Source organism: Achromobacter sp. ACM02 (assembly GCF_014851605.1).
In the GTDB taxonomy this organism is placed as follows: domain Bacteria; phylum Pseudomonadota; class Gammaproteobacteria; order Burkholderiales; family Burkholderiaceae_B; genus Achromobacter; species Achromobacter aegrifaciens.
The window spans coordinates 1-113036 of sequence record NZ_JACUZY010000009.1; the positions used below are offsets into that span (position 1 = coordinate 1).

The following is a 113036-nucleotide window of genomic DNA, read 5'->3' on the forward strand; positions in this document are numbered from 1 at the left end:
TTCTTAACCCCCGAAAGGGTCGAGTCATACGTCGCTACTCAAAGGAAGTGAGGTATGTGCTTAGACTTGACATCTAAGGTACTTCACTTCTAGTGAGCACTTGATTTCATTGTGCTTGTGACCGAAGTCACTATGCACTCGCATCAAGCGCCCACACTTATCGGTTGTTTAATTGTTAAAGAGCGGTACTGCTAAATTCTGTGCTACTTACTGCCTGCTCGCTTCGCTACGCCGCTTTCGCTGGCGCCGCGTTGTTTGCAGCAGAGAAACGAGATTATGAAGAAGTTTTTTTCGCTTGTCAAGTCGGCGTCACATACTGCGTTTCGCTTTCTTGCTTGCGGCCTCTTCAGGTCTGCCTCTCTTAGCAGCTATCGAAATATCAGGGTTAACCCTAAGTTTTCGGCAACTGCCAAGCCCAAGACTATAACACGATTTTTGCAGATTGTGCAACTGGCTTTTGCCTAACTTGCTGCAATCCTTGCAATAACCGCGGGGCATTCATTTCTGACTGCTTTGCGGCAGACCTGGCTCGAATCCTCTTGCCCGACCTGTTGTGCTTGCTTGGCTTCGCGGTTCAAAACTGTCCGAACTGCGAAGGAGCGAGACTATAGCACAAGTTTTCTGCGCGTCATGCCGTGCAACCAAATATTTGTTCCAGATGTCTCCGCGATCTGCAGCGCCCCGCTAGCGGCGCCGCTCTTGCACCACCCGCTAGGCTATATATAGCTGGAAGACAGGTCATCTCCCTGGCAAGCGCGCGGCCCCGCCTCCTATATATAGAAGGCGGGGCCGCGGGGGGAGTACCAGGTGGGGCGCCCATCAGGGGCAAAAGGCCCCGGCTACCAGCGCAGGTAGTCCGCGTCGCGCAAGCGCGCCAGGTCGCGCTTGACTGCGGCTTCGTTCATCAGCCATCTGGGTGCGCCCATATCCTGCAGCATGTGCTCATCCAGATCGGCAGCCAGATGACGCAGGCGCGCTTCATTGCGGCGCTTGCGATAGGCGGCCGCAAGCATCGCGATGAATCCCACGCGGGGCGCTGCCAATTCGGCGGACGGCGCCGTGACGGGCTGGGCGGCGGACTGCTGACGATCCCTGGAAATGGCGGCCAGGGCGGAAGAAGACGGGGTGCAAAGCTGTGCGGACATGATGGGCTCCAGGTGTTTATGCACTTTGGTAAGCGTAGTCGCCCAATACTCGGCTGAAAATCGAATTGTTTTGGGGGTATCGGTAAGCTATGATGACCAATCTCTTACTGGGTCCTCTCCATGCGCCTGCCGCTCAGCACCCTCCCCGCCTTCCGCGCCGTGGCCGAATTGCAGAACCTGCGCGCGGCCGCCGAAAGGCTGCATCTGACCCACAGCGCCGTCAGCCAGCAGATCAAGGTGCTCGAAACCCAACTGGGCTTTCCCCTGTTCGAGCGCAGCGGGCGGGGCATCGTCCTGAATTCCGCTGGCGCCGCGCTCTTGTGCAGTGTGCAGGGCGCCATGGCGCTGCTGGATGAAGGGACGATGGCAGCGTCGGCCGCGGCCTCGGGCAGTGAACAACGCTTGCGTGTGTCGGTGCTGCCTTCTTTCGCGCAACGCTGGCTGTTGCCGCGCATGGCGCGGTGGCGCGAGCGCAATCCGGGCCTGACACTGGAAATCGAGACCTCGCAGCAAGTGGTGGATCTGTTGCGCGACGGTTTTCATGCCGCGCTGCGTTTTGGGCGCGGCCCCTGGCCGGGTGTGGAATCGGAGACCTTGTTCGACACGCCCCTGCCCCTGATCGTCCTGGCATCGCCGGAAACCGCGGCGGCGCTCCCCGATCATTCGCCGCAGACGCTCGCGCGCCAACCGTTGCTGGGCGAGCGCGAGCTCTGGCAAACCTGGTTCAGCGCCGCGGGGCTGGACACGCCCATCACGCCGGTGGCCTCCTTCAACGATGCCGGCATGATGATGCAGGCCGCCGAGCAGGGCCTGGGCATCACGCTGGGACGCCAACTGCTGGCCGCGGACGCGCTGTGCTCGGGCCGGCTGGTGCAGATTTCCCCGATCAGCATCGAGTACGAACAGGCGCAGACCTATCACCTGGTCTACCGGCCCAGCCTGCGCGACTGGGCGCCGCTGGTGGAACTGAAGCAGTGGCTGCGCGACGAGCTGGAGATGTCGCGCGAAAACCTGAGCGCCCCCAAGTCCGGCCCCGGCAAGAAAGGCCAGGCAAAAAAAAGGTAAAGCAGCCTCCGCTGCTTTACCTCTACCAAATTGCGGCGCCAGCGGAAACCACGGTCCGCAAGCCGGGATGCGCTACGCGCGCAAACACCGGCAGGCGCCGCGGCGGCGGCAGTCACACTTTGCTGCGGGCCTCAGGCCACCTTGCGCGCAGCCGGGCTGGCTGGCCGCATCGTATCGGTTTCATTGAAACGCTGGTGCCAGGAAAACGCTTCTTCGAGCAGATGCGGCGTCTGGCCGCCACGCTCGCAGGCTCGGTCGAAATAGTCCTGCAGGGCGTCGCGGTAGGACGGATGCACGCAGTTCTGGATGACCGCGCGCGCGCGTTCACGCGGCGCCAGGCCGCGCAGATCCGCCAGGCCGCATTCCGTGACCAGCACGTCCACGTCATGCTCGGTGTGGTCGACGTGAGACACCATGGGCACCACGCTGGAGATGTCGCCGTTCTTGGCCATGGACTTGGACACGAAGATCGCGAGGTGCGCGTTGCGCGCGAAGTCGCCCGAACCGCCAATACCATTCATCATGTGGGTGCCGCCCACGTGCGTGGAATTGACGTTGCCGTAGATGTCGAACTCCAGCGCCGTGTTGATGGCGATGATGCCCAGACGGCGCACGATCTCGGGCGCGTTGCTGATCTCTTGCGGGCGCAGCACGATGCGCTCGCGGTAGTGCTCCATGTTGGCCAGGATCTTTTCGTACACGGGCTTGGACACCGTGATCGAAGAGGCCGACGCGAATGCAAGCTTGCCCTGGTCCAGCAGTTCGATGGCGCTGTCCTGCAGCACTTCCGAGTACATCGTCAGGTTCTCGAAGCTGGACGACTCGAAGCCGTGCAGCACCGCGTTGGCGATGGTGCCGATGCCCGCCTGCAAGGGCAGCAGCTCGTTAGTCAGGCGACCGGCGTCGACCTCGCGGCGCAGGAAATCATTGATGTGGCCGGCGATGGCATTGGTTTCCTCGTCGGGCGGCAAGGCATTGGACGGGCTGTCCGGCTCTTGCGTGATGACGATGGCCGCGATCTTGGCCGGGTCCACTTCAATGCAGGACTGGCCGATGCGCTGGTCGGGAGAAACCAGGCCGATGGGCTGACGCGCCGGGCGGGCTTCGGGCACGTAGATATCGTGCAGGCCCTCGATGGCGGCGGGCACGCCCATGTTCAGCTCGATGATGATGACGTCCGCCTGCTGCGCAAAGGAGGCGGAGTTGCCCACCGACATGGTCGGCACGATGGCGCCGGTCTCGGTGATGGCGGCGGCCTCGATGATGGCCACGTTGATGGGGCCGATATGGCCCGCGCGCAACTGCTCGACGGTTTCGGACAGGTGCTGGTCGATGAAGGCGATTTCACCCTGGTTGATCTTGCGGCGCAGGGTGGTGTCGACCTGGAACGGCATGCGGCGCGCCAGCGCATTGGCCTGCGCCAGCATCTTGTCCGTGTCATGGCCCAGCGACGCGCCGGTGATCAGGGTGATGGAGAGCGGCTCGCGCTCGGCGCGGGCCGCCAGCGCCGCCGGCACCGACTTACAGTCGCCCGCGCGGGTGAAACCGCTCATTCCGACGGTCATGCCGTCCTGTACCAGCAAAGCCGCCTGATCGGCGGAAGTGATCTTGGCGCGCAGCCCAGGGTGGCGGATACGGTCGAGATGCATGGTGTCTCCAGATTCAAGGGCCTACGTGCGGCGGGGCGCGGCATTGCCGCCATGCGCCCAGGCGCCGTCTGACGCGGCGTTTCCCGAGGCTCCCGGGCCGACTCGAGGCGGTCCGGGAACGAATTTTCGGCAGTATAGGAAGGCCGGCTGAAATCTCGTAATGACTTAAAATCATCCAAACAAGTCGTTTTTTTCATCGTTTAAGAGTTTTGCGCATAACGCGCAGGGGAATCCCGGTCCATGGACGTGCGCGCATTGCGGTACTTCGTCGAAACCGTCAGGCACGCCAGCTTCACGCAGGCGGCCAAGACGCTGTTCGTGACGCAGTCGACGGTGAGCAAGATGATCCGCCAGCTGGAAGAAGAGGCCGGTACGCCGCTGCTGATCCGCGACGGCCACACCGCCCGTCCCACCGACACCGGCCGGGTCATGTACCAACGCGGCCTGCAGGTGCTGGAAACGATGCGCCAACTGTCGGAAGAACTGCGCCAGACCGCGGACCTGCGCCGGGGCGAGCTGGAAGTCGGCATTCCGCCCATGATCAACCTGCTGTTCACGCCGGTGGTCAAGCGCTTCCGTGAACTGCATCCGGGCATACACCTGACCCTGCGCGAAGGCACTGGCCAGGCCGTGGAAGGACTGGTGGCGAGCGGGGAACTGGAAGTGGGCGCGACCATACTGCCGATCGCGCCGGACGGCGGCCTGGCCGCCCAGCCCTTCGGCAGCTACCCGATCTGGGTGATCGGCCCGCCCGACGCGCCCTGGGCCGGCAAGACCTCGCTGCCGCTCTCCGCCCTGCGCGACGCCCGCCTCTTGATACCCACGGACGACTTCGCCATGACCCGGCGCTTGCGGCAGGCGTTTGCCGATGCCGGTTTCCAGCCCGGCATCGCGGCCCAGAGCGCGCACTGGGACTTCCTGGTGGCAATGGCTTCGGCGGGCCTGGGCGTGGCGCTACTGCCCGAACCCCTGATGCAGCGCATGAAAACGCGCGGCTTGAGCACCGCCAAGCTGGCCAAGTCCGGCATGCAATGGGAAGTCGGCCATATCTGGCAGCAGTCCGGCTATCTGTCCTATGCCGCCCGCGCCTGGCTGGAGGTATGCGACGCGGTACTGGGCAAGCCCAAAAAGCGGGCCGCGCCGAGCGTCCGTGCTGTTTGAGTTGAATCCAAACGTTGACCTCGTAAATATGGTTTGCGGACGCCGCGCCCGGCACGCGCTGCCAGCGGCCTTCCGTCGCCTATCCGGCCCTATTTCTATCCCTGGTCCGCGCCCGCGCGATAGCCGCCGAGCACGCCAAAACAAATAGGGCCGTAGCGCTCTTTTTTGTTGCAACGAATGAGGCGGCGGCTTGCTATGCTCCCGCCTCGAATGCGAGCGACTCGCCCCAGAACATGACACAGACTTCCATTCCCCTGCGCGCGCGACCTCACCGCGCCCGCGCGTCGATTTTCACGACGCTGATTGCGGCGCTGCTGCTAGTCCTTTTCCTGCTGCCGGCCCATGCCGCGGCGCCGCCCACGCCCGCCGACACGGAAGCGGCGCTGGCAACCGCGCGCAAACAGATCGACGACATCCGCAAGCGCGTTGCCGACGAGACCGATGACGCCACCCTGGTGAAGCAACGCGGCGACGCGCTGGACATCCAGTCCAAGGCCGACGCCGCCGCCGAGGCCCTGACGCCCCAGCTGGCCAGCGTGACGGCCCGCTTGAGCGAACTGGGCACGCCGCCCGAAGGCGTCAAGGAAGCGTCCGACGTTGCGGCCCAGCGCATGCAACTGGACAAGACCAGCCGGGCGCTGGATGCGCAGATCAAGCTGGCCAGGCTGCTGTCCGTGGATGCCGGGCAAACGGCCGAACAGATATCGGCGCAGCGGCGCAAGCAGTTCCAGGCGCGCCTGGGCGAGCGACGCGACTCGTTCCTGTCCGACCAATTCTGGACCGAGTTCCGCGAGGAGTTCCCGCGCGACCTCGAACGGCTGGAAGCGCTGCGCGACGACCTCGCTACCGCGGTCGGCCAGACGCCGAAATGGGGCTGGCTGCTATTGGGCGCGGCGATCGCGCTGACGATCGCCCTGCGTATCGCCATCGGCCGGGTCCTGTTGCGGATAACTGCCACGCGCGTGCCGCCGGGGCGCCTGCGCCGCTCCTTTCTTGCGGTCACGCATGTGGTCCTGGCCGTTGCCACGCCGGGCGTCGTCGCGCTGTTGATCCATATGGGGCTGGACTGGAATTCGCAGCTGAGCGACAACACCTCGTCGTTGCTCGCGAACCTGGTGGGAACGGTCTGCTTCGGCGGCTACGTGTCCGGCCTGGGCTATGCGCTCCTGTCCGCGAACCGGCCGTCGTGGCGCCTGCCGCCCGTCAGCGACATCGTGGCGGCGCGCCTGCGCTGGCTGCCCGCCGTGCTGGGCGTGCTGGTGGTGATGATCTGGCTGGCCGAGCGACTGCCGGTGCTCTTGAACGCGAGCCTGACCACCACCATCACGCTGACCGGCATCGTCGCCGTCCTGACCATGGCGATGCTGGGCGCGGTGCTGGCCATCAGCCGCCGGCTGCGGCGCCAGGCCATGCAAGAAAGCGAGACGCCGATCCCGTTCTGGGTCTCGCTGCTGCTGGGAGCGGTGTGGACCGTGCTGATCCTGAGCCTGGCCAGCCTGCTGGCGGGCTATGTGGCGTTCGGCAGTTTCATGGTCAAGCAGGTGCTGTGGGTGCTGATCGTGCTGGCCTCCGCCTATCTGCTGTCGACGCTGATCGAGGACGGCTTCAGCACGCTGCTCGGCACCTCGCACCGCGACGGCGGCGAGCACGAAGCGCCCAGCATGCGCGACCAGGCCGCCGTGCTGCTGTCGGGCGTGGGCCGCGTGGCGGTCGGCCTGCTGGCCGTGATTCTCCTGGCCGCGCCCTTCGGCGAAGCGCCGATGGACCTGCTGCAGCGCTTCGACCAGCTGCGCAAGGGACTCGCCATCGGCGAAGCGCAGATCCGCCCCGGCGCCGTGCTGCAGGCGCTGCTGGTGCTGGCGCTGTCGCTGCTTGCCGTGAAGATGCTCAAGCGCTGGCTGTCCAACCGCTACCTGCCGACGACCGAACTGGACCCGGGCATGCAGCTGTCGGCAGCCACGCTGTTCGGCTATGCAGGTTTCGTGATCGCCGTGGCGCTGTCGCTTTCGGCCGCGGGCATCGGCCTGGAGCGCGTGGCGTGGATCGCGAGCGCGCTGTCGGTGGGTATCGGTTTTGGCTTGCAGGCGGTCGTGCAGAACTTCGTGTCCGGCCTGATCCTGCTGGCCGAGCGCCCCGTCAAGGTGGGCGACTGGGTGTCGCTAGGCGGCGTCGAGGGCGACATCCTGCGCATCAACGTGCGCGCCACGGAAATCCAGATGGGGGACCGCTCCACGGTGATCGTGCCGAATTCGGAGTTCGTCACCAAAACCGTACGCAATGTGACCCGCTCGAACCCGCTGGGGCTGGTGCAGATCAAGCTGCCTTTGCCGCTCTCCACCGATGCCGAACAGGTGCGCGAATTGATCCTGCAGGCCTTCTCCGACCACGAAGACGTGCTGGACACGCCCGCGCCCAACGTCTTCCTGGATGGCATCGAAGGCGGCAATCTGGTCTTCAACGCCAAGGGCTACGTGTCCTCCCCCCGGGCGGCCTACGGCGTGCGCAGCGCCCTGCTGTTCACCCTGCTCAAGCGCCTGCATGACGCGGGCCTGGAAGTATCTTCGCCGCCCACCATGCTGCTGGCGTCGGCCCCCCAGCCGGCGGCGGCTCCCCTCGCCGTACCGCCGCCCGCCCAATCCTGAATCATCCCTCCCTTGTCCCGCCCCGCCGGGACGAGCGGGCCCCAGCATCAGCCCGGTGTGTACAGATCGGTATAGGTTCGGTTGCGCAGCGGCGGCGACGCCAGCGCGGCGCTCTGCACGCTGCGCACCGGATAGGCTTGCGCCTCGGGCGCAGGAGGCGCGGGCGGCACAGGCCGGTCAGCCAGGACCGGGCCGCCGGCAGGCGGCGCCGCCTGCGCGACCGCATTGCTGTCGAAGCGGTGATCCGCTGTCGTCAACGCGGGATTGGTGCACAGCCCCTGCGCCACCAGCGCCGCCTTGGTGCGATCGTCGGTCTGGCACAGGATGTCGATGGCCGCGGTCTCCAGACGGCGCGAACGGTCCGCATCCCTGGTCGAGGCGGCCGCCTGCATGGTTCGCTCGAAGTTGCGCCGCAGGCTGCACTTCTGGTCCTCGATCGGGATCGCTATGTTCATGCCGAAGCCGACAACGGCGCCGCCTCCGCCCGCCGAAACCATGCAGCTGTCGGACGAGAAAGAACCGTAGAAACTTTGTCCGCCCAGCGGCGGCACGCTGCGCAGCGTGCTGGACCCGCTGTTGCTGGAGTTGAGCGTGATGCCCTGATTGTTGCCGGCGTTGGTCGATCCCGAGGATGCCGATGTCGTCGCGCTGGAACTGCTGGTCTGGGCGCTGGCGGACACCGCCGCCAGCGACAGGGAAATGGCAAGCACTATGGTCTTCATGATGTCCCCTCGCCCGGACGGCCGAAGCCGTCCGGATAACTGGGTCAGTGATTGAAACCGCCGACATGGCCCACCGGGCCGATGCCGTGTATCGACCCGAACGCACCCACATTCACCGCATGGAACGAACCCGTCGCCGAAGCGCTGGTGTCAGTCTGGGCAAACGTGGCGCTGCCGTTAGCGATGCTGTCGCCCACCATGATGGGCGCGTTGCCCGAGACATGGCCGTACGAATCGCTATTGGCGTACTGGCGCGTGCTGGTGACCACTTGCGTGCCATCGCGGCTGAAGCTGCCGCCCACTTCCGCAACGCCGCCTGTCATGCCGAACGACACCTGGGTGGATGAACCGTAGCCATTGATCTGGGTGGCGGCCACGGAGCTGCCCGTGGAGATGGATGACGCGGTGCCATTGATTGCGCCCGCGTGACCCGTGATTGAGCCACCAGGGTCCGCATAGGCCGAGACAGCGAACAAGGACAACGCGGCGACTGCCATGAGCTTTTTCATTTCAGCTCCTCCTGCTCCGTGCATGCACGGATTCACGATTACCGGCGACCGACCGGCGCGGACCGTTACCGCTCAGCGCCACGCCTGGACAATGACGAAAGGCGTGGGACTTTCGTATTGGTACGGAATGATTGCTCCGTCCTAGGCAAGTCGATATCGCCTAAACGGGCGACCGAGTCCCGATGGACGACACCAAGCTGTAAAACAATCGGCCAGATTTGCGGCGATCTTGCGCGGCGGCCGTGCGTATGGACGAGGGAAACAGCGCAAGCCACGCGGCGCGCGCGCCCGGGTTCAACTTTATGGATGGGAATGAGGGTGGCCGCCTCGGGCAATTTCCCTAACGCGCACAACGGAAGCGGCAGGGTCCGAAACACGCCCGGCGCGGGAATTTCAGCGATACTACGGCGGCCGGCCGGGCGCTACCCGGCCTCATCTGTTTGGAGACCAGACCATGATCCAGGAGATTGCCAGCATCCATGTCCGCGAAGGACAGGAAGCGCTGTTCGAGGCGGGCGTCGCGCAAGCGAAACCGTTGTTCTTGCGGGCCCGCGGCTGCCACGGCATGGAGCTGTACCGCAGTATCGAACAGCCGCAGCGCTACACGCTGGTCGTGGCTTGGGAAACCGTAGAGAACCACATGGTGGATTTCCGCGAATCCAGCGATTTCCAGGAATGGCGCAAGCTGGTGGCGGGCTTTTTCGTCGAACCGCCCCAGGTGCATCACGAGCAAAAAGTGCTCTGAGGCGGCCGGCCTGGCCGCGCCGCGCGCGAGTCAGGACTGTTCAGGCGGATCGTCGTACTTGCGCGCGCTGCCGCGAAACCGATCCGCCGGATATTTCCGCGCATTCTTGACCATCTTTGCCGCGACCGCGTCGGCGATATCGATGCCGAGCTGGTCCGCCAGGGCCACCAGGTACATCTGCACGTCCGCTATTTCGTCCGCGGCGTCCGCCAGCTTCTCGGGCGGCATCTTGCGCGACTCGGCCTCGCTCAGCCACTGGAACAGGGATACGAGTTCGCCCGCCTCTCCGGCCAGCGCCATCGCCAGGTTCTTGGGCGTATGAAAGGGCTGCCACTCCCGCTCTTCGGTAAACCGGCGCACGGCCAGCCGGATATGTTCCAGGTCGGACATCGAAACTCCTAGCCCGCGGCCAGGCGGGAGCTTGCCGCCAGCGCCACGGCCACGGTGGTGCGCACGTCTGCCAGCGCGCGGTGGGTGGGATCCGAGGCGCCGACATGGCGCGCCAGGATTTCCAGCTTGTGCGAGGGCAGCTCCGGCCATGCGCGCCGCGCCAGCGCCAGCGTGCAATGGGTCGAGTTGGCGAACGGCAGGCCGGTCTGGTCCGCCGCCGCGCCCAGGAAGCGCCGGTCAAACGAAGCATTATGGAAAAACACCGGCAGGTCTTCCACGAAATCCAGGAAGGAGGAAAACGCCTGCGCCACCGGCACGCCGTCTCGGTCGACTTCCGCTTGCGTGATGCCGGTCAGGCGGCTGATGAAGGACGGCACCGGTCCGCGCGTGCGCACGACCTGCGTGTACTCCCGCTCAAGCGCGCCTGCCGCGCCCACGCGCACCGCCGCGAACTCCAGGATCTCGCAGGTGGCGGTGGACAGGCCGGTGGTTTCCAAGTCGGCGACGATGAACGGGCCGCGCAATGCCTGCAACGCGGCCGCCAGCGCCTCACTGCCGGCCTTTGCGCCCGTTGCGCGGGCAGGCGCAGCGCCGCTTGCGCGCGGCCGCCGGTAATAGAACGCCACGGCCCTACTCCACCGGCCGCAAGGGCGCGAAGCGGGGCGTGCCGTCGGGCAGCTGACCGAAGAACATATCGGCCGGACGCACCCACAAGCCGCGCTCGTGAGGCCACAAGTGTTCATAGACCACCAGGGACTCCTCGGTTTCGGAGTGGCGGGCGGTGCCCACATAAAGGTAGAGGCCGCCCTTGTAATGGCGGTGCGAGGCGAGAGCCAGTGCTTCGGATTCGGTCATGGTTGGTGGCCGCAAATGGCGCGGCCCGGGCGGAGGGTTCCTGCCCGGGCCTGCGGGTTCAGATCAATACCGTCTTTATAGCGCATCGGCCCGGCGGCGCCGGCTCAGTAGCGCACGTATTGCCGCTCGGCCTGCGGCTGCAGCGGTCCATTGGCGGCCGGCCTGCCCCGCAGAGCGGGGGCCATGGGCCTGACCGCGGCGGTGGGCGGCGCGGCGCGCGCGGGCTCTCCTGCCCGCTGCGTGATGTCCTCGGTGACCTCGCCGAGCCTGGCGGACTGGGCCAGCGACACCTCCACCACCTCCGCCATGATTTCAGTCACGCGGCGCGACGATGCGACGATATCGTCCATGGTCGAGCCTGCCGACTGGACCTGGCGCGCGCCGCTCTCGACCTGCTGCACCGACGAAGTGATCAGGTCCTTGATCTCCTTGGCCGCCGCCGCGCTGTTCTGCGCCAGGCTGCGGACCTCGGCCGCGACCACGGCGAAGCCCTTGCCGTGCGAGCCGGCGCGCGCGGCCTCGACGGCGGCGTTCAGCGCCAGGATGTTGGTCTGGAAGGCGATGCCGTCCATGACCCCGATGATTTCCGAAATGCGGCGTGAACTCTGGGTGATGCCGCCCATGGTCTGCACCACTTCCTGCACCGTATGGCCGCCCTGCTCGGCCACGCGACAGGCGTCCAACGCCAGCGTATTGGCCTGGCCCGCGCGTTCGGCGTTTTCGGTCAGCCCCTGGACCGCGACACGCAAGGTCTGGGCGGCGGTAAAGCGCCGCGTGATGTCGGTGGCGTACTTGACGACCTTGACCGGCCGGCCCTCGGCATCGAAGATCGGGTTGTAGCTGGCTTCGATCCAGACCTGGCGGCCGCCCTTGCCGATGCGCAGGTACTGCCCGGTGTCATGCTCGCCGTTGCGCAGCCTGCGCCAGAACTCCTTGTATGCCTCGCCGCGCGCCTCCTCGGGCGGGACGAACATGCTGTGATGACGTCCCTGGATTTCGTCCGCGCGATAGCCCACCGCGCCCAGGAACAGATCGTTGGCGCGGATGATGGTGCCGTCGAGTTCGAACTCGATGATGGCCTGGACCTTGGAGATCGCCGCCAACTGGCCTTCCACGTCCGCCTGCCGCTGCTGCTGCGCGGTGATGTCGACGGCGTACTTGACCACTTTGACCAGCCGATCATGGCGGTCGTAGATCGGGTTGTACGAGGCTTGCAGCCAGACGTCGCTGCCATCCTTGCGGATGCGGCGGTAGCGCCCCGCATCGCGGCCCCCCTGCCGCAACCGGTTCCAGAATTCCGCGTAGGCGGCCGATGCGCGCTCCGCCGGGTCGACGAACATGCGGTGGTGCTGCCCCGCGATCTCGTCCAGCGCGTAGCCCATGGTGTCCAGGAAGTTCGAATTCGCCGCCAGCACGTGGCCGTCCAGGTCGAACTCGATGACGGCCTGGGCGTTGTGGATCGCAGCGATCTGCCCGAGCATGTCTGCCTTCTGCATGCCACGGTCCAGGCGTAGCAGTTGGCTGAGAGTGATCCATTTCATCTTGACGTCTCCTGCCCGGCGTCCGGGTGGTTTGATGCCGTTCGACCTATCTGCCGCGAGACAAATGGAAATATTTATCTAACAATTTGCAAATATTTAATCTTAAAAATGAGCGGGTCTCAAGATTTTCAAGACACCCATCAAAAAAATAGGGATTCAGCAACACCAGGGTTTATCCGGACTCAAGCCGCGTCCAATTCGCGATATTGGCGGAAAATCCCCTCCCCGAAAGGCAGGCGCCTGCCGCTGTCGAAGTAAGACTGCAATTCCGCCAGCGCCGCCACGCGCGCATGCAACGCCATGACGTTCGGATAACGCACGGCCAGGGTCGCCATGCGTTTCGGAAAGGCGTAGAGCAGGCCGTCCACGAGATGGAACAACGACAGGTCCACATAGGTCCAGCGCTTGCCGCCCGCCAGCCAGGCCTGCGGCCCGCCCAACACCAGTTCGAAGTAGCCCAGGAATTTGGGCATGCGCTCTTCGCGGAAGCAGCGCGCCCGGCGCGCGGCCTCGGTCTTCTGGTCTTCGTAGTACTCGCTGGCGGATATCGGATGATGCGTGTCGTGCGCTTCGGCCACCATGTCGGCGATGGTGAGCTGAAGCTGGTTCACCCACAGCCGCCCTTCCAGCGAGTCCGGCGCCAGGCCGTGCTTTTCGCCCAGGAACAGCAGGATGTTGGCGGTCTGCCCCAGCGCCATCTTGCCCGCGACCAGATATGGCGGTGCGAATGGCGGATGCTTGCGCGCCGAACTCAGGTCCGCCACCAGCGTGCCTTCGTCCGCGCCGGGCTGGCGTGCGCATTCGCGATACGGAATGCCGCCGGCCTCCAGGGCCAGGCGCACGAACTCGCCGCGTCCGGGGATGCCGTCCCAGTACCAAAGGTCATAGGTCATGTCGTCTCCTTCCGTTGATAAGCCCAAGGGCCTGCCGGCGCCGGAACGAGCCGTGCAGAAGCCTCAGGCGGGAAACACGCTGACTCCGCCGTCGCGGCCGGCGGCCTGCTGATACTGGCGCGGCGACTGGCCGAAATGCGCGCGGAAATCGCGCGAGAAATGCGCGCCATCCGCAAACCCGCAGTCCAGCGCGATCTGCGTGATGCTGCTGGGATTGTTCAAGAGCAGCCAGCTGCCGTATTCCAGCCGCAATTGCCGCTGGAACGCCATCGGCGACATGCCTGTGGCCAGGCGGAAGGCGCGCTCCAGCTGCCTGCGCCCGACGCCGACGTAGCGCGCAATCGCATCCAGCGGCGGCGGGTTGTCGATACGCTGCTCGATGAAGTGCGCGGCCTGGCGCACGCGCAGATCCTGGATGCCCGACAGGTCCGTGTGGAAATGCGCCTGCGGCACCCGCCCCGGGCGCACGCCTTGCAGCATCATGTGCCGCATCGCCTGCTGGGCCTTGTCGCGCCCGCAATGCCGGGCCACCAGGTACAGCCCCAGGTCGATCGCGGCCGTGGAGCCTGCGCACGAAATCAGGTCGCCTTCATCCACGAACAGCCGGTCCACCACCGCCCGCGTCTGCGGAAAACGTTCGCGAAAGGTGTCCAGCACATTCCAGTGTACGCAGACCGTGCGCGGCCCGATGACGTCGGCCTGCGCCAGCGCGAAGGTGCCGGTGCAGATGCCCAAGAGCCGCACGCGCTGCGCCGCCGCCAGTTGCAGCCAGTCGCGCAGGGGGTCGGGCAGGCGGCCGTTGAAGTAGTCGTTGCCGCCGCAAACCGCTATGTAGTCGAACTGGGCCGGGTCTTCGGGCAGGCCATCGGCCACGTCTATGGTCAGGCCCGCGCTGGAGCAGCGCGGCTTGCCGTCCCAGCTCATGACGCGCCATGCAGTATGGATCTGGCGGCTGCGTCCACCGTGGTCGCCCGCCAGCCGCAACACGTCCACCAATCCGGCAAAGGCGGCCAGCGTGAACTGGTCCAGCAGCACGATACCCACGGTCAGTGCGGGTTTCCCCTGAGGCAGGGCGCTGCACTCACCGTCATAGGAGAAAGACGACGTCGAGGCGGGCATAGCGGATTCCATGTCGCAATTATTCAAGTTTTTGTCCCAGGCCTTCAAGCTGGTTTTCCCGGGGATCGCCCAAGATGCACCTATGGCTCCGTCCCGCAGCGCCCGCCGGCGCAGGCAGACCGGACCCGATAAATCGACAAGGGGAATCCGACATGGCAACACCTACCCGCCGCGCGCTGCGCGCCGCATTGCTGGGAGCCGGACTGCTGGCCGCCGGCCAGGCGCTGGCCCAGCAGCAGAAGATCACCGTCGCCTGGTACGGCGGCAACTGGGGCGACGCGTTCCGCGCCTGCGTGGCCGAGCCCTACACCAAGGCCACCGGCGTGACTGTGGTGCCGGAAGTGGGCACGTCCACCACCACGCTGGCCAAGTTGCAGCAGCAGAAGGGCGCGCCCACCATAGACGTGGCGTGGATGGACGGCGGCATCAGCGAACTGGCCGCGGAAGCCGGCGTGCTGGACGCATTGGATCCCGCCGGCATTCCCAATCTGAAGAACGTCATCGACCAGGGCGTGTACCGCAATGGCGACAGCGCCTACGCGGTCAGCACCGGCTACTACTCGCTGGGCATCGCCTACAACACCAAGGAAGTGCCTCAGCCCCCCGCCAGCTGGAAGGACTTGTGGAAGCCCGAGTATGCCGGCGCGGTCGCCATTCCTTCGCCGGCGAACTCGTCGGGCGTGCCGTTCATCTTCTTCCTGGCGCGGGTGTTCTCTGTCGATCCTTCCAACCTGGCGCCGCTGTACGCCAAGCTTGCGTCGCTGGACACGGCCTTGTTCTTCGACAGCTCGGGCGCCGCCACCAACGCCTACCAGAGCGGCGAGGCCATCATCGGCGCGCACTTCAACGTGGGCGCCTGGGATCTGATCGACAAGGGACTGCCCATCGGCTTCGCCGTGCCCAAGGAAGGCGCCTGGGCCACGGATGCGCGCCTGCATCTGGTGAAGAACGCGCCGAACAAGGCGGCCGCGCAGAAGTTCATCGACACCGCGCTCACGCCGGATGCCGCCGCCTGCCTGGCCACGCGCCTGTACCTGGGCCCCGCCGTCAAGGATGTGCAGGTGCCGAAGGACGTGGCGCGCAAGCTGCCCTGGGGCGCGGACGGCTCGGTCAAGAACCTGAGCCTGTTCGACTGGAACCTCATCAACAGCCGCCGCGCCGAGGTCACGGACGCCTGGAACCGCCAGGTTGCCCGCAAGCGCTAGACCGGGATAGAACATGTCCGCTTTGCTTACCATTGAAGGCGTGTCGATGCGCTTTGGCGCCTATCAGGCGCTGGACCGCATCGACCTGGAGATCCAACAGGGAGAGTTCGTGGCCCTGCTTGGTCCCAGCGGCTGCGGCAAGACCACCCTGTTGCGTTCGATCGCCGGATTTCTCAGGCCCGAATCGGGCCGCATCCTGATTGAAGGCCAGGACATCAGCCGCCTGGCCGCGCACCATCGGCCGCTGAACACGGTGTTCCAGAACTATGCGCTGTTTCCGCACATGAACGTGCTGGAAAACGTGGCCTATGGCCCGCGGCGCCAGGGCGCGTCGAAGCAGGAAGCGGCCGGGCGCGCCCGGTCGGCGCTGGACATGGTGGGCCTGGCGGACTTCGGTCCGCGCTATCCCCGCGAAATGTCCGGCGGCCAGCAGCAGCGCGTGGCGCTGGCACGCGCCATCGTGAACCAGCCCAAGCTGCTGTTGCTGGACGAACCGCTGTCGGCGCTGGACCTGAAGCTGCGCAAGCGCATGCAGCTGGAACTCAAGCACCTGCAGGCCAAGCTGGGCATCGCTTTCATCTTCGTCACGCACGACCAGGAAGAAGCCATGACCATGGCCGACCGGGTGGTGGTCATGCATGCGGGCAAGATCGAACAGGTGGGCGGCGGGACCGAGATCTACCGGCATCCCGCCACCCGCTTCGTGGCCGAGTTCATCGGCGACGCCAACTTCATGCCGTACACCGCCAACGACGATGTGCTGCAGCTGGATGCCCAGGGACTGCGCGTGCCGTTCCCGGGCAAGGCCGCGCCCGCGCGCGGCGTGGCGGTGCTGCGGCCCGAGGATCTGCGCCTGGCCGATGAATCGGCGGCGCTTGCGCTGAACGGCACGGTCACCGACGTCATCAACGTGGGCAGCCACTGCATGATCCACGTGGACATCGGCGGACAGGTCCTGGTGGCGCGCCACGGCGGCATTGCGCCGTCGGGGCTGGGCCCGGGCGCCGCGGCGCGCCTGGCTTTCGCGCCGGAACACCTGCACCTGATCGGTGAACGGCCATGAACGCGCGCGCCTGGCGTTCGCCTAGCCTGCTGCTGGCGGCTCCCGTGCTGTTCTTCGCGGCCTTCTTCCTGGCGCCGCTGGCGGTGGTGGCGCTGGCCAGCATCACCGGCGGCGCCGATGGTTTGACCCTGACTCCGCAGCAATACCTGCGCGTGCTGGGCGACCAGTACCACTGGGACGTGATCCTGGTGACCTTCCGGCTGGCGTTCTTCACCACGGTCGCCTGCGTGATCCTGGGCTATCCGCTGGCCTGGTATCTGGTACGCGTGGTGCGCTGGCAGGCCTGGCGGCGCTTCTGCGTGATCCTGCTGGTGGTGCCGCTGTTCACCAGCAATATCGTGCGCGCCTTCGGCTGGATGGTGCTGCTGGGCCGCAACGGGCTGGTCAACCAGGCCCTGGTGGGCGCGGGCATCGCCGACCGTCCGATGCGTTTCATCGGCACCGAGCTGGGCATCCTGATCGGCATGGTCTACGTGCTGCTGCCCTTCGTGGTGCTGGCGGTGGGCAATGCGCTGGCGCGGGTCGATCCCGCCTGCGAGCAGGCTTCGGCCGACCTGGGCGCAAGTCCCACGGCGACCTTCTTCCACATCACCTGGCCGCTGACCCTGCCCGGCGTGGTGTCCGGCGCCATCATGGTCTTCACCCTGGCCGTCAGCGCCTACGTGACGCCTGCGCTGCTGTCGGGGGGACGTGTGTCGGTGCTGTCGATGCTGATCTTCCAGCAGTACAGCACGGTGTTCGACTTCCATTACGGCGGCGCGCTGAGCATGGTGCTGCTGGTGTTCACCCTGATCCTGGTGGCGCTTGCCAACCGCGCCGCCGTCCTGCCGGGAGCCGCGCGATGATCGCCCGCAACCTGATCCGCCTGGTCGCCCTGGGGGTACTGGCCTATCTGGCCCTGCCGCTGGTGGTGATCCTGGGTTCCTCGTTCACGTCCACGCCCTACCTGGCGTTTCCGCCCAAGGGCTTCACGCTGGAGTGGTACCGCACGCTGCTGATCGAGGCCGGCTACGTCGCCGCGTTCACGACCAGCACGGTGCTGGCGCTGGCGGCCACGGCCGCGGCCGTGCTGCTGACGGTGCCGGCCGCGCTGGCGGTGGCGCGCTACGAGTTCCCAGGCAAGGCCGCGCTGACCTCGGTGCTGATGTCGCCGCTGGTGCTGCCGCACATCGTGCTGGGCGCGGCGCTGCTGCAATACGGCGCGTACTTCGGCCTGACGCGCAGCTTCCTGTCCCTGCTGATCGGGCACATCGTCATCATCGCGCCCTTCGTGCTGCGGTCCACGCTGACCCTGCTGACGCCGGAGCAGCGCGCGCTGGAAGAAGCCTCGGCCGACCTGGGCGCGAACCCGTGGACGACCTTCTTCCTGGTGGTGCTGCCGCAGATCCGTCCAGGCATCGTCACCGGTTCGATCTTCGCGTTCATCTCTTCCTGGATCAACGTGGAGCTGTCGATTTTCAACACCACGGCGGACTTGAACACCATCCCCGTGAAGCTCTTCAACTACGTGCAATACACGATAGATCCGACCATCGCAGCCGTATCGGGCGCCACGATCGTGGTTGCGGTGATCGCCATCGTCATCCTGGATTTGACCGTCGGGCTGGACATGCTGTCCGAACGCGGCAAATAACCTTTCTTCCCTACCCTACTGTCTGGAGCCACAGTCATGCGCAAGCAAGACGCGTTCGATGTCATCTATACCCATACCGAAGGCGAGCCCCTGTGCATCGTGCATAGCGGCATCCCCTACCCCGCCGGCTCCACCATCCTGGAGAAGCGCGCCTTCCTGGAGCAGAACTACGACTGGCTGCGCAAGGCGCTGATGCGCGAGCCGCGCGGCCACAAGGACATGTTCGGCGTGTTCCTCACGCCGCCGTCCAGCCCCGAATACGACGCGGGCCTGATCTACATCGACGGCACCGAGTATTCGCACATGTGCGGCCACGGCACCATCGCGGTCAGCATGGCCATGGTGGCCAACGGCCTGGTGCCCCGCGGCAAGGACGGCATCACCAAGATCCGCTTTGAAACCACCGCCGGCCTGGTCGTGTCGGAAGTGGCTTCCGAGGGCGACAACGTGCTGTGGACGCGCTTCGAGAACGTGCCTGCCTACGTGGCCGCGCAGGACATTCCGGTGGAATTGCCCGGCTACGGCAAGCTGTCGGCCGACATCGTCTGGGGCGGCAATTACTTCGGCATCGTCGACCTGTCGGGCTGCGACCTGCGCATCTCGCCAGACAACGGCACGGAGCTGTCGCGCATGGGCCTGATCGTGCGCGACCAGCTCAATGCCCGCCACCGCATCCAGCACCCGACCGAGGCCCACATCAACAACCTGAACTTCATCACCTTCTGGCACCAGCCGACCATCGAAGGCGCGTTCTACAAGAACGTGCACGTGTTCAGCGCCGGCCAGCTGGACCGTTCGCCTGGCGGCACCGGCACCAGCGCGATGATGGCCATGTTCGAAGCGCGCGGCAAGATGGGCTTGAACCAGCCGATCAAGTCGGAAGGCCTGCTGGGCAGCGGCGTGTTCGAAGGCTGCCTGCTGGGCGAGGTGGACCTGAACGGCACCCGCGCCGTGCGTCCCACGGTCAAGGGCACGGCCAGCATCCTGGGCACGGCGCGCTGGGTGATCGACAAGAACGACCCGGTCGGCGCAGGCTTCCTCATCCGCTAAGGTGTTGCCCCCACGCCGCGCGCACTAGGTGCGCTAGCTGCCCCCAGGGGGGCCCTTTCGCCTTGGGGCGGCCCGGCGGCGAAAGGCCCCTCGCGCGGCGGGCTTACCTATTCCCGAGCCGCATCCTCCAGGATCATCTCCGCGCCGCGCTCCGCAACCATCATGACGGCGCCCTGCGTGTTGCCAGACACCATCTTCGGCATCACGGAGGCATCCACCACGCGCAGGCCGGACAGGCCGTTCACCCGCAGGCGCACGTCGGTAACTGCGGCGGCGTCGGAACCCATGCGGCAGGTGCCTATCGGGTGGTAGATGGTCTGGCCATTGCGCCGCGCGAAGTCCAGCCATTCGTCGTAGCTGTCCACCGCCGCGCCGGGGCTGATCTCCGATTCGACATAGCGCCGCATGGCCGGCTGGCCGACGATGCGCCGGGCCGCCTGCATGCCGCCCACCAGGCTGTCGCGGTCCACCTGGGCGGACAGGAAGTTGGGGCGGATCGCCGGTCCCGCCTGCGGATCCGCCGACTTGATGTGGATGGATCCGACCGACTCGGGCCGCAGCTGCGCCACGCCTATCGTCATGCCGGGATGCCGGTCGAGGATGCGTTCGGCCGCATTGGCGTAGCTGGCGTGCACGAAGAAGTACTGCACATCGGGCGCGGGCAGGTCCGGCGCGCTCTTGACGAAGCCGTGCACCAGCCCCGTGCCCAGGGTCAGGATGCCCTTGTGGCTGGAGTAATAGCGCGCCACCTGCTGCACCAGGCGCCAGCCGCGCGACATCTCGTTAAGCGTCACCGTGCCCTTCACCCGCCAGTTCATGCGGGTGGCGAAGTGGTCGATATAGTTCTCGCCCACCTGCGGCTGCGCCAGCACCGGCGCGATGCCGAATGACTGCAGCAAGGCGGGATTGCCAACGCCGGACAGCTCCAGCAGTTGCGGCGACTGCACCGCGCCCATGCACAGCAGCGTCTCGCGCCGCGCGCGCACGATGTGCTCCCGTCCGTTCTTGCGATAGGCCACGCCCACGCAGCGCTTGCCCTCGAACACCAGCCGCGTCACGTGCGCGCCGCATTCCACGCTGAGATTCTTGCGGCCCGAGGCGGGCTTCAAGTACCCGTCCATCACGCTCCAGCGCCTGCCCCGATGCTGCAGCACCTGGTAGTAGCCCACGCCCTCCTGGCTGCCGCCGTTGTAGTCGGGATTCAAGGGCTGGCCGTCTTCCTGCGCTGCCTGCAGAAAGGCATCCGATATGGGAAAGCGTTCGGCGACTTCTTCCAGATGCATGGGGCCGTTCTTGCCGCGGCTGGCGTCGCCGGGTTCGTAGCATTCGATCTTGCGGAAGATGCGCTCGGCCTGGTTGTAGCCCCAGCCGGTGGCGCCCGCCGCCTCCCAGCCGTCGTAGTCCTGCGGCTGACCACGGACGTAGATCATGCCGTTGATCAGCGTCGAACCGCCCACGCCCTTGCCGCGCGGCACGGCGATGCTGCGGCCATGGACGTTGTCTTCAGGCTCGGTGGCGAAGCGCCAGTTGTATTCCGGGTTCACCAGCAGCTTGGAAAAGCCCGCCGGGATCGAGATCCACATGCTGCGGGCTTCATGCCCGGCCTCCAGCATCAGCACGCGGTATTTGCCGTCGGCGCTCAGGCGGTTGGCCAGGATGCAACCCGCCGTGCCACCCCCGGCAATGATGAAGTCGTAGTCGCTCATACCCGTCAGCGTCCTGCGTCGGCCGGCTGGTCCGCCGCCACGCCCAGCATCTGCGCCATCAGCTCGATCTGGCAGGCCAGCATCGGCGCGCCGTAGTGCACCTTGCAGCCGCGGGCCTGCGCCGCCAGCAGCAACGCCGTGTCCTTGGGTTGCATGATGACTTCGCAGACCAGTTGGTCCGGCGTCAGGCGGCTGGCTTCCAGCGGCAAGGCATCGTCCGGCTTCATGCCCAGCGAAGTGCCGTTGACCACCAGGTCATGCCCCGAGGGGTCGGCCGTACCCACATCGATCCGGGCGCCGGGATGCAGCGACAGGATGCGCGCCTTCAGATCCTCGGCCTTGGCCGTGGTGCGATTGGCGATGGTCAGCCGCGACACGCCGGCCTGGACCAGCGCGAAACCGATAGCGTTGGCCGCGCCGCCCGCCCCCGCCAGATAGGCGCTCTTGCCCTGCGGCGACACGCCCGCGCTTTGCAGGCCGCGCACGAATCCCTCGCCGTCCAGCATGTGCGCCACCAGCTTGCCGTCGGCCTCGCGGCGCACCACGTTGGCCGCGCCGATCTTGCGCGCCACGGGGGTGGCGTCGTCCACCAGGTCCAGTATCGCGGTCTTGTGCGGCACCGTGACGATGACGCCGCCCAGGTTCTCCAGCCGCCGCAGCCCGGCGACCACCTCCGCCAGGTTGTCCGGCCGGGCGTGGAACGGCACGCACACGCCGTCGAAGCCGATCGCGGCGAAATGCTCGTTCATGCGCTGCGGCGTCTTCACGTGGTGGATGGGATCGGCCAGGATGCCGAACAGGCGCGTGGTGCCGGTGATTTCCTTCATGTCTGTCTCCATGTCTCAGGGCCGGAGCGTGGCGCGCGCGACGTCGGCGATGCCGTCCGCGTCCAGCTTGTAGTGCGCATACAGGGTGGTGGGCGGCGCGATCAGGCTGTATTCATCGTAGATGCCATGGCGGCGCAGGCGCGTGCCTGTGCCCGCGTCGGCCAGCACCTCGGCCACGGCCGAGCCCAGCCCGCCCAGCACGTTGTGCTCTTCCACCGTCATCAGCACGCGGGACTTGCCTGCCGCGGCCAGCACGGCGTCGCGGTCCAGGGGCTTGATAGTGGGCATGTCTATCACGCCCACCGACAATCCTTCACCGCGCAGCTGCTCGGCGGCGGCCAGGGCCGCGTGCACGGTGATGCCGCAGGCGATGATGTTCAGGTCCGAACCGCTGGAATGGACGATGGCGCGGCCGAACTCGAACGGCACGCCATCTTCGTAAACCTGCGGGTCGCGGCCCCGGCCGATGCGGAAGTAGATCGGCTCGGGCCAGTCCACCGATGCCTTGATGGCGGATGCCAGCTGCGGACCGTCGGCAGGCGAGACCACCGTCAGGCCCGCCAGCGCCCGCATCGTCGAGATATCTTCGGTGGCGTGGTGCGAGGTGCCGTAAAAGCCCAGGCTGATGCCGGTGTGGTGGCCGATCAGGCGCACGGGCAGCTTGGTATACGCCACGTCCATGCGGATCTGTTCGCAGCACAGAAGACCGAGGAAGGACGCGAAGGTCGCGACGAAGGGCATCATGCCCGTGGTCGCCAGGCCTGCCGCGGCCGACACCATGTTCTGCTCGGAAATGCCGAACTGCACATAGCGGTCGGGATAGGCCTGGGCAAAGCGGTTCAGGCCGTTGGAGTACTGCAGGTCGGCCGAACCCGCGACCACCGGATGGCCGGCCGCAGCCAATTCGATCAGCGCGTCGGAAAGATAGGACAGCCCGGGGTTCACCGCGTTCAGTGCGCGGTACTGCCAGGAATCGGGAGAGAGAACTTGTGCCTGTGCCATTCAGATCTCGCGGGAAAGGATTTCTTCGACGGCGCTTTGCGCATCTTGCGGCGCCAGGTAGCCCAGGTGCCAGCCTGGCTCGGTTTCCATGTAGGAGACGCCCTTGCCCTTGATGGTCTTTGCGATCACGCAGGCCGGCCTGGCGCGCGATTCGTCCGCGCGCAGGCGGCGCAGCAAGGCGGTCAGTTCCGCCAGGTCATGGCCGTCCACTTCGTGCACCTCCCAACCAAAGGCCTGCCATTTTTCCTTCAGCGATTCCACGCCCATGACGTCGTCGACCTTGCCGTCCAGCTGGTAGCCGTTGCGGTCGACGATGGCGACCAGGCGCGACAGGCGGTTGTGGGCGGCAAAGAGCGCCGCCTCCCAGACCTGGCCTTCCTGCATCTCGCCATCGCCCAGCAGCACGAAGACGTTGAAGTCGCGCCCGCTCATGCGCCCGCCCACCGCCATGCCCACGCCATTGGACAAGGCATGGCCGATGGAACCCGAGCTGAAATCCACGCCCGGCACCTTGCTCATGTCGGGATGGTCCCCCAGCGGGCTGCCCAGGCGGGTGTAGCCGTCCAGCAGTTCGCGGGCAATGAAGCCATGGTCGGCCAACACCGGGAACAGGCCCACCGCCGCATGGCCCTTGCCCATCAGGAAGCGGTCGCGGTCGGGCCACTGAGGCTCGCCCGGACGCAGCCGCATCACGTCGTAGTACAGCGCGGCGAAGATTTCCGCGCACGAGAACACCGAGCTGTAATGCCCGACCTTGGCGATCTCGATCAACCTGATGGTCTCCAGCCGGATGTGGCGGGCCTTTTCCCGCAGCAGCCCGACCTCCCCTTCGGTGGGGACCTCCCTGTCACTCCTCATGGCGCTTCCTTTTCGCTGTTAGGATATATGATATATAATATACCCATCGCGCTCGAATTTGCCATGGCGGGATAGAATTCATCCCGAATCCACCCGCCCCCATCAATACAGCAAGCCTGAGCCTGTCATGTCCAGCCTTAAACCGGTCAAGAAAGAGAACCTCTCCGTCAGGGTCTACAACGAAATCCGCAATGCTCTGATCAACGGGCAGTACGAACCCGGCGAACGCCTGATCATTGGCGAACTGGCCCAGGAAATGGGCGTCTCCATCACGCCTGTACGCGAGGCCATCTTCCGGCTGATCAGCGAGCAAGGCCTGGAAATGCAGGCGGCCACCGCGGTCTACGTGCCTTACGTCAATTCGGAAAAGCTGCGTGAAATCCAGCAGATCCGCTTCCACCTGGAAGGCATGGGCGCGGCCGAGGCCGCCCAGCACATCACGCGCAAGCAACTGGACAACCTGATCGCGCTGCAACGGGACTTCATCTCCTGCACCGCCAGCGATCCCAAGCGCGCCAGCTACCTGAACCGCAAGTTCCACTTCGCCATCCTGGAAGCCAGCAACAAGCCCATCCTGCGCGCCACGGTGGAATCGTTCTGGGTGATCACCGGCCCCATCCTCAAGGTGTTCCACGTCAAGACCTCGGGCCTGGACTATTCGCAGAACGAGCACCGCCACGAAGCGGTGCTGGAAGCCCTGGAAGCGCGCGACTCCGAAGCCGCCAGGCAAGCCATCCAGGCCGATCTGGTCTGGGGCGGCAAGATCATGATCGACTGGCTGGTCGAGCGCGAAAAGGAACTCGACTACCGCCCCCCCGCTGCCCGCAAATAGGCAAACCCGAAGGAAAATCCGATGCTGAAGATTTTTGGCGCGCCCAGCCGCTACATCCAGGGCGCCGGCGCCCTGGACACCCTGGGACAGTACGCAGCCCTGTTCGGCCGCCGCGCGGCCCTGGTCATCGACAGCTACGTGCATGGCGTGCTGGGGCCAAGAATCGAAGCCTTGTGCGCGGCGCAAAACGTGTCGCTGATACCGCTGATGGTCGAAGGCGACCTGACGCCGGCCGCGATCACGCAATTGCGCGCGCAGGCCACGCCGGCCGGCATCGACATGGTCATCGCGGTGGGCGGCGGCAAGGCGCTGGACGCGGGCAAGGCAGTGGCCAAGTCCTCGCACTGCCATCTCATCACCGTGCCGACCGTCGCGTCCAACGACGCGCCGACCAGCAAGAACTACGTCCTGTACGACGCCCATCACAACCTCCTGGCGGTGGAGCACATGCTGTTCAACCCCACCATCGTGCTGGTCGATACCGCCGTCATCGCCACCGCGCCGGCGAATTTCTTTCTCGCCGGGCTGGGCGACGCGGTCTCGAAGAAATTCGAGGCAGAGCAATGCGGCCGCAACGGCGGCCGCAACATGTATGACGGCGCGCCGCCTCTCACCGCCCAGTTCATCGCCGACGGCTGCCTGCGCACCCTGCTGGCCGACGGCGCGGATGCCGTGGCGGTTGCCGGCAGCGGCCAGCCCACGCCGGCCTTTGAACGCGTGGTGGAAGCGATGATCCTCATGAGCGGCCTCGGTTTCGAAAGCGGCGGCCTGTCCATCGCCCACGCGCTGACGCGCGGACTGCCCAAGATCAGCGGCGTGGCGAGCGCCCCGCATGGCCTGCAGGTGGCGGTCGGCCTGCTGGTGCAGTTGGACCTGGAAAGCCGGACGGACGGCATGCTGGACGAGCTGACCCGCTGGTATGCCCTGGTGGGCCTGCCCACCACCTTGCGCGAACTGGGTGCGGCCGACATGCCGGACGACGCGGAACTGCGGCTGGCTGCGGAGCTGAGCCTGAAGGCCCGCCACGCCGCCAACTTCGACCGCGCGCTCGACACCGACACGCTGGCTGCCGCGCTGCGCCGCCGCGCCTGACGCGACAAGGGGCCGGATAGCGGCCGGCCCCTGGCCGCATCAGAACGCCACGTTGTCCTTGCCCTTCAAGTCCAGCTTGGCGCGCGCTTCTGCGGGCGTGGCGATTTCCAGGTTCAACGCCTCCAGGATGGTGCGGATGCGCTCCACCTGCACCTGATTGGATTGCGCCATTTCGCCCGGGCCGATCCACAGCGAATCCTCCAGCCCCACCCGCACGTTCGAGCCCATGGCCGCGCCTATGGTGGCCAGCGGGATCTGGCCGCGGCCGGCGCCCAGGATCGACCACTCATAGTCGTTGCCGAACAAGCGGTCGGCCGTGCGCTTCATGTGCATCAGGTCTTCGGGGTGCGGGCCGATGCCGCCGAGGATGCCGAATACCGACTGGATGAAGGGCGGCGACTTGACCAGGCCGCGGTCCACGAAATGGGCCAGGTTGTACAGGTGGCTGATGTCGTAGCACTCGAACTCGAAGCGGGTGCCGTTGGCGTTGCCCAGCGCGAGGATCGATTCGATGTCCTGGTAGGTATTGCGAAACACCAGCGAGCGGCTGTTCTCCAGATGCTCGCGCTCCCAGTCATGCTTGAACTCCTTGAAGCGGCCCAGCATGGGGTACAGGCCGAAGTTCATGGACCCCATGTTCAGGGACGCCAGTTCCGGCTTGAAGGTGGTGGCCGGGCGCATGCGCTCTTCCACCGTCATATGCGGGCTGCCGCCGGTGGTGATGTTGATGATGGCGTCCGTTTCCCGCTTGATCCGCTCCAGGAAGGGCTTGAACAGCGCCGGATCCTGCGACGGCTTGCCGGTCTGCGGATCGCGCGCATGCAGGTGCAGCACCGCCGCGCCCGCCTTGGCCGCGCCGATGGCAGCCTCCGCGATCTCGTCGGCGGTTACCGGCAGGTGCGGCGACATGCTGGGCGTGTGGATGGCGCCCGTCACGGCGCAAGTGATGATGACTTTCTGCTTGGGCTTAGCCATTGTTGTCTCCGTTGTCCTGTTTATGGCGCATGAGGCGCATCAGTTTTTCATCGCGCCAGAAGCGGCGCTTGGCAAGATCTTCCTGCGGCAGCAAGCCGCGGCGTTCCTCCGACAGCGCTTCGACCAGCGCGCCGTCCCAGGCGACGGGTTCGCCCTGGGTCGCGCCGATGGACTGGTACAGCCCGCCGTAGCGCGCGCAATAGTCGGCGATGCCGCCCGGCGCGTTGAGGTCTATGGTTTCGAACGGCCCCATGAACGACCAGCGCAGGCCCAGGCCGTCCTTCACCGTGGCGTCGATGTCCTCGGCGCTGGCGATGCCCGCGCTGGCCAGGCGGAACGCCTCGTGCAGCAGCGCGCCCTGCAGGCGGTTGAGGATGAAGCCTTCGATTTCGCGCCGCACCAGCACCGGCTTCTGGCCGATGCCGGCCATGACCGCGCGGGCGGAATCGACGGCCTGCGGGCTGGTCCAGGGTGCGGGGCACAGTTCCACCACCGGGATCAGGTATGGCGGATTCACCGGGTGCGCCACCAGGCAGCGGTGGCGCCCGGCCAGATGCCCGGTGAATTCGCTGGCGGGGATGCTGGACGTGGAACTGCCGATGATCGCGTCGGGTTCGGCCGCCGCGTCCAGTTCGGCAAACAGCGCCCGCTTGATCTCGACGTTTTCGGGCGAGTTCTCCTGGATGTAGCTGGCGCCCTTCAAGGCATCGGCCAGGTTGCTTGCCACATGGACGCGCCCGCCTATGGCCTCGGCGTCCTGCAGCAAGCCCTGGGCTTCAAGTTCGCGCAGCTGCTGCAGGATCAGGCCGCGGGCTTCGGCCAGCATTGCGGCGTTGACGTCATACAGGCGCACTTCCCAGCCCATGCGGGCGAACACGATGGCCCAGCCCTGGCCGATCAGGCCGGTTCCGATGATGGCGGCGCGCTGCGCCTTGGACCCGGCGTCCATCAGTAAAGCTTCTGTGTGAAGCCGTCCACCACGATGGCCTGCCCCGAGACGCTGCGGGCGGCCTCGCTGGCGTTGAACAGCACCATGTTGGCGATATCGCGCGCCGTGACCATGCGGCCCAGCGCGGCCTGGTTCTCGTACTGCGCGGCAATCTCCTCCACCGGACGGCCCAGCGTATCCGCCTTCGCCGCGATCACGGCGCGGATGCGCGGCCCTTCCACCGCGCCCGGCAGGATGGCGTTGACGCGGATGCCATAGGGGCCCAGTTCGATGGCCAGGGATTTGGTGAAGCCAATCACTGCCCACTTCGAGGCGGAATAGACCGAGCGCCCGGCAAAGCCCAGATGGCCGGCCGCGGACGACAGGTTGATCATCACGCCGGCCTTGGACTCCTTGAGCAGGCCGATGGCCTGGCGCGCGCACAGGAACTGTCCGGTGATGTTCACGGCCAGCGTGCGGTCCCAGTCCGCCTTGGACAGGGTTTCGACGTAGCCAGTGGGACCGGCCACGCCGGCGTTGTTGACCAGGATGTCCAGGCCGCCCAGCTTGGCGCGGACCTGATCGAACAGCGCGGCGACGCTGTCTTCGTCCGAGACGTCGGCCAGGGCCGCATGCACGCCAGGCAATTCGGCCGGCAGCGCGGCCAGGCGCTCCTGGTTCACATCGCATACGAACACGGAGGCGCCGGCATGGCGGAACACCTTCGCCATCTCCAGGCCCAGCCCGTCCGCGCCGGCGGTGATGAGCACCTTTTTCCCGGCGAAATCCACTTCCTCGAACATGCCTCTGTCTCCTGATTCTTATGAAAAACAGCCGATTGATGATATACGATATATGAAAAAAACCGCCAGCTTATGACGTTTATTGCAACCGGGTCGTACATCGAAAAGTGTCATCCCGAAGTAGCAAAAGCACCTGGATTTGCTCGACGTCAGCCCGCTAAGTCTTTATTCATGCGGCTTTAGGGAATTCCCCGATTCGGCGGGTTACGGCCCCCACTAGAATCCAAGGCGGGGTTTGCTACCCGCCCGGCCGATATATCATATATTTAAAAAAACGGACCAAACAAGAAAGTCCGCATCCCATACCGACAAAGGAGCGTAGACAGTGTTCAAGTTCAACAAAATTGCTTTGGCGCTGGGCGTATGCGGCGCGCTGGCAAGCGGCACCGCAGCGGCCGACATGAAGGTAGGCGCCCTCTTCCCGTTCAGCGGCGCGCTCGCGCTCCTGGGACAAGAGAGCTATCGCGGCCTGGAGCTGGCCGTCAATGAAATCAACGCCGCGGGCGGGGTCAACGGCGAGAAGATCGAAATCATCAAGGCCGACGCCGTCGATCCGACGCAAGCCGTGTCGGAAACCAAGCGCCTGATTTCCTCCAACGTGGTGGGCGTGTTCGGCAGCTACGCTTCCGGAATTTCCTACGCGGCGTCGCCCGTGACCGAGCTGGCCGGCGTGCCCTATTTCGAACTGGGCGCCACCGCGCACAAGATCACCACCCGCGGCTACAAGTACCTGTTCCGCAGCAACCCCAACACCGCGCTGTACGGCGTGTCGGTGGTCAACGCGCTGCACGACACCATCGCGCCGGGCATGGGGCTGAACCCCAAGGACATCAAGATCGGCATCATCCACGAGGACGGCCCCTACGGCACCGACGTGGCCGCCACCGAGAAAAAACGCGCGCAGGAACTGGGCTATACGGTCGCGGAAGTGTTGCCGTACTCGGCCAAGACCGTCGACCTGTCCTCGCTGATCCTGCGCCTGAAGGGCGCCAAGGTCGACGTGGTGCTGCAGACGGCCTACCAGAACGACGCCATTCTGTTCTTCAGCCAGGCGCGCGCCGCGGGCTTCAAGCCCAAGGTCGTGATCGGCGCGGGCGGCGGCTATTCGCTGGCAGACACGGCCAAGGCCGTGGGCGCCGACATGAACGGCGTGTTCGACCTGGACTTCCCGCAATCCTCCATCAATCCCGCAGGCGCGCCCGGCCTGGACAAGTTCCTCGAAGCCTACAAGGCCACCTACAAGAGCGATCCACAATCCGGCCACAGCCTGACCAACTACGTCGGCGCCAAGGCCTTCTTCGAAGCCATCGGCAACGCCAAGTCCACGGATAAGGACAAGATCCGCGCCGCCGTCCTGGCCTACAAGAAGCCGGCCGGCCAGAGCGCCAACGGCTGGGCCTTCGACTTCGGCGAAGACGGCCAGAACAATGCATCCACGTTCTACGTGATGCAGTGGCAGGACGGCAAGCTGGTCACCATCGCGCCCAGCAACCTCGCACTCGGCAAGCCGGTCTTCAAGAAATAAGCGCCACGCCAGTGCTCAGGCGCTCGGGGGCGCCTGACGTATCCCGGGGTCCGCGCGCCCCTGTCCGGCCGACAACACGGCCGGGCCGGGGCCGCTACCCGCTCTAAGAGGTTGCAACATGGAACTATTCATTCAACTGGTCATCAACGGCCTGTTGCTGGGCGGCGCGTACACCATCATCAGCCTGGGGCTGACGCTGATCTTCGGCGTGGTGCGCGTCGTGAACTTCGCGCACGGCGAGTTCCTGATGATAGGCATGTACATGGTCTATCTGATCGCGGCGCAATTCGGCGTGCATCCCTATGCCGGCCTGGTACCCGTCGCCGTCATCCTGTTCGCGCTGGGCGCGCTGACGCAGAAAGGCATCATCCAGCCGCTGCTCAACGCCGACCAGCATATCCAGATCTTCGCCACGGTGGGCGTGTCCACCATCCTGCTGAATCTCGCCCTGGTCATATTCGGCGCCAACGTCTACCGCGCGCCGGTGGAACTGGGCACGAACGCCATCGACATCGGCCCCTATTCGATGGTGACCGGGCAGCTCGTCACCTTCGTGATCGGCCTGACCCTGGCGGTGCTGCTGCACCTGTTCATGCACCGCACCTACCTGGGCCGCGCGCTGCGGGCCGTGGCGCAGCACCGCTATGCCGCCACCCTGATGGGCGTGAACGTCAACAACGTCTACGCCATCGCCTTCGGCCTGGGCACGGCCTTTGTCGGCATCGCCGCCGGCCTGCTGGCGCCGCAGTATCCGGTGTTTCCCACCGTGGGCACGTACTTCGTGTTGACGGCCTTCGTGATCGTGGTGCTGGGCGGCCTGGGCAGCCTGTACGGCGCAGTGGCCGGCTCCATGATCATCGGCATCGTGGACACGCTGGCTGGCTTCTACATCGCCCCCGACCTGAAAGAGGTCGTCTATTTCGGGATCTTCCTCTTGATCCTGGTGCTGCGTCCGAACGGCCTGTTCGGCGTCGGCACAGAGTGATCAGAGCAACAAGGAGCGAGAAGTGTTTCCCGATATCCGACACCCCAAGACCTACGTCAGCCTCATCCTGCTGATTGCGATGTTCCTTGTGCCCGTGATCATGGGCACCCCCTTCTGGACCAACCTGTTCGTCCTGCTGTTCGTGTTCTCGGCGCTGTCCGTGGCCTGGAACATCGTCGGCGGCTACGCCGGCCAGCTGTCGCTGGGCCACGCCGTGTTCTACGGCATCGGCGGCTATACCGCCACGCTGCTGACGCAGAACTTCGGCATTTCGCCGTGGTTCGGCATGCTGGCGGGCGCGGCGATCTCGGGCGCGGTCGCCATCCTCATCAGCTACCCCACGCTGCGGCTGCGCGGCCCGTTCTTCGCGCTGGCCACCATCGCGATCCTGGAAGTGGTGCGCCTCCTGGTGATCCACGAAGAAAGCTGGACGGGCGGCTCCAGCGGCATCAGCCTGCCGCTGAACATAGGCTGGACCTGGATCGTGTTCCGCGAGAAGGTCAATTACGTGATCATCGCCTTCGGCCTGTTCCTGCTGGTGACCTGGGCCTCCTGGTACATCCGCAAGTCGCGCATCGGCCATTACCTGATCGCGATCCGCGAACGCGAGGACGCGGCGCTGGCAGTCGGCATCCATACCGTGCGCATGAAGATCATCGCCGCGGTCGTGTCCGCCATGCTGACCAGCATCATCGGCACCTTCCACATCACCTACCTGACCTTCGTGGACCCGAGTTCGGCGTTTTCGCTGGAGCTGTCGATCCAGGTGGCCATGTTCGCGCTGATTGGCGGACTGGGTACGGTGGCCGGCCCCATCGCCGGCACCTTCCTGGTGCTGCCCATCGCCGAACTGGCGCGCGGCTGGCTCAGCAGCGTGGGCAACGGCATGCACGGGCTGATCTACGGCCTGATCCTGGTAGCGGTGGTGCTGACCATTCCGCGCGGCCTGGCCGGCGCCTTCGGCCCGGCCATCGAACGCTGGCTGTCGCGTCTGCCCTATCTGGGCACGCCCCGCGCCAAGCTCAAGCTGGCCGATGAACTGCGCCTGCACAGTGCCGAACGCACGGATCAGCCGGTGCTCAAGGCCGACAAGCTGTTCAAAAGCTTCGGCGGCCTGCGCGCCACCAACGACGTGTCGCTGACGCTGAACCAGAACGAGATCCTGGGCATGATCGGCCCCAACGGCGCGGGCAAGACCACGGTTTTCAACCTGCTGTCGGGGTTCCTGTCGCCGGACAAGGGCGGCATCACCATGCTGGACGCGCAAGGCAACTGGGTCACCTGCAAGACGCCCGACGAATTCGCGCACCAGGGCCTGGGCCGCACCTTCCAGATCGCCAAGCCGTTCACCGGCCTGACCGTGCTGGAGAACATCATGCTGGGCGCCTTCATCCGCACGTCGAACCGTGACGAAGCCGAGCAGATCGCGCTGAAAGTCGCCGAGCAGACCGACCTGGTGAAGTACCTGGACATCGAGGCGCGCAACCTGACCGTGGGCGGCATGAAGCGCCTGGAGGTCGCCCGCGCGCTGGCGATCAAGCCGCGCATCCTGCTGCTGGACGAGGTGATGGCGGGACTGAACCCGACCGACATCGAGAAGTCGATCCAGATGATCCGCCGCATCCGAGATTCCGGCGTATCGGTGCTGCTGATCGAGCACATGATGCAGGCCACCATGGCGCTGTCCGACCGCATCATCGTGCTGAACGAAGGCGCGGTGCTGGTCAGCGGCGCGCCCAAGGACGTGGTGGAGAACCCCGCCGTCATCGAGGCCTATTTGGGCAAGGAGTACCAGGATGCTTAAGGTTTCGAATCTGTCCTCGGGCTACGGCAAGAGCCAGGTCCTGAACGGCCTGAACTTCGAGGTCCATGCGGGCGAGATCGTCACGCTGATCGGCGCCAATGGCGCCGGCAAGACCACCACCTTGAAGACGCTGTGCGGCGTCATCGCCGCCACGGAAGGCAAGGTCGAGTTCGAAGGCCAGGACTTGACCAACCGCAAGCCCTACGACATCGTCGACGCGGGCATCACCATGATTCCCGAAGGCCGCCAGCTGTTCCCGCATTTCACGGTGCGCGACAATCTGCTGATGGGTTCTTACAAGCGCGCCGCCCGCCCCATCGTGCAACGCAAGCTGGACGAGGTGCTGGGTATCTTCCCGCGGGTGCAGGAACGCCTGAACCAGTACGCCGGCTCGCTTTCCGGCGGCGAACAGCAGATGGTGGCGATCGCGCGCGGCATGATGGCCGATCCCAAGCTGCTGGTGTTCGACGAGCCCTCGCTGGGCCTGTCGCCGCTGCTGGTGCAGCAGATGTTCGACATCATCCGCGGCGTCACCGCGCACGGCGTGACCGTGCTGCTGGTGGAGCAGAACGTGTTCCGCACGCTGCGGCTGGCGGACCGCGGCTACGTGCTGGAGAACGGCGCCATCGTACGCACCGGCACTGGCGCGGAGCTGCTGAGCGACCCGCATGTGAAGAAGGCCTACCTGGGCCATTGATACCAAGGATTCCTTATGTCTTTACGCTGCACATACATCGACCACGGCCAGGGCGGCGCGCCCGACTGCATGCGCGTGGCCGAACGCGACATGGAGGCCCCCGCCGGCCGCCAGGTGCTGATCGAGGTCGCCTACGCCGGGGTCAACCGCCCCGACGTGCTGCAACGCTCCGGCTCCTATCCGCCGCCTCCGGGCGCCTCGCCCCACCTGGGGCTGGAGGTTTCCGGCACCGTCGTCGCCACCGGGCCCGACGCCAGCCTCTGGAAAGTCGGCGACCAGGTCTGCGCGCTGACGCCGGGCGGCGGCTACGCCCAATACTGCCTGGCGGACGAACGCCATTGCCTGCCCGTGCCGCGCGGCCTGGACCTGTTGACGGCCGCCGCCATCCCCGAGAACTACTACACCGTCTGGACCAATGTGTTCGACCGCGCCCGTCTGGCCGCCGGCGAACGCTTCCTGGTGCACGGCGGTTCCAGCGGTATCGGCCTGACCGCGATCCAGCTGGCGCGCGCCTTCGGCGCCGAAGTCTGGACCACGGTAGGCAACCAGGAAAAGGCCGACGCCTGCCTGGCCGCCGGCGCGCACCATGCCGTGCTGTACCGCGAGGCCGACTTCGAGGCGGCGGTGCGCCAGGGCAGCGGCGGCGCGGGCGTGGACGTGATACTGGACATGGTGGGCGGTGCCTACATCAACAAGAACCTGCGGCTGCTGGCGCTCAATGGCCGGCTGGTGCAGATCGCTTTCCTGGAGGGCAGCAAGGCCGAGATCGACGCCATGCCCATCATGCTCAAGCGCCTGCAATTCACCGGCTCCACCCTGCGCCCCCGCTCCGACGAGGACAAGGGCGCGATCACCCGCGCGCTGGCGGAAAAAGTGTTGCCGCTGATGGAACAGGGGCAATGCCTGCCGCGCATCCACAAGGTATTTCCGCTGGCGGAAGCGGCCCAGGCGCATGCGCTGATGGAAAGCAGCAAGCACATCGGCAAGATCATGCTGAAGGTGGCCGCATGAGCGGGCGCTTCAAGGACCAGGTGGCCATCGTGACGGGCGCGGTCGGCGGCATAGGCTCGGCCATCGTCGAAGGCTTCCTGGCGGAAGGCGGCCGCGTGGGTCTCATCGATTTCAATGCGCAGGGCGGGCAGGCTTACGAAAAGGAACTGCGCAAGCGCGGCCATGAAGCCTGCTTCGTGCACGCGGACGTCGCGCGCTTCGAGGAGTGCCAGGCAGCCTACGAACGCATCAGCGCAGAGCTGGGTCCGGCCACCATCCTGGTCAACAACGTCGGCATTTCACCGAAGACCGATGGACGCGCGCTGAAGGTCTGGGAGATGCCGCCCAGGGAATGGGAGAACGTGGTCGCCGTCAACCTGAACAGCGTGTTCTACATGACGCACCTGGCCACGCCGCACATGGTGCGCGAGCGCCAGGGCCGCGTGATCAACATGTCTTCCGTGGCCGGCCGCGCCTATTGCGACATCGTGGCGGCGCATTACGCGGCCACCAAGGCCGGACTGATCGGTCTGACGCGCCATTGGGCCGCCGAACTGGGCGAGCACCAGGTCACCGTCAACGCCCTGGCGCCTGGACGCATCAGCACGCCCTTGCTGAAAACCGTGCCCAAGGAAATCAATGACGCGGTTGCGCAGGTAACCGCGCTGCGCCGCCTGGGTACGCCGGAAGAAGTAGCGGATGCCTGCCTGTTCTTCGCGTCGGATCAAGCCCGCTTCGTCACCGGCCAGGTGCTGGACGTGGCCGGCGGCTGGCTGATGACCTGAGAGCATGGCGCCCGCCTGTGCTCAGGCGGGCGCCGTCTTCATTCCTGCGCGCCCAGGTGATAGACCACGGTGTCCAGCCGGCTGACGCCGGCCGCCAGGAACTTCGGTTCCTTTTCCAGGATGTCGCGGCGGTCGATGATCCTGGCGGGCGACACGCCCGCAAAGAAGTTCTGCACTTCGCTGTCCACGACAGAGAACGGCGGCCCCGCCATTTCTTCCTGCGGGTAGTCCAGCGTGATCAGCAGTCCCTGATAGGCGGGCGACAGATTGCCGTAGACGTGGCGCACGTAGTCTGCGCGCATGGTGTCCGGCAACGCCACCAGCGCGGCGCGGTCATAGGCGCCCACGCAATGCGACAGCAGTTGCGCATCCAGTTTGAAGATGTCGCCGCAGATGATTTCGATGCTGCCCGCCACGTAGTGCTTGCCATAGACGGACACGTGCGTGAGCGGCTTGAGTTCGTTTTCTTCGAAGAACTGCTCGACCGCGAGCTCGGACAGCTCGACGCCCAGCACGGAATGCCCCTGCGCCGCGATCCACACCATGTCCAGCGACTTGCCGCAAAGCGGCACCAGCACCCGGCCGTCCTTGGGCACGCCCAGCGTCGGCCAATACTTCTGCAATAGCGGCGTGACCCGCGATTGATGAAAATGCGTGCGCCCTTCGCGCCAACGCTCCAGCCAGAATTCCGCGTCCATGCCCGGTCTGCCTCCTGTGTATCGGTGCAGGGCATTGTAGTTCGGCGGCGGGCGCACAGGCCCTACATGCGCGGCAGCAGACTGCGGATGTCGTCCACGATGGGTACGGCGGCCAGCACCATGAGCACCAGCGCCAGCGGCACCGTCGAGCCGAACCCGAAGTTGAAGAAGGAATATGCCCCCGTCACGCCGCCGACGAAGAACAGCGACACCAGCACGGTGAGCACGACAAGCTTGCTGCGGTCCGCGCGCACCGGCTGCATGGAGGCCGGATCGCCCTGGGCCACGTTCCAGTAAAACAGCTTGCCCAGTTCTATGCCGATATCGGTCACCATGCCCGTCACATGCGTGGTGCGGATCTCGGAGCGCGACAGCTTGGTGATCATGGCGTTCTGCAGACCCATGATGTAGCAAAGCAGCATGACCGTGCCCGGCACGTAGAACCAGCGCAGCGTTTCCAGGTTGGCGCCCAGCAAGCCGAAGCCCAGCAACAGCACGGCTTCGTACAGCAGCGGCATCGCGTATTCGCTGGTCAGGTGCGAGCGGCGCCCGAAGTTGATCAGGAAGGCCGAGCTGGCGGCGCCGGCCAGAAAGGACAGCAGCGCCGCCAGGCCCTGCAGCACCACGATCACCCCGCCCAGCGCCAGATGATCGGCCATCATGGAGACGATGCCGGACATGTGCGAGGTGTATTGCTGCACGGCCAGGAAGCCGCCGGCGTTGACCGCGCCGGCGGTGAAGGTCAGGATGTAAGCCAGGTGCCTGTTGGCCTGGGGGCTGCGGCTGACGGCCGTCAGGCGGCGTAGATACGGAATGGCCACGCGTGTCCCTTGAAGACAAGAATCCATACACAGCAATGTGCATGACATTCTAGTCGCCGCGGCACGGCGCGAGGCCTGGCACGCCCGCCGGCAACCATGCCGGCGGCGGCCCCGCCTGTCCCCGGCGTTTTACGCCCCGCCGGATTCGCTCAGCTGCTTGCGCCGGTATTCGCCCTGGCGCACATGCATCCAGCCCGGATACTCCGGCGGCAAGGCGCTGACCTGGTCCAGCTCGGCCAGTTCGTCCGCCGTCAGGCGTATCGCCGTGGCCGCCAGGTTGTCGTCCAGCTGGTCGACGCGCTTGGCGCCGATGATGACGCTGGTCACGGCCTGCTGGTGCAGCAGCCAGGCCAGGGCCACCTGCGCCACCGATACGCCGCGCGCGCCGGCGACGCGCCGCAGGACGTCGATGCTGTCGTAGGCGCGTTCCTGGTCCACCGGCGGGAAGTCGAAGGCGGCGCGGCGGCTGCCGGCTTCGGCCTGCCCGTCGCGGCTGTACTTGCCGCTCAGCAGGCCGCCTGCCAGCGGGCTCCACACCATTAGCCCCACGCCTTCGCTTTGCAGCATGGGCAGGATCTCGCGCTCCAGGTCGCGGCCGGCGATCGTGTAATAGGCCTGCAGCGACTCAAAGCGCGCCAGCCCCAGGCGTTCGGCAATGCCCAGCGCCTTCATGATCTGCCAGGCGGCCCAGTTGGACACGCCAACGTAGCGCACGTGGCCATGCTGCACCAGATTGTCCAGCGCCCTGACCGTTTCTTCCACCGGCGTGGCGGGATCGAAGCCGTGGATCTGGTAGAGGTCGATATGATCCAGCTGCAGGCGCGACAGGCTTTTCTTGACGCCGTCGATGATGTGCGAACGCGAGTTGCCGCGCGCATTGACGCCGGCGCCCGTCGGTCCGAACACCTTGGTCGCGATCACGACGTCCTCGCGGGCCACCTTCAGGTCGCGCAGCGCCTGCCCGGTGATGACCTCCGAGCGGCCCTCGGAATACACGTCGGCCGTGTCGATGAAATTGACGCCGGCATCCAGGGCACGGCCCACCAGCCGATTGGCCTCTTCCTGCTGCAGGCTGCCGATGTTGCTCCAAAACTCGCCGCCGCCGCCGAAGGTCATGGTGCCCAGGCAGAGTTCCGACACGAACAGGCCGGTGCTTCCGAATTTCTTGTACCGCATGGTTGCGCTCCTTCAAGGGCTGGGCGGGAGCCGGCGCTCCGGGATGGAATGGCCGCGGCCCGCCTGCCGGGATGAAGGAAAGTATGCGTCCAGGGGCCGGCGCGGACGCTGCTTGATCCTGCCCTTTTTTTGCCCAATCCTGCAGCACTGGCCAGTCTGCAGCGCCTGGCCGCTCATTCCTCCGAATTTTCTGCCCATTTCTCCATGAAAAGCGCCGCAGCCTGGATGCAGGCAAGCTTAGGCATAAACTGAAAGCCACCCAATCCTCCGACTTTCTGCCGCCAACGCCCATCCGGCACGGCGCGCCACGGGAGCCCCCATGACCATCACATCCGCACTTGCCGCCAGAGTCGCCGTCCCGCCCCTGGACGTCGCCTATGAGCCGGCGCGGCGCGAACTGCTCTGCACGCTGGAACGCATGACCGGCGACCTGGAGGGTTCGCTGGACACGCCCATCGAGGGCCTGTTCCTGCACCGCATTTCGCAGCCCACCGGCGCCAAGCCCGGACTGCAGAAGGCCGCGCTGGGCGTCATCGCCCAGGGTTCCAAGCGCTTGCTCATCGGCGACGATGCCTACGAGTACGACCCCTTCCATTACCTGATTTCCTCGGTGGATCTGCCGGTCGTGGCCAAGGTGTCCGTCGCCAGCCCGACCCTGCCCTATCTGGGCTTGCGGCTGGAGCTGAACGTGGAGGAGATCACCTCGCTGATCAGCGACGAAAGCCTGCCGCCGCAGCCGCCAGCCGAGGCCGCGCGCGCGCTTTGCGTCAATCCGCTGGGCGGCGCGCTGCTGGACGCGGTGCTGCGCCTGTTGCGCCTGCTGGACACGCCGCGCGACATTCCCATCCTGGCGCCCCTGGTCAAGCGCGAGCTGCTGTACCGCCTGCTGATGAACGGCCAGGGCGCGGTGCTGCGCCAATCGGTGCTGCAGGACAGCCAGCTCAACCGCGTGGCCAAGGCCATCCGCATCCTGCGCGACAACTATGCCCAGCCCCTGCGCGTGGAAGAAATCGCGCGCGACGTGCACATGAGCGTGTCTTCGCTGCACCATCATTTCAAGCAAGCCACCGCCATGAGCCCGCTGCAATACCAGAAGCACCTGCGCCTGCAGGAAGCGCGGCGCCTGATGCTGACCGATGACGCGGGCGTAGCGCTGGCGGCCCATTCCGTGGGCTACGAAAGCTCGTCGCAGTTCAGCCGCGAATACAGCCGCCTGTTCGGTTCGCCGCCCTTGCGCGACAAGCAGCGCTGGAAGGACGAAACCGCGTCGGCGCCGGCCTGAGCCGCCGGTCGGGCATCCCTAGGGGATTGCCCTAATCCTAATTTGACAACGTTACCATTAGACTGCCGCCATCAAATGACAACGTTGTCATAACCCTGATCTTTCTTCGGCGGCCACATGAATCCCTTCCTGGAAACCCTGCTCGATACTCCACTGGACGATACCTACCGGGGCATTCCTCCGGGCGAGCCCGCCGTCCCGCTGCGCGGCGTGGCGGCCCGGGGCTGGCAGCCCAGGAGCGGCAACATGGCCCTGCCCGTCCTGACGCTGGATGAGGCCGCCTTCGCCCATAACGTCGAGCAGATCTTCCAGTACGCCCGCAGCCACGGCGCGGCGCTGGCGCCGCATGCCAAGACGCCGATGTCGCCGCAGATCGTGCAGCGCCTGCTCGATGCCGGCGCCTGGGGCGCCACCGTCGCCAACCTGCAGCAGGCCGCCGTGCTGCTGCGCGCAGGCGTAACCCGCCTGATGCTGGGCAATGAGATCGGCGGCGCGGCCAGCGGCGCCCGCCTGGGCAAGCTGCTTGCCGGCTACCCCCATGCGCGCCTGCTGGCATTCGCGGACTCCGCCGACACCGTGCGTTCGCTGGCCGCCGCGGCCGCTGAAGCCGGCCGGCCCGTGGAGGTGCTGGTGGAAGTCGGCGGCGGCCGCGCGGGCGCGCGCGACGATGCCGCGGTCGCAGCCATCCTGGCCGCGATCCGTGAGCAGGGCGACAAGCTCGCGCTGGCGGGCGTGGCCACCTACGAAGGCGCCGTCGCCAGCTCGGACGCGGCGCTCACCGCCAGCAATATCGCCGCGCTGATGGAGCGCGCCGCCCGTGCGTTCAAGGAAGTGCGCGCGCTGGCGCCGCACGCGCCTCTGGTGTTCACCGCGGGCGGCTCGGCCTTCTTCGACCATGTCACTCAGGCGGCCAAGGGCTGGCTGTCCGAGGACGGCAATGCCCAGCTGGTGCTGCGCAGCGGCGCCATCTTCTTCCATGACCATGGCACCTATCAGCGCGCGCTGCAGGCCATGGACGCCCGCGCGGGCTTCCTGGTCGACGGCCAGGCGCGCAACGCCGCCACCGACTTCCGGCCGGCCCTGCGCCTGTGGGGCGAAGTCCTGTCGCGACCGGAACCGGGCCTGGCGATCTGCGGCTTCGGCATGCGCGACGTGTCCTACGACCAGGACCTGCCCGCGCCGCTGGCCGCCTTCCGCGGCGGCGCGGCCCTGCCCGGCTGGGACACGCAAGCCCGCGTCACGCGGCTCAACGACCAGCACGCCTTCCTGGCCATCGCGCCGGACAGCGAACTGGCGCCGGGCGACGTGATCGAGTTCGGCATTTCGCATCCCTGCACCTGTCTGGACCGCTGGCGCGTTTTCTTCGGCCTGGACGCCGACGGCCGCGTGCAGTCGGCCTACCGCACGTTCTTCGGATAAGCCATGCAACAGCTGAACTTCCAACAGATCTGGCGCTACCGCGAACAGCTCTGGGACGGCATCCAGGTCACGCTGGAGCTGACCGTCATCGCCGTGATCGCCGGGCTGGCCATCGGCCTGGCCGGCGCCCTGCTGACGCGCCATGGCCCCAAGCCGGTCAAGCTGGCGTTGCGCGCCTATGTCGAGGTGTTCCGCAACACGCCGTCGCTGATCCAGCTGTTCGTCGTGTTCTTCATCCTGCCGGGTCTGGGCCTGCGCATGCCCCCCTTCGTGGCCGCGGCGCTGGCGCTCAGCCTGTATTTCGGGGCCTACGCCATCGAGATCCTGCGCGCCGGCCTGGATTCCATTCCGCGCAGCCAGATCGAGGCCGGCCATTGCCTGGGCCTGAGCACCTGGCAGGTGTACCGCCACATCGTGCTGGCGCCCGCCCTGCGCAACGTCTACCCCGCGCTGGGCACGCAGCTGGTCATCCTGCTGCTGGGCACCTCGCTGGCCTCGCAGGTATCGGCCGAGGATCTGTTCCATGCCGGCAGCTTCATCGAAAGCCGCACCTACCGCAGCTTTGAAGTCTATGCGGTGATCTGCGGCATCTATTTCACGCTGGTGCTGATCACCAAGGCGCTGCTGGCCCTGGCCGGCAGCCTGGCCTTCACCTGGCCCGTGCGCCGCTAGGAGTCGCGAGCATGCGTACATTTACCCTGAGTGATTTCGCCTCCCTGCTCAGCGCGCTGCAATGGACCGTGGCCCTGGTGCTGATTGCGCTGGCCATCGGCGCGCCGCTGGGCCTGGGGCTGGCGCTGCTGCGCGGCCACCGTTCGGCGCCGCTGCGCTGGCTGGCCGCGGCCATGCAGCAACTGGTCCAGGGCGTGCCGCTCCTGGGCCTGCTGATGTTCTTCTACTTCGGCATGCCGGTGTTCCTGGGCATCGAAGTGCCCGCGCTGACCGCCGTCAGCGTCGCCTTCATCATCTACACGGCGGCCTTCCTGGGCCAGATCTGGTACGGCGGCATCCAGGCCGTGAAGCACGAGCAATGGGAAGCGGCCGCCTGCCTGGGTCTGTCCAAGTGGCACCAGTTTCGCCATGTGATCGCGCCGCAGGCGTTCCGCCTGTCGCTGCCGCCCACCGTGGGCTTCCTGGTGCAGCTCGTCAAGGGCACCTCGCTGGCTTCGGTGGTGGGCTTTGTCGAACTGGCGCGCGCCGGACAGATCGCCAGCGCCGCCACCTTCCAGCCCCTGCTGGTCTATTCCTGCGTCGCGTTGCTGTACTTCGCGGCGTGCCTGCCCCTGACGATGTGGGCCCGTAACCTGGAGGGCCGCTTCCATGGCGCTCGTTGAAGTCTCCAACATCCACAAACGTTTCGGCGCCAACGCGGTGCTCAACGGCGTCTCCCTTGAAGTCAATGAAGGCGAGATCGTCACCATCATCGGCCGCTCCGGCTCGGGCAAGTCCACCCTGCTGCGCTGCCTGAACGCGCTGGAGACGGTGGACGACGGCGACATCCGCATCGGCGGCGAACGTATCCACGCCAGCATGCCCGGCCTGCGCCAGTTCCGCCAGCGCGTGGGCATCGTGTTCCAGCAGTTCAACCTGTTTCCGCACCTGAACGTGGAGCGCAACATCACGCTGGCGCCCACGCTCAACGGCAAGATCGCGAAGTCGCAGGGCCGCGCGCTGGCGCTGGACGTGCTGCGCCGCGTCGGCCTGGCTGAAAAGATCGACGCCTATCCGGCCCTGCTGTCGGGCGGCCAGCAGCAGCGCGTGGCGATCGCGCGCTGCCTGGCCATGGCGCCGCAACTGATGCTGTTCGACGAGGTCACCTCGGCGCTGGACCCGGAACTGGTGGGCGAAGTGCTGAAGGTCATGGAAGACATGGCGCGCCAGGGCATGACCATGGTGCTGGTGACGCATGAAATGGCCTTCGCCCGCAACGTTGCGTCCAAGGTCGTGTTCATGCACCAGGGCCGCGTCTGGGAACAAGGCCCGCCCGCCGAACTCTTCGCCAATCCCCAAACCCCCGAGCTGCGCCAATTCATCGGCACGGCCGCGCCGTCCACCCACTGAACCATCCGCTCCTGGAGTCATTGCATGAAACTGTTCGCCAAGCTGGCCGCCGCCGCGGCCGTCTGTCTCTCCCTGGCCGCGCCCGCCTCGGCCGCCGACAAACTGCAGGACGTGCTGGGCGCGGGCAAGCTGCGCGTGGGCGTGCTGATGGACGCCGCGCCCTGGGGCTTCAAGGACGCCAAGGGCGAGGCCGCGGGCCTGGACATCGACCTGGCCAAACTCATGGCCGCCGACATGGGCGTGAAGCTGGAGCTGGTGCAGGTCACCGGCGCCAGCCGCATTCCCAGCCTGCTGGCCGGCAAGGTCGACGTGCTGATCGCGGCCGCCGGCGCCACGCCGGAACGCGCCCAGCAGGTCATGTTCTCGCAGCCCTATGCCGCGGTGAACCTGGGCGTCTACGGCGGCGCCAGCATGCCGCAAGCCAAAACGGTGGACGAATTGAAGGGCCACAGCATCGCGGTCGCCAAGGGCTCCACGCTGGACATCTGGCTCACCGACAACGCGCCGGGCGCCAAGCTGGTGCGCTTCGAGGACACGCCTTCGGCCGTGGCCGCCTACCTGGCCGGGCAGTCGGAATCGTTCGCCGAGAACAGCGCCATCGCGCTCAAGGTGGCCGAGGACAACGCCGCGAAGGCGCCCGAACTCAAGTTCCTGATCCGCCAATCGCCCGCGCATGCCGCCGTGCAGCAGGGCCAGCAGAACCTGCTGAACTGGATCAATACCTTCCTCTTCACCAACCGCCTGAACGGCAAGCTGCCGGCCCTGCAGCAAAAATGGTTCAAGGAAGCCCAGACCCTGCCGCAGATGTAATCGGCCCCAACAAAGGACTCGCATGATCAAACGCTACAAATCCGGCTCGCGCATGAGCCAGGCCGTCTCGTACAACGGCTTCGTGTTCATCGCCGGCCAGGTGGCCGACAATCGCCAGGGCTCGCTCGAATCGCAGACCCGCGAAGTGCTGGCCAAGATCGAAGCGCTGCTGGCCGAAGCCGGCAGCGACAAATCGCGCCTGCTGGCCGTGGACGTGTTCCTGCCCGCCATCGGCGACTTCGACGCCATGAACCGCGTCTACGACGCCTGGGTCGACCCCGCCAATCCGCCGGCCCGCGCCTGCGTCGAAGCCCGCCTGGCCGACCCCGACCTGCGGGTCGAAATGACCGCGGTCGCCGCGCTGCGCTAAGCGCGCTTTGCTGCAGCCTTCCGATCCCTCTTCGCGCCGCCTCGCGCGGCGCTGTTGTATCTCCCCATGCATACCGGCCTGTTTCACGACATAGATTTCGATGCCGACGGCAAGGCGCTCAGTTTCCTGGGCACCCCCTACTCGGTAGACCGTTCGCCCTACTACCAGATCAAGACGCCCATCTGCCGCATCCGCAACGGCAGCGGCCCGCGCGTGCTGCTCATGGCGGGCAACCATGGCGACGAGTACGAAGGCGAAGTCGCCCTGGGCCGGCTGATCCGCCGCCTGGATCCCTCCCGCATGCGCGGCGAAGTCACCATCCTGCCGCTGGCCAACCTGCCAGCCGTGATGGCGGCGCGGCGGCGCTCTCCGCTGGACAACGGCAACCTCAATCGCGCCTTTCCCGGCGAACCCGGCGGCACCCCGACCGAACGCCTGGCGCACTTCCTCGAACACGAACTGTTCCCGCGCCACGACGTGGTGTTCGACATCCATTCCGGCGGCACCTCGATGGCGCACCTGCCCACCGCCCTGATCGAACGCCAGGACTCGCCCGAGCGCATGGCGCGCGCGCTGGACCTGATGGGTTCGCTGGGCATGGGCCACGCCTTCGTCGCCGCCAATGGCCGCGATGCGCCCACCTCCATGGCGGCGGCCGCGCGCGCTGGCGCGATCGGCATCAGCGGCGAGTTCGGCGGCGGCGGCACGCTGACGCCGGCCACGCTGGCCGCGACCCAGCGCGCCATCGACAACCTGCTGCAAAAGCTGGGCGTGACCGATGCGCCCGTGCTCGGCCCGCACCAGCCCGGCGCGCCCGCCATGCAGTTGCTGGAGCTGGACAGCCACGAACAGAACATCTTCGCCACCCGGCGCGGCTGGTTCGAGCCGGCGGTGGACATCGGCGCCAGCGTGCGCGCGGGCGACGTCGCGGGCTACTACCATGACCTCAACCAGCTGGACGCGGAAGAGGAAGTCCTGCGTTTCCGGGTATCGGGTATCGTCATTTCGCGGCGGCTGCATACCGACTGCGAATCCGGCGACAGCCTGATCCAGGTTGCGCGTCCCGTCGGCCAGGCTGATATCCTGACGCCTGCCGCCTGATCCCGGAACAATCAAAAGAAATCGCATGACCCACCGGCCCGCGCCTCCTTCCGCCCCCACCTACGACGACGTGCTGCGCGTGCGTCCCGAGGGCGCCGCCGCGCCCGCCCGCGCGGCCGCCCCCGCCAAGCCGCCGCGCATCGAGGAAGTGGCCAGGCTGGCGGGCGTATCGCCCATCACGGTGTCGCGGGCCTTGCGCCAGCCCGAGAAAGTGGCCCAGGAAAAGCGCGACCGCATCCTGCAGGTGGTGGCGCAGACCGGCTATGCCTCGAATCCGCACGCGCGCGCCCTGCGCTCCGGGCAGTCCAGCGTGGTGGCGGCGTTCGTCTCCAACATCCTCAGCCAGCAGTTCGCGCTGGCCGTGCAGGGCTGCGCCGAAGTGCTGGAGCCGCAGGGCTACCAGTTGATGGTCGGACAGACCTCGTATTCCTACGCCAAGGAAACCAGCATGATCGCGTCGCTGCGCGCCTTGCGGCCCGCGGCGGTGCTGTTCACCGGCGTCATCGAGCTCGAGGAAAACCGCCAGTCGCTGCGCGAACTGGGCATCCCCATCATGGAGACCTGGGCCTATCCGCGCGACCCGATCGACATGCTGGTGGGCTTTTCCAACTATGACGGCGGCGTCATGGCAGCGCGCCATCTGGCCGAACGCGGCTACCGCCGCGTCGCCTTCGTGGCGCGCCAGGGCGGCCGCGGCGAACTGCGGCGCCAGGGCTTCAATGCCGCCGCTGCCGGACTGGGCCTGCAGGTGGTGGCCGAACTGGCCGTGGACAATGCGCAAACCATCGCCGACGGACGCGCGGCCCTGGGCCGCCTGCTCGCCATGGGCCAGGCCTTTGACGCCGTGTTCTGCGCCAACGACCTGCTGGCGGTGGGCGCGCTGTTCGAGGCGCGCGACCGCAAACTCGCAATTCCCCGCGACATCGCCATCCTGGGTTTCGGCGATACCGACATCGCCCGCGAAATCGAGCCCGGCCTGAGCACCATCGGCGTGGACAGCCGCAAGCTGGGCGCCCGCGCCGGGGAACTGCTGCTGCAGCGCCTGAATGGCGGCGCGCCAGCCGCGCGCCAGGAAGTGTTTCCGCTGACCTTGAACCAGCGCGCCAGCGCCTAGCGTCCCTGCGCGCCGGCAACCGGCGCGGGCTCACTCGTCGAACACGATGCGCAGGCCCGGCAAGCCGATGCCGTCCAGCGTGGTGCTCCATGTTTCGCCCGCGTGCACCGGATATGCCTTGGTCAGCGTTCCGGTCGTGACCAGTTCGCCCGCCTGGATCGCCTCGTCGGCCGGACGCTCCCCGAGCACCTCCAGCAGATGGGCCAGCGCCGCCAGCGGACTGCCCAGCACGTTGGCGCCCGCACCGGTTTCACGGCGGATGCCGTTGCAGGACAGCTCCAGCCGGAAGTCCGCCAGCCGTTCGATCAAGCCCGGGCCGAGCTCGGCCGGCTCCATCAGCGGCCCGATGTAAAGCGCGCCGTGCAAGGCGTTGTCCGCCACGGTATCGGCGGCCTGGAACTGCCAGGCGGGATAGTGCGACTGCACCAATTCGAACCCATGGGCGATCCAATCCACGCATTCCAATATGGCGGCCAGTTCCCGCGTGCGCGGCGGCGCGCAATGGAAATGCAGCACGATCTCGGGTTCGATGCGCGGCTCGACATAGCGGCCCAGGCGGCAATGGACTTCGCCGGTGTCGTCATAAACCGCGCTGTGTTCATAAACGCGTCCCCACACGGGGAAATCCACGCCCAGCGCCGCCCACATCGCGGCATTGGTGAAGCCTATCTTGCGGCCGACCAGCAGCGCGCCTTCCGCCAGCCGCGCCTGATGGATGCGCGCAGCCACGTCATAGGCGGCATCCAGATCGAAGCGTGGACGCCGGGCCGTGACCGGCGCGATGTAAGAGGCATGGTCCTGCGCCGCCTTGATTTCACGGGCGAGCGCCGCCGGGTCGGAAGCTGGCATGGTGGCTCCTGAAGGTACGCTCAAATGTAAAAGAAAACCTGCCCGCACAGTGCCGCAGCCGTTATATGCTCCCCTAGACGTCCTATTTTCAGAACAGCGGGGAAGCAATGCATGACTTGAATGACCTCTATTACTTCGTCCAGGTCGTCAAGAACGGCGGATTCGCACCCGCGGGACGGGCGCTGGGCATACCAAAATCCCGCCTGAGCCGGCGCATTGCGCTGCTGGAAGACCGGCTCGGCGTGCGGCTCATCCAGCGTTCCACGCGCAGCTTCGCCGTGACCGAATTGGGTCAGGAATATTACGAGCAATGCCTGTCGATGCTGGCGGGCGCGGAAGCCGCCCAGGAAGTCATCGACCGCACCCGCGCCGAACCGCAAGGCACCATACGCATGAGCGCGCCGCCCGCGCTGATCTACTACTTCCTGGGCGACCTGGTGGCCCGCTTCATGGTCCGCTGCCCCAAGGTCCACGTCTACCTGAAGAGCTTCAGCCGCCCCGTGGACGTGCTGCGCGAGGGCTTCGACATCGCCGTGCGCGTGCGCTTCGGTCCCATCGAGAGCAGCGACCTCATCATGAAACCGCTGGGCATGAGCTGCCAGTGCCTGGTGGCCAGCCCGGCGCTGGCGCGCAGCATCAAGCTGCCTGCGGATCCGCACGCCCTGAGCGAGCTGCCCACGCTGGCCCTGGGTACGGAACAGCGCGAATCCCATTGGCGGCTGGACGGGCCGGACGGCGCGCGCATCGTCGTGCCGTTCACGCCTCGCCTGGTGACGGACGACATGCTGGCGCTGAAGCAGGCCGCCTTGCGCGGCGTGGGCGTGGTCTCCCTGCCCCTGCTGATGATCCGCGAGGAACTGGACGCGGGCACCCTGGTGGACGTAGGCGCTCCCTGGCAGCCGGAAGCCGGCAGCGTGCACGCCATCTTTCCGTCGCGCCGCGGCCTGCTGCCCGGCGTGCGCGAGCTGCTGGACTTCCTCAGTTCGGAGTACCAGGAAGTGGCCAAGCGCGAACACGACACGCAGGTGCGCCACAAGGTGCCCACCCTGAAGTAGCTTCAGGGCCGCCCGCAGCGTCCGACGAATGGGACGCAGAAACCCATTTCTCCCGCCTACCCAGCGGCCAGCGTTGCTCCTAGCATGGTTAGCCCCACGTCAACAGGAGCACACCATGAGCGTCCCCGCCAACTTCAATGGCCAGCGCCCCGTCATCGATCCCAACGATGCCGTCATGCTGCTGATCGATCACCAGAGCGGCCTGTTCCAGACGGTTGCCGACATGCCGATGACCGAGCTGCGCTCGCTGGCCGGCGCGCTGGCCTCGATGGCCACCCTGGCGAAGCTGCCCGTCATCACCACCGCTTCCGTGCCGCAGGGCCCCAATGGCCCTCTGATTCCTGAAATCCATGAAAACGCCCCGCACGCGAAATATGTCGCGCGCAAAGGCGAAATCAATGCCTGGGACAACCCTGAATTCGTTGCCGCGGTCAAGGCAACCGGCCGCAAGACCCTGATCATTGCCGGCACCATCACCAGCGTCTGCATGGCGTTCCCCGCCATCAGCGCGGTGGCCGAGGGCTACAAGGTCTTCGTGGTGGTCGACGCCTCGGGCACCTACAGCAAGATGGCCCAGGAAATCACGCTGGCGCGCGTGGTGCAGGCCGGCGTCGTGCCCATGGACACGGGCGCCGTCGCGGCGGAACTGCAAAAGACCTGGCACCGCGAAGACGCGGCCAAGTGGGCCGAGGTCTATACCAAGATCTTCCCGCCCTATCAGTTGCTGATCGAAAGCTACAACCGGGCCCAGGAAGTCATCAAGAAGGGCGAACAGCTCGACTCGCAGCGTTGAGTCCGCCCGGTTTCCCGCGCGCCGCAGGGCGCGCAATTCCCTCATGGAGTACGCAATGACCAAGCCCTATGTGAAACTCGACAAGACCCAGGCCGCGGTGCTGCTGGTCGACCACCAGGTGGGCCTGCTGTCCCTGGTCCGGGACTTCCAGCCCGACCAGTTCAAGAACAACGTCCTGGCGCTGGCCGACCTGGCCGAATACTTCAAGCTGCCCACCATCCTGACCACCAGCTTCGAAGACGGCCCCAACGGCCCGCTGGTCCAGGAGCTGAAAGACAAATTCCCCAAGGCGCCCTACATCGCCCGCCCGGGCAACATCAACGCCTGGGACAACGAAGACTTCGTCAAGGCCGTCAAGGCCACCGGCAAGAAGCAGTTGATCATCGCCGGCGTCGTCACCGAGGTCTGCGTGGCCTTCCCGGCGCTGTCGGCCCTGGAGGAAGGCTTTGACGTGTTCGTCGTGACCGACGCGTCCGGCACCTTCAACGAAGTGACCCGCAATGCCGCCTGGAGCCGCATGGAACAGGCCGGCGCACAGCTGATGAGCTGGTTCGGCGTGGCCTGCGAACTGCACCGCGACTGGCGCAACGACATCGAAGGCCTGGGGACGCTGTTCTCCAACCACATCCCCGACTACCGCAACCTGATGGCGGCCTACTCCACCGTCAAGGGCAGCAGGTAAGGTCCCTGCCGGCCGCGCCCGGGCGCATGGCCGGCTGGCTCGGACTTCCACGGCGGCGCGCATCGGGCGCGCCGCCGTTTCATTTCTTGCGGGCGAAAGGGTAGGCCTGCTGCGCCAGGAACGTGCCTGGCATGTCGTTATCCAGGATCCCGTAGTTCTCGGGCAGGCGCTTGCTCACGCCGCGCACCGCCGTGCCGAACGCGTAATCGATGAACGAGAAGTGGGCGGCGTAGTTGCGGTCGATGGCCTCGGTATCCGAGGAATGGTGCCAATGGTGGAAGTCCGGCGTCACAATGATGTAGCGCAGCCAGCCCCAGGGCAGCCTCACGTTGGAATGGATCAGCACCGCCTGGAAGCCGACGATGATGATGTAGGCGTCCAGCACCGGCTTGGAAAAGCCCAGCGCGAACAGCACGCCCAGCACCGCGACCCGCGTGATCAGCAATTCGACGATGTGCAGGCGCGAACCGGCCAGCCAATCCAGGGTACGGGTACTGTGGTGCACCGCGTGGATGCGCCATAGGAACGGCACCTCGTGATAGGCGCGGTGCGCCGCGTACTGCACCAGATCCGCCACCAGCACGGCCACGAACAGCTCTGCCAGGTAAGGCAGCGACACGATGGCCTGCTGCAGCGGTTCGTAGGCCGCCCAGGAAAACAGCCGGTGCACGAAGAAGTTGATGCACAGCAGCACCGCCCCCACCGACAGGTGGTTGAACAGGAAGTGCTTCATGTCCACCTGCCATTCGCCGCGGAACACCGGCTGGCCCGGATACAGCGGGAACAGCTTCTCGAAAATGATGAAAACCGTGCTGGACGCCAGCAGGTCCAGGATGAACCAATCCAGCCCCAGATAGGGATGATTGCCCGTATTGGACGTGGTCACCACCACGTTGCTGCCCCCCGCCGCCACTGCGCCGCAGACCAGCACGAAGGCCGCGATGTTCAGCCAGCGCTGGCGGCCCAGCACGGTATTGGCCAGCGCGATGCTGCCCGAAATCAGCAGCGCGGTGAACAGCAGGGCCCGCATCGCGTCCACGTTGTAGAAGCTGCGCAGCTCCGGAGTGGTCAGGTAGGCGGGGAAATGGAACGCCAGGACGCCCAGGACCGCCAGGATCGCCAGGAACAGCGCGATCACGCCGCTCATCATGCCCGTACCCGGATGGATCCTCCCGTCCTGCTTGAAAAGCTGTAAGACTTGGCGAAGGATGGACGCGCGCTGATTCATTTCAAATTTATGGCAGACCACGGGGAAGCGAGTTTATCGCCGGGGACGGATCTTCATGTAATAAAACGTGATCAGGCACGACAGAATGACGCCCCTGCCAGCGCCTTGCGCGACATCAATTCTCAGACGGACTGCAAGCACCCGGATGGTTGACAACGGCGCGGGGTTGGCGTGTCATGGAATCGAAAGCTTTATGGATCATCAGGTTCCCCGGTTTCCCGCAGTGCCCATCAACCGGTTCTTTAAAGAGGCCCCTATGTTCCCTGAATACCGCCACCTCATTACCCAACTGAAATCCGAAAACGCGCATTTCTCCGCGCTGTTCCAGCGTCACAATGACCTGGACCAGGAAATCAAGAACATGGAGGCCGGCATCCAGCCGGCGTCGGGCAACGAGGTTGAAGTGCTCAAAAAAGAAAAACTGCACCTGAAGGACAAGCTGTACGGCATCCTGCGCGCTGCCGACCAGGGCGGCAGCTGAAAGCATCGCTTCGCTTCGGGCGGCATCGGGCCAAGCCGGCTCCGTGCCGCCATCGCCGGCCCTCCCTGGCCACCGAGACGTGTACGGCTGAGTTAGGATTACTAAATAAGGATTAGGATAATTAGTTTTCCTAATCCGACCTCAAAGGCTAGTCTCTCGCCCTTCGCTGAAGGGTATCGATGACCACCGCCTACATTCCCGGATTCCTGCTCGGCCTGAGCCTCATCATGGCGATCGGCGCGCAAAACGCTTTCGTCCTGCGCCAAGGCCTGCGCCAGGAACATGTCTTTGCCGTCTGCCTGACCTGCGCCCTGTCCGACGCCATCCTGATCAGCGCCGGCGTGGCCGGCTTCGGGTTGGCCGTGGGCGCACTGCCCTGGCTGGAACCCGCCCTGCGCTACGGCGGCGCGCTATTCCTGTTCGTCTACGCCGCGCGCAGCCTCATATCGGCGCTGCGCGCCCGCCACGACAGCCTCAAGCCCTCATCCACCCAGACCGCCGGACGCGCCGCCGCGCTGGCGACCTGCCTGGCCCTGACCTGGCTCAATCCGCACGTATACCTGGACACCGTGGTGCTGCTGGGTTCGGTCTCCAGCCAGTACGACGGCCACAAGACCGCCTTCGCGCTGGGCGCGATCACGGCGTCCTTCGCCTTCTTCTTTGCGCTGGGCTATGGCGCGCGCCTGCTGCGGCCCATCTTCGCCAATCCCAATGCGTGGCGGGTGCTGGACGGCTGCGTCGCCGCGGCCATGTTCGCCATCGGACTGAAGCTGGTGCTCTGAACACCTGGGCCGAAGCCCCTGCGCGGCCTAGCGGCTCTTGCCGGACCCGGCGGACGCGTTCACGTAGTCCTTCACCGTGCGGTCCTTGTTGAAGATCACGGTCAGCGTCTGCTGGTTGTCCATCGCGCCGTAGGCGCTATTGTCGAAATAGAACCAGGTGGCCGTCATCAGCCCATCGCGGCCGACGCCCTGCGACCGGGGCGGGCCGTAGTCCCGGACCATCTCTTCGTAGGTGGTGACGTTGAGCTTGATGGCGGCCACCTTCGATTCGGTCAGCAGGTCGCTGGAACCGCTGGCGCAGCCCGTCACAAGGGCGGCCACGAAAAGCAAGGATGTTCTCATTCTATTTTCCCCGGTCTGGCGGGCCGCGCAGGAGCGGCCAGCGTATTTGCGCTTGCTGGATAGACCGAGATTAGAACGTAAATTTTCGCCCTGCGGTGCGCCTATTCCACCTGCATCTTGCCGATGTCGGGTGCGAACGCCTCGGGCGGCTTGCTGGCGATGGAGCGGCACAGCAGTTCGGACATGCCCTTGGCCAACTGCTTGTTGTTCCATTCACCCGCGTCCGAATACCACTTCGGCACCCAGTTCACCGCGCCGAAAATGGAAAAGATAGCCAGCTTGGGATCGCACTGGATGATGCTGCCGTCCTCCATCCCTTCGCGCACGAAGGCGCGCAGCTTGGCCTCAAAGCGGTCGCGCTGCTTGACGATCTCGGCGCGGTCATCGGGCTCTAGCGCGTGTTCCTCGGTGATGATGACGCAGCGGCTCATTTCGCTGAGCGTCACCTCCAGGTACTCGCGCAACGCCAGCTGCAGCTTTTCCAGGCCGGTGCCGCCATGGCGTTCCGCCGCTTCGATGGCCTCGAAGCCCACTCTCAAAGCCTCGGCGAACGCCTCGTACAGCAGGGCGTGCTTGTTCGGAAAATAGTGGTAGAGCGCCGCCTTGGTAACGCCCAGGCTGGTCGCGATGTCTCCCAGCGAAGTGGCGTGGAACCCTTTCTGGTTGAATGCGGCAATCGCCTGGCGCAACAGCGCTTCGCGCTTCAATTGGTGCATCGCCTTGTGCGTGGGCACCGAATTATTCCATGTTGCCACTGATCAAACCCTCCCGGTGAATTGCGTGGACCGGCCGCATATTTAACTTTTTTTCCCGGAGAGGAACAACTCGGTGAGCGTCCCCTCGTATGCCTCGGCCGCGAATGCCAGCGTCTCCGACAAGGTCGGGTGCGGGTGTATGGTGAGCGCAATGTCGCCGGGCTCCGCTCCCATCTCGATGGCCAGCGCCGCCTCGGCGATCAGGTCGCCAGCCTGCGGCCCCACCATGCCTACCCCCAGCAAGGCGCGGGTCTGCGGATCGACCAGGATCTTGGTGAGTCCTTCGCCGCGCCCCAGGCTCAGCGCTCGGCCGCTGGCGGCCCACGGAAAGCTGGCCGACTCGAACGCCACGCCATTGCGGCGCGCGGCTGTCTCGGTCAAACCTACCCAAGCCACTTCCGGATCCGTGTAAGCGACCGCGGGAATGACCTTGGCATCGTTGGCAGCTTTCTTGCCCGCCGCGATCTCGGCCGCCACCTTGCCCTCGTAGGCCGCCTTGTGCGCCAGCATCGGTTCGCCGACGACGTCGCCTATGGCAAGAATATGGGAGACATTGGTACGCTGGCGCTCATCGACGGGTATGAAGCCGCGTTCATCCACATGGACTCCCGCCCGATCCGCGCCGATCCTGGCCCCGTTGGGCCGGCGGCCGGCCGCAACCAAGACGGCATCATACACCTGGGGTCCGGCGTCTTGCGGCCCGCTGAACACGACGTGCACCCCATCCTCCCGGGCGCTGGCCGACACCACCCGCGTCCCCGTCAGGATGGCCTCATAGCGGCCCGCCACCCGCTGCGCCAGGGGCTGCACCAGGTCGCGGTCGCATCCCGGCAAAAGACCGTCGGTCAGCTCCACCACTGTGACGCGGACGCCCAGCGCCGCGTACACCGTCGCCAGTTCCATGCCAATGATGCCCCCGCCCACCACCAGCAGGCGCCTGGGCACATCCGCCAGCGCCAGGGCGCCGCTCGAATCCATGATGCGCGGATCTTCCGGCCAGTCCGGCAGGCGCACGGGGTGCGAACCCACTGCAATGATGGCCTGGCGAAAGTGCACAGAGGGGCCGCCGGCGACCTCCAGGGTGTTGGGTCCTGCAAATTGCCCCCTTCCGTGCACGACACGGACCTTGCGCCGTCGGGCCAGGCCCGCCAGTCCGCCGTTCAGCTTGGCGACCAGCGCTTCTTTCCACTGTCGCAGCTTGTCCAGACGGATGCGGGGCTCGCCGAATTCGATGCCCAGCTCGTGCAGGCCGCGCGTCTCTTCCAGGGCGCGGGCTGCGTGCAACAGCGCCTTGGAGGGAATGCAGCCCACATTCAGGCATACGCCTCCGAGGCCGGGCCGATCTTCGACCAACGTCACCGACAGCCCCAGGTCAGCGGCGCGGAAGGCTGCTGTATAGCCGCCCGGCCCACCGCCCAACACCAGCAGCTCGGTATCGATACTCCCGCCCGTGGGCGGCCTGTCCTTCTTTTCCGTCTGCATGTCTGCCTATTCCGTTCTGCCCGCGCCCAGATAGGCGCTGGAAAGCTCAGCGCCGGCGCTGCCCGTCAGCACGTCGCGCGTGCCCTCGAAGACCGCCTTGCCGTGTTTGAGCACATAGCCGAAATCCGCCACCCTGAGCGCCAGGCTGGCCATCTGCTCGCTGAGCAGCACCACGCGGCCGCCCTGCGCGCAGTACTGCTTGATGAAATCGAAGATCTGCGCCACAACAATGGGCGCCAGTCCCAGGGAGGGCTCGTCCAGCAACACGCAACGTGGTTCGTGCAAAGTGGCCATGGACAGGATCAGCATCTGCTGCTGGCCCCCGCTAAGGGTCCCAGCCTTCGCCGTTCGGCGTTGCGCCAGGACCGGGAAATTGCCGTACACCTGTTCCACGGCGACCTTGAAGTTTCCCTTTGGTTTGCGGAAATGCCAGGCTGTGATCAGATTTTCCTCGACGGTGTGCTGGTGGAAGATGCGCCGACCCTCCATGGCATGAGCCAGCCCTCGCCGCGCGCGTTCATGCGGCGGCAAGCGGGATATGTCTTCTCCATCCAGCAGGATCTGCCCGCCCTTGATCGGCGTGACTCCGGATATCGCCCGCATCAGCGACGATTTGCCGGCGCCGTTGGCACCGATCAATGCGGTGATGCCATCGGGGCGGGCGGTCAGGTTGACACCGCGCACGGCGTCGATTGCACCGTAACTTACCTGCAGATTGCGGACTTCAAGCATGGACGGGCTCCTCAACGCCAAGATAGGCCTGGATCACGGCCTGGTCGGCGCGCATGCCGTCCATGTCGCCCCGATAGATTTCCTCGCCGGCTTCGAACACCACCACCTCCTCAACCAGTTCGGCCAGGAAATCCATGTGGTGATCGATGATCATGATGGCCACGCCATGGTCGCGCGCCAGGCGGACCAGCCTGATAAGGTGTTCCGACTCCACCTCCGACAGGCCGGCGGCAGGCTCATCCAGCAGCAGCAGCTCCGGATCGCTGGCCAGGGCGCGGGCGACCTCGGCCAGGCGCTGGATGCCATAGGGCAGTTCGCTCATGATGGCGTCCGCATGGCCGGCCAGCCCGGCCGCCTGCATCAAGGCTTCGACCTGGCGCAGCAATGCGCCCTCTTCGCGCCTTGCGCCTGGGGTATTGAACGCCGCGGCCAGCGCGCCATGCCGATAGCGCCGATGGGCTCCCATCAGGATGTTCTCGCGCACGGTAAAGCTGGGCACGTTGCGCGGATCCTGGAAGGTACGGGTAATGCCCGCCTGCGCAACCTTGTACGAGGGCCAGCCCGCGATGTCCCGGCCCTTGTACAAAATGCGCCCCGAGGTCGGCGCATAGATGCCGCTGATGACATTGACCAGGGTGCTCTTGCCGGAACCATTTGGCCCGACCAGCGCGGTGATGCTGCCGGCGCGCAGCTCGAGCGACACGCCCGCCAGCGCGCGCAGGCCCGAGAATTCCATGACCACGTCTTCAACCCGCACCAGCGCTTGCTGCCTTTCGGCGCCCGCGGCGGCCTGCCGCTGCGACAAAGGCGGCTCAGCCTCGACCGGCGCCGCGAGGCGCAACTGGTCGAACTTGCTGTAGCGCGTCTGCGTGCGCAGCAGGCCGGCAAGCCCTTTGGGCAGCAAAGTGAAGATGAACACCAGGATCAGGCCGTAGACGATGTACTGATAGTCATTGAAGGCCTGGAGCTTCTGCGGCAAGTAGGTGAACAGCACCGCCCCATACACCTGGCCTGCCAGCGAACCCAGCCCGCCCACGATCGACATCACCAGGATCTCGATGGACCGCATCAGGCCAAAGCTTTCCGGCGTCAGGTAGCCGATCATGTGCGCATAGAAACCGCCAGCCAGGCCGGCCAGGCCGCCGCTGATCGCATAGGCCGCGCGCTTGACGGCAGCCTGGGAGATGCCCAGCGATCCCGCCGCGATTTCGCTGACGTGCACGGCATAGAATGCCCTGCCGAAATGGCTTTTGACGAAGTTGCGCAGCATCAGCATGACCACCAGCAACACTGCCAACAGGATGCGGAAATAGGCCACGGTATCGATGGTCCAACTGAAGATCTGCAAGGTGCCGATCTGCGACGAAGGTATGCCCCGCATGCCCATCACTCCTCCCGTCACGCCGCGCAGTTCGCGCGCCAGCTCGTAGACGATCAAGCCGAAACCCAGCGACATCATCGCCAGGTAGAACTCGCGCACGCGGCCCGCCGGGCCCGCCAGCAGCAGGCCGACTGCGGCCGCCCCGAAGGTTGCCAGGAACAGCGCCACCGGAAACGGCACTCCCCAGGACTTCATCGCGATCGCGCTGGCATATGCGCCGATGGCGAAGAATCCGGCATGGCCCAGCGAGATCTGCCCGCTGATGCCGGTCAGCAGATTGATGCCCTGGGCGAGCAGGATGTTGATGATGACGAAACTCCACATCTGCACCGTGCCAGTGGCGACATGGCCGGCGCCTATCGCCAGCGCCACGGCCAGCACGCCCAGCGTCCAGGAGTTCGACAGGATTTTCCCCAGCTGTTTCATCGTCCTCACACCTTCACGGTTTCACGCTTGCCGAACAGGCCCTGCGGCCGGATCGTCAACACGCCTATCAAAAGCACGAAAGCCACGACCTCGGCCGCGGCGGGCGAGACGTAGCCGCCCACCAGCTTCTCCAGGATGCCGAGGATCAGCCCGCCCACCAAAGAGCCGAACGCGCTGCCCATGCCGCCCATGACCGCGGCGACAAAAGCCAGGATCAGCAGATGCAGGCCGAAATTCGGATCCACCGTGCCCGACACCTGCGACACCAGGATGCCGGCGATGCCAGCCAGCACGCCGCTCACCAGAAACGAGAAGACCACCACGCGGTAGACCGGTATGCCCATGAGCGACGCCAGGTCGCGATCGTGCGCGACCGCGCGCACGCCGTAACCCCAGATGGAATGGCGCAGGAACAGCTCCATCAGGCCGACGATCATCACACTGATGACGAACACGGCGATGTACTGCAGCGAAATGTAGGCGCCCATGAACTCCACCGTGTCGGTGCTGCTGAAGAGCACGTCCGGAAACGCCACAGCCTGTGTCCCGAACAGCCAGCTCGCCACACCCTGCAGGAAGATGCCTATGCCGAGGGTGGAGACCACCCACCCCATGCTGCCGGCAATGCGCCGCGTGGGCCGCACGCCGACCACCTCGACCACCCACAGGATGAAGGCCGTGGCCAGCAGCGACACGCCCACCGCCAGGAACACGTTGACCCCGGCGCCGACCATGACGGCCGTCAGCATCGCCCCCGCCATCAACACCGAACCCTGTCCGAAATTGAGCACGCGCGTGGTCCAGAACGTCAGGTTCAGGCCCAGGCCGATCAACGCATAGGCGGCGCCGACGCTCAGGCCTGACACGATCATTTGGATAAAGAAATCCATATCACCATCATCCATACAGACCGGCGCGGCCCGGCGCCTCATGGCGCCGGACGCGCGACGTGCCAGTTACTGGGCGACCGGCTGCAGCCGGACCTTGTCGTCCTTCTTCACGTACTCGAACACCTTGACGCCATCCGTCTCGATGCCGTGATGACGGCTCTTCGAGAAGTTGTAGGTGGTGTTGACGCCCTGGAAGTCCTTGATCGATTCGATCGCCGCGATAATGGCCTTGGGATCGGTGGAGTTGGCCTGGCGTATCCCTTCGAACAGCACATTGGCCGCGTCGTAGCCGTTGGACACCGAGATCGCCATGAACAGCTGCGGATTCTCCGGATCATTGCCCCACCAGCGGTCGGCGCCGTACTTCGCCTTGTAGGCCTTGGCAAAGTCCGCTGCAGCCGGACGCATGGGATTGCCAAACGCGCCGATCATCGTGCCCAGCGTGCCCAAGGTCAGTTCGCCCGCGCCCTCCTGGTAGGGTTGCCCCAAGGCGCCATTGGAGGCGACCAGCGGCACATTCACGTTCAACCGCGCCATGGTCCTGCGCAGCACGGCCAGATCCTTGCCCAGGCCGATGGCGGCGATCGCATCGACGTTGGCGCGCTTCATGCGCGCCACCTGCGCGGTCATGTCCTGCGCACCCTGGTTGTAGGAATCCGTCGCAACAGGCTTGGCGCCGCCGTTCTTGCCTATGGAGGCAGACAGGTAATCGACTCCGGTCACGCCGTAGGCCGTGCTTTCGTGCACGATGCCGATGCGCTTGAAGCGCTTGGCCAGGTATTCGCCCATGGCCACGGCCTCGATGTCGTTCTGCAGCGCGAACGAAAACACATTGGGCCGCGGCTTTTCTCCGGTCTTCTCGCCCGCATAGGTCACAACCGGCGTCTGCGCGATGGGGTTCATATAGGGGCGGCCGTCGGCCTGGGCCATGTCGATCACAGCCAGGGTCGGTCCGCTGCCCGCCGGACCGATGATGCCGACAATATCCTTGTTGTCCAGAATGGCGCGCATGTTCTGCACCGCGCGGTCCGGATTCAGCTGGTCATCCAGCAGCATCGCAATCTCGATCTTCTTGCCGTTGATGCCGCCTTTGGCGTTCCATTGTTCGACGGCGAGCTCGACGGCGCGCCGGTTGCCTTCGCCAAACTCGCTATAGGGGCCGGTCAAGGCCGAGGTCATGCCGATCTTGACCGTATCCGCCGCCAACGCGGTCCCCGAAACCAAGGCCGCCACGGCGGCCGCCAACCACGCAGGCGTGGATTTCCTGTACCAGGACATGTCGTCTCCTCCTAGGTTCTTGCACGTTGTAGTAACGCGCCCCGAATTCTCGAAGCGCCATCCACTGGCCTCTCAGCGGGCCGTCTGGATCTCTTTGAAGGCGGCAAGGACGTCTGCCATTTCCGCCCGTGGCAGTTCGGCCGCGAAACGTTCGATATGGTCATAGGCGCGCTGCGCCACACCGGTCTCTTCGCCGATGCCGCGTATCAGCGCGGACACCCGGGTCCGGTCGTAGCTGTATTCCGTGTGGTCGGTGTCCAGCCGCACTATCAGAGGTTCGCTCTCACCCTCCAGTTCCGCTTCGAGGCGGCAGGCCAGCAAGCCGAGAGCATCGTCGGCATGCAGCCGGATCCGCGGGATCAGGCTTGCCACGGCCGTGTCGCCAAATTGCGCCATATGCGCGATGGTTGGCGTTCCATGCAGCAAGGTCGTGGCAACGCAGAACTGCGTGCTCATGAGCGTTCCGGAAATGCTCTGGAACGGTCCCTCCTTGTCCATGCCCGCATAGCCCACGACCGTAGGGTTCAGGTATACGCGCAGGGTCCTCAGGGCGCTGCCGCGCGTGCCCAGCAGGTCCCGCAGCCGCAGGCAGGCGCGGACCGGCGTCTGGTTGAGTGCGCAGACGGGGTATGGCTTGAAAGTCACCTTGAGCAGCGACCAGTCCTTGCCCAAGCCGCCGGCTATGGCAGCGACATCGCATTCGGCCCTGACGAAGGCACGTGCGAAGCCGGACTTGCCCTCGAAGGCGCCGTCCGCGGATACGGAACCATGGGCCGCCAGCGTCGCCGCCGCCAGCCCGTTGCGCCCGGCCATTCCAACCTGGTAGCGCCATTCGTCGGTGCCATCGTCGAAAGACTGCAGGATGCCGCCTGTGAACGAGGCGGCGTTGGACAACGCCGCCGCAGTGCGCTCCTCGGACAAGCGCCATAACCGGGCAACGGCAGCCGCGGCGGCGACCGTGCCGTACAGCGGCGAAGCGCGCAAGCCTGCGGCGGTCGTCCGGGCCGAATAGGCAGATTCCAATGCGCCGCCGATCTCATAGCCTGCCACCAATGCGGGCAGGAAATCCTCCATGGCCCCTTCGCCGTGCTCCACCAGCGCTGTCAGGAGCGGCAGCAGGATGGCGCCGAAATGTGCCACGCCGCAGGTATCTTCCTGCGCCCTGCCATGGAACAGCGCGGCATTGGCAAGCGCCGCACCCGCCACCGTGCTGCGGCGGCCGCTGCCAAGCAGCGTGGCGCCGCCGGGACGTTCACCGTCCATCGCCAGGACGGCCCGCTCGGCCACGCGGAAGAACGGCGTGGGATGCGAGCCCAATGCAATGCCGTAACCATTGAGCACGCAGGCGCGGACCTTTTCCACCACGGGTTCAGGAAGGCTGTCGACGGTCAGACCCGTCGAAAACGCCGCGAATTTTCTGGCCAAACTCATGTCTTCTCCCCTGCTTTCTTATGTGTTTGCCGCGTGTCAGCCGTTGTAGCGATCGCGTAGCACGCGCTTGAGGACCTTGCCGGAAGGATTGCGCGGCAGTTCCTCCACCACCTTCAATTCCCGGGGCACCTTGAAGTTGGCCACGCGCTTGCGGCAATGCCGGTCCAGCTCTTCCAGCGTCAGCGTGTGCCCGGGGTTGAGCACCACCACCGCAGTGATCCGCTCGCCCCACTGCTCGTCGTGCACGCCGATGACCGCGGCTTCGGCGATCTGCGGCATTTCGTAGAGCACGGCCTCGACTTCGCTGGAGGCCACGTTCTCCGCGCCAGTCAGGATCATGTCCTTGGTCCTGTCGGTGACGAACAGGAATCCCTCATCGTCCAGGTAGCCCACGTCCCCGCTGCGCAGCCAATCTCCGAAGAAAGCTTCAGCGGTTTTCTCGGGTGCGTTCCAGTAGCCCTTGGTCACCTTGGGCCCGCGCACGCAGATCTCGCCTTTCTCTCCGGCGGACAACCAGCGGCCCTCATTGTCCGCAATGCGGATCTCCACATGCGGCAATGCACGCCCGGTTGAACCTATCTTCTCGAGCTCACGGCCAGGTTCCATGAGCGTGTCGCCGCTGCAGGTTTCCGTCATGCCGAAGCCATCAATAAAGCGTCCCCGGGTAAACACGCGGGTGAAGTCTCGGATGCGGGATTCCGGCGTCTTTTCGCCTCCGGCAATGCACCAGCCGAAGGTATCGAGGGAGTACCGTTCGGGGTGCTGCACGGCCAGCACGCGGCTCAACATGACAGGGGCCATCCAGCCGCAGGTGAGGCCATGGCGCTCGATGGAAGCAAGCACCGCTTCCGGATCGAACTCTCGGTGCACGCACAGCGTGCCGCCCACCCACAGCACCGCGATACCTGGCAGGTCGAAGGCGCCGACGTGATAAAGCGGGCCCACCACCAGCAGGCGCTCCTGGTGCGTCAGGCCCAGCGCGATCACATGGTCGATCGATTTCCAGTGGAGGTTGCCGTAGGTATGCATCACGCCCTTCGGGCGCGAGGTGGTGCCGGACGTGTACATCAGCCGGACCAGGTCGTCCTGTGCCGTGGCGGCCGGTTCTGGCACTTCCCGCCCTGGCTTGCCAAGACTGCGCGAATCGGCCTGGCCCTCCGCGTTCAGCACTACCTTCGGCACTTCCAAGGCCGCCACCTCCGCGAACTCCTCGTCCACGAAAAGCAGCCTGGCGCGGGCGTCGGCAAGAATGTAGGCGGCCTCGGGCGCCGCCAGCCGGTAGTTGATGGGAAGGAACACCGCGCCCAGGTAGCTGGCCGCAAACGCCAGTTCCAGGAAGGCGGCGCTGTTCTTCATGAAGAGCGCCACCACGTCGTTGCGGCCTATGCCATGCGACTGAAGCAACGCCGCCGCCTGGCGGATGCGTTCATGGAAGTCGGCATAGCTGATGGCTTCATCGCGATAGATGATGGCGGCGCGATCGGGGGTGCGCCGGGCGTGATAGGCGATGGCTGCGCTCAGATTGAGCATGGTGGGTCTCCCTTGGATGGCGGCTCGGCGCGGGTGGCGGCCTGGGCCGGTCCCGCATCTCGATTCTGGCGCTTCAGTATGACTTCGGCATGCCGAGATCGTGTATGGCGATGTAGTTCAGGATCATTTCTTCCGACACTGGCGCGAACTTGAACAGCCTGGCGTCGCGCCACAAGCGCTCCACATGGAATTCACGCGCATAGCCCATGCCGCCCATCGTCTGCATGCTGCGTTCGATGGCATGGCTGGCAGCCTGGGAGCCTATCAGCTTGGCAATGTTGGCCTCGGTGCCATAGGGCAAGCCCTGGTCGCACAGCGAGGCCGCGTTCAGGTTCATGAGCCGCGCGCACTGCAGTTCCGCATGCGATTGCGCCAGGGGGAATTGCAGACCCTGGTAGGCACTGATGGGCTTGCCGCCAAACACCTTGCGGTCGTTCGCGTACTGCACCGCCAGGCGCTCCGCCAACCTGCCCGCGCCGACCAGGCTGGCAGTCGTCACGATGCGCTCGGTATTGAGCACGTCCAGCAATTCGCGAAAGCCCTTGTCCAGCGTGCCCACCAGTTCATGTGCTTCGATGCGGACATTGTCGAAGAACACCGAACATGCGCTGAGCGTCTGGGTGCCCACCTTCTCGATGGCCGAGTAACTCAGGCCCTCGCGTTCGACGTCGATCATGAACATGGAGATACCGTCCGTTGGCCGCGCCCCTTCGACGGGTTTGGCAGTGCGCGCCACGACCAGCATCTTCTGCGCGGCATCCACGGCGGTGATCCAGATCTTCCGTCCATCCAGGCGCCAGCTGCCATCGGGCTGGGCAGCGGCGAAGCTCTTCATGGCCAGCGTGTTGGTGCCGGCATCGGGTTCGGTAAGCGCCATGCAGAAGTTGATCTTGCCGCTGGTCAGGCCGGGCAGCAGTTCGCGCTTCATCTGCTCGCTGCCGAACCTGGAAATCGGCACGCCGCCGAAGATGGGATTGATCATGAATAGCTGGCCCAGCGTCGAACCGCCGCCGCCTGCGGAAAGTTCCTCGACGATGAGCGCCAACTCCACCATGCCCAGGCCGGATCCGCCATGTTCCTCGGGCAGCGCCGCGCCTGCCAGGCCGGCCTCGCAAATGGCTTGCCAGCACGCCTGGGGGAACGCGTTCTTGCGATCCTGTTCGTACCAGTATTCCACGCCATACGTTTCACCAATGCGGCGCGCGGTCTCGACTATCAGCTTCTGCTCGTCCGAAAGCGAAAAGTCCATGTGATCTATCCTTGAGTATGGGTACGCAGCAGCCGGTAGGGGTCCTGCAGCAATTCGATGACGTGATTGAGGAATTTCAGTGCGCCCGCACCGTCGTGCAGCCTATGGTCCGCTGCCAGCACCAAGCCCATTTCGCGCCGCAGCGCGGGCGCGCCTTGCGAGTCGGGCCGGAATATCTCGCGAATGCTGCCCACGCCCAGGATGGCCGACTGGGGCGGGTTGATGATGGGCGTCATGTATGTGACGTTGAACATGCCCGCGTTGGAAATCGAGATGGCGCCGCCACTCATGTCCTCACGGGTGGCATTGCCCGAGCGCACGCGTTCGAGCAATGCATCCGACTGCCGTGCGACGCCGTCCAGCGTGGCGCCTGCCAGCCCGTGCAGGACGGGCGCCATCAGCCCGCGCTCGGTCGTGACCGCCACACCGACGTCAATGGCCTGGAACTGCACGATATGGTCGTCGTTCCAGATGCGGTTCTGTCGCGGCAAGGCCTCGAGCGCCCGCGCCACCGCGGCGATGACGAAGTGGTTCAAGGTCAACCGGGGTGCGTCAGCTTGGCCATTCAACCGGCCGCGCAAGGCAAGCAGCTCGCTGACTTCCGCTTCGGCCGAGAGATAGAAATGAGGTACCTGCTTGGCTTGCGTCATGCGGCGGGCCATGGACTGCACCAGCCCGCTGGCGGTGACTCGCTGGCCGACGTCCTTTGCCGCAACCGTCAGTTCGTCGGCGCTCTTCGCCAGCGCCGCCGGCGCTCCCGCCTGGCGCACATCGGCCGCCTTGATGCGTCCGCCAGGCCCCGTGCCGCCGACCTTCGCCAGATCCACGTCCAGTTCACGGGCCAGGCGCCGCGCCAGCGGCGTGGCCACGATGCGGCCGCCCACGACTGGCGCCGGCTCGACGCACGCCGGCACGGCCGGCTTGGTCATGACCGTTGCCTCCTCCCCGGCAGCCAGGCCGGGTTCCTGCTCTGCCCGCTGGCCCGGGCCCGTCCAACGCGCGACCACAGCGCCGACGGGAACGGTTTCGCCCGCCTGCACCAGGATCTCGCCAATCAGCCCGTCTGCCTCCGCCGCGATTTCGTTGGCGACCTTGTCGGTCTCCACCACGAACAAGGGATCGCCAGCCTTGACCTGGTCGCCAGCGGCCACGCTCCATTCGATCAACATGCCCTCGGTCATGGTCAGGCCGAGCTTGGGCATCAGCAGGTCATTCAGCGCGCCCATGGGCTATTGCCCCGCGAAGCGCGCTTCGCGCTTTTCAAGGAATGCACCGATGCCCTCATGCGCGTCGCGCGTGTCCAGCACCAGGCCTATCATGGCTTGCTCGTGCGCCAGCGCATTGGCCAGGGGCATGTCGGCGCCGTCGCGCAGCGTGCGCTTGAGCAGCTTCAACACCAGCGGCGACTTGCCTGCTATCTGCTCCGCCAGCGCCAGAGTCTGCGCCATGAGTTCGTCTTTCGGAACTGCGCGGTTGGCCAGGCCCATGCGCACCGCATCGGCGGCGCTGATGCGCCCGCCCGTGAACATCAGCTCCTTGGCCAGGCAAGGCGCGACCTGCCGGATGATGCGCTGCGTACCGCCCGCCCCCGGGAACAGGCCCAGGTTTATCTCGGTCAGCGCAATCATGGCGCTGTCGGCCAGGATGCGCAGGTCCATGGCCAGGAGCAGCTCGGTGCCGCCGCCCAACGCCCAGCCGTTGACCGCAGCGATCGTCGGCTTGTCGCTGACTTCGATGCGCCGGAACACGCGATGGATATCCTCGGCGAACTCCTGGTAGTGCGCCAGCCCCTGGCGTGAATTCAGGTCGGCCAGGTCGCCTCCCGCCACAAAGGACTTATCGCCGGCGCCCGTGATGACGATGACGCGGCAGTCGTCGCTGGCTTCCAATGCGGCGAAAGCCCGTTCCAGTTCGATCAAGGTTGGAATGTCCAGCGCGTTGTGCACCTTCGGCCGATTGATGGTGATGATGCCGACGCGATTGCGGACTTCGGCAAGAATGCTGGGTTCGTTCATGCTGTCTCCTGGGTTCACGCGCAGAGCTTGCGCGCGGCGGCTATGACATCGGCCTCTTGGGGCTGGTACTGTTCTTCGAGCGATGGAGCGAATGGCACCGGAACGAAGGGCGCCGCGACACGAGCGATGGGCGCGTCGAGTTCGTCAAAACCTATGTCCGCCATTCGTGCAGCGATCTCGGCGCCGACCCCGAATGCCTCCACGGCTTCGTGCACGATGAGCAGCCGATGGGTGCGTTCGAGCGATGCCAGCACCGCCTGTTCGTCCCAGGGCTGGATGCTGCGAAGATCCAGCACCTCGGCCTCGATGCCATCGGCAACCAGGGCCTCGGCGGCCCGCAAGGCCTTGTGCACGGTCGCGCCGTAGCTCACCACGGTCAGGTCTCGGCCCGGGCGTGCAACCCGGGCCCGGCCCAGCGGTATCGGTCCGGCATCATCGGCCACCTCGCCCTTGAGGGCATACAAGGCCTTGTTCTCCACGAACACCACCGGGTCCGGATCGCGAATGGCTGACTTCAGCAGGCCATAAGCATCGGCGGGGTTGCTGGGGCACACCACTTTCAGGCCCGGAATGTGGGCAAACCATGCTTCCAGGCATTGGGAATGCTGCGGCCCCGCGCTGATGCCACCGCCATGCGGGGTGCGCACCACCATGGGCACGCTGGCCTGCCCGCCAAACATGTAGCGAGCCTTGGCCGCCTGGTTGACCAGCGCGTCCATGGTCAGCGTCATGAAGTCCATGAACATGATTTCAAGCACGGGACGCAGACCGGACAGAGCCGCTCCCACTGCCGCGTTGGCCATGGCGGCTTCGGAAATCGGCGTATCGCGGATGCGGTCCGGGCCAAAACGGGCACGCAGCCCGCGCGTGACGCCGAACGGCCCTCCGGCTTCGGCGATGTCTTCGCCGAACAGGAACACCGTGGGATCCTCCTCCATGCACTCGGCCAACGCGCGGTTGATGGCATGGGCAAAACGTAGTTCAGCCATCTCAGTTCGCCTCGTTCATGGTGTAGACATCATTGCGCGCGTCCTCCCACACGGGCTGGCGCCCCATGCGCGCGCGTTCGACCGCGCGTTCGACCTGGGCCTGGACCTCCTCGAACGCCTGTTCGCGCTGCGCCTTGGCGACCCCGTTCTGATCCAGCACCGCTTCGAAGCGCGCTACCGGATCATGCTCGCCCAGGCCCTCGATCTCTTCGGAAGGGCGGTACTTCTGGGGATCCCCTTCATAGTGGCCGCGCCAACGGTGAGTGATGCACTCCAGCACCCGCGGACCTTCACCGGCGCGTATGCGCGCCACGGCCGCGCTGGCGGCGTCGGCCACCCCCAACACGTCGTTGCCGTCGATTTTTTCGTGGGGAATGGAAAAGGCGGCCGATAGCTTGTCCAGCGGCGCCACGAACTGTTTGTGGGTGGGAGAAAACTCGGCCCAACCATTGTTCTCGCACAGGAACAGCAACGGCAGGCGCCACAGCGCAGCCAGGTTGAGGCTTTCATGCAGCACGCCTTCGGCCATGGCGCCGTCGCCAAAGAAGGCCACCGCCACGCAGTCCTTTTTCTGTACCTGATGGGCCAGTGCGCTGCCCAGGGCTATCGGTATGCTGGCGCCGACAATGGCGTTGGCCCCCAGCATGCCGATGGACAGGTTGGCGACGTGCATCGAACCGCCACGGCCCTTGCAGATACCCTCTTCGCGCGCCATCAGCTCCAGGAAGAAATCTTCGATGTCGATGCCCTTGGCCAGGGCATGACCATGGCCACGGTGGGTCGAGGCGACGGTATCGTCCGCCCGCAGCACCATACCCATCGCAGCGGCGACGGCCTCCTGGCCGATGCTCAGATGGATGAAGCCGGGCACCTCCCCGTCCGCGAACAAGCGTCCGAGCCGGAGCTCGGCCAGCCGGATGCGCAACATGCGCCGGTATGCGTCCAGCAACTGCTCTTTGTTGGCGCTAGCCACCATTGCCTCCTCGTAACAACCGCTATTTTTGATTCCACGCCGCCTGCCTTGGCGTCATGCTGTTACATATAAGTTATCGGTCAGTTAATTTACTAACCGTACGGTTAGATGAATCATAAGCAAAGGTTCTCGAGAACGTCAATCGGGTTTTTCAGGGAGTTTTCCCGCGCTGGAACGGGCAGCGGCCGCGCTGCCCGCACGGCGACACGGGCAGCGTGGCGTCAGCGGTGGGGAATCAGGCGCGGCCGCCCGAGAGTGCGCGGGAGATCAGCGCGGCGCGGTCGCGCAGGTCAACGCCCAGGCGCTCGAGCGCCTCGCCCGAAACCTGGGCGCTGAAGCCAACGGCGCTGATGGCCATGGCGGCTTTGCCGAATTCGTCGAGCACCGCGGCGGAAACCGTGCTGACGCCTTTGACGTAGTTGCCGGCGTCCACCGCGTAACCCTTTTCACGGGCATCGCGCACGCCTTCCATATAGTCCTTGAAAGGCGGCTTGTCGTCCCACCTCAGGTTGTCGAAACGTTGCCGCAATTCCTTGTCATCCAGCCCGGAATGGGCCGCCATGCAGCGGCCCAGCGCCGCGATGTACATGGGCAGTCGCTGGCCCACGCTCATGTGCACGCGCACCGAACTGTCGGTGTCGGCACGGTCCACCAGCACTACGCGCTCATTGGACGTGCGCTGCCAGAGCGTCGCAGTCACGCCGTGGCTGCGCGCGATATCGCGCAAATGCGGATGCACCAGCCGCACGTAGGATCCCTGCTCCAGCGCGCCCTTGGCGAGCTCGACCAGCCCCAACGCGATGGAATAGGTTTTCGTGGCTTCATCGAACGACACCAGGCCTTCATATACCAGCGTCTTGAGGAAGTTGTAGCAAGTGCTGGAATTGAGTTGCAGGTCGCGCGCCACGCGGGTGACCCCCACGCCCGAGGGCGCCGCGCTCAGGTAGCGCAGGACGCGTAATCCGCCCACGAGAGCACCTACGAGTTTTTCCGGTTGTTCGGTCGTCATTCTGAAGACAGAGAATTTCTCTGGATAGAAAAGAGCAAAAATTGTGGCATAGAGCGCCTGCCCGCACAAACCCGGCGGGCATATCAACCGGAGCGCCTGGCGCGCATGCTGGAAAGATAGCCGCGTATGGTTTCCTGCACGCCGGGCCTGGCGAAGTTTTCGTGCATCAGGGGCTCGAGCGCTTCGATGCGTCCGACGGCGCAATCGGGCGGCTCCAGCAACAAACGCGCCTTGCGGGCAATGACCAGCGCCTCGCGGCGCGCGATGTAGAACGCCAGGCGCTCGGCGGAAAGCCGCTCGAAGTCCTCGGTCGGCAACACATCGGTCACCAGTCCCAGGTCGCGGGCGGGCTCGGCCTTCAGCAGTTGGCCGCTGAGGCACAACTGGCGGGCCCGCGCGCCGCTGATCTTGGTTTCCAGCGCGGTCTGGACCATGACGGGGTACATGTTGAAAGCGATTTCCGGGCACGCGAGCGTGAGGTCCGCCGAGGCAATGACGATGTCCGTCATCGCCAGCAGGATGACGCCGGCCCCCGCCGCCTTGCCTCGGGCGACAGCCAGGACGGGAGCCGGCGAGCGCGCCATGGCGGCCATCAGTTCACGCAGGCCCTGCCCCTGCGCTTGCAACAACGCCGCACTGCGGACGAACTCCTCGATATCGCCGCCGGCACAGAACAGGGAGGGAGAAGCGCTGCGGAGAACGATCAGCCCAATCCCTGCGGCCGGGGCGCTTTCAATCGCGCGCCGCAACACGTCGAGCATTTCCACGTTCAGGGCGTTGGCCTTGGCCGCACGGTCCAGGATCAGCGTACGGACGCCAGCGGCGTCGTGAACCAGCACATGGTGCGAGGATGCCGTCATTCGAACCTGCTCACGACCGCATCGAGCACCCAGGCCTGCCCCTCGCCCACTGCCAGCGGATTGATCTCGATTTCCGCCAGGTCCGGCCGCGCCAGGAATGCTTCGCACAACCCCGCAATCTGCCGAGCCAGAGCTGGCAGGTCAACGGCGCCGCGCCCCCGAAACCCCTGCAGCAGCTTGGCCGAGCGCAGGCCCTCGATCATTTCCCGGATGCCTTGAGCGTCCAGCGGCAGCAAACGGCAGACCACGTCGGGATCGAGCTCCACTTCCACCCCGCCGCGGCCCAGCGTCAAGGTGGGGCCGAATCGGACGTCGCGGCGTAGGCCCAGCAGCAATTCGTGGTCGAAGCGCTGCATGGATTCGAGCAGGATGCCCCTCGCGTCGATGCCCCTGTCGCTGGCGATTGCGCGCAGGCGCAGCAGGGCTGCTCGCAATTGCTCGTCGTCCATGATGCCGAGCACCACGCCGCCTATGTCGCTCTTGTGCAGGACAGTACTGGCCTGCAGCTTGGCGACGACGGGGTAAGCCAAGGGCGCGGGCAAGCGGTCGGGCATATCGCCGTCCACCAGCACGCCGTCGGGGATGCCGGCGGTTCCGAGTTCGCGCAATAGCGCCTTGCTGTCCCACTCAAGCAGAAACGCGATACTAGCGGCCGGCATCGCATCGCACCGGGGTGCCGGCAACGCCGGCGCCGTCAGCGCCGCATGGCGCAAGCCATTCAGACGCACAGCAGCGCCCAGGGCTGCAACCGCGGGCGGGATATCGCGGAACACGGGTATGCGCGCCTGCTCCAGCACACTCACCGACTCTTCCTTGGCGCCGATCCAGATCACCACGATGGGACGATGGGTACGCTGGCGCGCCTGGGCGATGGCGTCGGTGAACGCCGTGGCGATGCTGTGCATCAGGCCGACGAACAGCACGATGGCGTCGTTGCCCGGGTCTCGCGCCACGGCCTCCAGCGCCCTTGAAATGCTGGCGGTGTCCTGCACCACATTGCCGGTCAGGTCCAGCGGATTGGCCGCCTTGACGAAGGAAGGCAACACCGGCGCCAGCGCCTGGGCCGTCTGCGGCGCAAGCGCGGGCAGCTCCAGCGCCCAGCGTTCGGCTTCGTCCGCGATGAGCACGCCCGCGCCTCCCGACACGGACATGACGGCCAAGCGCTTGCCCTGCGGCACGCTGTCGAACAGGAACAGCCGGGCCACATCCATCATCTGGCCCAGCGAATCCACCCGCAGCGCGCCATGCTGACGCAGGCAGGCGTCATACAGGGCATCGTCGCCGGCCAGCGCTCCCGTATGCGAAGCAGCAGCCGCCGCGCCCGCCTGCGAGCGACCCGCCTTGATCGCGATGACCGGCTTCCCGGCTGCCGCCGCGCGCAGCAGCGCCCGTCGGAACGCCAGGGAATCGCGGATATCCTCGACGTAAAGTCCGATGACGCGCGTCTGCGGATCGTCGGCAAGATAGGCAATGGCCGACGCCGCATCCATGTCGCACTCATTGCCGGTGGTGATCCATTTGCTGAATCCCAGGCCAGAACGCAGGCAGATGTCCATCCAGTACGCGCCCAACGCGCCACTCTGGCTGACGAAGGCGAAGCCGCCCTGCTTGATTGGCGTTTCCTCCAGTGCGGTGGTGAACGAGGCAATGAGTCCGGTGGCGCTATTGGCCACGCCCAGGCAGTTGGGGCCGAGTATCGTGACGCCTTGGGCCCGCGCTAGTTCGCCCAGCCTGCGTTGCAGCGCCGCGCCTTCTTCGCCCGTTTCGGAAAAGCCCGAAGAAAACACGACGAACGCCTTGACGCCCGCGGCCGCGCCCTCGCGGATCACATCCTCGACCAGCCCCGCCGGCGTACCGACTATGGCCAGATCCACCGGCTCGCCTATCGAGGCCAACGAGGGATAGCTCTTGAGACCCTGCACCTGATCGCGCGTCGGATTGACCGGAAACAGTTTGCCGACAAAGCCGCGCGACAGCATGTAGGCCAAAGGTCGGCCGGCGATCTTCCCCGGATCGGCTGAAGCGCCCACGATGGCCACGCTGCGCGCCTCCAGCACGGCGGCCGCGCGCGCCGCCCCTGCCAGCGCCTGCGGTGACGCGCCGCCCACGATGTTCATGTCTTCCATCATTTCAGTTCGCATCGATGCCCGCCGTCTTGATGACCTGGTCCCAGCGCTTCATCTCGCCGTCCAGGAACTCGCTGAAAGCCTTCGGCGCGGAAGCTACCGGAATGACGCCCTGCCCCAGCAGACGCTTGCGCACGACGGGATCCTCGAACTCCGCGCGCACCGCTCCCTGCAATTTGTCGACGATGTTCTTGGGCACGCCGGCAGGCGCAACCAGGCCGAGCCAGGTATTGCCGTTGAACCCCGGCAAGCCGGATTCATTCAGCGTGGGATAGTCGGGATAGGCCGGCGACCGCTCCAATCCGGTAATCGCGATCAGCTTCAGCTTTCCTGACTTTACATAGGGTTCGGCCGAAAGCGCGTCGACGAACATCACCGAAAGCGACCCGCCGAGCAGATCCGTCAACGCCTGTGCGCTGCCCCGGTAAGGCACGTGCACCAGCTTGATGCCGGCGGCCTGCTGCAGCAACTCGCCTGAAAGATGATTGGATTGTCCGACGCCCGCAGAGCCGTATGTCAGGGTGCCTGGCTTGGACTTTGCCAGCGCGATGAACTCCTTGAGGTTGGACGCGGGGACCGCAGGATTGGCGACCAGGAAGTTGGTCAGCTCCACCATTTGCGTAATGTTGCTGAATCCGCGCGCGGTGTCGTACTGCAGCTTGGAATACATGCTGGGATTGATGGCGTGGCTGGTCGCTACCGCCCCCAAGGTGTAGCCGTCTCCCGGCGCGCGCGCCACTGCCTGAGTGCCGATGGTGCCGCCGCCTCCCGGCAGGTTCTTGACCACGGCAGGCTGGCCCAGGCGTTCGATGCCGTGCGCGGCCGTGCGCGCGATAGTGTCCAGGATGCCGCCCGCCGAGGACGCCACGATCACCTCTATCGGTTTGGACGGGTAGACAGGCTCGGCACGGGCCGACCCTGAGCCCAAAGCCATAAAGGCAGCCGCAGCCAGGCTGGCCGCCCGCGACGAGAATGAGGATTGAAGCAGGGGTAATCCGGTCTTCATGTTGTCTCCTTTATTCTGTATAGCGAATATTTATCTTTATAGCGAATAAAGTCTAGGATTGACCCTCCGGCTTGTCAAGGACAAAACCGCCTGATCCGATGATTGACGCATCAATGAACGCTGGCTATTATATTTTTTAACGAGAATACTATTCTCTATAAAGAATTTAAAGATGCCCGACACGCCAAGGGTGACGGGCATCGCCAGCGGAGACAAAAGGAGCATATCCGTGAGCTTGAGCTTTGCGTTTTCCAGTGAACACGAAGCCGTCCGCGATACCGTGCGGCGGCTTTGCCAGGATGAACTCGCCCCCCTGGTCTTCGATGCTGAAGAACAGGAAACCTTTCCGAAGCACGTCTTTGAACGCTGGGGCGATCTGGGCCTGCTGGGCGTGCGTTATCCGGAAGCCGATGGCGGCAGCGGCCTGGACAAAATCAGCGACTGCATCGTGCGCGAAGAGCTGAGTTACCTGTCCCAGGCGTTCGCCTCCACCTGGTCGGCCCATACGCATCTGGGCATCTGGCCCATATGGAAAGCAGGCACGCCGGCGCAGAAGGCGCGTTTCCTGGCGCCCGCGCTGGCCGGCCGGAAAGTGGCCGGCTTCGGCCTGAGCGAACCGGACGGCGGCTCCAACGTGCGCGCCATGAAGACCCGGGCCGAACGCGTTGAAGGCGGTTGGCGCCTGCATGGCAGCAAGCTTTACATCACGAATGCGCCCTTTGCCGACTTCCTGCTGGTAGCCGCGCGCACCAGTCCCGACCTCCGTCCTGGCTCGATCAGCCTGTTCATCGTCGAACTGCCCAATCCTGGCTTCGAAATTTCCAAGCTCAAGAAGGAAGGGATACGCGCGTCGGAAACGGCGCTTATCCACATCGACAAGGCCTTCGTGCCCGACGATTGCCTGCTCGGCGAAACCGAAGGCACGTATCCACTGATCCTGGAATCGCTCAGCGAAAACCGGGTCGGCGTGGCGGCCAATGCCCTGGGCATGGCGCGCGCGGCCTTCGATGCCGCCACCGCCTACGCCAACGACCGTCTGGTGGCCGGCAAGCGCATCGGCCAGTATCAGGCCATCGGCCACAAGCTCGCCGAGATGTCGGCGCAGATCGAAGCGGCCCGCTGGCTGGTCTATTACGGCGCCTGGCGCGTGGATCAGGGAACCCTGGACGCGGCCACGGCCGCGCGCGTCAAGCTGGTCGCCAGCGAAACCGCCGTTTCGGTCAGCGAGCAAGCCATCCGTATCTTCGGCGGCGCCGGCATCATGCGCGAGTATCCGGTCGGCCGCATCCACCGCGACGCGCTGGTCTACATCATCGGCGAAGGCACCAGCGAGATCCAGAAGAACATCATCGCCAACAGCCTGGGATTCAAGCCATGAACGACTATGTCCTGCGCGAGCGCCGCGGCGCGACACTCCTCATCACCCTGAACCGTCCCGAACGACGCAACGCCTTCGATCTCGAGGTGCGCCAAAGCCTGGCCGAAGCCGTGCTTCAAGCGCGCGACGACGACACGGTCAAAGCCGTGGTCATCACGGGCGCCCAGGGCGTGTTCTGTGCGGGCGGCGATCTGAAATCGCTGTCCGAGGCCAAACGGCCTGTGTACAAGGACCGGGATCGCATACGCCGTCTGCACACCTGGTTCCATGAGCTGGTCAATCTGGAAAAGCCCGTCATTGCCGCGGTGGACGGCCCCGCCTTTGGCGCGGGCTTCAATCTGGCATTGGCCTGCGATTTCATCCTGGGCACGCCGGGCGCGCGGTTCTGTGCCGTTTTCGGACGCATCGGCCTAGTGCCGGACCTGGGCGGCTTTTTCCTGTTGCCGCGCATCGTCGGCCTTCAGCGCGCCAAGGAACTCGTGTTCTCGGCACGCGAAGTGGACGCCGAAGAAGCGCGCGCCCTCGGCATCCTGTACCGCATCGTCCCGCCGCAATCCCTGCTGGACGAGGCATTGGCGCTTGCCGCCCGATTCCATGCCGCATCGACCGAAGCGCTGGGCATGTCGAAGAACATACTCAACCGCTCCTTCAACCTGGACCAGAACACGCTGGCCGAACTGGAGGCCCATGCCCAGGCGCTGGCTCTGCACACGGTCTACCACGACGACGCCGTGGCGCGATTCCTGGACAAGCAGCCCCTCGCATTCAACTGGTCCGCCAAGCCCGGCAAGGACGGCGCCGCATGAGCATGAACGCCTACATCACTGGCGCCTGCGACACGCGCGTTGGCGAACTGCCAGGTTCCAGTTGCATGGGCCTGCACGCCGAAGCGGCATTCGGCGCGATACGCGACGCGGGCCTGGACCCCGGCGACATCGACGGCGTGTTGTGCGCCTATTCCTTTACCGAGCCGCACCTGATGCTCGGTTCCGTGTTCTGCGAATACGCGGGCCTGAGTCCGAACTTCTGCACCGCGATACAGGCCGGCGGCGCCAGCGCCTGCATCATGGTCATGCAGGCGGCCGCCCTGGTGGCCAGCGGCCAGTGCAACCACGTCCTGGTCGTCGCGGGCGACAACCGTCTGACGGGGCTGTCCCGCGACGGCGCGGTGGCGGCGCTGGCCGAGGTCGGCCACCCGCAGTTCGAGCGCCCCTTCGGCATCAGCGTGCCCGCTTCCTATGCGCTGGTTGCGCAACGCTACATGCACGATTACGGTGTGACATCCGAGCACCTGGCAGCAATCGCCGTGGAGCACCGCCGCCATGCCGGCCGGCATCCCAAGGCCCACAAGCGCGAGCCGATCTCCATTGAGGACGTGTTGAACTCGCGCGAGATCAGCACGCCACTGCGCATGCTGGACTGCTGCCTGGTTTCCGACGGCGGCGCGGCGCTGGTGGTCAGCCGCCGCCCTGCCACCAACACCAGCCACCGTGCCGTGGAGATCCTGGGTGCGGGCCAGGGCCATACGCACGAACATATCGTGTCCGCACCCAGCCTGGTCGATTTCGGCTGCAAGGCCTCGTCGGCACGCGCGTTCGCGGCGGCCGGCCTGAAGCCCGCCGACATCGACGTCGCTCTCATCTACGACTCGTTCACCATCACCTTGCTGGTCGAACTTGAATCCATTGGATTCTTTGCGCGCGGCGAAGCCGGGCCCGCCGCCCTGCAAGGCCAGTTGGGCCTGGGCGGCGCCCTGCCCTGCAATACCCATGGCGGCCTGCTGTCCTATGGCCACTCCGGCGCGGCCGGCGGCATGTTCCATGCGGTCGAGGCCGTCCATCAATTGCGCGGCCAGGCGGATGCCCGCCAGGTGGATGGCGCCAACCTGGCCTTCGTGCACGGAGACGGCGGCATCCTTTCCGCCCACTGCTCACTCATCCTGGGAGCCGCCTGAAATGGAAAAGCCCTCCATACGCCCCACCGCGGAAACGCAGCCTTTCTGGCAAGGTTGCCGCGACCGCAAGCTGCGCTACCAGACCTGCGGCGAATGCGGCGCGGTGCAGCGCATTCCGCGCAGTGTCTGCACTCATTGCCACGGACAGCAGCTGAAGTGGAACGAATCCGCCGGACTGGGCACCGTGCTCAGCCATACCACGGTGCATCGTGCACCGAACGCGGCCTTCAAGGCCGAAGCGCCCTATGTAATCGCCCTGGTCGACCTGGACGAGGGATTCCGCTTGATGGTCAACACCCGCAATGACGCCAACTCGCCGCTCGCCATCGGCCAGCGGGTGCGGATCGGATTCGAGCCCCGCGGCGACCACCTGCTCCCGATTGCCGAACCGGAGACGCCATGAGCGCGCTGTATACCTATGACAGCTTTACCCCTGGTTCCGTGCTGGGCGAATGGGAAGAGCCGCTCGACGCGAGGCTGCTGGCGCTCTGGGAACGCCTGTTCGGCCAGCACGCGCAGGACGCACCGGCCAGGCAGGCCGGCCTGGCCGTCGCGCTGATGATGCGCGCCTACCTGAACGTGGTGACGCCGCGCCCGCCCGGCAACATCCATGCGCGGCAAGCGCTTTGCGTCCAAGGGCTGCCGCGCTCTGGCGAACGCGTACGTTCCACGGTGCGCTGCCTGGACAAGGAAATGCGGGGCGAACGTCGCTATCTACGACTTGAAGTCGCTGGCGAGGGCGCAACTGGACGCCCCCTCTATACCGGCCGAATGAATCTGATCTGGGCCGCCTAGGACACACCATGACGCCTACACTGGAAGAAGTATCCATGAAGGTCACTCAGGCGGACATCGATCTTTATGCCGAACTGACCAACGACTTCAATCCCCTGCACGTAGATCCGGCATTCGCCTCGGCCACGCCCATGGGCGGCACCATCGCCCACGGCACGCTGTCGGTCAACCTGATCTGGCAATCGCTGGCGCGCAGCTTCGGTGCCGCGGCGCTGGAACGATTCGACCTGGACATCCGCTTTCTCAAGCCGCTGCATGCCGGCGGCCTCATCACCGCAGGCGGCCAATGCGTGGCCGATGCACCAGGGAGATATGACGTCTGGGTAAGAGATGCCGGCGGCGTCGCGCTGATCGCCGGCCACGTCACGCTAGCCGACGCCGGCGCACCGGCAGCCAACTGAACCAACCGGAAACAGCCATGCACCTGACCCACGAGCATCGCGAACTCGAACGGACCACCCGCCGCATCATCGCCGAACACCTGGACCCCTATCTGGACGAGTGGGAGGCCGAGCAGATTTTCCCTGCGCACCGCGTGATGAAGGCCTTCGGATCCGCCGGGCTGCTGGGCATAGGAAAGGCGGCAGAGTATGGCGGCATGGAGCTGGATTTCAGCTACGAAATGGTCTTCGCCGAGACCCTGGGCGAAGTCCGGTCCAGCGGGCTGACCTCGGCCATCGGCGTGCAAAGCACGATGTGCACTCCGGCCTTGGCGCATCATGGCAGCGATGCGCTCAAGCGCGCTTACCTGGCGCCCACCATCGCGGGAGATCTGGTCGGCTGCATCGGCGTAAGCGAAGCCTCGGCAGGCTCGGACGTGTCGCAGATAAAGACCTGGGCGCGGCGCGACGGCGACGACTACGTCATCAACGGATCGAAGATGTGGATCACCAATGGCGTGCAGGGCGACTGGATCTGCCTGCTGTGCAATACCTCGCAGGACGGCGGACCGCACAAGAACAAATCGCTCATCATCGTGCCATTGAACGCTCCCGGCGTCAGCGTGTCGCGCAAGCTGGACAAGCTGGTGCTGCGCGCCTCCGATACGGCCGAACTGTTCTTCGACGACGTGCGGGTACCAGTCAGCAACCGCATCGGCGAAGAGAACATGGGCTTCATCTACCAGATGGAGCAGTTCCAGGAAGAACGCATGTTCGTCGCGGCGCGCAGCATGCGGTCGATGGAGCGGGCCATCGAAGAGACCATCGAATACGCCGGCCAGAGGCAAGTGTTCGGCGGCACAATCCTGTCCAATCAGGTGGTCTACCACAAGCTCGCCGAAATGCAGACCGAGATCCAGGCACTGCGCTCTCTGCTGTACCGTGCCATCGAGCAATACCTGGACGGCCAGGACATCGCGCAGTTCGCCTCCATGGCGAAGTACTACGCTGGCAAGCTGTCCATGAAGATTCCCAACGAATGCCTGCAGTTCTGGGGCGGCCAGGGCGTCATGAACGAGAACTGGATCTCTCGCGCCTATCGCGACCTGAGGCAGACGGCCATCGGCGGCGGCGCCAACGAGATCATGCTGGAAGTCATCGCGAAGACCATGGGCATACATCCCGGCAAGCGGGCGTAGCGCCGGTCCGCGTTCAGCCCGCCCCGCCCCGCTGCGCCATGTAGGCATGCCGGAAATAGTCCCGCACCGCCTGCATGGCGGGCGACACTTCCGCGCCCCGGCGCCAGGCCAACCCGACGTTCATGGGCGGAATCGGGTCCTTGAGCTGTACCGTTTCAATCCGCCGCCCCTCCAGCGACCAGGGCCGGTAGACCATGTCCGACAGCAGGGCCACGCCGCTGCCGTTGGCCACCATGCTGCGCACCGCCTCGACGGATGAGGTGCGCAGCCGCACGTCGGGCTTGAACGGAGTTTCGTTCCAGTAGCGCAAGGCGGTGTAGGCCGCCTCGTCCACGGTCAGCATGATGAAGGGTTCGCGCGAGACGTCCTCCAGGGTCACGGCGTCCGCCGCAAGCAAGGGATGCCTGGCCGGCAGCCACAGGCGTCGCGGCGAGCCGAAGAAATGCTCCACCGCCAGATCCGGATTGGCGACGTTGGAGGTCAGCAGCACCGCCATGTCATAGCGGTTTGCGATCAGGCCTTCCTCGATTGCGCTGCGGTTCAGTTCGTGCAGCTGGATGTCCAGGCGCGGATACAGCTGAGACAGCCGCTGCAGGTGATACGGCAGGAAGTAGCCGATCACCGTATAGGACGCCGCCAGCAACAGGCGGCCCGAGACCTCTTCCGCCGTCGCCGGCATGCGCAGGGCTTCGTCGACCGACGACAGGATGTTGTAGGCGTGGTTCAAGAAGGTGCGGCCGCTGTGAGTCAGCGTCACGCCGTGGGCGCCCCGCAGGAACAGCGCCGTGCCCACTGTCTCCTCCAGTTCGCGGATGGCGCTGGTGATGGCCGACTGGGATATCGCCAGCTGGATTGCCGCCTGCGAAATCTGGCCCAGTTCGGCTGCGGCGATGAAGTATTTGAGCTGACGTAGGGTAATCGACATGTCTGGTCTTATCTTTTTAATCGATATCTTTACCCCAGAATATCTGAATATTCTCTCTGCGATCCGATGCGTCTTATCAGGGGTATCCCTTATTTTTCATAGGAAAAACGTCGGAACGATGCTGCCAATTCGACGGATAGTTATCTAAAAAACAGATATTGATCGATCAATAAAAAGATCTTTTTGTCCCCCTCGGCCTTGGCTAATGTTCACGTCACACGCCGCGTCGAATGCGGCGAGCAACGCCAAGGAGCCTCCGGCAATGAGCAAACGCAGCATCGACCTCAACTCGGACATGGGGGAAGGATTCGGCCCGTGGACCATCGGGGACGGCGTGGACGAAGCGATCATGCCCTTGATCAGTTCGGCCAACATCGCCACGGGATTCCATGCCGGCGACCCGCGGATCATGAACCGCACGGTGTTGCAGGCCCGCGAACACGGCGTCTGCATCGGCGCCCATCCCGGCTTTCGCGACCTGGTCGGCTTCGGCCGGCGGGACATGCGCGAAAGCGCCGAAGCGCTGGTGCACGACATCGTCTATCAACTGGGCGCGCTGCGCGAATTCGCCCGACTGCACGGACTGCGCCTGCAGCACGTGAAGCCGCATGGCGCGCTGTACATGCAGGCCGCCCGCGACGAAGCCTTGTCGCGCCGTTTGATCGAAACGCTGCAGGAGCTGGAGCCCACGCTGGCGCTGTACTGCATGGAAAGCTCGGTCACCTACCGTCTGGCGCGCGAACTGAACCAGCCCGTGGTGCGCGAGTTCTACGCCGACCGCGACTACGACGCCAGCGGCTCCATCGTCTTCACCCGCTACACCCAGCCGCTGGACCCCGCCCAGGTCGCCGAAAAAGTGCTGCGCGCCTGCACCGAGGGCCGCGTGCGCACGGTCGAAGGCAAGGACATCCCCATCGACTTCGATTCCGTCTGCATACACAGCGACACACCCGGCGCCCTGTCCCTGGTGCGCGCCACCCGCGAGAAGCTGGAAGCCCACGGTATCCGGATCGCGCCGCCCAGCGTGACCGGCCCCTGACCCCCTGCCGCCCGAACGACATTCCAAGGAGAAAACCATGCCGTTGCACGATATTCCCAGCCCCCTGCCCGGAACCTTCTACCGCCGCCCCAGCCCCGACGCTGCCCCCTTCGTGGAGCGGGGCGCCACGGTCGCCGCCGGCGCCGTGATCGGCATCGTCGAGGTCATGAAGCAGTTCAACCAGATCGAAACGCCCACCGGCGGCGTGGTGGCCGAGATCCTGGTGGAAGACGGCGAGCCGGTGGAAGCCGGACAGCCCCTGCTGCGCATCGAGGGATAGGCCGCGCCATGTCCGATACCCATCTTCCCTACCGGCCGCGCAACATCCACAAGGTGCTGGTGGCCAACCGCGGCGAAATCGCCTTGCGCATCATCCGCGCCGCCCGCGAACTGGGCATGCGCACCGTGGCCGTATACAGCGAAGCGGACCGAGACGCGCTGGCCACGCGCATGGCCGACGAAGCGGTGCTCATCGGCCCCTCGCACGCGACGCGCAGCTATCTGAACACCGAAGCGCTGCTGGAGGCCGCCCGCAGCACCGGCGCCCAGGCAGTACATCCCGGCTACGGCTTCCTGTCGGAAAACGCGGCATTCGCGCAGGCCGTGAGCGACGCCGGCCTGATCTTCGTCGGGCCCGATGCCGCCACCATCCGCACGATGGGCGACAAGGCGGCGGCGCGCGCCTGCGCCCAGGCGGCCGGCGTGCCGACGGTGCCTGGCAGCGAAGGCGTGCTGTCATCGCTGGACGAAGCCCTGACCCATGCCGCCATCATTGGCTACCCGCTCATGATCAAGGCAGCCGCGGGCGGCGGCGGGCGCGGCATACGCGTGGTGCGCGACGAAGCCGAACTGCGCGCGCAGATGCCGCAGGCCCAGGCCGAGGCGCAGGCGGCCTTCGGCGAAGCCGGTGTATACCTGGAGCGCTATCTGCCGCGCGCGCGGCACATCGAAGTGCAGGTTCTGGGCGACGGCAGCAACGCCGTCCACCTGTATGAACGCGAATGCTCCCTGCAACGGCGCCGGCAGAAGGTATTGGAAGAAGCGCCCTCACCCGCCCTGAACCCCGCCACCCGGCAGAAACTATGCGAATCGGCGGCGCAACTGGCGCGCTCGGTCGGGTACCGGGGAGCGGGCACGCTGGAGTATCTGTATGACGACAGCCGCGGCGCCGGCGAGTTCTACTTCATCGAGATGAACACCCGCATCCAGGTCGAGCACCCCATCACCGAAGCCATCACGGGCGTGGACCTGGTGCGCGAAATGCTGCGCATCGCCGACGGCGAACCCCTGCGCTTACGCCAGCAGGACATCGCCATCCGCGGCGCAGCGATCGAATGCCGCATCAACGCCGAAGACCCCAAGCGCAACTTCGCGCCCAGCCCTGGCAGGGTGGAACACGTGCGCTGGCCCGGCGGGCCCGGCGTGCGCGTGGACTCGATGCTGTATCCGGGCTGCGCCGTGCCGCCCTACTATGACTCGCTGCTGGCCAAGCTGATCGTCTGGGACGAGAGCCGCGCGGCGGCGCTGGCGCGCATGGCGCGCGCGCTCGACGAAGTGGAACTGACGGGCGTGCATTCAACGCTGGCCCTGCACCGCGAACTGCTGGAGGATGCGGACGTGCTGGCGGGCCGCTACCACACCAATTATCTTGAAGCCTGGATGCAAAGGGACCGGGAGGAAAACCAATGAGCTTGCGCTACACCCATGGCGGCGACGAGTTCATCTTCGTCGAGATCAGCGAGGACATGTCGCTGGAATCCTTCTTCAAGGGCATGGCGATCACGCGGGCGCTGCGCGAACGCGCGGTCGACGGCGTGACCGAGATCTGCCCGGCCAACGCGTCCTATCAAGTACGGTACGACCCCGACCGCATCGCGCCGGACGCCCTGCTGGCGCTGCTGCGCGAGCTGGAGGCGGGCATAGACCTGGCCAACCTGACGCTGGCCACCCGCATCATCGAAGTGCCGGTGTACTACAACGACCCCTGGACCCACGAGACCCTGATGCGGTTTCGCGAAAGGCACCAGGATCCGGAATCCACCGACCTGGAGTACGCGGCCCGCATCAACGGCCACGACTCGGTGCAGGGCTTCATCGACGCCCACTCCGGTTCGCCCTGGTTCGTGTCCATGGTGGGCTTCGTGGCCGGGTTGCCCTTCATGTACCAGATGGTGGAACGCGAGCGCCAGCTGCAGGTTCCCAAATACCTGCGCCCCCGCACCGATACTCCCAAACACACGGTGGGACACGGCGGCTGCTTCGGCTGCATCTATTCGGTACGCGGTGCGGGCGGCTACCAGATGTTCGGCGTCACGCCAGCACCCATCTTCGAACCTGCCCAGCGCCAGGCGCATCTGCGCGATTCGATGGTGTTCTTCCGCCCGGGCGACATCGTGAAGTTCAAGCCCATCACCCGCGACGAGTACGACCAGGCCACGGCGCGGGTCGAGGCCGGCAGCTTCGACCTGCGCATCCGGCCCGTGTCGTTCTCGCTGGCCGAGTTCCAGCGCGCGCCCGATGCCTGCAACGCCCAACTGCTGGAGACGCTCCATGCCTAACGATCCCATCATCGAAGTCATCAAGCCCGGCCTGGCCACTTCGGTGCAGGACACGGGCCGCCTAGGCCACTACCACCTGGGCATACCGCCGTCCGGCGCGCTCGATCAGTACGCGCTGGCCGCCGCCAACCTGCTGGTGGGCAATGCCGCCGGCGACGCGGTGCTGGAATGCACGCTGCTCGGCCCGGAGCTGTTGTTCCACCGCACCGCCGTGATTGCCGTGACGGGCGCCAGCATGATCCCCAAGATCGACGGCGTGGCGCAGGCCTGCAATGTGGCGCTGGCGGTGCAGGCCGGCAGCCGGCTGTCGTTCGACTTCGTGCAGGCCGGCGCCCGCGCCTGCCTGGCGGTCGCGGGCGGCATCGACGTCCCTGTGGTCCTGGGCAGCCGCTCGACCTACGCGCTGGGCGCTATCGGCGGGCACGAAGGCCGCAAGCTGCAGGCCGGCGACCGGCTGGCGGTGGGCCGGGCGTCCATCCGCACACGCGTGGGCCGCGAACTGCCGGCCGCGTTGGCCGAGGCCCCGCCCAAGACGCAGACGCTGCGCGTGCTTCCGGGTCTATACGATCACCGCCTGGAGCCAGAATCCGCCGCCACTTTCTATGAAGACGCCTGGACCGTGACCTCCGAGGCCGATCGCATCGGCTACCGCTACAAGCAGGGCCGCCCGCTACGCTTTCGCGCCCGCGAGCAACCTTTCGGCGCGGGCGCCGATCCGTCGAACATCGTCGACGCCTGCTATCCCATCGGCTCCATCCAGGTGCCTGCGGGCGTGGAACCCATCATCCTGCATCGCGATGCGGTGTCCGGCGGCGGCTACGCCATGATAGGCACGGTCATCAGCGCCGACCTGGACAAGGTCGGTCAGATGCAGCCCAACCAGAGCGCCCATTTCGAGCGGGTGACGCTGGAGCAGGCGGTGGCCGCAAGGCGCGACTACCGCGCCCGCTTCGAGCGGCTGCATCAGGCGCTCAGCGGCTGATCCTCGGGGCGCGGCCGGTCCGCGCCCTTCTCCCGGTTTTTCTTATATCCCGGCCTTGCCCCCTGGCAAGGCCGGTGGGCGACCCGCGCCCGTTCCGCAGTCGAACCGCAGCATCCGATCCCGCCAGGAGATCCGACATGGCCAACATGACCCCACGCAAACCGTCCGATGAGACGGACAACTCGCTGCATGCCGTCGCCGACAGCGACCGCATGCCCCGCTACGCCCTCACCATGGCCTGGTGGGCCGTGTGCAGCGCCGTGTTTTACATCGTCGTCGGCGCCACGCTGGCGCTGAAATACGGCGCCCGCAACGCCATCATCGGCATGGTGCTGTCGGTGATCAGCTACGGGCTGATCAACGGCGTCATCAGCCGCTACGCCATCCGCAGCGGCCTGTCGGTGGCGCTGTTCTCGCGCCGGCTCTTCGGCACCTCGGGCGCGGCGCTGGCCACCCTGATCTTCTTCGCCACCGCCATCTACTACGCGGTGTTCGAAGGCGCGGTGATGTCGGTCGCCGCGCATCATCTTTATCCTGCCGTGCCGTACTGGCTGGTGGCGCTGGTGGTGGTCATCTACAGCGTGCTGTTGATCTTCGGCAGCGTGCAAACATGGCTCGACAAGTTCAACGGCGTGCTGCTGCCCTTCTATTTGCTGGGGTTGTTGCTGGCCGTGGTGATGGCGACGCAGGAATACGGCTACAGCGATGCCTGGCTGTCATTCGGTCCGCCCGAAGGCCCGGTCGCCGGCGGTTGGTGGGACGCCTTCGTGTACTACATGGGCGTATGGGTCCTGATGATGTTCACCTTCGACTATGCCCGCTTCGGCAAGCGCGAAGACCAGACCTACCATAGCCGCTACAACTTCGGCATGCCCTTCTATCTGGTGACCTTCCTGCTCAACGGCGTGGCCGGCATCTATCTGGTCAGCACCATCCCCAGCGACGCCGCGCTGTCGGAAGTGTCGGTGGTGCTGGCGCTGCTCAAGCTGATGGGCCTGGGCGGATTGCTGTTCGTGTGGATCACGCAGACCCGCATCAACACCGCCAACTACTACCTGGCGACCATCAACATGCAGGCATTCTTCGCGCGCTGGCCGGGCATGCGCTGGCCCAAGGCGATGTGGGCGGTCATCGTGGGCGCGGTGACGTATGCGCTGATGCTGCTGGACGTGTTCTCGTATCTGCTGCAGGCGCTCGCCTACCAGGGCATCTTCGTGGTGTCGTGGGTGGCGGTGGCGCTGGTGCACATTCTGGGCGACCAGGAGTCCGCGCCGCAACATGGCGGGGCCGCCTTCAACCGCGCTGGCCTGGCCGGCTGGTTCGCAGGCGCGATCTGCGGCCTGGCGCTGATGCACACGGAGGGTTTCGCGGCGACGCTGGCCGCGCCGGCCAGCTTCGTGGTGTCGGCGCTGGTGTACCGGATCTGCTCCACGGCGGCGGCACGGATGCAGGCGCAGGGCGGCTAAGGCCGCGCTGCGGGCAGCGCGGCAAAACGCCCGGCCCGAAAACGTCCTGTGTACACTTTCCGCTGGTCCCGAAGCTGGCGGAAGAAAATGAAGATGCGCGAAGATTTGGCGGCATTGCGGCCGCAGCTCATACAGATCGCCCAGAGCGCGGATACCGGTGACGGCGCCCATGACCTGAGCCATCTGGAACGCGTATGGAAGGCCGCCAACAGCATGCTGGCGCACCACCCCGAAGCCGACGCCATGGTGGTCATGGCCGCCAGTTACCTGCATGACCTTGTCAACCTGCCCAAGAACCATCCCGACCGGGCGCGCGCATCGACCATGGCGGCTGACGAGGCCGTGCGTGAGCTGCAGGCCGCCGGCTATCCCTCAACCAAGCTCGCAGCCGTCCATCACGCCATCGAGGCCCACAGCTACTCCGCCAACATCCCGCCCCGGACCATCGAGGCCCGCATCGTGCAGGATGCCGACCGCCTGGATGCGCTTGGACCGGTGGGACTGGCCCGCATGTTCCATGTCGGCGGACAACTGGGGCGGGCGCTTGCGCACCCCACCGACCCCATGGGCATGCATCGGCAACTGGACGACGGCGCCTACGCGCTGGATCACATCGAATTGAAGCTCGCACGCATCGCGGGAACCATGCAGACGGATGGCGGCCGCGCGCTTGCTGCCACGCGGCTGGACTGGATACGGCGGTTTCGTGATGAGTTCGTGGCAGATTGGTCGGCCTGATTCAGGTTCCCGCCCACGCCATCAATTGGCAGGGTGGCGGCGCCTGGCCGACAAACCCCGGATCCATCACAGCACGAAGCAATCCGCCGAAGCGCGCACCGTCATGTCGCTGACCGAAACGCCCCATGGTTGATCGATGGCCAGCAGGATCGCGTCGGCGATCGAGTCAGGCTCCACCGGCATATGCGACAGGCTCTCCGGATCGCGGAGATCAGGCGGCAGGGCCCCTTCCTGCAGGCCCTTTACCATTGCCATGAATTGCTCCATGTTGTTCCCGACTCTCCCGACGGCGGCAGCGTGGTTGGCTACGGACCCGCCAAGTCCGGTGTTGGGCACTCCGGTGGGGCTGATGGTCGTAACCTTGATCTTCCCGCGCGCCTCCGTCCTCACGGCTTCCGACATGAAATTGACTGCGGCTTTGGTGGCGCCGTAGATTGCCGCGCCCACTGCGGGGAAGTCCCCATAGATGGACGAGATGTTGATGAAGTGGCCCCGCCCCTGAAAGATCATCGCATCGTGGGCGGCAATCATGCCATTGAACACGCCCCTCATATTGATGTCGATACAACGCATCCAGGCATCGTAGGCACGCGAGTGATCCGCGACAAAAGCCAGCGGCATGATGCCTGCATTGTTGAGCATCACGTCGATCGAACCATAGCGCTGCACGCTGGCGCCGACGAGGCCTCTCAGGTCATCCAGAATGCGGACATCCGCGGCTAGGGCCTGCGCCCGGCCGCCCGCCGCGGTAATGCGCGCGACGGTTTCCACCGCAGCGTCCGCGTCGATATCGCCTCACGTCACCAGCGCGCCACGGGCGGCGGCCTGCTGCGCGACTTGGCGTCCAAAGCCGCCGCCTGCCCCGGTAATGACGATGGTCTTGCCTGAGATGTAATCGCTCATGATTCTCTTCTCCAATGCCGCTATGCGAGGAGCCGCGCCATGCCGCATCGCCGCCGTGCGCATGACCTGCCGTTGCATCCACGCAAGTCGCGGACTGATCCGTGGGATACGGCAGAGCTGGCAGGAGGACCAACCCGCGGCCATATTTCGTTATCACACAATAATTAGAATTCTAATTCTATTATTGGAAGGTACTTGAGTCCCATCAACGCGAGGTTTCCCTAGGCCGAGATCAGTGCTGGGCCAAGCACCTGTGACCGCCGTTCGTCCTGCAAACAACCTCCCCGTTATGACGTGGCAGCAACAGGCGCTTGATCGATAAGAGAGCGCATCTGCTACGGCATAATGTGGCACTTCAGGTTTGGATAGATGTTGTCATGGCAGCCCCTCCATCGCAGAAAACAACTACCAAGACAACGCGCGCTTCCAGGGAGCGGAAAGCCGCTCGCCCGGTCGCGCAATCACCGGGCGTTCCGCGCCCTCCCCGTCAGTTACGCAGCGAGGAGTCCCTGGCCAGGATGATCCGCGCCGGCCGCGAATTGATAGAACGGCACGCCAACCTGGACCTGGTACTGATTGGTGACGTGATACGTCTCGCGGACACATCCATCGGCGCGTTCTATGGCCGTTTCCAGGACAAAGAGACCTTTCTTGCGGCAGTCCTGGACGCTGCCGTCGCGGAAAGCAAAGCGCAAGCCGATAATCTTGTCCGCCAAGACGCCGTCTGGACCGAAGGCACCGCCTCGGATATCGTCGCAGCCATGGTGGATTTTTACGTCGATGGCTGCCGCGAAAGCCAGGGGACTTTCAAGGCCGTGCTACAGGATTTCTCGATGGCCGAACGAGAATCGAGTCCGTTGGTCATCTTGAATCGCCATATGCATGCCCTGTTCGTGCCGGCCTTGGCTCGAAAAATGCCGGTCCAGGCGGGCGTGGACACAGAATTGGAAATCCAGATCGCCATGCAGATGCTGCTGGGAACGCTCAGTGCCATGATGCTGACGGACCCGGGTCCAATGCGCCTCCCGGATGATGCAATCAAGCAGCTGCTGACGGACAGGATGCGGCGGATGCTGCGCTTGACCTGAGGGTCGGCCCGGAAATGGCAAAAGGCCGTCAGCGACATATCGCTGACGGCCTTTCTTCATTGGTCGGGGCGGTGGGATTCGAACTCACGACCCTCTGCTCCCAAAGCAGATGCGCTACCAGGCTGCGCTACGCCCCGAAGGGTGGCAACTATACCAGATCCCGGCCCGGTTGGCCTATGCGGCTGGGCCTATGCGGCTGGGCCTGCGGGGCTGTTACGCGCTGGCGGGGATGTTCATGGTGCTGATTCCCGGCCGCCATGCGGGCAACGTCCAGGAGCAGCCCCGGCGGGCTCCGAGCAGGCGCTGCTGTAACAGCAAATGAAAAACGGCGCGCTGTCCGAACAGCGCGCCGCCATTTGCAGAGCCGAAACGCAACGGTCAGCCGAAGCGGCCCGTGATGTAGTCTTCCGTTTCCTTGCGCGAAGGCTTCACGAAGATCTGGTCGGTCTGGCCGAATTCCATCAGCTCGCCCAGGTACATGTAGGCGGTGTAGTCCGAGCAGCGCGCGGCCTGCTGCATGTTGTGCGTCACGATGACGACGGTGTAGTCGTTCTTCAGTTCGGCGATCAGCTCTTCGATCTTGGCGGTCGAAATCGGGTCCAGCGCCGAGCACGGCTCGTCCAGCAACAGCACTTCCGGCTTGATGGCCACGCCGCGCGCGATGCACAGGCGCTGTTGCTGGCCGCCCGACAGGCTGTTGCCGCTCTGGTGCAGCTTGTCCTTCACTTCGTTCCACAGCGCGGCCTTGCTCAGGGCCCATTCCACGCGCTCGTCCATTTCCCCCTTGGACAGGCGCTCGAACAAGCGCACGCCGAAGGCGATGTTGTCGTAGATGCTCATGGGGAACGGCGTGGGCTTCTGGAACACCATGCCGACCTTGGCGCGGATCAGCGAGATGTCGGTCTTGGCCGTCAGCAGGTTTTCGCCGTCCAGGATGATTTCGCCCTCGGCGCGCTGGCCGGGATAGAGCTCGAACATGCGGTTGAACGTGCGCAGCAGCGTGGACTTGCCGCAGCCCGACGGGCCGATGAAGGCGGTGACCTTCTTCTCCTGGATCGACATGTTCACATTGCGGATCGCATGGAACTTGCCGTAGTAGAAGTTCAGGTTCTTGACCTCGATCTTGTTCTTGACGGCGGTAGCGGTGTTTTCCATTTGGTTTCCCTTGGCTCCGGCGCGCCCGGCGCGCCGGCATAGCGATCTTTACTTGCGGAACATGTTGCGGGCGATGATGTTGATGCCCAGCACCAGCAGCGTAATCAGGGTGGCGCCGGCCCAGGCCAGGTTGTTCCAGTCCTTGAAGGGGCTGGCGGCGTACTGGTAAATCACGACCGGCAGGTTGGCCATCGGGCCGTTCATGTTCAAGGACATGAACTGGTTCGACAGCGCGGTGAACAGCAGCGGCGCGGTTTCGCCGGAGATCCGGGCGATGGCCAGCAGCACGCCGGTGATGATGCCGGTCTTGGCGGCGCGATAGCACACCATGGTGATCATGCGCCACTTGGGGCAGCCCAGCGCGGCAGCGGCTTCGCGCAGGCTGTTGGGCACCAGCAGCAGCATGTTGTCGGTGGTGCGCACCACCACCGGAATCACCAGGATGGACAGCGCGATGGCGCCGGCCCAGCCCGAGTAGTGCCCCACCTGGGCCACGTACACGGCGTAGATGAACAGGCCGATGATGATGGACGGGGCCGACAACAGCACGTCGTTCAGGAAGCGCGTGGCCGGCGCCAGCCAGCCGCGCTGGCCGTATTCGGCCAGGTAGGTGCCGGCCAGGATGCCGACGGGCGTGCCGATGAGCGTGCCCACGCCAGCCATCATCACGCTGCCGAAGATGGCGTTGATGAGACCGCCGGTCTGCCCGGGCGGCGGCGTGATCTCGGTGAAGAGCGTGTACGACAGCGCGGGCGCGCCCTTCATCAACAGCGTCAGAATGATCCAGAACAGCCAGAACAGCCCGAACACCAGGGTGCCCAGCGACACGGTCAGCATGATGCGGTTGACTACGCGGCGCCGGCGATAGGTGCCGTTCTGCATATTGAGTACGGATACAGCCATGATCTTTTCCTTGTGCTCGCGGCGCGTCAGGTTTTCTTGCCTTCACTGGCGGACAAGCGAACCAGCAGCATCTTGGCCAGCGCGAGCACGATGGTCGTGATCAGGAACAGGATCAGGCCCAGTTCCAGCAGCGCCGACTTCTGTATGCCGCCCGCTTCATTGAATTCGTTGGCCAGCGCCGAAGCGATCGAGTTGCCCGGCGAGAACAGCGAACCGGACCACTTGAAGGCGTTGCCGATGACGAAGGTCACCGCCATGGTTTCGCCAAGCGCGCGGCCCAGTCCCAGCATGATGCCGCCGATGACGCCCGACTTGGTGTAGGGCAGCACCACGCGCCACATCACTTCCCAGGTCGTGCTGCCCAGGCCGTAGGCGGATTCCTTGAGCATCGCCGGCACCAGTTCGAACACGTCGCGCATCACCGCGGCAATGAACGGGATGATCATGATCGAGAGGATCAGGCCGGCGGTGAAGATGCCAATGCCGAAGGGCGGCCCCGCGAAGATGCCGCCGATCACGGGCAGGCTGCCCAATGTGGCGATCATGAAGGGCTGCACATACTGCTGGAACACTGGGACGAAGACGAACAGGCCCCACATGCCGTAGATGATGGACGGAATCGCCGCCAGCATTTCGACCGCTGTGCCCAGCGGGCGGCGCAGCCAGGTCGGCGACAGTTCGGTCAGGAAGATGGCGATGCCGAAGGACACAGGCACGGCGATGATCAGGGCGATGGCCGAGGTCAGCAGCGTACCGATGATGGGCACCACGGCGCCGTAGTTCGAATTGACCGGATCCCAGTCGTTGAGCCAGAGGAACGACAGGCCGTACTTGGCCAGCGATTCGCGGCTGCCGTAGATCAGGGAAACAAGAATCGCCGCCAGCAGGATGAACACCAGGAAGGCGAACAGGCGGGTCAGGTTCTTGAATAGCGCATCCATCAGCGCGTTTTTGTTTTGCTTCATAGGCGAAGGCGTGCCGGTAGTCACGGAGTCCGCCACGCTGGGCGAAAGCGGCACACTATTATCCATTACCGCGCTCATGGATGGACTTTCCTTAGGAAACCAGGGGAGAAACTTCGAAGGTCTTGCGGCGGACCGCCGCCAGCATCCCGTATCCGGAACGCCAGCGGCGGCCGCTGTGGATTGCGCGCGATGGAGATTGGCATTGTCAGCCGGCCTCCCTCGCGCTCAAGCCTTTATTGCCAGACGGCCTTGCCGTCGGCGGCCTTGACTTCGCCCCAGGCGGCGCGGATTTCCTTGGTCACGGCTTCCGGCAGCGGCACGTAGTCCATGGCTTCAGCCGACTTGGCGCCGTTCTTGAAGGCCCAGTCGAAGAATTCCAGCACGGCCTTGCCCTGCGCCGGCTTGTCTTGCGACTTGTGGACCAGGATGAAGGTGGCGGCAGTGACGGGCCAGGAATCGGCGCCCGGCTCGTCGGTCAGGACCACGCCCATACCCGGCGCGCTCTTCCAGTCGGCGTTGGCGGCCGCGGCTGCGAACGCCTTCTGTTCCGGCTGGACGAACTTGCCGTCCTTGTTCTGCAGTTGCGTCCAGGCCAGCTTGTTCTGCTTGGCGTAGGCGTATTCCACGTAGCCGATCGAGTTCTTCAGCTGGCCGACGTAGGCGGCGACGCCTTCGTTGCCCTTGCCGCCCTGACCCACGGGCCACTTGACGGCCTTGCCTTCGCCCACGGTCGACTTCCAGTCCGGCGACACCTTGGACAGGTAGTTGGTCCAGCCGAAGGTGGTGCCCGAGCCGTCCGAGCGGTGCACGACGATGATGTCGGCGGCCGGCAGCTTCAGGTCGGGGTTCAGCGCCTTGATGGCAGCGTCGTCCCACTTCTTGATCTTGCCCAGGAAGATATCGGCCAGGACCTTGCCCGACAGCTTCAGTTTGCCGGGTTCGACGCCGTCGATGTTCACCACGGCAACCGTGCCGCCGATGACGGCCGGGAATTGCAGCAGGCCGTTCTTTTCCAGATCGGCAGCCTTCATGGGATCGTCCGAAGCGCCGAAATCGACGGTCTTGGCGATGATTTGTTGCTGACCGCCGCCCGAACCGATGGACTGGTAGTTGACGGCGCTATTGGTGGCGGCCTTGTAGTCGGAGGCCCACTTGGCGTAGATCGGGTACGGGAACGAAGCGCCGGCGCCGGTCACGTCGGCGGCCTGGACGGCAAATACGGCGGCGCTCAGCGCGACGCCCAGGGAAACTTGTTTGAAGACACGTTTGAACATCAGGGTTCCTTCTGTGCTCGTTGGAGGAGTCTGGCAGGCTTGGAAAACTGCCTGTCTTTCAGCGACCCTCGAATAATAGAAGTCCCACATGACAGGATAGTGACAGTCATGATCCCCCCGAGGCGCTGCGCGCCTCCCCCCAGGGGGCGCCGGTGGCGGACCGGCGGAGCCGGATCCGCGCGGCCTGGATCTGGGGAGGATTTGCCTCGAACGCCGCCATCCTAAAAGGGGGGGCGGAACAGATGGGAGGCCTTGCTTCGAAAACCGCCCCGGTCGGGGCGGCAGGCGTTACACGCCCAGCTTCTGCATCAGGTACTGGTGCACGTTGAAGGGCTCGCGACGGCTCTTGACGCGGGTGTAGTCGCCGTCGGGCAGTTGCTGCCAGGCCAGCTGGTTGTCGCGCAGGGCGTAGGTGAAGGCTTCGTCGATGACGCGCTTCTTCAGGGTCTTGTCGTATATCGGGAAAGCGATCTCTACCCGGCGGAAGAAGTTGCGATCCATCCAGTCGGCCGACGACAGGTACACGGTTTCTTCGCCCTCGGCGTAGAAGTAGAAGACCCGCGAATGCTCCAGGAAGCGGCCGACGATGGAACGCACCCGGATGTTCTCCGACAACCCTGGCACGCCGGCGCGCAATGCGCATACGCCGCGCACGATCAGGTCGATCTTCACGCCGGCCTGACCGGCCTTGTAAAGCTCTTCGATGATCTGTTCTTCCAAGAGCGAGTTCATCTTGGCCATGATGCGCGAACGCTTGCCGGCCTTGGCCGCGCGGGCCTCGGCGCGGATCAGCGCCACCATGCCGTCGTGCATGGTGAAGGGCGACTGCATCAGCGCCTTGAGCGAACGGCGCGCGCCCAGCCCGGTCAGCTGCGCGAACACCTTGTCCATGTCCTCGCACAGCTTCGGATCGGCGGTCAGCAAGCCGAAGTCGGTGTACAGGCGCGCCGTGCGCGGGTGGTAGTTGCCGGTGCCCAGGTGGGCATAGCGGCGCAGCCGCCCTTTTTCGCGGCGCAACACCACGGCCATCTTGGCGTGCGTCTTGTGCGCCACCACGCCGTACACGACGTGCGCCCCCACCTCTTCCAGCTTGGAAGCCCAGTTGATGTTGGTCTGCTCGTCGAAGCGGGCCATCAGCTCCACCACCACCGTCACTTCCTTGCCGGCGCGCGCGGCGGCCAGCAGGATCTTCATCAGCTCGGAGTCCTCGCCGGTGCGGTAGATGGTCTGCTTGATCGCCATGACGTCCGGATCCAGCGCGGCGGCGGTCAGGAAGTCGATGACGGGTTGGAACGACTGGTAGGGATGGTGCAGCAGGCGGTCCTGCTCGGCCACGGCCTCGAACAGTTCGGCCGGCTTGTCGCCCACGCGGTCGAACGGCGCCGGCACGGGCGCGCGGTAATCCGGGAACAACAGATCCGGGCGCGAATCCGAGTTGCACAGCTGCATCAGGCGCGACAGGTTCACCGGCCCCGGCACGCGGTACGTGTCCTCGGCCTTGAGCGAGAACTCGCGCTGCAGGAAGTGTTCCAGTTCGACCGGCGTCAGCTTGTCGATCTCCAGGCGCACGGCGGCGCCGAAGTTGCGCTGCGACAACTCGCCCTGCAAGGCGTGGCGCAGGTTGGTGACTTCTTCCTCGTCCACGAACAGGTCGCTGTTGCGCGTGACCCGCCACTGATAGCAGCCCAGCATTTCCAGGCCCGGGAAGAGCTCGCCGACAAAGGCGCGCAGCAGCGAGGTCAGCAGGATGTAGCCCTCGGGCTGGCCCGACAGCTCCTGCGGCATCTTGATCAGGCGCGGCAAGGCGCGCGGCGCCTGCACCACGGCGATCGAGGCCTGCCGGCCAAAGGCGTCGGCGCCCGACAGCGACACGATGAAGTTCAGGCTCTTGTTGTAGACCCGCGGAAACGGATGCGCCGGATCCAGTCCGATCGGGGTCAGCAGCGGCATCACGTCGCGATTGAAGACATCGCGCGCCCATTCCTGCTGTTGCGGATTCCATTCGGACGCGTGGTGCAACGAAATGCCCTCGGCGTGCATGGCCGGCAGGATCTCGTCGTTGAGCAGGTTGTACTGGCGGTTGACCAGTTCGTGCACCGCCTGCTGCACATTGTCGAACGCCTGGTCGGGCGTCATGCCGTCGGGCCCCACCAGATTCGGCGACTGGCGCTGCTGCTCCTTCAGGCTGGAAATCCGGATCTCGAAGAACTCATCCAGGTTGGAACTGACGATGCAGACGTAGCGCAGGCGTTCCAGCAAGGGAGTCTTGGGATTCTCCGCCATCGCCAGCACGCGTTCGTTGAATTTCAGCAGCGACAACTCGCGGTTCAGAAGCAAGGGCTCGGCAGGAGGGCGTGAGGGCATACCGGATTCCATACGTAGGGAGAGCGTGGAGTTTTACTGCAAAAAAGTGACGGTTCCATGACACAGCAGCAAATACGTAGCGTACGCCAAAACCGGGACGCATAGCAGGCGGATCAGATGCCGCAAACCCCTGTTCCATAAGAAAAAAAACGTGGGCGGGGGCGCTGTCACATGGGATCTCTATAATCGGGCCACCTCTCAGACAATATTTACGAGCCGCATGGATCAACTTCTGGCCGCGGTGGACCTCGGGTCCAACAGCTTCCGCCTCTCCATCGGACGCATCGTTCAACAGGACGGTACGCCCCAGATCTATCAGATCGACCGCCTCAAGGAAACCGTCCGGCTTGCGGCCGGCCTGGACTCCGAAAAGAGGCTGGGCGACGAGGCCATCGACAGAGCCATCGCCGTGCTGGAGCGCTTCGGCGACCGCCTGCGCAGCTTCCATCCCAACCGGGTCCGCGCCGTCGCCACCAATACGTTCCGCGTCGCCCGAAACACCCGGGATTTCCTGCCGCGCGCCGAAGCCGCGCTGGGCTTTCCCATCGAAGTCATCGCCGGCCGCGAAGAGGCCCGCCTGATCTTCTCCGGCGTGGTTCACACCCTGCCCCCCTCGCCCAACAAGCGCCTGGTTATCGACATCGGCGGCGGCTCGACCGAAGTCATCATCGGCAAAGGGCACGAGCCCGGCCTGATGTCCTCGCTCTACATGGGCTGCGTCAGCTACAGCCGCCAGTTCTTCTCGGACGGCGTGGTGGACGCGCATCAGATGAAGCAGGCCGAACTGGCCGCGCGCCGCGAGATCGAAGTCATCGCCAAGCAGTACCGCAAGATGGGCTGGAAGGAAGCCTACGGCTCCTCCGGCACGGCCAAGGCGCTGTTCGCCATCCTGACCGAATGCCGCTTCTCGGACCGAGGCATCACGCGCGCCGGCCTGAACAAGCTGAAGGACCGCATCATCCGCTCGGGCCGCGTCATCCCATCCGAACTGCCCGGCATCAAGATCGAACGCTCGGACGTGCTGCCCGGCGGCCTGGCCATCATGAGCGCCCTGTTCGACGAGCTGGGCATCGACGTCATGCACACCGGCGATGGCGCCTTGCGCCTGGGCGTGCTGTACGACCTGCTGGGCCGCGATGACGAGCATGACAAGCGCGATGAATCGGTGCGCCAGTTCATGAAGCGCTACCACGTCGACGTCAACCAGGCGCGTCGCGTGCACCACGCTGCGCTGACGCTGTTCGACGCCATGTTCCCGGACGGTCCGGAACGCGCGGAGCTGCGCCCCGCGCTGGGCTGGGCGGCCGATCTGCACGAAGTGGGTCTGTCCATCGCCCACAACGCGTATCACAAGCACACCGCCTACGTGCTGGAAAACGCCGACATGCCCGGGTTCTCGCGCGCCGACCAGCAGTTGCTGGCGCTGCTTGCGCTCGGCCATCAGGGCAAGCTGACCAAGCTGGAACCGCTGGTGCGCTCGCGCCCGCAATGGAAGGCCATCCTCAGCCTGCGCCTGGCGGTGCTGCTGTTCCGCCGCCGTAATGAAATCGAACCGCTGCCGCTGACCGCGTCGGTGCGCGACAACTCGATCGTGGTGCGGGTCAACCGCGAATGGCTGGCGCAGCACCCCCTGAGCGACTTCACGCTGCGCGCGGAAGAAGCCGAGTGGAACAAGGTGGGCTTTTCGTTCGAACTGCTGGAGTTCTGAGGAACCAGCCGGGCGGCGCGCTCGCGCCGCCCTGTTCCGGCCCCGCGCTGCGGGGCCGGTGCGCTAGAACGGCGACAGATCGGTTTCGCGATGCAGCCGTTTGAGCTCCATGCGCAAGGGCCTGGTGGCCCGCCGTATCAACCTGATCTTCATGCGGCGGAACAGGCGGCGCATGGGGGTCTCAGCGCTGGACAGCGGCGGTTGCGGGCTGATCCAGCCCGAAATGGCGGCGGTAGCGCTCGTCCATGCGGTCCATCTTCAGCAGGACCGGGAAATCCGCGGCGTTGAAATCGGGGTCCCAGGCGGGCTCGCCACAGACCTTGGCACCCAGCTTCAGGTAACCCTTGATCAGCGGCGGCACGCGCGCCGGCAAGGTGCTGTTGAGCTTTTCCACCGGATAGCGGTGCAGCGGCGTCACGCGCGGCTCATCGCCCTGCGGCAGCTGCTTGGAAATGGTGCGCCACACTTCGGCGGCGGTGACGCCGTCGTCGCGCAGGCTGACGCTGGCGCAGCCCAGCACGTACTGGTAGCCGCCCCGGCGCAGGTATTCGGCCAGACCAGACCACAACAGCATGATCACGCCGCCGCTGCGGTAGTCGGGGTGGGTGCAAGAGCGGCCGACTTCGACCAGCTCGTCCTGGATGGAGCCCAGCCCGGACAGGTCGAACTCGGACTGCGAGTAATACCCCCCAGCCTCTCGCGCCTTTTCCGGCGTCAGGATCCGGTAGGTGCCGACCACGCGGCCCGTATCCAGCTCGCGGACCATCAGATGTTCGCAGAACGGATCGAAGCGATCATGCTCGATGCCGTCCTGGGCGTCGGGGAACACCGCGCCCATGTCCTCGGTGAAGACGTCGTAGCGCAGGCGTTGAATCTGCTCGATTTCTTCAGCGGTGCGCGCCAAGCCCACCACCAGCACCTTGGCGGCGGCGCCGGTCCAAGGTTCCGCGGCATTACGGCTCGGATTGATGCGTGCTAATTCCAGCATTGCGCGAAGCTCCTAGAGAGTCCAGCCAGTGTGGACGCCCTGTATGTCAAAGACTTGACCAATATGTTACGTGACTATGAAGTTTAGTCTGGAGCGAATAAATCAATCCTCCGCCCAAATCGACAAAACTTTACAAATCTATACAACCCTTGAACAAACAAAGGCCACCCGTCACGCGCCGGGTGGCCTTGCTCGAAATCGTAAGGCAGCGTTTATCCCAGGCTGGCCGCAAGCTTCTCGGCGCAGGAGACGGCCAGGGCTTCATCCTCGGCCTCGACCATGAGGCGCAGCTTCGGCTCGGTGCCCGAAGCGCGGATCAGGATGCGGCCGCGGCCGTCCAGCTCGGCTTCGACGGCCTTGCGCGCGGCGCTCAAGCCGGCATGCGTCTTCCAGTCCTGGCCCGGGGTCAGCGGCACATTGATCATCTTCTGCGGATACATGCGCAGATCGCTCACCCACTCCGCCAGCCCGACCGAGTTGCGGCGCAGCGCAGTCAGGACCTGCAGCGCGGCGACGATGCCGTCGCCCGTCGAATGGCAGTCCAGGCACAGCAGATGGCCGGAGCTTTCGCCGCCATACAGCCAGCCGCGCGCCTGCATCTGCTCCAGCACGTAGCGGTCGCCGACATTGGCGCGCTCGAAGCCCACGCCCAGGCGCTGCATTTCGCGTTCGAAGCCGAAGTTGGTCATCAGCGTGCCGACCACGCCGTCCACCTTGCCACGCTGCATGCGTTCGCGGACGATGGCGTACATGAGTTCGTCGCCGTTGTAGATGCGGCCTTCGCCATCGACCATCTGCAGGCGGTCGGCGTCGCCGTCCAGCGCGATGCCCAACTGGGCGCCGCGAGCGTGCACTTCCTTGGCCAGCAGCTCGGGATGCAGCGCGCCCACGCCCTTATTGATGTTGAAGCCATCCGGATTGACGCCGATGGCGTGCACTTCGGCGCCCAGTTCGCGGAACACGTGCGGCGCGATGTTGTAGGCGGCGCCATGGGCGGCGTCCACCACGATCGTCATGCCGTTCAGGTCCAGATCGTTGGGGAAGGTGCTCTTGCAGAACTCGATGTAGCGACCCTGCGCGTCGCCCATGCGGCGCGCGCGACCCAGCGCTTCCGAGGCGACGCAGCCCAGCGGCTCGTCCAGGGCGGTTTCGATGTCGGCCTCGATCTCGTCGGGCAGCTTCATGCCCTGCGCCGAGAAGAACTTGATGCCGTTGTCCTGGTACGGATTGTGCGAAGCGCTGATGACAATCCCCGCCACCAGTCGCAGCGCCCGGGTCAGGTAGGCCACCGCGGGGGTCGGAATCGGACCGGCCAGCAGCACGTCGATGCCTGCCGCCGACAGGCCGGCTTCCAACGCGGATTCCAGCATGTAGCCGGAGATCCGCGTGTCCTTGCCGATCACGACCTGCGGACGGCTGCCGCCGCGCACGGCGTGCTCACGCGCCAGGACGCGGCCGGCCGCGTAACCCAGACGCAGCGCGAATTCGGCGTTGATCACCGGACCGCCGACTTCGCCGCGGACACCGTCGGTACCGAAATATTTGCGTCGAATCATGAACTGAGTGCTCCTTGTTCTGCCGCGTGCCATACCTTGAGCGCGTCGACCGTGGCCGCCACATCGTGCACCCGCACGATGGAAGCGCCACGCGCCACGCAGGCAAGCGCCGCGGCGATGCTGCCGGGCAACCTGTCGCCCACGGGCCGGCCGGTAGCCTGGCCGATCATGGTTTTGCGCGAGAGGCCGATCAGCAAGGGATAACCGGCGCTGCGCAGGCTGGACAGCCGGCGCAACAGTTGGAAATTCTGGTCGCCCGTCTTGCCGAAGCCGAAGCCCGGGTCCAGCACGATGCGGCGAGGATCGATCCAGGCCGCGCGCAGCTTGTGCGCGCGAGCCCCCAGGAAGAGTCCGATTTCACCGATCAAGTCGGTGTACTCGGGCGGGGCGGCCTGCATGGTGCGAGGTTCGCCCTTCATGTGCATCACGCAAAGCCCGCAGCGCGAATGCGCCACCGCCTCGACGGCGCCGGGCTGCCTGAAGCCGTAGATGTCGTTGATCATGTCCGCGCCGGCATCCAGCACGGCGCGCATGACTTCCGGCTTGAAGGTGTCGATGGATAGGGGCACGCCGCAATCGCGCAGCGCCTCCACCACCGGCAGCAGGCGGGCCAGTTCGTCGGCCACGGACACCGGATCGGCCCCGGGGCGCGTGGATTCGCCGCCCAGGTCCAGGATCTGGGCGCCTTCGGCGATCAATTGGCGCGCATGCGCCACTGCGGAATCCGTATCGTCATGCTGGCCGCCGTCGGAAAAGGAGTCCGGCGTGACGTTGACGATACCCATGACAAGCGGGCGCTCGAGATCAAACTCGAAGCGCCCGCAAAGGAAGTTATTTGCCATAACTCAGGATGAGCAGCCTCAGACAGCGGCAGCCGTATTGCCACCTGCCGCCAGGCCCGTGGGCGGCGTATCGGACGTATCCGACGGGCCCTGAGGCGTCTTCGGGGGACGCGGAGGACGGCCCTCGATGATGTCGTTGATCTGGTCGGCGTCGATGGTTTCCCATTCGAGCAGCGCGGAGGTCATGACTTCGACCTTGTCGCGGTTGTCTTCCAGGATCTTGCGCGCAACGCTGTACTGCTCGTCGATGATGCGGCGGATCTCGGTGTCCACCTTCTGCATGGTGGCTTCCGACATGTGCGTGGTCTTGGTGACGCTGCGGCCCAGGAACACTTCGCCTTCGTTCTCGGCGTAGACCATCGGGCCCAGCTCGTCGGTCATGCCGTAGCGCGTGACGATGTCGCGGGCGATGGCGGTGGCGCGTTCGAAGTCGTTCGAGGCTCCCGTCGTCATCTGGTCCATGAAGATTTCTTCGGCGATGCGGCCGCCGAACAGCACGGCAATGGTGGACAGCAGACGACCCTTGTCCATGCTGTAGCGGTCGGTCTCAGGCAGCTGCATGGTCACGCCCAGCGCACGGCCGCGCGGGATGATGGTGACCTTGTGGACCGGATCGGTCTTGGGCAGCAGGCGGGCGACGATCGCGTGGCCGGACTCGTGGTACGCGGTGTTCTTGCGTTCCTCTTCGGGCATCACGATGGAGCGGCGTTCCGCACCCATGATGATCTTGTCCTTGGCCTTTTCGAAGTCGGACATGTCGACCGTGCGGCCATTGCGGCGGGCGGCGAACAGCGCGGCTTCGTTGACCAGGTTGGCCAGGTCGGCGCCCGAGAAGCCCGGGGTGCCGCGCGCCAGCACGGTCGCGTCGACGTTGGGCGACAGCGGAACCTTGCGCATATGGACCTTCAGGATCTGCTCGCGGCCGCGGATATCGGGCAGCGGCACCACGACCTGGCGGTCGAAGCGGCCCGGGCGCAGCAGCGCGGGATCCAGCACGTCGGGACGGTTGGTCGCGGCGATGACGATGACGCCCTGGCCGGACTCGAAGCCGTCCATTTCCACCAGCATCTGGTTCAGCGTCTGTTCGCGTTCGTCGTTGCCGCCGCCCAGGCCGGCGCCACGCTGGCGGCCGACCGCATCGATTTCGTCGATGAAGATGATGCAGGGAGCGTGCTTCTTGGCGTTTTCGAACATGTCGCGCACGCGGGCCGCGCCCACGCCGACGAACATTTCAACGAAGTCGGAACCCGAGATGCTGAAGAACGGCACCTTGGCTTCGCCCGCGATGGCCTTGGCCAGCAGCGTCTTGCCGGTACCCGGCGAGCCGACCATCAGCACGCCGCGCGGAATGCGGCCGCCCAGCTTCTGGAACTTGCTGGGGTCCCGCAGGAAATCGACCAGTTCCTGGACGTCTTCCTTGGCTTCGTCGCAGCCGGCAACGTCGGCGAAGGTGATCTGGTTGGTGTTCTCGTCGAGCATGCGGGCGCGCGATTTGCCGAAGCTGAACGCCCCGCCCCTGCCGCCGCCCTGCATCTGGCGCATGAAGAACACCCAGACGCCGATCAGCAACAGCATGGGGAACCACGACACGAAGATGCTCATCAGCAACGACTGCTCTTCGCGCGGCTTGCCCGACACCTGGACGCCATACTTCAGCAGATCGGAGACCATCCAGAGGTCGCCCGGCGAAGTCAGCGTGTAGGCGCGGCCCGCGTCAGGGGTGACGTACAGCACGTCGCCCTGGACGTCGACCTTGCGGATACGTCCCGCCTTGGCGTCGTCCATGAACTGCGTGTAGGTCACGCCGTCCTGGGTCTGAGCGCGTCCGTCGAACTGTTTGAAGACGGTGAACAGCACGAGGGCTATCACCATCCAGACAGCGACTTTCGAAAATGAATTATTCAAGGTCGATCTCCTGCTTTCGATTCCGACCGGCGACCGCGCACCCGCATATGGCACAGTCACAAGTATGTCAATAGCTCATTCTACCCTGTCAGACCAGATTGCGTCCCGGGATGCCTGAGCCCCTCTGAGTTGTGTCTTATTCGCGAATTTTCTGGTCGTTGTCCCGGCAGGCTGTAGGTTTTTCGAATCCGAGGCGGCGCGCCCCGGACCCGGGCTACTTCAGATCGCGCGCAACCAGAAAGGTTTCGGAGGATTTGTCCCGCGATGCCTTCGGCTTGCGTTCGACCACCCGCTTGAAGCGCTGCTTGAAGGATTCCACGATCTGCGAAAAGCCGCTGCCGTGGAAAGCCTTGACGATCAGCGCCCCGTTGGGCTTGAGGTGGGCGCAGGAGAATTCCATCGCCAACTCGCACACATGCTGGATGCGCGCGGAGTCGGCAATACCCACCCCTGACAAGTTGGGGGCCATGTCGGAAATAACAAGGTCCACCGCGCGCGATCCGACCATGTCTTCCAATTGTTTCAAAACTTCATCTTCGCGGAAGTCGCCCTGGATGAATTCAACGCCCGCCACGGGTTCCATGGGCAGGATATCGAGCGCGATGATGCGTCCGTCCACGACCCCGCCCGGCCCCGCCAGGCGCTCGCGCGCCACTTGGGACCAGCTGCCGGGCGCCGAACCCAGGTCGACCACGAGGTCGCCCCGGCGCATCAGCTTCTCGGTATCCAGGATCTCGATCAGCTTGAAGGCGGCGCGGGCCCTGTAGCCCTTCTGTTGCGCCAGCTTCACATAGGGATCGTTGATGTGCTGGTGAATCCAGTCTTTAGAGAATTTATTCTTGGCCATTACCGTACAATTCCACGCATGCCTATATTAGAACTTACCTCTCGTGAGCGCAGCGACCTTCGGTCCGCCGCTCACCCTTTGCGCCCCGTCGTCCTGATTGGCGACAATGGCCTGACCGAAGCCGTGCTCAAGGAAATCGACCTGGCGCTGACTTCGCATGGCCTCATCAAGGTGCGCGCCGGCGGCGACGACCGCGAGGCCCGCGACGCAATGCTGTCGACCATCTGCGACACGCTTTCCTGCGCCCCGGTGCACCACCTGGGCAAGACACTGATCCTGTTCCGCCCGCTGGCCGGCAACATCAAGCCCGCCGCGCTGGCCGCCATGGAACCCGAACGCCCTGCCAAGCGCCGCGCCTCTGAGCCGCACACGCCCAAGAAGCTGGCCGCCGAAGGCAAGACCCTGGCCAAGCGTCCGCGCCGCAGCGAATCCGAAGAGCCCAAGCCGAAGACGCGCTTCGTGCCCCAGGACCAGCTCAACAAGAACGGCAAGCCCATGCGCCCTGGCACCAGGAAGACCACCGCCAGCGGTCACGGCATTCCCCGCCGCGCCGGCAGCGCGCTCAGCCTGCGGGCCGGAGCACGCAGCGGCACCAGCCGCAAGTCGACGAAAAGGTAAGTGCAGGCACAAAAACGGGCGCTTTACGCGCCCGGTCCACCATAGCGATCCGCATTAAACCGCGGAATTCAGTCGAACGCACGGTTCGGACTATGGTGTTTTGACAACTTCCAGCTTACTACGTTGGCGTCAGATGTAGCGCACGCCCAGGACTTCATACTCGCGAACGCCAGCCGGGGCCTTGACCTCGACCACATCGCCTTCGCTTTTGCCGATCAACGCGCGCGCCACCGGGCTGGACACGGAAATCAGGTTCGACTTGATGTCGGCTTCAACGTCGCCGACGATTTGGTACGTCACACGATCGCCCGAGTCCAGGTCCTCGATGTCGACGGTGGCGCCAAACACGGCGCGGCCTTCGGCATCCAGGGCGGTAGGATCGATCAGGTGGGCGTTGGAAAGCGTGCCTTCAAGCTCGGCAATCCGGCCCTCGATAAAGCCTTGGCGCTCGCGAGCAGCGTCGTACTCGGCATTTTCCGACAGATCACCCTGCGCACGCGCTTCAGCGATCGCGTTGATAACGGCAGGACGTTCCACGGTTTTCAGCCGCTGGAGCTCTTCTTGCAAGCGCTCGGCCCCGCGCACGGTCAAAGGAATGGCAGACATGTCGTTTCCCAAACAAAAGTAGAAAACGCCCCGGACGGAGCGTTCTCGGTGAAGGTCGGAATCCTGGCGCGCGCAGGCAGCTGGGTAAAAGCAAAAACTGGCGAGCGGCGCGGACGACCAAAACAAAACCCCGGCTCGGGTCGGAACCGGGGCAATCAAGGTCATATTGTGGTCAAAGTCCACGGGAATTGCAAGCCGCCGGAGAAACCGCTGTTTTCGCCGCATTTCGCCGCTGTAACCCGCTAAAACCCGTCATTTTTTTCAGTTTTTCCTGATCCGCCCGAAAGCCGGATGGGGCAGGCCGCAATCGCGCTCCGCAGCGCAGGTGTGGCGTAAAAACTACTCTTCGATAGTTTTTTGCAACAGCCGAGGCTTACCTCTCAAAAACGCCAGCAAAAACGGACTGAATCAGTATAAAACAACAAATTGTGTCATTCATAACAATTTAATACATTGAAATCACTGCCGATTGGCCGGGCTGCTGATCGCAAGCACGTGCCAGGCGCAGGAGTCTTGTTTTTGCGGGTAGTTGCAGTGGAGGCGGACGCATCGCAGCCACCCGGCGCGACGTTCGCCATTCCGCCACTCGGCGGGCGGCCTGGGCCGTTCCTTCGCACGGCGGATCGCGTTCAAGAACGAGGAGCTCTCATGCTGGAAAAATTGAAAGTCCGTACTGGAATGCTGTTGGTGCTGGGCTGCTTCGTCGTCGCCCTGGCGCTGGCTTGCGGCTTGAGCTGGATGAACGCCGAAAAAAGCGTGACCGAAATCAAGGACCTGAACAATGTCGCGGTCCATCAGGTCGACCCGCTCTACGAGGCCAACGCCGCCCTGCTGCGCGCGCGACTGGCGCTCGGCGCGGGCATGGCTGCCATGCAGGCCGGCGGCATGGACCAGGCCGGGCTGGCCGGCGACGAAGCCGCCAGCCATCTGAAGCAGGCGCGCGAGCGCTTCGCCCGCTACATGGCCGTCCCCAAGAGTCCTCGCGGTCAGGAGCTGGCCCAGACGCTGCAGGGACGCTTCACCGAGTACGCCGCCATCCTGGACACACTGGAATCCGACCTCAAGGCACGCTCGCCTGCCAAGTACCGCCAGGACGAGGGGCGGCTGCCCCAGGCAGACGCCTACTTCATGAAAGACATGCAAGCCTTCCTGGCCCGGGTCCAGGAGCGCAGCGACGGCGTGCTGGCAAGCTCGGAGCAAACCTACTCCACCGCCCGGATCTCGGCGGTCGCGCTGATATCCGCCGCCCTGCTGCTGACGGCATTGTGCTGGACCTTCATCCGGCGCGCCGTGCTGCGTCCGCTGCAGGAGGCAGGCAGGCATTTTGACCGCATCGCGGCCGGCGACCTGACGAACCGCGTGGAAACCCGCTCCAACAATGAGATCGGCGTCCTGTTCGCTTCGCTCAAACGCATGCAGGAGGGCCTCACCCGCACGGTGACGTCCGTGCGCCAGGGCGTGGATGAGATCAATGTGGGCGCGGCGGAAATCGCTGCCGGCAACTCCAACCTGTCAGTGCGTACCGAAGAACAGGCCGCGGCGCTCGAAGAAACCGCATCCACCATGGAAGAGCTGGCGGTGACCGTCAAGCAGAATGCGGAAAACGCCGCCCAGGCCAATCAGTTGGCCGCGGTCAGCATGGACGTGGCGCAGCGCGGCGGCCAGAACGTGGAGCAGGTGGTGGCCACGATGCACGGCATCTCGGACAGTTCGCGGCGGATCGCGGACATCGTGTCCGTGATCGATGGCATCGCCTTCCAGACCAACATCCTGGCGCTGAATGCCGCGGTGGAAGCCGCGCGCGCCGGCGAACAGGGCAAGGGCTTTGCCGTGGTCGCGGGCGAAGTCCGCACCCTGGCCCAGCGCGCGGCGCAGGCCGCCAAGGAGATCAAGACGCTGATCGAAGCTTCGGTGGACACGGTCGCCGCCGGTTCGGCCCAGGTCGCCGCAGCCGGGCAGACCATGCAGGAAATTGTGGATTCCGTGCAGCGGGTGGCGGCGATCATGGCCGAGATCTCGGCCGCTTCGACGCAGCAAGCCGGCGGCATAGACCAGGTCAGCCTGGCAATTTCGCAAATGGACGAGGTGACCCAGCAGAACGCCGCGCTCGTCGAGGAAGCGTCAGCGGCGGCAGCCGCGATGGAGGAACAGGCGCGGCGCCTGGCGGAAGCCACCGCGGTATTCAAGACGCAATCCGGACAGGTGATCGAGGCGGTGCCGGTGGCCGTGACCGCCACGGCCTCTGCCACGAGGCTGTCGAGCACGTAGGCGCGCTGGCCGGCCACGCGCGCGACGCCGGGTCCGCGCGTGGTCGCGCCGCTTACTTCCTGCGGCGCAGCAAGGCGTACAGGATGATGGCGCCGAAGGTGGCGGTGCCGATGCCACCCAGCGTGAAGTTACCCAACTTGACCGTGAAGTCGCCCGCGCCCAGCACCAGCGTGACCGCAGCCACGATGAGGTTGCGGTTGTCGCTGAAGTCCACTTGGTTGACCACCCAGATACGGGCGCCGGCAATGGCGATCAGGCCGAACACCACCACCGACATGCCGCCCAGCACGGGCCCCGGGATCATCTGGATCAGCGCGCCGAACTTGGGCGAGAAGCCCAGCACGATGGCGATCAGGGCGGCGACCACGAACACCAGGGTGGAATAGATGCGCGTGACCGCCATCACCCCGATGTTCTCGGCGTAGGTGGTGACGCCCGTGCCGCCCACGGCGCCGGACACCATGGTGGCGACCCCGTCGCCGACGAAGGCGCGGCCCAGATAGCGGTCCAGGTCCTGTCCGGTCATGGCGCTGACGGCCTTCACGTGGCCCAGGTTCTCGGCCACCAGGATGATGGCGACAGGCACGATCAGGCCCATGGCCTCGGCCTTGAACACCGGCGCGGCGAAATGCGGCAAGCCGAACCAGGCCGCGGCGGCCACGCCCGAAAAGTCGATGGGCTTGCCCAGCCCCATGCCGTTGGCCAGGATGCCGTACACCACGCAGGCCAGGATCATGCCGACCAGGATCAGCAGGCGCTGCACCATGCCCCTGGTGAACACGGCGATGCCGCCCACGCAGAGGATGGTGACCATGGACATCACGCTGTCGAAACCGGATGCGCCCATCGCGCCCTTGGCGGCGATCGGGGCCAGGTTCAGGCCAATGACCGCAACCACCGCGCCCGTGACGACGGGCGGCATCAGGGTGTCGATCCAGTTCGCGCCGCCGCCGGCGCGCGCGTTGACGAACCAGACGATCAGGCCGATCAGCGTGTAGGCCAGGCCGCAGGCGATGATGGCGCCCAGCGCGACGCCGATATTGGCGTTCGCCCCGCCGCCGGCATAGCCGGTCACCGCGATCACGCCGCCGATGAAGGCGAAGCTGGAACCCAGGTAGCTGGGAACGCGTCCGCCCACGAACAGGAAGAAGATCAGCGTGCCGATGCCTGACATCAGGATGGCGACGTTCGGGTCAAAGCCCATGAGCAGCGGCGCCAGCACGGTGGAGCCGAACATGGCAACCACGTGCTGGGCGCCCATGGCCACGTTCTTGGGCCAGGACAGCCTTTCGTCGGGCGCGATGATGACGCCGGGCTCGGCGTCGTCCGCCAGGCGCCAGCGCGGAAAGTAGGAATTGGACATGGATATCCCAAAGTAGGTGTTGGGTGTGAGCGGGCGCCAGTGTAAAGGGGGCCGCAAACAGGGGGCAATGCTTAAGTTCACCGTCAGAATGCCGTACTAGTGAAAACCCCGAAATCCTCATAGGCGGCAGGAGCAATCATGGCGATCGATCCCATCAGCGGCAGTTCCCAAATCAACAGCCTGGCCGACCTCTGGGCCCAGAAGATCCAGGCCAACAAGGAAGCCAAGAGCGCCTCGGACGCGGAAGCGAGCACGGTGTCCGCGGACGGCAAGATCCGCGTCAACAACCCAGGCGGCCTGAAAATGGGCAACGTGCAGGAAGCCAAGGAAACCGAAGACTCCAGCAACGACGACGCCTACACACGCCAGATCAAGGAACTGCAGAAGCAGCTCAAGCGCGTGATGGACCAGATCGCCAAGGTCAAGGCCAGCAGCATGCCGGCCGAAATGAAGGCCCAGCAACTGATGGCGCTCAACGCCCAGGCGATGCAGATCCAGCAGCAGATCACCGCAGTGATGGACAAGCAGGCCCGGGCCATGCAAGGCGGCATATCCGCCACGGCCTAGCGGGCAAGGCTCGGCGCCCCGCCCGGCCGGGGCGCCCGCATTGATGGCGCGCATCAAAATTTGTGATTGGACGCTGCCCAGGCCGGCCAGTACTGTCTCCGGACAAATCTAAAACTACGGAGACAAACCATGCATGCAATGCGCACAGCCCTTGCAGGTGCGGTGCTGGCCGTTTGCGCGGCCCCTGCCCTGGCAGGCACCGTCACGGTGATCACGTCGTTCCCCAAAGACCTCACCCAGGCCTACAAGACGGCCTTCGAAAAGGCCAATCCCGGCATCACGCTGGAAGTCCTGAACAAGAACACGGTATCGGGCATCGCCTATGTGCGCGAAACGCCCGCCGGCCAGCGCCCCGAGGTGTTCTGGGCCAGCGCGCCCGACGCCTTCGAAGTGCTGGGCCGCGACAAGCTGCTGGCAAGTTCCACCGACGTCGCCAACAAGCAGGTGCCTGACAAGATCGGCAACTATCCCATCAACGATCCGGGCGGCATGTATTTGGGCCAGGCCCTGGCCGGCTACGGCATCATCTACAACACCCGCTACATCGCGGCGCACAAGATCCCTGCGCCGGTGGAATGGAAGGACCTGCTGTCGCCGCAGTGGTTCGGCCATGTCGGGATCACCTCGCCGTCGCGCTCGGGCACCATGCACCTGACGGTGGAAACGATCCTCCAGGGCGAAGGCTGGGACGAAGGTTGGAGCACCTTGCTGCGCATGTCGGGCAACAGCAGCGCCGTGACCGAGCGTTCGTTCGGCGTACCCGACGGCGTGAACAACGGCCAGTTCGGCGCCGGCCCGGTGATCGACTTCTTCGGCCTGTCCAGCAAGTATTCCAAGTTCCCGGTCGAATTCGTCTACCCCTCCGAAACCGCCATCGTGCCGGCCAACATCGCGCTGATCGCCGGCGCGAAGAACTCTGAGGAAGGCAAGAAGTTCATCGCCTTCACCCTCAGCCAGGCCGGGCAGGAATTGCTGCTGGAGCCCAAGATCTCGCGCCTGCCAGTGCTGCCCTACACGGCGCTGGCCGGCAAGATTCCCCAGGGCTACCCCGACCCCGCTGAAATCGCCAAGCGCAGCAAGGTGCAATTCAACGCCGACCTGTCGCAGTCGCGCTATTACGTGGTGCAGTCACTGTATGACCAGACGGTCACGTTCCGCCTGAAGGAACTGCAGGCCGCCACCAAGGCCATCTACGACGCCGAAGCCAAGCTGGGCGACAAGGCCAAGAGCGGCAAGGCTGCCGAACTGCTGGCGCAGGCCCGCAAGCTGACCTGGGCGCCGCTGATCGACGGAAAGAAGGCCGCCGACCCGGCCTTCCTGGCGATCTTCGCCGGCAACAAGAAGGACGCCGCCGTGAACCAGCAGATCACTCAGCTGGAAGGCGAATGGAACGGCCGTTCCAAGGCGAACTACGAAGAAGCCGTGAAGCTCGCCAAGCAGGCCGCCGCGCTCTAGGCCGCCACACCCGCAGGACGCGCAGTGGACGGGCCGGTCCCGTCCGCTGCCGCGGTTTTCCCCTGGCAACGATTTCGGGAATCTCGATGAATTCTTCGGGCCACTCGCGCCTGCCCGTCGGCCCCCTGCTGACGGCGCTACTGGTGTTCGGTTTTCTGCTGCTGTTCCTTGCCGTGCCGGTGGGCACGGTGTTCTACAGCGCCTTCGTGAACGCCGACGGCAGCTTCACCATGGGCCACTTCGGCGCCTTCTTCAACCAGCCGCTGATGAAGGAAGCCTTCTTCAACAGCCTGTACGTGGCGGGCTGGTCGGCGCTGCTGGCGTCCCTGATCGCCGTGCCGCTGGCGTACTTCACGGTGCGCTTCGATTTCCGCGGCGCGCTGCTGATCCAGACGCTGGGCGTGCTGCCGCTGATCATGCCGCCCTTCGTGGGCGCGGTCGCGATGCAGCTGATCTTCGGCCGCTCGGGCAGCGTGAACCTGCTGCTCAATGACTGGTTCGGCTTCACCATTCCGTTCATGGAAGGCCTGAACGGCGTCATCTTCGTGGAAGCGCTGCACTACTTTCCCTTCATCCTGATGAACCTGGTGGTGGCGCTGCGCAACATCGACGGCGCCATGGAAGAAGCGGCCTTCAACCTGGGTTCGCGGGGCTTTCGCCTGTTCCGCCGCGTGATCTTCCCGCTGGCCCTGCCCGGCTACGTGGCTGGCGCCTCGCTGGTGTTCGTCAAGGTGTTCGACGACCTGGGCACGCCGCTGGTGCTGGGCACCACCAACATGCTGGCGCCGCAAGCCTATCTGCGCATCACGCAGGTGGGCCTGGAGGACCCGTTGGGCTATGTGATCAGCGTGATCATGGTGGGCTTCTCGATCCTGGCGTTGGGGCTGTCGGCACGGGTCCTCAAGGGCCGCGATTACTCCACCCTGCAGAAGGGCGGCGGCTCCATCCAGAAGCGCAAACTGCGCCCGATGGAGAGCGTGCTGGCCTATGGCTGGATCATCCTGGTGCTGCTGCTGGTGCTGTCGCCGCACATGGGCGTATTGCTGCTGTCGCTGGCCAGCGTCTGGAGCTTTGCGCCGCTACCTGACGGCTACACGCTGGCGCATTACGCCGCGGTGTTCTCCGAGTCGCAAGGCATGATCGCCAACACCCTGCTCTATTGCGGCCTGGCCGCCGGCGTGGACGTGATCCTGGGGACTGCCATTGCCTACCTGATGCTGCGCACCCGCTTGCCGGCGCGCCAGTGGCTGGACTTCCTGGCTTCCGCGGCGCTGGCGATTCCAGGCATCGTGCTGGCCATCGGCTTTCTGCGCACCTTCCGCGGCATAGAGCTGCCCGGCACGGGCACGTTGCTGACCTCGTCGTGGATCATCATCATGATCGCGTACTCGGTGCGCCGGCTGCCCTACGCCCTGCGTTCCTGCGTGGCCTCGCTGCAGCAGATCAACATCTCGCTGGAAGAGGCGGCGCAATCGCTGGGCGCGACGCGCATGAGCACCATACGGCGCGTGGTGGTGCCGCTCATGGCGGGCGGCATGCTGGCGGGCTTCGTGACCAGCTTCGTGACGGCGGCCGTGGAACTGTCGGCCACCATCATGCTGGTGACCAAGGATAGCCAGGCGCCCATGAGCTACGGCATCTATCTGTACATGCAGAGCGCAGCGGGGCGGGGTCCCGGCGCCGCGCTCGGCGTCCTGGCGGTGGCCGCGGTGGCCATCGGCACGTATGTCTCGCACCTGCTGGTGGAGCGCGCCCAGTCGCGCCAGCGGCCGGCTCGCAATGAAGGGGAATCCGCATGAAGAAAGTCAGCGTCGAATGCCGCAACATCCGGCTGTCCTATGGCAAGACGGAAGTGCTCAAGGACGTCAACATCAGCATCGAACCCGGCGAGTTCTTCGCGCTGCTGGGCCCCTCGGGGTCGGGCAAGTCCACGCTGCTGCGGCTGATCGCCGGCTTCAACCGGCACAGCGCCGGGCAGTTGCTGGTGGACGGCAAGGACATCAGCGGCACGCCGCCCTGGAACCGCAACATCGGCATGGTGTTCCAGAACTATGCGCTGTGGCCGCACATGACGGTCTGGGACAACGTGGCCTTCGGCCTGGTCGAACGCAAGCTGCCGCGCGCCGAGATCCATGCCAAGGTGGAGGCCGCGCTGGACCTCGTCGGCCTGTCCCAGTATGGCAAGCGCCGCCCCAACCAGCTTTCCGGCGGGCAGCAGCAGCGCGTGGCCCTGGCGCGCACCATCGTGATCGAGCCGCAGGTGCTGCTGCTGGACGAGCCTCTGTCCAACCTGGACAAGAAGCTGCGTGTGCAGATGCGCCAGGACCTGCTCAGCCTGCAGCGCCGGCTTGGCATCACCACCATCTTCGTCACCCACGACCAGGAAGAGGCCATGACCACCGCCGACCGCATGGCGGTGCTGGACCATGGCGTGGTCCAGCAGATCGGCGCGCCCAGCACCTTGTTCGACTATCCGGTGAACCGTTTCGTCGCCAACTTCGTGGGCACGATGAACGTGCTGGAAGGCGACGTGCGCGAACGCACCAGCGGCAGCGTGGTGCTGGCGGTGGAAGGCGTGGGCGACCTGCACCTGCCGCTCACGGGCGAAGCGCCCGCCGCTACCCGGCTGGCGGCCAGCTTCCGCCCGCACACGGTACAGATCGAAATGGCGGACGGGCTGGGCGACGCGCGCTATGTGTGGCTGCCGGGCATCGTGGAAAGCAGCGAATTCCTGGGCGAGTTCACCCGCTATCAGGTGCAGATCGGCGAGCAGCGGCTGACGGCGGACCAATCGCATCTGGCCGGGCTGTCGCCCTTCCCCATCGGCGCTCCGGTTTCCATCGGTCTCGAACCTACCCAAGTGCGGCTCCTGGCGGCCTAAACTCGGGGCCATGGAAATCTATCAGATCCGCGCCTTCGTCACCGTCGCCCGGCTGGGCAACCTGACGAAGGCGGCCGAGGCGCTGTCGCTGACCCAACCCGCCGTGACCGCGCAGATCAAGGCGCTGGAACAAAGCCTGGGCGTGGCCTTGTTCGACCGCAGCGGCGGCAGGCTGGCCTTGGCCAAGGCCGGCGAGGTGCTGCTGCCCACCGCCGAATCGCTGCTGGTGCTGGGCGCGCAGTTCAAATCCGAAGCCCAGCAGCTGCAAGGCAGCCTGCATGGCGCGGTCGAGCTGGGCGTGCCCAGCGAAAAGCCGGATTTCCTGCGCCTGGGCGAACTGGCCTCGGCCGTCACCCAGCGCCTGCCGCTGGTCGAGCTGAAGACCCAGACCCTGCCTGCCGCCGCGTTGGCGGAACAGGTCAGCACCGGCCGCCTGCCGGCGGCGCTGATCATCGCCGCGAATCCGCCGCGCGGCGTGCTTTGGCAGCCCCTGCGCAGCGTGCGCTACCGCATCGCCATGCCCAAGGAGCACGCCGCCGTGCTCAAGCGCGGCGGCTGGCGCGAGGTGGCGCAATTGCCCTGGCTGGACGGCCCCGCCGGCAGCCATACGCACCTGCTTTTGCGCGACATGTTCGAACGCCATGGCCTGTCGCCGCGCATCGTGATGCAGAATGACGACCAGGCCAACCTGGACGCGCTGGTGCGCGCGGGCGCCGGCTGCGCCCTGCTGCGCGAGGAAGCCGCGCTGGCCGGCGCGGCCTCGAACGACTTCATCGTCTGGGGCCAGGCGCGCGTGGACGCCATGCTGGGATTCATCCTGCCCTATGAGCGCGCTAGCGAGCCCGCGCTGGTCGCGTTAAGCTCGATCATTCAAACCATCTGGAAACCGCGCGCGCCCATCGCGTCCGGCCAGCTCTAAATCCGCATCAAGACCGTAATGACTGAAATCTGGTTCATCCGCCACGGCGAAACCG

108 protein-coding genes, 1 tRNA gene and 1 pseudogene (1 of these 110 running past the window's edge) are annotated in these 113036 nt (G+C 65.4%); 55 read left to right on the top strand and 55 right to left on the bottom strand.

The genetic code is table 11. The features are described from left to right. Positions 1 to 839: 839 nt before the first annotated feature. Positions 840 to 1145, bottom strand: coding sequence for a hypothetical protein (locus IB258_RS30420; protein ID WP_225590505.1), 306 nt, complete (start codon positions 1143 to 1145; stop codon positions 840 to 842). A 120-nt stretch (positions 1146 to 1265) separates the two neighbouring features. Here IB258_RS30420 and IB258_RS24455 point away from each other — a divergent pair, with 120 nt between their 5' ends. Then, complete coding sequence (locus IB258_RS24455; protein ID WP_119450664.1) at positions 1266 to 2210, top strand: LysR substrate-binding domain-containing protein; 945 nt, start codon at positions 1266 to 1268, stop codon at positions 2208 to 2210. A gap of 131 nt (positions 2211 to 2341) precedes the next feature. Here the strand turns inward: IB258_RS24455 and IB258_RS24460 are convergent, their stop codons facing one another. Further along, on the bottom strand, positions 2342 to 3859 hold the full coding sequence (locus tag IB258_RS24460; protein WP_125472970.1) for an acetyl-CoA hydrolase/transferase family protein: 1518 nt from the start codon (positions 3857 to 3859) through the stop codon (positions 2342 to 2344). Between the two features lie 240 nt (positions 3860 to 4099). On the opposite strand from IB258_RS24460, the gene IB258_RS24465 reads away from it, so the two are divergent. Next, entirely contained in the window at positions 4100 to 5020 is a 921-nt protein-coding gene (locus IB258_RS24465; protein ID WP_192353319.1) for a LysR family transcriptional regulator, read from the top strand. 233 nt (positions 5021 to 5253) lie between these two features. Further along, the gene (locus tag IB258_RS24470; protein ID WP_175161534.1) at positions 5254 to 7662 is read left to right on the top strand and encodes a DUF3772 domain-containing protein; all 2409 of its coding nucleotides are present in this window, start codon (positions 5254 to 5256) and stop codon (positions 7660 to 7662) included. Between the two features lie 47 nt (positions 7663 to 7709). On the opposite strand, the gene IB258_RS24475 is transcribed toward IB258_RS24470, so the two are convergent. Together IB258_RS24475 and IB258_RS24480 are read right to left on the bottom strand one after the other, a co-directional pair. Then, positions 7710 to 8384: a hypothetical protein gene (locus tag IB258_RS24475; RefSeq protein WP_119450660.1), complete on the bottom strand. Its 675-nt coding sequence runs from the start codon at positions 8382 to 8384 to the stop codon at positions 7710 to 7712. 44 nt (positions 8385 to 8428) lie between these two features. Then, positions 8429 to 8893, bottom strand: a complete 465-nt coding sequence (locus tag IB258_RS24480; protein WP_119450659.1) for a hypothetical protein — start codon at positions 8891 to 8893, stop codon at positions 8429 to 8431. A 454-nt stretch (positions 8894 to 9347) separates the two neighbouring features. Here IB258_RS24480 and IB258_RS24485 point away from each other — a divergent pair, with 454 nt between their 5' ends. Further along, complete coding sequence (locus tag IB258_RS24485; RefSeq protein ID WP_054457800.1) at positions 9348 to 9638, top strand: antibiotic biosynthesis monooxygenase; 291 nt, start codon at positions 9348 to 9350, stop codon at positions 9636 to 9638. A gap of 30 nt (positions 9639 to 9668) precedes the next feature. Here the strand turns inward: IB258_RS24485 and IB258_RS24490 are convergent, their stop codons facing one another. From IB258_RS24490 to IB258_RS24515, 6 genes are all read right to left on the bottom strand, one after another. Further along, positions 9669 to 10028 carry a nucleotide pyrophosphohydrolase gene (locus IB258_RS24490; protein WP_054457801.1) on the bottom strand — a complete coding sequence of 120 codons (360 nt, stop codon included), beginning with the start codon at positions 10026 to 10028 and terminating at the stop codon, positions 9669 to 9671. 8 nt (positions 10029 to 10036) lie between these two features. Beyond that, the gene (locus IB258_RS24495) at positions 10037 to 10654 is read right to left on the bottom strand and encodes a PolC-type DNA polymerase III (RefSeq protein WP_119450657.1); all 618 of its coding nucleotides are present in this window, start codon (positions 10652 to 10654) and stop codon (positions 10037 to 10039) included. A 4-nt stretch (positions 10655 to 10658) separates the two neighbouring features. After that, a complete protein-coding gene (locus IB258_RS24500; RefSeq protein ID WP_054457802.1) occupies positions 10659 to 10883 on the bottom strand; it encodes a DUF1653 domain-containing protein in 225 nt (74 codons plus the stop codon). A 104-nt stretch (positions 10884 to 10987) separates the two neighbouring features. Then, entirely contained in the window at positions 10988 to 12424 is a 1437-nt protein-coding gene (locus IB258_RS24505) for a methyl-accepting chemotaxis protein (protein ID WP_175214322.1), read from the bottom strand. 182 nt (positions 12425 to 12606) lie between these two features. Continuing rightward, positions 12607 to 13317 carry a glutathione S-transferase gene (locus IB258_RS24510; RefSeq protein WP_192353320.1) on the bottom strand — a complete coding sequence of 237 codons (711 nt, stop codon included), beginning with the start codon at positions 13315 to 13317 and terminating at the stop codon, positions 12607 to 12609. A gap of 63 nt (positions 13318 to 13380) precedes the next feature. Then, the gene (locus IB258_RS24515; RefSeq protein ID WP_225590506.1) at positions 13381 to 14436 is read right to left on the bottom strand and encodes a GlxA family transcriptional regulator; all 1056 of its coding nucleotides are present in this window, start codon (positions 14434 to 14436) and stop codon (positions 13381 to 13383) included. Positions 14437 to 14588: 152 nt separating this feature from the next. Here IB258_RS24515 and IB258_RS24520 point away from each other — a divergent pair, with 152 nt between their 5' ends. Genes IB258_RS24520 through IB258_RS24540 form a run of 5 tightly spaced genes read left to right on the top strand, consistent with a single transcriptional unit; the run spans position 14589 to position 19387 of the window. Beyond that, on the top strand, positions 14589 to 15641 hold the full coding sequence (locus IB258_RS24520) for an ABC transporter substrate-binding protein (protein WP_125472976.1): 1053 nt from the start codon (positions 14589 to 14591) through the stop codon (positions 15639 to 15641). A gap of 13 nt (positions 15642 to 15654) precedes the next feature. Continuing rightward, positions 15655 to 16704, top strand: a complete 1050-nt coding sequence (locus tag IB258_RS24525; protein WP_175182004.1) for an ABC transporter ATP-binding protein — start codon at positions 15655 to 15657, stop codon at positions 16702 to 16704. Then, positions 16701 to 17549, top strand: a complete 849-nt coding sequence (locus tag IB258_RS24530; protein ID WP_119450653.1) for an ABC transporter permease — start codon at positions 16701 to 16703, stop codon at positions 17547 to 17549. Before IB258_RS24525 ends, IB258_RS24530 begins: the two co-directional genes overlap by 4 nt. Beyond that, on the top strand, positions 17546 to 18337 hold the full coding sequence (locus IB258_RS24535; RefSeq protein ID WP_054457808.1) for an ABC transporter permease: 792 nt from the start codon (positions 17546 to 17548) through the stop codon (positions 18335 to 18337). Before IB258_RS24530 ends, IB258_RS24535 begins: the two co-directional genes overlap by 4 nt. A 36-nt stretch (positions 18338 to 18373) precedes the next feature. After that, positions 18374 to 19387, top strand: a complete 1014-nt coding sequence (locus tag IB258_RS24540; protein ID WP_054457809.1) for a proline racemase family protein — start codon at positions 18374 to 18376, stop codon at positions 19385 to 19387. A 107-nt stretch (positions 19388 to 19494) separates the two neighbouring features. On the opposite strand, the gene IB258_RS24545 is transcribed toward IB258_RS24540, so the two are convergent. Genes IB258_RS24545 through IB258_RS24560 form a run of 4 tightly spaced genes read right to left on the bottom strand, consistent with a single transcriptional unit; the run spans position 19495 to position 23780 of the window. Then, on the bottom strand, positions 19495 to 21093 hold the full coding sequence (locus tag IB258_RS24545; RefSeq protein WP_192353322.1) for a GMC family oxidoreductase: 1599 nt from the start codon (positions 21091 to 21093) through the stop codon (positions 19495 to 19497). A gap of 5 nt (positions 21094 to 21098) precedes the next feature. Then, positions 21099 to 21920 (bottom strand): shikimate dehydrogenase, encoded by an 822-nt coding sequence (locus tag IB258_RS24550; RefSeq protein WP_192353323.1) that lies wholly within the window; start codon positions 21918 to 21920, stop codon positions 21099 to 21101. A gap of 15 nt (positions 21921 to 21935) precedes the next feature. After that, on the bottom strand, positions 21936 to 22922 hold the full coding sequence (locus IB258_RS24555; RefSeq protein WP_054457812.1) for a transketolase family protein: 987 nt from the start codon (positions 22920 to 22922) through the stop codon (positions 21936 to 21938). Next, a complete protein-coding gene (locus IB258_RS24560; protein WP_054457813.1) occupies positions 22923 to 23780 on the bottom strand; it encodes a transketolase in 858 nt (285 codons plus the stop codon). It abuts the gene before it with no gap. A gap of 127 nt (positions 23781 to 23907) precedes the next feature. On the opposite strand from IB258_RS24560, the gene IB258_RS24565 reads away from it, so the two are divergent. Both IB258_RS24565 and IB258_RS24570 read left to right on the top strand, forming a co-directional pair. Further along, positions 23908 to 24612 (top strand): GntR family transcriptional regulator, encoded by a 705-nt coding sequence (locus IB258_RS24565; protein ID WP_054457814.1) that lies wholly within the window; start codon positions 23908 to 23910, stop codon positions 24610 to 24612. 21 nt (positions 24613 to 24633) lie between these two features. Beyond that, on the top strand, positions 24634 to 25704 hold the full coding sequence (locus IB258_RS24570) for a glycerol dehydrogenase (protein WP_175214325.1): 1071 nt from the start codon (positions 24634 to 24636) through the stop codon (positions 25702 to 25704). Between the two features lie 39 nt (positions 25705 to 25743). Here the strand turns inward: IB258_RS24570 and IB258_RS24575 are convergent, their stop codons facing one another. The 3 genes from IB258_RS24575 to IB258_RS24585 are packed head-to-tail and all read right to left on the bottom strand — an operon-like array spanning position 25744 to position 28410. Further along, the gene (locus IB258_RS24575) at positions 25744 to 26679 is read right to left on the bottom strand and encodes a 3-keto-5-aminohexanoate cleavage protein (RefSeq protein WP_054457816.1); all 936 of its coding nucleotides are present in this window, start codon (positions 26677 to 26679) and stop codon (positions 25744 to 25746) included. Beyond that, positions 26672 to 27628 (bottom strand): 3-hydroxyacyl-CoA dehydrogenase, encoded by a 957-nt coding sequence (locus IB258_RS24580; RefSeq protein ID WP_054457817.1) that lies wholly within the window; start codon positions 27626 to 27628, stop codon positions 26672 to 26674. Before IB258_RS24580 ends, IB258_RS24575 begins: the two co-directional genes overlap by 8 nt. Beyond that, positions 27628 to 28410: an SDR family oxidoreductase gene (locus IB258_RS24585; RefSeq protein ID WP_054457818.1), complete on the bottom strand. Its 783-nt coding sequence runs from the start codon at positions 28408 to 28410 to the stop codon at positions 27628 to 27630. The genes IB258_RS24580 and IB258_RS24585 overlap by 1 nt, the downstream gene beginning before the upstream one ends. Before the next feature lie 325 nt (positions 28411 to 28735). Between IB258_RS24585 and IB258_RS24590 the strand changes: the two genes are divergently transcribed. The 6 genes from IB258_RS24590 to IB258_RS24615 all read left to right on the top strand — a co-directional run bounded on the left by IB258_RS24590 (position 28736) and on the right by IB258_RS24615 (position 35196). Further along, the gene (locus IB258_RS24590) at positions 28736 to 29935 is read left to right on the top strand and encodes an ABC transporter substrate-binding protein (RefSeq protein WP_054457819.1); all 1200 of its coding nucleotides are present in this window, start codon (positions 28736 to 28738) and stop codon (positions 29933 to 29935) included. A 118-nt stretch (positions 29936 to 30053) separates the two neighbouring features. After that, positions 30054 to 30920, top strand: a complete 867-nt coding sequence (locus tag IB258_RS24595; RefSeq protein WP_054457820.1) for a branched-chain amino acid ABC transporter permease — start codon at positions 30054 to 30056, stop codon at positions 30918 to 30920. A gap of 22 nt (positions 30921 to 30942) precedes the next feature. Then, positions 30943 to 32724: an ATP-binding cassette domain-containing protein gene (locus IB258_RS24600; protein ID WP_054457821.1), complete on the top strand. Its 1782-nt coding sequence runs from the start codon at positions 30943 to 30945 to the stop codon at positions 32722 to 32724. After that, on the top strand, positions 32717 to 33421 hold the full coding sequence (locus IB258_RS24605; RefSeq protein WP_192353324.1) for an ABC transporter ATP-binding protein: 705 nt from the start codon (positions 32717 to 32719) through the stop codon (positions 33419 to 33421). The genes IB258_RS24600 and IB258_RS24605 overlap by 8 nt, the downstream gene beginning before the upstream one ends. A gap of 15 nt (positions 33422 to 33436) precedes the next feature. Continuing rightward, on the top strand, positions 33437 to 34432 hold the full coding sequence (locus IB258_RS24610) for an NAD(P)H-quinone oxidoreductase (RefSeq protein WP_192353325.1): 996 nt from the start codon (positions 33437 to 33439) through the stop codon (positions 34430 to 34432). Continuing rightward, positions 34429 to 35196 (top strand): SDR family NAD(P)-dependent oxidoreductase, encoded by a 768-nt coding sequence (locus IB258_RS24615; protein ID WP_175161549.1) that lies wholly within the window; start codon positions 34429 to 34431, stop codon positions 35194 to 35196. Before IB258_RS24610 ends, IB258_RS24615 begins: the two co-directional genes overlap by 4 nt. A gap of 38 nt (positions 35197 to 35234) precedes the next feature. On the opposite strand, the gene IB258_RS24620 is transcribed toward IB258_RS24615, so the two are convergent. The 3 genes and pseudogenes from IB258_RS24620 to IB258_RS24630 all read right to left on the bottom strand — a co-directional run bounded on the left by IB258_RS24620 (position 35235) and on the right by IB258_RS24630 (position 37891). Next, entirely contained in the window at positions 35235 to 35894 is a 660-nt protein-coding gene (locus IB258_RS24620) for a thiopurine S-methyltransferase (protein WP_192353326.1), read from the bottom strand. Positions 35895 to 35977: 83 nt separating this feature from the next. Next, positions 35978 to 36715: pseudogene (locus IB258_RS24625) on the bottom strand (YoaK family protein); the annotation flags it as partial. A gap of 129 nt (positions 36716 to 36844) precedes the next feature. Continuing rightward, entirely contained in the window at positions 36845 to 37891 is a 1047-nt protein-coding gene (locus IB258_RS24630; RefSeq protein WP_054457827.1) for an aldo/keto reductase, read from the bottom strand. A 319-nt stretch (positions 37892 to 38210) separates the two neighbouring features. Between IB258_RS24630 and IB258_RS24635 the strand changes: the two genes are divergently transcribed. From IB258_RS24635 to IB258_RS24675, 9 genes are all read left to right on the top strand, one after another. Then, positions 38211 to 39173, top strand: coding sequence for an AraC family transcriptional regulator (locus tag IB258_RS24635; RefSeq protein WP_054457828.1), 963 nt, complete (start codon positions 38211 to 38213; stop codon positions 39171 to 39173). A 117-nt stretch (positions 39174 to 39290) separates the two neighbouring features. After that, positions 39291 to 40592 carry an alanine racemase gene (locus IB258_RS24640; protein ID WP_192353327.1) on the top strand — a complete coding sequence of 434 codons (1302 nt, stop codon included), beginning with the start codon at positions 39291 to 39293 and terminating at the stop codon, positions 40590 to 40592. 3 nt (positions 40593 to 40595) lie between these two features. Beyond that, positions 40596 to 41264 (top strand): amino acid ABC transporter permease, encoded by a 669-nt coding sequence (locus tag IB258_RS24645; protein WP_175181996.1) that lies wholly within the window; start codon positions 40596 to 40598, stop codon positions 41262 to 41264. Positions 41265 to 41275: 11 nt separating this feature from the next. Further along, a complete protein-coding gene (locus IB258_RS24650; protein ID WP_054457830.1) occupies positions 41276 to 41926 on the top strand; it encodes an amino acid ABC transporter permease in 651 nt (216 codons plus the stop codon). Further along, positions 41913 to 42653: an amino acid ABC transporter ATP-binding protein gene (locus IB258_RS24655; protein WP_119450640.1), complete on the top strand. Its 741-nt coding sequence runs from the start codon at positions 41913 to 41915 to the stop codon at positions 42651 to 42653. Before IB258_RS24650 ends, IB258_RS24655 begins: the two co-directional genes overlap by 14 nt. Positions 42654 to 42677: 24 nt before the next feature. Beyond that, complete coding sequence (locus tag IB258_RS24660; RefSeq protein ID WP_059379547.1) at positions 42678 to 43463, top strand: transporter substrate-binding domain-containing protein; 786 nt, start codon at positions 42678 to 42680, stop codon at positions 43461 to 43463. A 22-nt stretch (positions 43464 to 43485) separates the two neighbouring features. Continuing rightward, positions 43486 to 43833: a RidA family protein gene (locus tag IB258_RS24665; RefSeq protein WP_054457833.1), complete on the top strand. Its 348-nt coding sequence runs from the start codon at positions 43486 to 43488 to the stop codon at positions 43831 to 43833. Between the two features lie 66 nt (positions 43834 to 43899). Beyond that, positions 43900 to 44934 (top strand): succinylglutamate desuccinylase/aspartoacylase family protein, encoded by a 1035-nt coding sequence (locus IB258_RS24670; RefSeq protein WP_054457834.1) that lies wholly within the window; start codon positions 43900 to 43902, stop codon positions 44932 to 44934. Positions 44935 to 44959: 25 nt separating this feature from the next. Further along, positions 44960 to 46048, top strand: coding sequence for a LacI family DNA-binding transcriptional regulator (locus tag IB258_RS24675; RefSeq protein WP_054457835.1), 1089 nt, complete (start codon positions 44960 to 44962; stop codon positions 46046 to 46048). Between the two features lie 30 nt (positions 46049 to 46078). Here the strand turns inward: IB258_RS24675 and IB258_RS24680 are convergent, their stop codons facing one another. Then, on the bottom strand, positions 46079 to 46897 hold the full coding sequence (locus IB258_RS24680; protein WP_192353328.1) for a 2-keto-4-pentenoate hydratase: 819 nt from the start codon (positions 46895 to 46897) through the stop codon (positions 46079 to 46081). Between the two features lie 107 nt (positions 46898 to 47004). Between IB258_RS24680 and IB258_RS24685 the strand changes: the two genes are divergently transcribed. From IB258_RS24685 to ycaC, 3 genes are all read left to right on the top strand, one after another. Next, the gene (locus tag IB258_RS24685; protein WP_054457837.1) at positions 47005 to 47952 is read left to right on the top strand and encodes a LysR substrate-binding domain-containing protein; all 948 of its coding nucleotides are present in this window, start codon (positions 47005 to 47007) and stop codon (positions 47950 to 47952) included. A gap of 115 nt (positions 47953 to 48067) precedes the next feature. Then, on the top strand, positions 48068 to 48745 hold the full coding sequence (locus tag IB258_RS24690; protein WP_054457838.1) for a hydrolase: 678 nt from the start codon (positions 48068 to 48070) through the stop codon (positions 48743 to 48745). 55 nt (positions 48746 to 48800) lie between these two features. Beyond that, positions 48801 to 49427: an isochorismate family cysteine hydrolase YcaC gene (gene ycaC, locus IB258_RS24695; RefSeq protein WP_054457839.1), complete on the top strand. Its 627-nt coding sequence runs from the start codon at positions 48801 to 48803 to the stop codon at positions 49425 to 49427. Between the two features lie 79 nt (positions 49428 to 49506). Here ycaC and IB258_RS24700 read toward each other — a convergent pair whose 3' ends face one another. Then, positions 49507 to 50655: a sterol desaturase family protein gene (locus tag IB258_RS24700; RefSeq protein WP_175181995.1), complete on the bottom strand. Its 1149-nt coding sequence runs from the start codon at positions 50653 to 50655 to the stop codon at positions 49507 to 49509. Positions 50656 to 50911: 256 nt separating this feature from the next. Between IB258_RS24700 and IB258_RS24705 the strand changes: the two genes are divergently transcribed. Together IB258_RS24705 and IB258_RS24710 are read left to right on the top strand one after the other, a co-directional pair. Beyond that, positions 50912 to 51136, top strand: coding sequence for a YdcH family protein (locus IB258_RS24705; RefSeq protein ID WP_013395499.1), 225 nt, complete (start codon positions 50912 to 50914; stop codon positions 51134 to 51136). 179 nt (positions 51137 to 51315) lie between these two features. After that, positions 51316 to 51918: a LysE/ArgO family amino acid transporter gene (locus IB258_RS24710; protein WP_054457841.1), complete on the top strand. Its 603-nt coding sequence runs from the start codon at positions 51316 to 51318 to the stop codon at positions 51916 to 51918. 27 nt (positions 51919 to 51945) lie between these two features. Here the strand turns inward: IB258_RS24710 and IB258_RS24715 are convergent, their stop codons facing one another. From IB258_RS24715 to IB258_RS24800, 18 genes are all read right to left on the bottom strand, one after another. After that, on the bottom strand, positions 51946 to 52260 hold the full coding sequence (locus tag IB258_RS24715) for a hypothetical protein (RefSeq protein WP_192353329.1): 315 nt from the start codon (positions 52258 to 52260) through the stop codon (positions 51946 to 51948). Between the two features lie 101 nt (positions 52261 to 52361). Further along, complete coding sequence (locus IB258_RS24720) at positions 52362 to 53015, bottom strand: TetR/AcrR family transcriptional regulator (protein WP_054457843.1); 654 nt, start codon at positions 53013 to 53015, stop codon at positions 52362 to 52364. 42 nt (positions 53016 to 53057) lie between these two features. Further along, positions 53058 to 54497: a dihydrolipoyl dehydrogenase gene (gene lpdA / locus IB258_RS24725; protein WP_192353330.1), complete on the bottom strand. Its 1440-nt coding sequence runs from the start codon at positions 54495 to 54497 to the stop codon at positions 53058 to 53060. Between the two features lie 6 nt (positions 54498 to 54503). Next, complete coding sequence (locus tag IB258_RS24730; protein WP_192353331.1) at positions 54504 to 55229, bottom strand: ABC transporter ATP-binding protein; 726 nt, start codon at positions 55227 to 55229, stop codon at positions 54504 to 54506. Then, positions 55222 to 57036, bottom strand: coding sequence for an ATP-binding cassette domain-containing protein (locus IB258_RS24735; RefSeq protein ID WP_192353332.1), 1815 nt, complete (start codon positions 57034 to 57036; stop codon positions 55222 to 55224). The genes IB258_RS24730 and IB258_RS24735 overlap by 8 nt, the downstream gene beginning before the upstream one ends. 5 nt (positions 57037 to 57041) lie before the next feature. Then, a complete protein-coding gene (locus IB258_RS24740) occupies positions 57042 to 57926 on the bottom strand; it encodes a branched-chain amino acid ABC transporter permease (protein ID WP_054457847.1) in 885 nt (294 codons plus the stop codon). 66 nt (positions 57927 to 57992) lie between these two features. Then, positions 57993 to 59204, bottom strand: coding sequence for an ABC transporter substrate-binding protein (locus IB258_RS24745; protein WP_192353333.1), 1212 nt, complete (start codon positions 59202 to 59204; stop codon positions 57993 to 57995). A 72-nt stretch (positions 59205 to 59276) separates the two neighbouring features. Then, positions 59277 to 60635: an MmgE/PrpD family protein gene (locus IB258_RS24750; protein ID WP_192353334.1), complete on the bottom strand. Its 1359-nt coding sequence runs from the start codon at positions 60633 to 60635 to the stop codon at positions 59277 to 59279. A gap of 36 nt (positions 60636 to 60671) precedes the next feature. After that, a complete protein-coding gene (locus IB258_RS24755) occupies positions 60672 to 62165 on the bottom strand; it encodes a long-chain-fatty-acid--CoA ligase (RefSeq protein WP_054457849.1) in 1494 nt (497 codons plus the stop codon). 73 nt (positions 62166 to 62238) lie between these two features. Further along, positions 62239 to 63414 (bottom strand): acyl-CoA dehydrogenase family protein, encoded by a 1176-nt coding sequence (locus IB258_RS24760; protein ID WP_054457850.1) that lies wholly within the window; start codon positions 63412 to 63414, stop codon positions 62239 to 62241. Positions 63415 to 63419: 5 nt separating this feature from the next. Next, complete coding sequence (locus IB258_RS24765; RefSeq protein WP_192353335.1) at positions 63420 to 64640, bottom strand: dihydrolipoamide acetyltransferase family protein; 1221 nt, start codon at positions 64638 to 64640, stop codon at positions 63420 to 63422. Between the two features lie 3 nt (positions 64641 to 64643). Next, entirely contained in the window at positions 64644 to 65429 is a 786-nt protein-coding gene (locus IB258_RS24770; protein ID WP_175161581.1) for an enoyl-CoA hydratase/isomerase family protein, read from the bottom strand. Positions 65430 to 65443: 14 nt separating this feature from the next. Then, positions 65444 to 66418, bottom strand: coding sequence for an alpha-ketoacid dehydrogenase subunit beta (locus tag IB258_RS24775; protein WP_192353336.1), 975 nt, complete (start codon positions 66416 to 66418; stop codon positions 65444 to 65446). A gap of 1 nt (position 66419) precedes the next feature. Beyond that, positions 66420 to 67391: a thiamine pyrophosphate-dependent dehydrogenase E1 component subunit alpha gene (locus IB258_RS24780; RefSeq protein WP_119450671.1), complete on the bottom strand. Its 972-nt coding sequence runs from the start codon at positions 67389 to 67391 to the stop codon at positions 66420 to 66422. A 235-nt stretch (positions 67392 to 67626) separates the two neighbouring features. Beyond that, entirely contained in the window at positions 67627 to 68400 is a 774-nt protein-coding gene (locus tag IB258_RS24785) for an IclR family transcriptional regulator (RefSeq protein WP_054457855.1), read from the bottom strand. An 83-nt stretch (positions 68401 to 68483) separates the two neighbouring features. Further along, a complete protein-coding gene (locus IB258_RS24790) occupies positions 68484 to 69260 on the bottom strand; it encodes an enoyl-CoA hydratase/isomerase family protein (protein ID WP_192328976.1) in 777 nt (258 codons plus the stop codon). After that, on the bottom strand, positions 69257 to 71401 hold the full coding sequence (locus tag IB258_RS24795; protein ID WP_370539856.1) for an acetate--CoA ligase family protein: 2145 nt from the start codon (positions 71399 to 71401) through the stop codon (positions 69257 to 69259). The genes IB258_RS24790 and IB258_RS24795 overlap by 4 nt, the downstream gene beginning before the upstream one ends. Next, positions 71391 to 72392: a tripartite tricarboxylate transporter substrate binding protein gene (locus IB258_RS24800; protein WP_054457858.1), complete on the bottom strand. Its 1002-nt coding sequence runs from the start codon at positions 72390 to 72392 to the stop codon at positions 71391 to 71393. The genes IB258_RS24795 and IB258_RS24800 overlap by 11 nt, the downstream gene beginning before the upstream one ends. Positions 72393 to 72621: 229 nt before the next feature. Between IB258_RS24800 and IB258_RS24805 the strand changes: the two genes are divergently transcribed. From IB258_RS24805 to IB258_RS24835, 7 genes are read left to right on the top strand one after another with little or no spacing between them, the layout of a single operon-like run. Continuing rightward, positions 72622 to 73770, top strand: coding sequence for an acyl-CoA dehydrogenase family protein (locus tag IB258_RS24805; RefSeq protein ID WP_192353337.1), 1149 nt, complete (start codon positions 72622 to 72624; stop codon positions 73768 to 73770). Next, positions 73767 to 74576, top strand: coding sequence for an enoyl-CoA hydratase/isomerase family protein (locus IB258_RS24810; protein WP_054457860.1), 810 nt, complete (start codon positions 73767 to 73769; stop codon positions 74574 to 74576). The genes IB258_RS24805 and IB258_RS24810 overlap by 4 nt, the downstream gene beginning before the upstream one ends. After that, positions 74573 to 75724: a thiolase family protein gene (locus IB258_RS24815; protein WP_054457861.1), complete on the top strand. Its 1152-nt coding sequence runs from the start codon at positions 74573 to 74575 to the stop codon at positions 75722 to 75724. The genes IB258_RS24810 and IB258_RS24815 overlap by 4 nt, the downstream gene beginning before the upstream one ends. A 1-nt stretch (position 75725) precedes the next feature. After that, a complete protein-coding gene (locus IB258_RS24820) occupies positions 75726 to 76127 on the top strand; it encodes a Zn-ribbon domain-containing OB-fold protein (protein ID WP_119450625.1) in 402 nt (133 codons plus the stop codon). After that, on the top strand, positions 76124 to 76519 hold the full coding sequence (locus tag IB258_RS24825) for a hypothetical protein (RefSeq protein ID WP_119450624.1): 396 nt from the start codon (positions 76124 to 76126) through the stop codon (positions 76517 to 76519). Before IB258_RS24820 ends, IB258_RS24825 begins: the two co-directional genes overlap by 4 nt. An 8-nt stretch (positions 76520 to 76527) precedes the next feature. Beyond that, positions 76528 to 76920, top strand: coding sequence for a MaoC family dehydratase (locus IB258_RS24830; RefSeq protein ID WP_119450623.1), 393 nt, complete (start codon positions 76528 to 76530; stop codon positions 76918 to 76920). 17 nt (positions 76921 to 76937) lie between these two features. Further along, the gene (locus IB258_RS24835) at positions 76938 to 78098 is read left to right on the top strand and encodes an acyl-CoA dehydrogenase family protein (protein WP_054457865.1); all 1161 of its coding nucleotides are present in this window, start codon (positions 76938 to 76940) and stop codon (positions 78096 to 78098) included. 13 nt (positions 78099 to 78111) lie between these two features. On the opposite strand, the gene IB258_RS24840 is transcribed toward IB258_RS24835, so the two are convergent. Then, positions 78112 to 79023 carry a LysR family transcriptional regulator gene (locus tag IB258_RS24840; protein WP_054457866.1) on the bottom strand — a complete coding sequence of 304 codons (912 nt, stop codon included), beginning with the start codon at positions 79021 to 79023 and terminating at the stop codon, positions 78112 to 78114. Positions 79024 to 79285: 262 nt separating this feature from the next. Here IB258_RS24840 and IB258_RS24845 point away from each other — a divergent pair, with 262 nt between their 5' ends. The 7 genes from IB258_RS24845 (at position 79286) to IB258_RS24875 (ending at position 85806) form a co-directional block, all read left to right on the top strand. Beyond that, a complete protein-coding gene (locus IB258_RS24845; RefSeq protein ID WP_054457867.1) occupies positions 79286 to 80062 on the top strand; it encodes a 5-oxoprolinase subunit PxpA in 777 nt (258 codons plus the stop codon). A 37-nt stretch (positions 80063 to 80099) separates the two neighbouring features. After that, positions 80100 to 80342 carry an acetyl-CoA carboxylase gene (locus IB258_RS24850; RefSeq protein WP_119450622.1) on the top strand — a complete coding sequence of 81 codons (243 nt, stop codon included), beginning with the start codon at positions 80100 to 80102 and terminating at the stop codon, positions 80340 to 80342. An 8-nt stretch (positions 80343 to 80350) separates the two neighbouring features. Continuing rightward, positions 80351 to 81751 carry an acetyl-CoA carboxylase biotin carboxylase subunit gene (locus tag IB258_RS24855; RefSeq protein WP_175214339.1) on the top strand — a complete coding sequence of 467 codons (1401 nt, stop codon included), beginning with the start codon at positions 80351 to 80353 and terminating at the stop codon, positions 81749 to 81751. Further along, entirely contained in the window at positions 81748 to 82620 is an 873-nt protein-coding gene (locus IB258_RS24860; protein WP_192353338.1) for an allophanate hydrolase subunit 1, read from the top strand. Before IB258_RS24855 ends, IB258_RS24860 begins: the two co-directional genes overlap by 4 nt. Further along, a complete protein-coding gene (locus IB258_RS24865; RefSeq protein ID WP_054457871.1) occupies positions 82613 to 83602 on the top strand; it encodes a biotin-dependent carboxyltransferase family protein in 990 nt (329 codons plus the stop codon). Before IB258_RS24860 ends, IB258_RS24865 begins: the two co-directional genes overlap by 8 nt. Before the next feature lie 137 nt (positions 83603 to 83739). Continuing rightward, the gene (locus IB258_RS24870) at positions 83740 to 85068 is read left to right on the top strand and encodes a cytosine permease (RefSeq protein ID WP_192353339.1); all 1329 of its coding nucleotides are present in this window, start codon (positions 83740 to 83742) and stop codon (positions 85066 to 85068) included. Positions 85069 to 85155: 87 nt separating this feature from the next. Further along, entirely contained in the window at positions 85156 to 85806 is a 651-nt protein-coding gene (locus IB258_RS24875; protein WP_192353340.1) for an HD domain-containing protein, read from the top strand. Positions 85807 to 85872: 66 nt separating this feature from the next. Here the strand turns inward: IB258_RS24875 and IB258_RS24880 are convergent, their stop codons facing one another. Then, positions 85873 to 86595 (bottom strand): SDR family oxidoreductase, encoded by a 723-nt coding sequence (locus IB258_RS24880; RefSeq protein WP_370539857.1) that lies wholly within the window; start codon positions 86593 to 86595, stop codon positions 85873 to 85875. Positions 86596 to 87227: 632 nt separating this feature from the next. Here IB258_RS24880 and IB258_RS24885 point away from each other — a divergent pair. Continuing rightward, positions 87228 to 87797 carry a TetR/AcrR family transcriptional regulator gene (locus IB258_RS24885; protein ID WP_225590508.1) on the top strand — a complete coding sequence of 190 codons (570 nt, stop codon included), beginning with the start codon at positions 87228 to 87230 and terminating at the stop codon, positions 87795 to 87797. Positions 87798 to 87857: 60 nt separating this feature from the next. Here IB258_RS24885 and IB258_RS24890 read toward each other — a convergent pair. From IB258_RS24890 to ppk1, 6 genes are all read right to left on the bottom strand, one after another. Next, positions 87858 to 87934, bottom strand: a tRNA-Pro gene (locus tag IB258_RS24890). 241 nt (positions 87935 to 88175) lie between these two features. Further along, the gene (pstB, locus tag IB258_RS24895) at positions 88176 to 88952 is read right to left on the bottom strand and encodes a phosphate ABC transporter ATP-binding protein PstB (protein ID WP_006221056.1); all 777 of its coding nucleotides are present in this window, start codon (positions 88950 to 88952) and stop codon (positions 88176 to 88178) included. Between the two features lie 48 nt (positions 88953 to 89000). After that, positions 89001 to 89855, bottom strand: a complete 855-nt coding sequence (pstA, locus tag IB258_RS24900; RefSeq protein ID WP_082400756.1) for a phosphate ABC transporter permease PstA — start codon at positions 89853 to 89855, stop codon at positions 89001 to 89003. Positions 89856 to 89881: 26 nt separating this feature from the next. Then, a complete protein-coding gene (pstC, locus tag IB258_RS24905) occupies positions 89882 to 90898 on the bottom strand; it encodes a phosphate ABC transporter permease subunit PstC (protein WP_054451356.1) in 1017 nt (338 codons plus the stop codon). A 155-nt stretch (positions 90899 to 91053) separates the two neighbouring features. Next, entirely contained in the window at positions 91054 to 92094 is a 1041-nt protein-coding gene (gene pstS, locus IB258_RS24910; protein WP_054451357.1) for a phosphate ABC transporter substrate-binding protein PstS, read from the bottom strand. Between the two features lie 288 nt (positions 92095 to 92382). Further along, the gene (gene ppk1 / locus IB258_RS24915) at positions 92383 to 94458 is read right to left on the bottom strand and encodes a polyphosphate kinase 1 (protein ID WP_054451358.1); all 2076 of its coding nucleotides are present in this window, start codon (positions 94456 to 94458) and stop codon (positions 92383 to 92385) included. Between the two features lie 220 nt (positions 94459 to 94678). Between ppk1 and ppx the strand changes: the two genes are divergently transcribed. Beyond that, positions 94679 to 96166: an exopolyphosphatase gene (gene ppx, locus IB258_RS24920; protein WP_054451359.1), complete on the top strand. Its 1488-nt coding sequence runs from the start codon at positions 94679 to 94681 to the stop codon at positions 96164 to 96166. Positions 96167 to 96347: 181 nt separating this feature from the next. Here ppx and IB258_RS24925 read toward each other — a convergent pair whose 3' ends face one another. From IB258_RS24925 to IB258_RS24945, 5 genes are all read right to left on the bottom strand, one after another. Then, positions 96348 to 97154 carry a GNAT family N-acetyltransferase gene (locus tag IB258_RS24925; protein ID WP_054451360.1) on the bottom strand — a complete coding sequence of 269 codons (807 nt, stop codon included), beginning with the start codon at positions 97152 to 97154 and terminating at the stop codon, positions 96348 to 96350. 212 nt (positions 97155 to 97366) lie between these two features. Next, positions 97367 to 98710 (bottom strand): phosphoglucosamine mutase, encoded by a 1344-nt coding sequence (gene glmM, locus IB258_RS24930; protein ID WP_119450615.1) that lies wholly within the window; start codon positions 98708 to 98710, stop codon positions 97367 to 97369. After that, entirely contained in the window at positions 98707 to 99552 is an 846-nt protein-coding gene (gene folP / locus IB258_RS24935; RefSeq protein ID WP_054451362.1) for a dihydropteroate synthase, read from the bottom strand. The genes glmM and folP overlap by 4 nt, the downstream gene beginning before the upstream one ends. Before the next feature lie 18 nt (positions 99553 to 99570). Next, positions 99571 to 101457, bottom strand: a complete 1887-nt coding sequence (gene ftsH / locus IB258_RS24940) for an ATP-dependent zinc metalloprotease FtsH (protein WP_054451363.1) — start codon at positions 101455 to 101457, stop codon at positions 99571 to 99573. Between the two features lie 214 nt (positions 101458 to 101671). Next, positions 101672 to 102304 carry an RlmE family RNA methyltransferase gene (locus tag IB258_RS24945; protein ID WP_054451364.1) on the bottom strand — a complete coding sequence of 211 codons (633 nt, stop codon included), beginning with the start codon at positions 102302 to 102304 and terminating at the stop codon, positions 101672 to 101674. Between the two features lie 18 nt (positions 102305 to 102322). Here IB258_RS24945 and IB258_RS24950 point away from each other — a divergent pair, with 18 nt between their 5' ends. Further along, the gene (locus tag IB258_RS24950; RefSeq protein ID WP_054451365.1) at positions 102323 to 102922 is read left to right on the top strand and encodes a YhbY family RNA-binding protein; all 600 of its coding nucleotides are present in this window, start codon (positions 102323 to 102325) and stop codon (positions 102920 to 102922) included. 129 nt (positions 102923 to 103051) lie between these two features. Here IB258_RS24950 and greA read toward each other — a convergent pair whose 3' ends face one another. Beyond that, positions 103052 to 103528: a transcription elongation factor GreA gene (gene greA / locus IB258_RS24955; RefSeq protein WP_054451366.1), complete on the bottom strand. Its 477-nt coding sequence runs from the start codon at positions 103526 to 103528 to the stop codon at positions 103052 to 103054. Between the two features lie 648 nt (positions 103529 to 104176). On the opposite strand from greA, the gene IB258_RS24960 reads away from it, so the two are divergent. Further along, complete coding sequence (locus tag IB258_RS24960; RefSeq protein ID WP_192353341.1) at positions 104177 to 105796, top strand: methyl-accepting chemotaxis protein; 1620 nt, start codon at positions 104177 to 104179, stop codon at positions 105794 to 105796. Positions 105797 to 105848: 52 nt separating this feature from the next. Here IB258_RS24960 and IB258_RS24965 read toward each other — a convergent pair whose 3' ends face one another. After that, positions 105849 to 107159 carry a solute carrier family 23 protein gene (locus tag IB258_RS24965; RefSeq protein ID WP_054451368.1) on the bottom strand — a complete coding sequence of 437 codons (1311 nt, stop codon included), beginning with the start codon at positions 107157 to 107159 and terminating at the stop codon, positions 105849 to 105851. Between the two features lie 138 nt (positions 107160 to 107297). Between IB258_RS24965 and IB258_RS24970 the strand changes: the two genes are divergently transcribed. From IB258_RS24970 to IB258_RS24995, 6 genes are all read left to right on the top strand, one after another. Next, the gene (locus tag IB258_RS24970; RefSeq protein ID WP_192353342.1) at positions 107298 to 107726 is read left to right on the top strand and encodes a hypothetical protein; all 429 of its coding nucleotides are present in this window, start codon (positions 107298 to 107300) and stop codon (positions 107724 to 107726) included. A 129-nt stretch (positions 107727 to 107855) separates the two neighbouring features. Beyond that, positions 107856 to 109181, top strand: a complete 1326-nt coding sequence (locus IB258_RS24975) for an ABC transporter substrate-binding protein (protein WP_054451370.1) — start codon at positions 107856 to 107858, stop codon at positions 109179 to 109181. Positions 109182 to 109267: 86 nt separating this feature from the next. Next, the gene (locus IB258_RS24980; RefSeq protein WP_192353343.1) at positions 109268 to 110980 is read left to right on the top strand and encodes an iron ABC transporter permease; all 1713 of its coding nucleotides are present in this window, start codon (positions 109268 to 109270) and stop codon (positions 110978 to 110980) included. Further along, complete coding sequence (locus tag IB258_RS24985; protein WP_054451372.1) at positions 110977 to 112062, top strand: ABC transporter ATP-binding protein; 1086 nt, start codon at positions 110977 to 110979, stop codon at positions 112060 to 112062. The genes IB258_RS24980 and IB258_RS24985 overlap by 4 nt, the downstream gene beginning before the upstream one ends. 10 nt (positions 112063 to 112072) lie before the next feature. Then, positions 112073 to 112981, top strand: a complete 909-nt coding sequence (locus tag IB258_RS24990; protein ID WP_054451373.1) for a LysR family transcriptional regulator — start codon at positions 112073 to 112075, stop codon at positions 112979 to 112981. 18 nt (positions 112982 to 112999) lie between these two features. Next, positions 113000 to 113036, top strand: the start of a protein-coding gene (locus IB258_RS24995) for a histidine phosphatase family protein (protein ID WP_013395601.1). It continues 608 nt past the right edge of the window; the window shows 37 of its 645 coding nt (coding positions 1-37); the start codon lies at positions 113000 to 113002; the stop codon falls past the right edge of the window.

Bases quoted from the DNA above. Each gene is read 5' to 3' on its own strand.
- IB258_RS30420 (WP_225590505.1), bottom strand. From the start codon at position 1,145: ATGTCCGCACAGCTTTGCACCCCGTCTTCTTCCGCCCTGGCCGCCATT.
- IB258_RS24455 (WP_119450664.1), top strand. From the start codon at position 1,266: ATGCGCCTGCCGCTCAGCACCCTCCCCGCCTTCCGCGCCGTGGCCGAA.
- IB258_RS24460 (WP_125472970.1), bottom strand. From the start codon at position 3,859: ATGCATCTCGACCGTATCCGCCACCCTGGGCTGCGCGCCAAGATCACT.
- IB258_RS24465 (WP_192353319.1), top strand. From the start codon at position 4,100: ATGGACGTGCGCGCATTGCGGTACTTCGTCGAAACCGTCAGGCACGCC.
- IB258_RS24470 (WP_175161534.1), top strand. From the start codon at position 5,254: ATGACACAGACTTCCATTCCCCTGCGCGCGCGACCTCACCGCGCCCGC.
- IB258_RS24475 (WP_119450660.1), bottom strand. From the start codon at position 8,384: ATGAAGACCATAGTGCTTGCCATTTCCCTGTCGCTGGCGGCGGTGTCC.
- IB258_RS24480 (WP_119450659.1), bottom strand. From the start codon at position 8,893: ATGAAAAAGCTCATGGCAGTCGCCGCGTTGTCCTTGTTCGCTGTCTCG.
- IB258_RS24485 (WP_054457800.1), top strand. From the start codon at position 9,348: ATGATCCAGGAGATTGCCAGCATCCATGTCCGCGAAGGACAGGAAGCG.
- IB258_RS24490 (WP_054457801.1), bottom strand. From the start codon at position 10,028: ATGTCCGACCTGGAACATATCCGGCTGGCCGTGCGCCGGTTTACCGAA.
- IB258_RS24500 (WP_054457802.1), bottom strand. From the start codon at position 10,883: ATGACCGAATCCGAAGCACTGGCTCTCGCCTCGCACCGCCATTACAAG.
- IB258_RS24505 (WP_175214322.1), bottom strand. From the start codon at position 12,424: ATGAAATGGATCACTCTCAGCCAACTGCTACGCCTGGACCGTGGCATG.
- IB258_RS24510 (WP_192353320.1), bottom strand. From the start codon at position 13,317: ATGACCTATGACCTTTGGTACTGGGACGGCATCCCCGGACGCGGCGAG.
- IB258_RS24515 (WP_225590506.1), bottom strand. From the start codon at position 14,436: ATGCCCGCCTCGACGTCGTCTTTCTCCTATGACGGTGAGTGCAGCGCC.
- IB258_RS24520 (WP_125472976.1), top strand. From the start codon at position 14,589: ATGGCAACACCTACCCGCCGCGCGCTGCGCGCCGCATTGCTGGGAGCC.
- IB258_RS24525 (WP_175182004.1), top strand. From the start codon at position 15,655: ATGTCCGCTTTGCTTACCATTGAAGGCGTGTCGATGCGCTTTGGCGCC.
- IB258_RS24530 (WP_119450653.1), top strand. From the start codon at position 16,701: ATGAACGCGCGCGCCTGGCGTTCGCCTAGCCTGCTGCTGGCGGCTCCC.
- IB258_RS24535 (WP_054457808.1), top strand. From the start codon at position 17,546: ATGATCGCCCGCAACCTGATCCGCCTGGTCGCCCTGGGGGTACTGGCC.
- IB258_RS24540 (WP_054457809.1), top strand. From the start codon at position 18,374: ATGCGCAAGCAAGACGCGTTCGATGTCATCTATACCCATACCGAAGGC.
- IB258_RS24545 (WP_192353322.1), bottom strand. From the start codon at position 21,093: ATGAGCGACTACGACTTCATCATTGCCGGGGGTGGCACGGCGGGTTGC.
- IB258_RS24550 (WP_192353323.1), bottom strand. From the start codon at position 21,920: ATGAAGGAAATCACCGGCACCACGCGCCTGTTCGGCATCCTGGCCGAT.
- IB258_RS24555 (WP_054457812.1), bottom strand. From the start codon at position 22,922: ATGGCACAGGCACAAGTTCTCTCTCCCGATTCCTGGCAGTACCGCGCA.
- IB258_RS24560 (WP_054457813.1), bottom strand. From the start codon at position 23,780: ATGAGGAGTGACAGGGAGGTCCCCACCGAAGGGGAGGTCGGGCTGCTG.
- IB258_RS24565 (WP_054457814.1), top strand. From the start codon at position 23,908: ATGTCCAGCCTTAAACCGGTCAAGAAAGAGAACCTCTCCGTCAGGGTC.
- IB258_RS24570 (WP_175214325.1), top strand. From the start codon at position 24,634: ATGCTGAAGATTTTTGGCGCGCCCAGCCGCTACATCCAGGGCGCCGGC.
- IB258_RS24575 (WP_054457816.1), bottom strand. From the start codon at position 26,679: ATGGCTAAGCCCAAGCAGAAAGTCATCATCACTTGCGCCGTGACGGGC.
- IB258_RS24580 (WP_054457817.1), bottom strand. From the start codon at position 27,628: ATGGACGCCGGGTCCAAGGCGCAGCGCGCCGCCATCATCGGAACCGGC.
- IB258_RS24585 (WP_054457818.1), bottom strand. From the start codon at position 28,410: ATGTTCGAGGAAGTGGATTTCGCCGGGAAAAAGGTGCTCATCACCGCC.
- IB258_RS24595 (WP_054457820.1), top strand. From the start codon at position 30,054: ATGGAACTATTCATTCAACTGGTCATCAACGGCCTGTTGCTGGGCGGC.
- IB258_RS24605 (WP_192353324.1), top strand. From the start codon at position 32,717: ATGCTTAAGGTTTCGAATCTGTCCTCGGGCTACGGCAAGAGCCAGGTC.
- IB258_RS24610 (WP_192353325.1), top strand. From the start codon at position 33,437: ATGTCTTTACGCTGCACATACATCGACCACGGCCAGGGCGGCGCGCCC.
- IB258_RS24615 (WP_175161549.1), top strand. From the start codon at position 34,429: ATGAGCGGGCGCTTCAAGGACCAGGTGGCCATCGTGACGGGCGCGGTC.
- IB258_RS24620 (WP_192353326.1), bottom strand. From the start codon at position 35,894: ATGGACGCGGAATTCTGGCTGGAGCGTTGGCGCGAAGGGCGCACGCAT.
- IB258_RS24630 (WP_054457827.1), bottom strand. From the start codon at position 37,891: ATGCGGTACAAGAAATTCGGAAGCACCGGCCTGTTCGTGTCGGAACTC.
- IB258_RS24635 (WP_054457828.1), top strand. From the start codon at position 38,211: ATGACCATCACATCCGCACTTGCCGCCAGAGTCGCCGTCCCGCCCCTG.
- IB258_RS24640 (WP_192353327.1), top strand. From the start codon at position 39,291: ATGAATCCCTTCCTGGAAACCCTGCTCGATACTCCACTGGACGATACC.
- IB258_RS24645 (WP_175181996.1), top strand. From the start codon at position 40,596: ATGCAACAGCTGAACTTCCAACAGATCTGGCGCTACCGCGAACAGCTC.
- IB258_RS24650 (WP_054457830.1), top strand. From the start codon at position 41,276: ATGCGTACATTTACCCTGAGTGATTTCGCCTCCCTGCTCAGCGCGCTG.
- IB258_RS24655 (WP_119450640.1), top strand. From the start codon at position 41,913: ATGGCGCTCGTTGAAGTCTCCAACATCCACAAACGTTTCGGCGCCAAC.
- IB258_RS24660 (WP_059379547.1), top strand. From the start codon at position 42,678: ATGAAACTGTTCGCCAAGCTGGCCGCCGCCGCGGCCGTCTGTCTCTCC.
- IB258_RS24665 (WP_054457833.1), top strand. From the start codon at position 43,486: ATGATCAAACGCTACAAATCCGGCTCGCGCATGAGCCAGGCCGTCTCG.
- IB258_RS24670 (WP_054457834.1), top strand. From the start codon at position 43,900: ATGCATACCGGCCTGTTTCACGACATAGATTTCGATGCCGACGGCAAG.
- IB258_RS24675 (WP_054457835.1), top strand. From the start codon at position 44,960: ATGACCCACCGGCCCGCGCCTCCTTCCGCCCCCACCTACGACGACGTG.
- IB258_RS24680 (WP_192353328.1), bottom strand. From the start codon at position 46,897: ATGCCAGCTTCCGACCCGGCGGCGCTCGCCCGTGAAATCAAGGCGGCG.
- IB258_RS24685 (WP_054457837.1), top strand. From the start codon at position 47,005: ATGCATGACTTGAATGACCTCTATTACTTCGTCCAGGTCGTCAAGAAC.
- IB258_RS24690 (WP_054457838.1), top strand. From the start codon at position 48,068: ATGAGCGTCCCCGCCAACTTCAATGGCCAGCGCCCCGTCATCGATCCC.
- ycaC (WP_054457839.1), top strand. From the start codon at position 48,801: ATGACCAAGCCCTATGTGAAACTCGACAAGACCCAGGCCGCGGTGCTG.
- IB258_RS24700 (WP_175181995.1), bottom strand. From the start codon at position 50,655: ATGAATCAGCGCGCGTCCATCCTTCGCCAAGTCTTACAGCTTTTCAAG.
- IB258_RS24705 (WP_013395499.1), top strand. From the start codon at position 50,912: ATGTTCCCTGAATACCGCCACCTCATTACCCAACTGAAATCCGAAAAC.
- IB258_RS24710 (WP_054457841.1), top strand. From the start codon at position 51,316: ATGACCACCGCCTACATTCCCGGATTCCTGCTCGGCCTGAGCCTCATC.
- IB258_RS24715 (WP_192353329.1), bottom strand. From the start codon at position 52,260: ATGAGAACATCCTTGCTTTTCGTGGCCGCCCTTGTGACGGGCTGCGCC.
- lpdA (WP_192353330.1), bottom strand. From the start codon at position 54,497: ATGCAGACGGAAAAGAAGGACAGGCCGCCCACGGGCGGGAGTATCGAT.
- IB258_RS24730 (WP_192353331.1), bottom strand. From the start codon at position 55,229: ATGCTTGAAGTCCGCAATCTGCAGGTAAGTTACGGTGCAATCGACGCC.
- IB258_RS24735 (WP_192353332.1), bottom strand. From the start codon at position 57,036: ATGAAACAGCTGGGGAAAATCCTGTCGAACTCCTGGACGCTGGGCGTG.
- IB258_RS24740 (WP_054457847.1), bottom strand. From the start codon at position 57,926: ATGGATTTCTTTATCCAAATGATCGTGTCAGGCCTGAGCGTCGGCGCC.
- IB258_RS24745 (WP_192353333.1), bottom strand. From the start codon at position 59,204: ATGTCCTGGTACAGGAAATCCACGCCTGCGTGGTTGGCGGCCGCCGTG.
- IB258_RS24750 (WP_192353334.1), bottom strand. From the start codon at position 60,635: ATGAGTTTGGCCAGAAAATTCGCGGCGTTTTCGACGGGTCTGACCGTC.
- IB258_RS24755 (WP_054457849.1), bottom strand. From the start codon at position 62,165: ATGCTCAATCTGAGCGCAGCCATCGCCTATCACGCCCGGCGCACCCCC.
- IB258_RS24760 (WP_054457850.1), bottom strand. From the start codon at position 63,414: ATGGACTTTTCGCTTTCGGACGAGCAGAAGCTGATAGTCGAGACCGCG.
- IB258_RS24765 (WP_192353335.1), bottom strand. From the start codon at position 64,640: ATGGGCGCGCTGAATGACCTGCTGATGCCCAAGCTCGGCCTGACCATG.
- IB258_RS24770 (WP_175161581.1), bottom strand. From the start codon at position 65,429: ATGAACGAACCCAGCATTCTTGCCGAAGTCCGCAATCGCGTCGGCATC.
- IB258_RS24775 (WP_192353336.1), bottom strand. From the start codon at position 66,418: ATGGCTGAACTACGTTTTGCCCATGCCATCAACCGCGCGTTGGCCGAG.
- IB258_RS24785 (WP_054457855.1), bottom strand. From the start codon at position 68,400: ATGACGACCGAACAACCGGAAAAACTCGTAGGTGCTCTCGTGGGCGGA.
- IB258_RS24790 (WP_192328976.1), bottom strand. From the start codon at position 69,260: ATGACGGCATCCTCGCACCATGTGCTGGTTCACGACGCCGCTGGCGTC.
- IB258_RS24795 (WP_370539856.1), bottom strand. From the start codon at position 71,401: ATGCGAACTGAAATGATGGAAGACATGAACATCGTGGGCGGCGCGTCA.
- IB258_RS24800 (WP_054457858.1), bottom strand. From the start codon at position 72,392: ATGAAGACCGGATTACCCCTGCTTCAATCCTCATTCTCGTCGCGGGCG.
- IB258_RS24810 (WP_054457860.1), top strand. From the start codon at position 73,767: ATGAACGACTATGTCCTGCGCGAGCGCCGCGGCGCGACACTCCTCATC.
- IB258_RS24815 (WP_054457861.1), top strand. From the start codon at position 74,573: ATGAGCATGAACGCCTACATCACTGGCGCCTGCGACACGCGCGTTGGC.
- IB258_RS24820 (WP_119450625.1), top strand. From the start codon at position 75,726: ATGGAAAAGCCCTCCATACGCCCCACCGCGGAAACGCAGCCTTTCTGG.
- IB258_RS24825 (WP_119450624.1), top strand. From the start codon at position 76,124: ATGAGCGCGCTGTATACCTATGACAGCTTTACCCCTGGTTCCGTGCTG.
- IB258_RS24830 (WP_119450623.1), top strand. From the start codon at position 76,528: ATGACGCCTACACTGGAAGAAGTATCCATGAAGGTCACTCAGGCGGAC.
- IB258_RS24835 (WP_054457865.1), top strand. From the start codon at position 76,938: ATGCACCTGACCCACGAGCATCGCGAACTCGAACGGACCACCCGCCGC.
- IB258_RS24840 (WP_054457866.1), bottom strand. From the start codon at position 79,023: ATGTCGATTACCCTACGTCAGCTCAAATACTTCATCGCCGCAGCCGAA.
- IB258_RS24845 (WP_054457867.1), top strand. From the start codon at position 79,286: ATGAGCAAACGCAGCATCGACCTCAACTCGGACATGGGGGAAGGATTC.
- IB258_RS24850 (WP_119450622.1), top strand. From the start codon at position 80,100: ATGCCGTTGCACGATATTCCCAGCCCCCTGCCCGGAACCTTCTACCGC.
- IB258_RS24855 (WP_175214339.1), top strand. From the start codon at position 80,351: ATGTCCGATACCCATCTTCCCTACCGGCCGCGCAACATCCACAAGGTG.
- IB258_RS24860 (WP_192353338.1), top strand. From the start codon at position 81,748: ATGAGCTTGCGCTACACCCATGGCGGCGACGAGTTCATCTTCGTCGAG.
- IB258_RS24865 (WP_054457871.1), top strand. From the start codon at position 82,613: ATGCCTAACGATCCCATCATCGAAGTCATCAAGCCCGGCCTGGCCACT.
- IB258_RS24870 (WP_192353339.1), top strand. From the start codon at position 83,740: ATGGCCAACATGACCCCACGCAAACCGTCCGATGAGACGGACAACTCG.
- IB258_RS24875 (WP_192353340.1), top strand. From the start codon at position 85,156: ATGAAGATGCGCGAAGATTTGGCGGCATTGCGGCCGCAGCTCATACAG.
- IB258_RS24885 (WP_225590508.1), top strand. From the start codon at position 87,228: ATGATCCGCGCCGGCCGCGAATTGATAGAACGGCACGCCAACCTGGAC.
- pstB (WP_006221056.1), bottom strand. From the start codon at position 88,952: ATGGAAAACACCGCTACCGCCGTCAAGAACAAGATCGAGGTCAAGAAC.
- pstA (WP_082400756.1), bottom strand. From the start codon at position 89,855: ATGGCTGTATCCGTACTCAATATGCAGAACGGCACCTATCGCCGGCGC.
- pstC (WP_054451356.1), bottom strand. From the start codon at position 90,898: ATGAGCGCGGTAATGGATAATAGTGTGCCGCTTTCGCCCAGCGTGGCG.
- pstS (WP_054451357.1), bottom strand. From the start codon at position 92,094: ATGTTCAAACGTGTCTTCAAACAAGTTTCCCTGGGCGTCGCGCTGAGC.
- ppk1 (WP_054451358.1), bottom strand. From the start codon at position 94,458: ATGCCCTCACGCCCTCCTGCCGAGCCCTTGCTTCTGAACCGCGAGTTG.
- ppx (WP_054451359.1), top strand. From the start codon at position 94,679: ATGGATCAACTTCTGGCCGCGGTGGACCTCGGGTCCAACAGCTTCCGC.
- IB258_RS24925 (WP_054451360.1), bottom strand. From the start codon at position 97,154: ATGCTGGAATTAGCACGCATCAATCCGAGCCGTAATGCCGCGGAACCT.
- glmM (WP_119450615.1), bottom strand. From the start codon at position 98,710: ATGATTCGACGCAAATATTTCGGTACCGACGGTGTCCGCGGCGAAGTC.
- folP (WP_054451362.1), bottom strand. From the start codon at position 99,552: ATGGCAAATAACTTCCTTTGCGGGCGCTTCGAGTTTGATCTCGAGCGC.
- IB258_RS24945 (WP_054451364.1), bottom strand. From the start codon at position 102,304: ATGGCCAAGAATAAATTCTCTAAAGACTGGATTCACCAGCACATCAAC.
- IB258_RS24950 (WP_054451365.1), top strand. From the start codon at position 102,323: ATGCCTATATTAGAACTTACCTCTCGTGAGCGCAGCGACCTTCGGTCC.
- greA (WP_054451366.1), bottom strand. From the start codon at position 103,528: ATGTCTGCCATTCCTTTGACCGTGCGCGGGGCCGAGCGCTTGCAAGAA.
- IB258_RS24960 (WP_192353341.1), top strand. From the start codon at position 104,177: ATGCTGGAAAAATTGAAAGTCCGTACTGGAATGCTGTTGGTGCTGGGC.
- IB258_RS24965 (WP_054451368.1), bottom strand. From the start codon at position 107,159: ATGTCCAATTCCTACTTTCCGCGCTGGCGCCTGGCGGACGACGCCGAG.
- IB258_RS24970 (WP_192353342.1), top strand. From the start codon at position 107,298: ATGGCGATCGATCCCATCAGCGGCAGTTCCCAAATCAACAGCCTGGCC.
- IB258_RS24975 (WP_054451370.1), top strand. From the start codon at position 107,856: ATGCATGCAATGCGCACAGCCCTTGCAGGTGCGGTGCTGGCCGTTTGC.
- IB258_RS24980 (WP_192353343.1), top strand. From the start codon at position 109,268: ATGAATTCTTCGGGCCACTCGCGCCTGCCCGTCGGCCCCCTGCTGACG.
- IB258_RS24985 (WP_054451372.1), top strand. From the start codon at position 110,977: ATGAAGAAAGTCAGCGTCGAATGCCGCAACATCCGGCTGTCCTATGGC.
- IB258_RS24990 (WP_054451373.1), top strand. From the start codon at position 112,073: ATGGAAATCTATCAGATCCGCGCCTTCGTCACCGTCGCCCGGCTGGGC.